At 73.0% G+C, this 115,343-nt stretch carries 87 protein-coding genes and 3 pseudogenes (2 of these 90 only partly in view); 45 read left to right on the forward strand and 45 right to left on the reverse strand.

Going from position 1 to position 115,343, the window contains the following annotated elements; all coding sequences use genetic code 11:
* A protein-coding gene (locus ACIHAR_RS08815) for a GlsB/YeaQ/YmgE family stress response membrane protein (RefSeq protein WP_365457452.1) crosses the window boundary here: on the forward strand, positions 1-179 show its 3' portion. 100 nt of this gene lie to the left of the window's left edge; only the last 179 of its 279 coding nucleotides appear in the window; its start codon lies beyond the left edge, outside the window; the stop codon is at positions 177-179.
* Between the two features lie 21 nt (positions 180-200).
* Here the strand turns inward: ACIHAR_RS08815 and ACIHAR_RS08820 are convergent, their stop codons facing one another.
* The 4 genes from ACIHAR_RS08820 to ACIHAR_RS08835 form a co-directional block, all read right to left on the reverse strand.
* Positions 201-1,085 (reverse strand): Gfo/Idh/MocA family protein, encoded by an 885-nt coding sequence (locus ACIHAR_RS08820; RefSeq protein ID WP_400018076.1) that lies wholly within the window; start codon positions 1,083-1,085, stop codon positions 201-203.
* Between the two features lie 108 nt (positions 1,086-1,193).
* Positions 1,194-1,421 carry a hypothetical protein gene (locus tag ACIHAR_RS08825; RefSeq protein ID WP_365457458.1) on the reverse strand — a complete coding sequence of 76 codons (228 nt, stop codon included), beginning with the start codon at positions 1,419-1,421 and terminating at the stop codon, positions 1,194-1,196.
* Positions 1,422-1,465: 44 nt separating this feature from the next.
* Complete coding sequence (locus ACIHAR_RS08830) at positions 1,466-2,794, reverse strand: diaminopimelate decarboxylase (RefSeq protein WP_400018226.1); 1,329 nt, start codon at positions 2,792-2,794, stop codon at positions 1,466-1,468.
* Positions 2,795-3,004: 210 nt separating this feature from the next.
* Positions 3,005-3,394, reverse strand: coding sequence for a hypothetical protein (locus ACIHAR_RS08835; protein ID WP_365457461.1), 390 nt, complete (start codon positions 3,392-3,394; stop codon positions 3,005-3,007).
* A gap of 347 nt (positions 3,395-3,741) precedes the next feature.
* Between ACIHAR_RS08835 and ACIHAR_RS08840 the strand changes: the two genes are divergently transcribed.
* Entirely contained in the window at positions 3,742-6,276 is a 2,535-nt protein-coding gene (locus ACIHAR_RS08840; protein WP_400018228.1) for a DUF6185 family protein, read from the forward strand.
* Between the two features lie 56 nt (positions 6,277-6,332).
* Here ACIHAR_RS08840 and ACIHAR_RS08845 read toward each other — a convergent pair whose 3' ends face one another.
* A complete protein-coding gene (locus ACIHAR_RS08845; protein WP_400018079.1) occupies positions 6,333-7,577 on the reverse strand; it encodes a PucR family transcriptional regulator in 1,245 nt (414 codons plus the stop codon).
* A gap of 971 nt (positions 7,578-8,548) precedes the next feature.
* Here ACIHAR_RS08845 and ACIHAR_RS08850 point away from each other — a divergent pair.
* The 10 genes from ACIHAR_RS08850 to ACIHAR_RS08895 all read left to right on the forward strand — a co-directional run bounded on the left by ACIHAR_RS08850 (position 8,549) and on the right by ACIHAR_RS08895 (position 22,220).
* Positions 8,549-9,445, forward strand: a complete 897-nt coding sequence (locus ACIHAR_RS08850; protein WP_400018230.1) for an alpha/beta hydrolase — start codon at positions 8,549-8,551, stop codon at positions 9,443-9,445.
* A 271-nt stretch (positions 9,446-9,716) separates the two neighbouring features.
* Complete coding sequence (locus tag ACIHAR_RS08855; RefSeq protein WP_400018081.1) at positions 9,717-13,076, forward strand: LuxR C-terminal-related transcriptional regulator; 3,360 nt, start codon at positions 9,717-9,719, stop codon at positions 13,074-13,076.
* Between the two features lie 139 nt (positions 13,077-13,215).
* Positions 13,216-14,628 (forward strand): PucR family transcriptional regulator, encoded by a 1,413-nt coding sequence (locus tag ACIHAR_RS08860; protein WP_400018083.1) that lies wholly within the window; start codon positions 13,216-13,218, stop codon positions 14,626-14,628.
* Positions 14,629-14,796: 168 nt separating this feature from the next.
* A complete protein-coding gene (locus ACIHAR_RS08865; RefSeq protein WP_400018085.1) occupies positions 14,797-15,579 on the forward strand; it encodes an ABC transporter ATP-binding protein in 783 nt (260 codons plus the stop codon).
* 101 nt (positions 15,580-15,680) lie between these two features.
* Complete coding sequence (locus ACIHAR_RS08870) at positions 15,681-16,568, forward strand: ABC transporter ATP-binding protein (protein WP_400018233.1); 888 nt, start codon at positions 15,681-15,683, stop codon at positions 16,566-16,568.
* On the forward strand, positions 16,565-17,461 hold the full coding sequence (locus ACIHAR_RS08875) for a branched-chain amino acid ABC transporter permease (protein ID WP_365457479.1): 897 nt from the start codon (positions 16,565-16,567) through the stop codon (positions 17,459-17,461). The genes ACIHAR_RS08870 and ACIHAR_RS08875 overlap by 4 nt, the downstream gene beginning before the upstream one ends.
* Positions 17,454-18,581 (forward strand): branched-chain amino acid ABC transporter permease, encoded by a 1,128-nt coding sequence (locus ACIHAR_RS08880; RefSeq protein ID WP_400018088.1) that lies wholly within the window; start codon positions 17,454-17,456, stop codon positions 18,579-18,581. Before ACIHAR_RS08875 ends, ACIHAR_RS08880 begins: the two co-directional genes overlap by 8 nt.
* Complete coding sequence (locus tag ACIHAR_RS08885) at positions 18,578-19,855, forward strand: ABC transporter substrate-binding protein (protein ID WP_365457485.1); 1,278 nt, start codon at positions 18,578-18,580, stop codon at positions 19,853-19,855. The genes ACIHAR_RS08880 and ACIHAR_RS08885 overlap by 4 nt, the downstream gene beginning before the upstream one ends.
* 192 nt (positions 19,856-20,047) lie before the next feature.
* Positions 20,048-21,817 carry an ABC transporter ATP-binding protein gene (locus ACIHAR_RS08890; protein WP_400018090.1) on the forward strand — a complete coding sequence of 590 codons (1,770 nt, stop codon included), beginning with the start codon at positions 20,048-20,050 and terminating at the stop codon, positions 21,815-21,817.
* A 121-nt stretch (positions 21,818-21,938) separates the two neighbouring features.
* Complete coding sequence (locus ACIHAR_RS08895; RefSeq protein ID WP_365457491.1) at positions 21,939-22,220, forward strand: DUF5133 domain-containing protein; 282 nt, start codon at positions 21,939-21,941, stop codon at positions 22,218-22,220.
* Between the two features lie 19 nt (positions 22,221-22,239).
* Here ACIHAR_RS08895 and tgmB read toward each other — a convergent pair whose 3' ends face one another.
* From tgmB to ACIHAR_RS08920, 5 genes and pseudogenes are all read right to left on the reverse strand, one after another.
* Positions 22,240-23,226 carry an ATP-grasp ribosomal peptide maturase gene (gene tgmB / locus ACIHAR_RS08900; RefSeq protein ID WP_365457494.1) on the reverse strand — a complete coding sequence of 329 codons (987 nt, stop codon included), beginning with the start codon at positions 23,224-23,226 and terminating at the stop codon, positions 22,240-22,242.
* 15 nt (positions 23,227-23,241) lie between these two features.
* Positions 23,242-23,433 (reverse strand): putative ATP-grasp-modified RiPP, encoded by a 192-nt coding sequence (gene tgmA / locus ACIHAR_RS08905; protein ID WP_055632657.1) that lies wholly within the window; start codon positions 23,431-23,433, stop codon positions 23,242-23,244.
* A gap of 234 nt (positions 23,434-23,667) precedes the next feature.
* On the reverse strand, positions 23,668-23,949 hold the full coding sequence (locus ACIHAR_RS08910) for a DUF1232 domain-containing protein (protein ID WP_388752667.1): 282 nt from the start codon (positions 23,947-23,949) through the stop codon (positions 23,668-23,670).
* Positions 23,950-24,062: 113 nt separating this feature from the next.
* A pseudogene (locus ACIHAR_RS08915) lies at positions 24,063-24,512 on the reverse strand (molybdopterin cofactor-binding domain-containing protein); the annotation flags it as partial.
* A gap of 2 nt (positions 24,513-24,514) precedes the next feature.
* Positions 24,515-24,760: pseudogene (locus ACIHAR_RS08920) on the reverse strand ((2Fe-2S)-binding protein); the annotation flags it as partial.
* A 398-nt stretch (positions 24,761-25,158) separates the two neighbouring features.
* Here ACIHAR_RS08920 and ACIHAR_RS08925 point away from each other — a divergent pair.
* Positions 25,159-25,869 carry a maleylpyruvate isomerase N-terminal domain-containing protein gene (locus ACIHAR_RS08925; RefSeq protein ID WP_400018094.1) on the forward strand — a complete coding sequence of 237 codons (711 nt, stop codon included), beginning with the start codon at positions 25,159-25,161 and terminating at the stop codon, positions 25,867-25,869.
* Between the two features lie 39 nt (positions 25,870-25,908).
* Here the strand turns inward: ACIHAR_RS08925 and ACIHAR_RS08930 are convergent, their stop codons facing one another.
* Positions 25,909-27,168: a hypothetical protein gene (locus ACIHAR_RS08930; protein ID WP_400018096.1), complete on the reverse strand. Its 1,260-nt coding sequence runs from the start codon at positions 27,166-27,168 to the stop codon at positions 25,909-25,911.
* Between the two features lie 203 nt (positions 27,169-27,371).
* On the opposite strand from ACIHAR_RS08930, the gene ACIHAR_RS08935 reads away from it, so the two are divergent.
* Positions 27,372-28,166 carry an SDR family oxidoreductase gene (locus ACIHAR_RS08935; RefSeq protein WP_365457515.1) on the forward strand — a complete coding sequence of 265 codons (795 nt, stop codon included), beginning with the start codon at positions 27,372-27,374 and terminating at the stop codon, positions 28,164-28,166.
* 309 nt (positions 28,167-28,475) lie between these two features.
* The gene (locus ACIHAR_RS08940) at positions 28,476-29,831 is read left to right on the forward strand and encodes an NAD(P)/FAD-dependent oxidoreductase (RefSeq protein ID WP_400018099.1); all 1,356 of its coding nucleotides are present in this window, start codon (positions 28,476-28,478) and stop codon (positions 29,829-29,831) included.
* Between the two features lie 371 nt (positions 29,832-30,202).
* Here ACIHAR_RS08940 and ACIHAR_RS08945 read toward each other — a convergent pair whose 3' ends face one another.
* The gene (locus tag ACIHAR_RS08945; RefSeq protein WP_400018101.1) at positions 30,203-30,793 is read right to left on the reverse strand and encodes a hypothetical protein; all 591 of its coding nucleotides are present in this window, start codon (positions 30,791-30,793) and stop codon (positions 30,203-30,205) included.
* A gap of 393 nt (positions 30,794-31,186) precedes the next feature.
* Complete coding sequence (locus ACIHAR_RS08950; RefSeq protein WP_365457524.1) at positions 31,187-31,474, reverse strand: hypothetical protein; 288 nt, start codon at positions 31,472-31,474, stop codon at positions 31,187-31,189.
* 894 nt (positions 31,475-32,368) lie between these two features.
* On the opposite strand from ACIHAR_RS08950, the gene ACIHAR_RS08955 reads away from it, so the two are divergent.
* Positions 32,369-33,301, forward strand: coding sequence for a sigma-70 family RNA polymerase sigma factor (locus tag ACIHAR_RS08955; protein WP_400018103.1), 933 nt, complete (start codon positions 32,369-32,371; stop codon positions 33,299-33,301).
* Between the two features lie 182 nt (positions 33,302-33,483).
* A complete protein-coding gene (locus ACIHAR_RS08960; protein ID WP_365457530.1) occupies positions 33,484-33,774 on the forward strand; it encodes a WhiB family transcriptional regulator in 291 nt (96 codons plus the stop codon).
* A gap of 199 nt (positions 33,775-33,973) precedes the next feature.
* Here the strand turns inward: ACIHAR_RS08960 and ACIHAR_RS08965 are convergent, their stop codons facing one another.
* The 7 genes from ACIHAR_RS08965 to aceE all read right to left on the reverse strand — a co-directional run bounded on the left by ACIHAR_RS08965 (position 33,974) and on the right by aceE (position 43,706).
* On the reverse strand, positions 33,974-34,816 hold the full coding sequence (locus ACIHAR_RS08965; protein ID WP_365457533.1) for an alpha/beta hydrolase: 843 nt from the start codon (positions 34,814-34,816) through the stop codon (positions 33,974-33,976).
* 384 nt (positions 34,817-35,200) lie between these two features.
* On the reverse strand, positions 35,201-36,148 hold the full coding sequence (locus tag ACIHAR_RS08970; RefSeq protein ID WP_400018106.1) for an alpha/beta hydrolase: 948 nt from the start codon (positions 36,146-36,148) through the stop codon (positions 35,201-35,203).
* Positions 36,149-36,284: 136 nt separating this feature from the next.
* Positions 36,285-36,875, reverse strand: a complete 591-nt coding sequence (locus ACIHAR_RS08975; protein WP_365457539.1) for a YceI family protein — start codon at positions 36,873-36,875, stop codon at positions 36,285-36,287.
* A 143-nt stretch (positions 36,876-37,018) separates the two neighbouring features.
* Positions 37,019-37,765, reverse strand: a complete 747-nt coding sequence (locus tag ACIHAR_RS08980; protein ID WP_365457542.1) for an SDR family oxidoreductase — start codon at positions 37,763-37,765, stop codon at positions 37,019-37,021.
* A 195-nt stretch (positions 37,766-37,960) separates the two neighbouring features.
* Positions 37,961-39,661, reverse strand: coding sequence for an FAD-dependent oxidoreductase (locus tag ACIHAR_RS08985; RefSeq protein ID WP_400018235.1), 1,701 nt, complete (start codon positions 39,659-39,661; stop codon positions 37,961-37,963).
* A gap of 247 nt (positions 39,662-39,908) precedes the next feature.
* Positions 39,909-40,805 (reverse strand): RNA polymerase sigma-70 factor, encoded by an 897-nt coding sequence (locus ACIHAR_RS08990; protein WP_400018109.1) that lies wholly within the window; start codon positions 40,803-40,805, stop codon positions 39,909-39,911.
* Between the two features lie 219 nt (positions 40,806-41,024).
* The gene (aceE, locus tag ACIHAR_RS08995; protein WP_365457548.1) at positions 41,025-43,706 is read right to left on the reverse strand and encodes a pyruvate dehydrogenase (acetyl-transferring), homodimeric type; all 2,682 of its coding nucleotides are present in this window, start codon (positions 43,704-43,706) and stop codon (positions 41,025-41,027) included.
* Between the two features lie 360 nt (positions 43,707-44,066).
* Between aceE and ACIHAR_RS09000 the strand changes: the two genes are divergently transcribed.
* Entirely contained in the window at positions 44,067-44,510 is a 444-nt protein-coding gene (locus ACIHAR_RS09000; RefSeq protein ID WP_365457551.1) for a cupin domain-containing protein, read from the forward strand.
* A 175-nt stretch (positions 44,511-44,685) separates the two neighbouring features.
* The gene (locus ACIHAR_RS09005) at positions 44,686-45,615 is read left to right on the forward strand and encodes a UTP--glucose-1-phosphate uridylyltransferase (RefSeq protein ID WP_400018112.1); all 930 of its coding nucleotides are present in this window, start codon (positions 44,686-44,688) and stop codon (positions 45,613-45,615) included.
* A gap of 97 nt (positions 45,616-45,712) precedes the next feature.
* Here ACIHAR_RS09005 and ACIHAR_RS09010 read toward each other — a convergent pair whose 3' ends face one another.
* The 5 genes from ACIHAR_RS09010 to ACIHAR_RS09030 all read right to left on the reverse strand — a co-directional run bounded on the left by ACIHAR_RS09010 (position 45,713) and on the right by ACIHAR_RS09030 (position 50,093).
* Positions 45,713-46,651, reverse strand: a complete 939-nt coding sequence (locus tag ACIHAR_RS09010; protein ID WP_365457557.1) for a hypothetical protein — start codon at positions 46,649-46,651, stop codon at positions 45,713-45,715.
* Positions 46,648-47,136 carry a hypothetical protein gene (locus ACIHAR_RS09015; RefSeq protein WP_400018115.1) on the reverse strand — a complete coding sequence of 163 codons (489 nt, stop codon included), beginning with the start codon at positions 47,134-47,136 and terminating at the stop codon, positions 46,648-46,650. Before ACIHAR_RS09015 ends, ACIHAR_RS09010 begins: the two co-directional genes overlap by 4 nt.
* A complete protein-coding gene (locus ACIHAR_RS09020) occupies positions 47,136-48,362 on the reverse strand; it encodes a macrolide family glycosyltransferase (protein WP_400018117.1) in 1,227 nt (408 codons plus the stop codon). Before ACIHAR_RS09020 ends, ACIHAR_RS09015 begins: the two co-directional genes overlap by 1 nt.
* The gene (locus tag ACIHAR_RS09025; RefSeq protein ID WP_400018119.1) at positions 48,359-49,309 is read right to left on the reverse strand and encodes a patatin-like phospholipase family protein; all 951 of its coding nucleotides are present in this window, start codon (positions 49,307-49,309) and stop codon (positions 48,359-48,361) included. Before ACIHAR_RS09025 ends, ACIHAR_RS09020 begins: the two co-directional genes overlap by 4 nt.
* A gap of 313 nt (positions 49,310-49,622) precedes the next feature.
* On the reverse strand, positions 49,623-50,093 hold the full coding sequence (locus ACIHAR_RS09030; RefSeq protein WP_365457569.1) for a carboxymuconolactone decarboxylase family protein: 471 nt from the start codon (positions 50,091-50,093) through the stop codon (positions 49,623-49,625).
* 478 nt (positions 50,094-50,571) lie between these two features.
* Here ACIHAR_RS09030 and ACIHAR_RS09035 point away from each other — a divergent pair, with 478 nt between their 5' ends.
* Positions 50,572-51,777 carry an NAD(P)/FAD-dependent oxidoreductase gene (locus ACIHAR_RS09035; RefSeq protein WP_400018121.1) on the forward strand — a complete coding sequence of 402 codons (1,206 nt, stop codon included), beginning with the start codon at positions 50,572-50,574 and terminating at the stop codon, positions 51,775-51,777.
* A gap of 322 nt (positions 51,778-52,099) precedes the next feature.
* Positions 52,100-52,615, forward strand: coding sequence for a roadblock/LC7 domain-containing protein (locus tag ACIHAR_RS09040; RefSeq protein WP_365457575.1), 516 nt, complete (start codon positions 52,100-52,102; stop codon positions 52,613-52,615).
* A gap of 83 nt (positions 52,616-52,698) precedes the next feature.
* Here ACIHAR_RS09040 and ACIHAR_RS09045 read toward each other — a convergent pair whose 3' ends face one another.
* From ACIHAR_RS09045 to ACIHAR_RS09065, 5 genes are all read right to left on the reverse strand, one after another.
* A complete protein-coding gene (locus ACIHAR_RS09045; RefSeq protein WP_400018238.1) occupies positions 52,699-53,313 on the reverse strand; it encodes a hypothetical protein in 615 nt (204 codons plus the stop codon).
* 543 nt (positions 53,314-53,856) lie between these two features.
* Positions 53,857-55,221 carry an FAD-dependent oxidoreductase gene (locus ACIHAR_RS09050; protein WP_365457578.1) on the reverse strand — a complete coding sequence of 455 codons (1,365 nt, stop codon included), beginning with the start codon at positions 55,219-55,221 and terminating at the stop codon, positions 53,857-53,859.
* A 166-nt stretch (positions 55,222-55,387) separates the two neighbouring features.
* On the reverse strand, positions 55,388-58,081 hold the full coding sequence (locus ACIHAR_RS09055) for a SpoIIE family protein phosphatase (RefSeq protein WP_365457581.1): 2,694 nt from the start codon (positions 58,079-58,081) through the stop codon (positions 55,388-55,390).
* A 75-nt stretch (positions 58,082-58,156) separates the two neighbouring features.
* Entirely contained in the window at positions 58,157-60,688 is a 2,532-nt protein-coding gene (locus ACIHAR_RS09060) for a SpoIIE family protein phosphatase (RefSeq protein WP_400018125.1), read from the reverse strand.
* A 624-nt stretch (positions 60,689-61,312) separates the two neighbouring features.
* A complete protein-coding gene (locus ACIHAR_RS09065) occupies positions 61,313-61,942 on the reverse strand; it encodes a TetR/AcrR family transcriptional regulator C-terminal domain-containing protein (protein ID WP_365457587.1) in 630 nt (209 codons plus the stop codon).
* A gap of 232 nt (positions 61,943-62,174) precedes the next feature.
* Here ACIHAR_RS09065 and ACIHAR_RS09070 point away from each other — a divergent pair, with 232 nt between their 5' ends.
* From ACIHAR_RS09070 to ACIHAR_RS09080, 3 genes are all read left to right on the forward strand, one after another.
* Entirely contained in the window at positions 62,175-63,635 is a 1,461-nt protein-coding gene (locus tag ACIHAR_RS09070; protein ID WP_400018128.1) for an APC family permease, read from the forward strand.
* A gap of 212 nt (positions 63,636-63,847) precedes the next feature.
* Positions 63,848-65,419: an amidohydrolase gene (locus ACIHAR_RS09075; protein ID WP_365457593.1), complete on the forward strand. Its 1,572-nt coding sequence runs from the start codon at positions 63,848-63,850 to the stop codon at positions 65,417-65,419.
* 49 nt (positions 65,420-65,468) lie between these two features.
* Positions 65,469-66,323, forward strand: a complete 855-nt coding sequence (locus ACIHAR_RS09080; RefSeq protein WP_400018131.1) for a DUF72 domain-containing protein — start codon at positions 65,469-65,471, stop codon at positions 66,321-66,323.
* 16 nt (positions 66,324-66,339) lie between these two features.
* On the opposite strand, the gene ACIHAR_RS09085 is transcribed toward ACIHAR_RS09080, so the two are convergent.
* Positions 66,340-67,056, reverse strand: coding sequence for a lipoprotein (locus ACIHAR_RS09085; RefSeq protein WP_400018133.1), 717 nt, complete (start codon positions 67,054-67,056; stop codon positions 66,340-66,342).
* A gap of 264 nt (positions 67,057-67,320) precedes the next feature.
* Here ACIHAR_RS09085 and rpmG point away from each other — a divergent pair, with 264 nt between their 5' ends.
* Positions 67,321-67,485 carry a 50S ribosomal protein L33 gene (gene rpmG / locus ACIHAR_RS09090; RefSeq protein ID WP_365457602.1) on the forward strand — a complete coding sequence of 55 codons (165 nt, stop codon included), beginning with the start codon at positions 67,321-67,323 and terminating at the stop codon, positions 67,483-67,485.
* Between the two features lie 28 nt (positions 67,486-67,513).
* Positions 67,514-67,636, forward strand: a complete 123-nt coding sequence (gene ykgO / locus ACIHAR_RS09095; RefSeq protein WP_102638883.1) for a type B 50S ribosomal protein L36 — start codon at positions 67,514-67,516, stop codon at positions 67,634-67,636.
* Positions 67,637-68,064: 428 nt separating this feature from the next.
* Here ykgO and ACIHAR_RS09100 read toward each other — a convergent pair whose 3' ends face one another.
* Entirely contained in the window at positions 68,065-68,472 is a 408-nt protein-coding gene (locus ACIHAR_RS09100) for a cupin domain-containing protein (protein WP_365457606.1), read from the reverse strand.
* A 545-nt stretch (positions 68,473-69,017) separates the two neighbouring features.
* Here ACIHAR_RS09100 and ACIHAR_RS09105 point away from each other — a divergent pair.
* The 4 genes from ACIHAR_RS09105 (at position 69,018) to ACIHAR_RS09120 (ending at position 75,038) form a co-directional block, all read left to right on the forward strand.
* Positions 69,018-71,090, forward strand: coding sequence for a DUF1996 domain-containing protein (locus tag ACIHAR_RS09105; RefSeq protein ID WP_400018240.1), 2,073 nt, complete (start codon positions 69,018-69,020; stop codon positions 71,088-71,090).
* Between the two features lie 177 nt (positions 71,091-71,267).
* Complete coding sequence (locus ACIHAR_RS09110) at positions 71,268-72,956, forward strand: hypothetical protein (protein ID WP_400018242.1); 1,689 nt, start codon at positions 71,268-71,270, stop codon at positions 72,954-72,956.
* 137 nt (positions 72,957-73,093) lie between these two features.
* Positions 73,094-74,473, forward strand: coding sequence for a diacylglycerol/lipid kinase family protein (locus ACIHAR_RS09115; protein ID WP_400018137.1), 1,380 nt, complete (start codon positions 73,094-73,096; stop codon positions 74,471-74,473).
* Complete coding sequence (locus ACIHAR_RS09120) at positions 74,466-75,038, forward strand: phosphatase PAP2 family protein (RefSeq protein ID WP_365457612.1); 573 nt, start codon at positions 74,466-74,468, stop codon at positions 75,036-75,038. The genes ACIHAR_RS09115 and ACIHAR_RS09120 overlap by 8 nt, the downstream gene beginning before the upstream one ends.
* 6 nt (positions 75,039-75,044) lie before the next feature.
* Here ACIHAR_RS09120 and ACIHAR_RS09125 read toward each other — a convergent pair whose 3' ends face one another.
* Positions 75,045-75,725, reverse strand: coding sequence for a class I SAM-dependent methyltransferase (locus ACIHAR_RS09125; protein WP_400018139.1), 681 nt, complete (start codon positions 75,723-75,725; stop codon positions 75,045-75,047).
* A gap of 269 nt (positions 75,726-75,994) precedes the next feature.
* On the opposite strand from ACIHAR_RS09125, the gene ACIHAR_RS09130 reads away from it, so the two are divergent.
* Complete coding sequence (locus ACIHAR_RS09130) at positions 75,995-76,195, forward strand: hypothetical protein (RefSeq protein ID WP_365457618.1); 201 nt, start codon at positions 75,995-75,997, stop codon at positions 76,193-76,195.
* A 10-nt stretch (positions 76,196-76,205) separates the two neighbouring features.
* Here the strand turns inward: ACIHAR_RS09130 and ACIHAR_RS09135 are convergent, their stop codons facing one another.
* From ACIHAR_RS09135 to ACIHAR_RS09145, 3 genes are all read right to left on the reverse strand, one after another.
* Entirely contained in the window at positions 76,206-77,402 is a 1,197-nt protein-coding gene (locus ACIHAR_RS09135; RefSeq protein WP_400018141.1) for a cytochrome P450, read from the reverse strand.
* A gap of 141 nt (positions 77,403-77,543) precedes the next feature.
* Positions 77,544-79,307, reverse strand: a complete 1,764-nt coding sequence (locus ACIHAR_RS09140; RefSeq protein ID WP_400018143.1) for an NlpC/P60 family protein — start codon at positions 79,305-79,307, stop codon at positions 77,544-77,546.
* 485 nt (positions 79,308-79,792) lie between these two features.
* The gene (locus ACIHAR_RS09145; protein ID WP_365457632.1) at positions 79,793-80,110 is read right to left on the reverse strand and encodes a helix-turn-helix domain-containing protein; all 318 of its coding nucleotides are present in this window, start codon (positions 80,108-80,110) and stop codon (positions 79,793-79,795) included.
* 126 nt (positions 80,111-80,236) lie between these two features.
* Between ACIHAR_RS09145 and ACIHAR_RS09150 the strand changes: the two genes are divergently transcribed.
* From ACIHAR_RS09150 to ACIHAR_RS09195, 10 genes and pseudogenes are all read left to right on the forward strand, one after another.
* On the forward strand, positions 80,237-81,037 hold the full coding sequence (locus ACIHAR_RS09150; RefSeq protein WP_400018146.1) for an ANTAR domain-containing protein: 801 nt from the start codon (positions 80,237-80,239) through the stop codon (positions 81,035-81,037).
* Positions 81,038-81,299: 262 nt separating this feature from the next.
* Entirely contained in the window at positions 81,300-82,649 is a 1,350-nt protein-coding gene (locus tag ACIHAR_RS09155; RefSeq protein WP_400018148.1) for a transaminase, read from the forward strand.
* Between the two features lie 73 nt (positions 82,650-82,722).
* A complete protein-coding gene (locus tag ACIHAR_RS09160) occupies positions 82,723-83,163 on the forward strand; it encodes an Lrp/AsnC family transcriptional regulator (protein ID WP_365457641.1) in 441 nt (146 codons plus the stop codon).
* Positions 83,164-83,213: 50 nt separating this feature from the next.
* Complete coding sequence (locus ACIHAR_RS09165; RefSeq protein WP_365457644.1) at positions 83,214-83,822, forward strand: flavin reductase family protein; 609 nt, start codon at positions 83,214-83,216, stop codon at positions 83,820-83,822.
* A gap of 132 nt (positions 83,823-83,954) precedes the next feature.
* Entirely contained in the window at positions 83,955-85,685 is a 1,731-nt protein-coding gene (locus ACIHAR_RS09170; RefSeq protein WP_400018151.1) for an immunity 49 family protein, read from the forward strand.
* Positions 85,686-86,987: 1,302 nt separating this feature from the next.
* A pseudogene (locus ACIHAR_RS09175) lies at positions 86,988-87,479 on the forward strand (hypothetical protein); the annotation flags it as partial.
* Positions 87,480-87,498: 19 nt separating this feature from the next.
* Entirely contained in the window at positions 87,499-88,920 is a 1,422-nt protein-coding gene (locus ACIHAR_RS09180; protein WP_400018153.1) for a hypothetical protein, read from the forward strand.
* A complete protein-coding gene (locus ACIHAR_RS09185) occupies positions 88,917-90,482 on the forward strand; it encodes a VWA domain-containing protein (RefSeq protein ID WP_400018244.1) in 1,566 nt (521 codons plus the stop codon). The genes ACIHAR_RS09180 and ACIHAR_RS09185 overlap by 4 nt, the downstream gene beginning before the upstream one ends.
* Before the next feature lie 55 nt (positions 90,483-90,537).
* Positions 90,538-91,650: an AAA family ATPase gene (locus ACIHAR_RS09190; RefSeq protein WP_400018155.1), complete on the forward strand. Its 1,113-nt coding sequence runs from the start codon at positions 90,538-90,540 to the stop codon at positions 91,648-91,650.
* Positions 91,647-94,448 (forward strand): hypothetical protein, encoded by a 2,802-nt coding sequence (locus ACIHAR_RS09195; RefSeq protein WP_400018157.1) that lies wholly within the window; start codon positions 91,647-91,649, stop codon positions 94,446-94,448. Before ACIHAR_RS09190 ends, ACIHAR_RS09195 begins: the two co-directional genes overlap by 4 nt.
* A 67-nt stretch (positions 94,449-94,515) precedes the next feature.
* Here the strand turns inward: ACIHAR_RS09195 and ACIHAR_RS09200 are convergent, their stop codons facing one another.
* Entirely contained in the window at positions 94,516-99,705 is a 5,190-nt protein-coding gene (locus tag ACIHAR_RS09200; protein ID WP_400018160.1) for a family 43 glycosylhydrolase, read from the reverse strand.
* A gap of 329 nt (positions 99,706-100,034) precedes the next feature.
* On the opposite strand from ACIHAR_RS09200, the gene ACIHAR_RS09205 reads away from it, so the two are divergent.
* A complete protein-coding gene (locus tag ACIHAR_RS09205; RefSeq protein WP_365457665.1) occupies positions 100,035-100,688 on the forward strand; it encodes a beta-glucanase in 654 nt (217 codons plus the stop codon).
* A 156-nt stretch (positions 100,689-100,844) separates the two neighbouring features.
* Positions 100,845-101,039, forward strand: a complete 195-nt coding sequence (locus ACIHAR_RS09210) for a hypothetical protein (RefSeq protein WP_365457668.1) — start codon at positions 100,845-100,847, stop codon at positions 101,037-101,039.
* A 152-nt stretch (positions 101,040-101,191) separates the two neighbouring features.
* On the opposite strand, the gene ACIHAR_RS09215 is transcribed toward ACIHAR_RS09210, so the two are convergent.
* On the reverse strand, positions 101,192-103,048 hold the full coding sequence (locus ACIHAR_RS09215; RefSeq protein WP_400018162.1) for a serine/threonine-protein kinase: 1,857 nt from the start codon (positions 103,046-103,048) through the stop codon (positions 101,192-101,194).
* Between the two features lie 215 nt (positions 103,049-103,263).
* Here ACIHAR_RS09215 and ACIHAR_RS09220 point away from each other — a divergent pair, with 215 nt between their 5' ends.
* Complete coding sequence (locus tag ACIHAR_RS09220; protein WP_400018165.1) at positions 103,264-106,638, forward strand: pyruvate carboxylase; 3,375 nt, start codon at positions 103,264-103,266, stop codon at positions 106,636-106,638.
* 232 nt (positions 106,639-106,870) lie between these two features.
* Here ACIHAR_RS09220 and ACIHAR_RS09225 read toward each other — a convergent pair whose 3' ends face one another.
* Positions 106,871-107,527 (reverse strand): response regulator, encoded by a 657-nt coding sequence (locus ACIHAR_RS09225; RefSeq protein WP_400018167.1) that lies wholly within the window; start codon positions 107,525-107,527, stop codon positions 106,871-106,873.
* Positions 107,527-109,881 (reverse strand): histidine kinase, encoded by a 2,355-nt coding sequence (locus ACIHAR_RS09230; RefSeq protein WP_400018169.1) that lies wholly within the window; start codon positions 109,879-109,881, stop codon positions 107,527-107,529. The genes ACIHAR_RS09225 and ACIHAR_RS09230 overlap by 1 nt, the downstream gene beginning before the upstream one ends.
* Before the next feature lie 410 nt (positions 109,882-110,291).
* Between ACIHAR_RS09230 and ACIHAR_RS09235 the strand changes: the two genes are divergently transcribed.
* On the forward strand, positions 110,292-111,389 hold the full coding sequence (locus tag ACIHAR_RS09235; protein WP_400018172.1) for a lysostaphin resistance A-like protein: 1,098 nt from the start codon (positions 110,292-110,294) through the stop codon (positions 111,387-111,389).
* 58 nt (positions 111,390-111,447) lie between these two features.
* On the opposite strand, the gene ACIHAR_RS09240 is transcribed toward ACIHAR_RS09235, so the two are convergent.
* From ACIHAR_RS09240 to ACIHAR_RS09260, 5 genes are all read right to left on the reverse strand, one after another.
* Positions 111,448-112,374, reverse strand: a complete 927-nt coding sequence (locus tag ACIHAR_RS09240; RefSeq protein ID WP_400018174.1) for a GNAT family N-acetyltransferase — start codon at positions 112,372-112,374, stop codon at positions 111,448-111,450.
* A gap of 120 nt (positions 112,375-112,494) precedes the next feature.
* On the reverse strand, positions 112,495-113,706 hold the full coding sequence (locus ACIHAR_RS09245; RefSeq protein ID WP_400018176.1) for a protein kinase: 1,212 nt from the start codon (positions 113,704-113,706) through the stop codon (positions 112,495-112,497).
* Positions 113,706-114,488: a PP2C family serine/threonine-protein phosphatase gene (locus tag ACIHAR_RS09250; protein ID WP_400018179.1), complete on the reverse strand. Its 783-nt coding sequence runs from the start codon at positions 114,486-114,488 to the stop codon at positions 113,706-113,708. The genes ACIHAR_RS09245 and ACIHAR_RS09250 overlap by 1 nt, the downstream gene beginning before the upstream one ends.
* 5 nt (positions 114,489-114,493) lie before the next feature.
* Positions 114,494-115,255: a VWA domain-containing protein gene (locus ACIHAR_RS09255; protein WP_365457695.1), complete on the reverse strand. Its 762-nt coding sequence runs from the start codon at positions 115,253-115,255 to the stop codon at positions 114,494-114,496.
* Between the two features lie 45 nt (positions 115,256-115,300).
* Positions 115,301-115,343 carry the 3' end of a hypothetical protein gene (locus ACIHAR_RS09260; protein ID WP_400018181.1) on the reverse strand. 1,313 nt of this gene lie beyond the right edge of the window, so the window shows 43 of its 1,356 coding nt (coding positions 1,314-1,356); the start codon falls outside the window, past its right edge; its stop codon occupies positions 115,301-115,303.

A 115,343-nucleotide genomic window follows, 5' to 3' on the forward strand; every position in this document is an offset into this window, starting at 1 on the left:
TCATCGGCATCGTCGGCGGTCTGCTGGGCGGCTGGCTGGGCAAGGTGATCTTCGGCGTGGACTCGATCGACGGATTCTTCGATCTGTCCACCTGGATCGCCGCGATCGTCGGCTCGCTCATCCTGCTGGTCCTGTACCGGGCCGTCACCGGCAACCGGCGCACACACCGGCACGCCTGACCGGCCTCGACCACCGCGTACTCAGCCGGCGCCGCCGTCCAACCGGGCCTCGGCCTCGGCGAGTACCTCGGTGACACGCAGGCCGAACGCCGCGTCACACGCGTGCGGACGGCCGTCCCGGGCCGCGGCGCCCAGTGCGTCCGCGGCCCGGCCGAACGCGGTCACGGCGTCCGAGGAGCTCTCGGGCAGCCGTACCACCCCCGCCTTGCCGCGGATCTCGACGCCGGAACCCGACGCCGACGGCGGGGCCGTCAGACTGAGCGTCAGCGTGCTGGAGGCGCCACCGGCGTGGTCCAGCACCACGTGCACGGTGTCCCCGGGGCCCCGCCCGGCGGCCGACACCCGACGCACGTCGCCCAGGACCGGGAGCAGCACGGACAGCGCGTGCGGCCCCACGTCCCACAGGGCGCCCTTCTCCCTCCGCCAGGGCGTGGCGAACGGGCTGTCCCCTGTGAACACCGCCCCGAGCCAGTGGGCGTTGCCCGTGAACCACCCGCCCGCGGAGGCCTGTTGAGCTATCCAGGCCTCGGGCTCCGGCAGGAAGCGGGTGGTGAAGAAGACCACCGAGGCGACTCCCGCCTCCTGGACCGCCGACGCCACCGCCCGGGCCCCCGCCGCCGTCGCGGCGACGGGCTTGTCGAGCAGGAGATGACAGCCGGCCCCGGCGGCACGCACCGCGAGGTCCGCCTGGACGTCCGGGGGCAGCGCGACCGCGACCGCGTCCACCTCCGCGAGCAGCGCGTCGACGTCGTCGTAGGCGCGGGTGCCGTGACGGTCGGCCAGTTCCTTCGCGGCGGCGGGGCGGCGGCCCCACACACCCACGAAGTCGAGGTCCTCGTGGGTGCTCAGAACGGGGGCGTGGACCATCTGCGCCCAGGGGCCGGTGCCGAGCAGACCGATACGCATGTCGCTGACTCTCCCTGCTGCCGGAGGAGGTGGCGGCCGACACCGTGGGCGGCGCCGTCCGTGAGCGAGCCTCGCACACGGGCGGCGCCGCAGGGAGCCCGGGGCCGGTCAGGCCGCCCGGGGCTCCGACCGGCCGTCGTTCGTGGCCGGCTCCCCGCTCTCGGCGGCACCTCGGACCAGCCGCAGATGCCGCTTGCGCGCGGCATGCCGCGGCTTGGCCGGGGCGGGGGTGAACAGGCGGTCCTCGACGCGATCCATGACCACGAGCAGGACGGACAGCAGCGGCAGCAGCAGTACGGCGACCCACAGCACGGTGTTCTCCTCGTCAGGCGACACGATGCGGGTGCTCCGAATCGAGCACCTGATGCGCGGGAACGCCGTCAGGACGGTGAGGGAGCCGTGAAGCCGGTCAGCAGCGCGTCCGCCTGGGCCAGTCCGCTCTCCGCGGAGATCTCCCGCACCGTCTGCGCCTGACGGACCGTGGCGAGCGTGACCCGGTCGTCGCGCAGCAGGTACCCGTACACGCCGGGCCGGGGCATGCTGTTGTACGCCCAGGGCGCGGAGAAGTAGTAGGCGCCCGTGTCGTGCAGCACGACCAGGTCGCCCTCGGCGAGTTCGGGCAGGGCGCGCTCGTGCGCCACCACGTCCCCGGCGAAGCAGAGCGGGCCGGCGACGTCCTGCCGCAGCGGCGCGGTCCGCTTCGGCGTGCCGTCCGGGCCGTGGGCGGACACCCGCAGCGGCCAGGCACCCGGCATGAGGACGGTGCGGGTGGCGACCTGCGCGCCGGCGTGGGTGACGGCGATGCGGCGGCCGCCCGCGTCCTTGACGTACTCCACACGGGCGGCGAGGAAGCCGTTCTTGGCGAGGAGGGAGCGGCCGAACTCGGTGACCAGTTCGTAGCGGCCGTCCAGCAGGGCCGGTTCGGCGTCGGTGAGCGCGGCGACGTAGTCGGCGTAGGTGGGGGTGACGGCGTCGTCGATGAAGTTCACCGGGAGGCCGCCGCCGAGGTCGAGGCTCGTGATCTGCCGGTGGCCGACGCGGGCGTTGATCTCCTCGGCGAGGTGGTGGAGGGCAGCGAGGCCCTCGGCGATCAGCGGCAGGGGGCACCCCTGGGAGCCGACATGCGCGTGCAGCCGGGTCAGCCACGGCCGGCGCGCGCAGGCCTCGACGACCCGGGTGCGGGCGCCGGGATCGCGCAGCGCCACGCCGAACTTCGAGTGCTCCGTCGCGGTGCTCATCGCCCCGATGGTTCCGCTGCCGACCTGCGGGTTCACCCGCAGCCCGACGACCGACGCGCAGTCCGCCGGGCGCAGCGCGTCGACGCGTTCCAACTCGGCGAGGTTGTCGGCGTTGACGGCGATGCCGAGGGCGAGCGCCTCGCGGATCTCGGAGCGGGTCTTCGCGGGGGAGTCCAGCACGATGCGGGCCGGCTCGAAACCGGCGTCCAGTGCCAGCCGCAGTTCTCCCGGGCTCGCCACCTCGCAGCCCATCCCGGTGTCGGCGAGCAGCCGCAGCACAGGCACGAGCGCACAGGCCTTGGCCGCGAAGGTGTGCAGCACGTCCGGTACCGCTGCGAAGGCCTCGTGCAGACCGGCGACGCTGTCGCGCACGCCCTGGACGTCGACGAACCCGGCCAGCGGCCGGTCCTCGCCCAGCAGCCCGTTGGCGACGGCCCGGCGGACGACGGGGGCGACGCGCGCCGCGCCGATCTCGACGCTGTACTCGTCGGCGGGCTCGAGGGCGTTCTCGGTGGGCTTCGCGGTGGCGTTCGTGGTGGCGTTCTCGGTGGGGAGCGACACGTCCTGATCTCCTTCGGCGCGCCGGGCACGGGCGGTCGCTTCCAGGTTCGTCGCTTCGGGACCGTCCGTCTTCGTCGGCTCGCACAAGGACGGACGGGACTTTCGTCGGGGCGCACAACCTCAGGGCCGGTCCTGTCCGGGGCACAGGTCGAGGGGGTCGCACAGCTGGACCACCTGATAGGCGTCCTCGTCGACGTCCGCGCCGCGCAAGCGGTGGGTCTTCGGCACGAACCGCCACTGCGAGGCCTTCACGTGCCCGGTGTCACCGATCTTCTCCACGTGGGCGTGGAGTGTGCGCGTGGCCGGATCGTTGGTCTCCACGACGACCTCGTCGGCCTCGACAGGGAAGTGATCGTGCAGCAGGCACAGGCCGAAGCGGTCCAGATTGCCGTGCCTCTCCAGCACCTCGACGAGGTCCCGCACGAACTCCGTGTCCCGCGGACCGAGCCCTTCCACTTCTTCGAAGCGGGGGAGGGGCCGGCGTGTGGCGGTCGACTTCTCGTTCGTCATGATCTTTTCCTCCCGTCAAGTAAGTCACCTGATTTCACTTACATGCTGAATCCCGAATTGCATTCCTGCAATGGGAGAAGAAAGGTTTCCCTTTCCGTTTCAACTGTAGAACCATTCCACTAATGCGTGTCAACGGTTATTCGGATGCGCCACCGGGGTCGAACCCCGGAATCTCGGTGCGTGTCTTCGGAGGAAGGCGGACTCTCGCGATTAAGGTCCTGCACACTTCGACGACCGATTTTCTTTGGGCTGGATGAACGGGGTGTGCCGTGGGAAAGGTCCGGTGGAGACGCTGGATTTCACTGCTCGTCTTCACTGTGGGGTGGTGGGGTCTGTGGCCGGCCGAGGTGCTGGGAGCCGCTCGGGACGCCTGCCGCACGGACCAGGTCAAAGCTCGCGTCGAGAATGCCGTCATTCGATTCCATCACCATGGGCGAATGCTTGTGGAAGCGCAGGTGAATACGACTGTCAAGGTCCCTGTGCACGGCTGGGATCTCGCGCCTGGTCTGATGCTCGGTGAGGAAACTCCGGGGTATCGAGAAGCCATGCGTTGCCTGTTCCGTGGACCGGAGGAAGTCAGGTACGGCCGCAGGCACGAGTGGCGCTTCCGCGATCCGGAGGTGACGGCGCAACGCGGCTGGATCACGGTGGAGTACGAGGCGGTCACCTGGGTGGAACGTGAAGGGCCGTCGCGGGTGGGACCGTGGGTGATCAGCAAGGGGGAAGAGGAGTGGCGGATCGAACTCCGGCCGCCGAAGGCGTTGGTGAACGTCCGCTGGGATCGCGTCGAGGTGAAGCTGGGTGACCTGGATGCCCACCGCGTTGTTCCGCCTGCGGCTTCCGCCGGCGACGGCAGCCTGGTATGGACCGGGCAGTGGCCGCTGGGGATGCGGGTCTCCTTCGAGCCGCCTTGGCAGGACTCCTTCGCCGCGAGAGCGTCCCGACAGGCCTCGTCGAGTCAGGTACGCATCGCCACCTGGTGGGTGGCCGCATCACTGCTGATCGTGGTGGCGGCCGTCAGGTACCGGTGGCCGCCGGAGCGAGCGTCGTCCGGCCGGTGGCTGTGGTGGCGGGTTCACAGGGGCGGCGAGGGCGGACCCAGCAGGAGCCTGACGTGGGCGGCTCTGGTGTGGGCCGGGCTCAGTGCGGCGGTCGCCCTGATCCTGCTCGAGGTGATTCCGGGACCACCCACAGCCGACGTGCAGCCTCGCTACACGATCATCAGTATCGCGGCCGGGCTGGTCATGATCGTCCTTGCCTTCCCGTGGTCACCCGTCCCGACTCCGGACGCGCACGGATCCGAGGCCGCGGGCCCGGCCGACCTGAGAACCTCCCGGCGCCGCCATGCCCGCGCCGTGCTGACGGCGGCTTCGGTGGTCGCCTCGGTCGGCTTGCTGGTGGCCTTGGCGCCTCGGCTCTTCGGGCTGCCGAACCTGGTGCCGCAGACGTCGCAGTCCTCCCTGGCCCTGGCTGGGCTCGCCTTGATGGGAACGGCGGTGATGTGGCTGTGGCTCGCGGCGATGGTGGCGTGGGCATGGCGCTTCGCGCAGGAAGGAGGACTGGTCAGGAGATTGGCGCCGGCCTGGGCGAAATCGCCCGTCCTCTGCGTGGTGGTCGTGACGGTCGTCCTGTTGCTGATGGCAGGAGCGATGCTCACCTGCTTCTGGTGGGCTCGCGTGCGCCAATGGGAGCGGCAGACCTGGCTCAGCGGTGCCACCCCGAACCTCCGCACCATCGACCAGGGCGAGTTCCTCGCGGCTTTCTGGGCGACCGGCATCAGGTGGGTCTACTCCTATGCGTGGGTGCTGGCGGGCGTCGCGTTCCTGGCGTTCCTGCGCACCCGGGTCAGGGCCGAGCGGCCGGCGGGCAAGCTACCGCCGGAACTGGAGCCGCTGAAGCAGGATTTCCTGTTGGTGACCCTGCTCTTCGCTTTTGTCGTGGGCTTGCGACAGGTGCCCCTGGCAGGCTCCGCCGCCCTGTACGGGGTCTGGCTCCCGCTGACCATCCTCTCCCTGTACGCCCTACGGGTGGTGACCGGGCCATGGTCGGTGCTGGCTCGCATGCCCGAAGGGTTCAGTCCCACGAGGCCGGGTTCCGAGCAGTGTCGCGAACAACTGCTGGAAAAGGCCCATCTGTATCGCAGGGTGCACCATCAACTGATGTTGATGGACCGGGGACACGAGGGGAGCGCGGAGCGCGAGAAGCTGGAAGACCAACTGCGTGACGTGCACGAGTGGCTGCGTTGTGAACCAGCCGACGGCCGGCTACCGGACCGTGTGTCCGTGCTGGACGTCGCCCTGAGCTGGGGACCGAGGGACCACTGGTGGGACAACGCACGGCACGCCGCGCGTCTGGCCTTCTGGTTCGGGGTCCCGGCCACCCTTGCCCTCACCTGGCTGGACTACCTCAGGGATTCCAGAACCCGGCTGGTCACGCAACACCACCCCATCGGACTCGTCGAGATCGCGGCGAACCTCGCCGTATGGCAGCTTGCCTGGGCGGCGGCGGGCTTCTTCCTTGGAGCGTTGTGGCGTGTGCTGCCCGGTTCCCGCGGTCCCGTGCGCGCCGTGGCCGTCACCGTCGGCTATGCCGCACCGATCGGCGTGGCCGCCCTCTTCGTCAACGTCGCCGACACCAACGCCGGGTACGCACTGCTCCACGTCCTCCTCATGCTCAGCGTCCTCACTCTGACCAGTATCTGGATGGACATGGCGACCTTCAGCGGCGAGAGGAAGTTCTGGCCCACCCGCCTGGGCCTGCTGCTGTCGATCTACCAACTGCGCGGCATCTCCACACAGATCGCCTACCTCCTCACCCAGGCGGGCGTGGCGGCTTCCATCTGGATCCAGTTGGCCGCAAGCGACTCCGACCCGCCGTTCTAGCCGACGCGGGCCGGTGCCTGGCGCGACCCGGCCGACAGTCCCCCCGGCGGAAGGGATCAGGAAGACCCGCCGAGCCGCGCCGCGAGGATCAGCAAGAGCCGGGTGTCGGGGTCGTCCAGGTCGACGCCGTGGCGCTCCCGCAGTCGGCCGAGGCGGTAGCGCAGCGTGTTGGGGTGCACGACGAGACGGCGGGCCGCCGCCGGGACGTCGCCGCCGGCGTCGAGGTAGGCGGCCAGGGTCCGCACCAGGTCGCCGCCGGTGGCGAGGTCCGTGCGGATCAGATCGTGCACCGGGCCGCTCCCGGACTCCCACACCGGACGCACCGCGTCCAGGACGCGCAGCACCTCCAGCGCCGGCCCCGCGCCGCCCGCGTCCGCGTACCGCGGCGGCCGGGGCTGTCCGCCCGCCAGAGCCCGCCTCTCCCGTTCCCGCAGCGCCCTGACCACCAGCGTCGCCCGCTCGTGCGACTCCGCCGCCCGCTCCGGCGGCACGACGGGACCCGCACCCAGCCACACCGCGGCGCCACCCGGCAGCGACGCCACCACCGCGTCGAGTTCCCGTACGACGGCCAGGACGGCGGCCTCGTGGTCCGCGGCGGAGCCGTCGCCCGTGAGCAGCAGGGTCAGCCGGTCCCCGTCCCGCAGCACCCCGGTCCCGGGCCGGTGCGCCGCCAGCTCCAGCACGAGGACGTCCAGGGACCGGTCGTCCACCGGCCCGCTCGCCTCCCGCTCGGCCACCACCACCGCACAGGGCGCGTCCGGGGACAGGCCCAGGGACCACGCGTGCGTACGGCGGTCCCCGAGGCCGTGCAGCAGACCGCGCAGCGCGGCCTCCCGCCGGTGCGCCGTACCGCTCTCGCGCAGCCGCTCGCGTACGAGGAGCGGGGCGGCCAGTCCGGCGGCCGTCCGCAGATGGCGCGCGGCGTCCGGGGCGAGGGCCTTGCCGTCCGCGGCGGCCCAGATCGAACCGAGGACCTCCCGCCCGCTGCGGACCGCGACGACCAGCCGCTCGGGCGTGTCGCCGTCGGCGGGCCGGTGCAGGACGTCCCCCGAGGTCCACAGCGCGCGCAGCAGGCCACTGCGGCGCAGCTCCTGCGACCCGCCACTCGGGCACCCGGCCGCCGAGGATGACGGCGCGGCGCAGCGGGTCGGCGTCAGGACCCGTCGCGGAGTGGGCCAGGACGCGCAAGCTCGTGTCCTCGATCGTGATCGACCCCCGCACGTACCCCGCGACGCGGGCCGCCAGGGCCGCGAGGGACCCGATCGTCTCCGGGCCGCGCGACACGTCGGAGGCTTCGGCATCCCCCGCGGAGACATAGCTCAGGGCCGACCTGAGCAGCGCGGCCGCCTCCGCCCAGTCGGCGCCCTCGGCGCGGACCAGCAGGGCCACTCCCGTCTCCCGGGCCGCCGCCACCAGCTTCTCACCGGTCGCGCCCGCGTCCCCCAGGACCACGGCGCACGCGCCGCGCCGGGCGGCCTCCCGCACGGTCGCGGCGTCCGCGGGGGCTCCGACGGCCAGCAGGAGCGTGCCCGGCTGAGAGGACGTCAGGTCGTCCATGCCGAGAGCGACTCGGCGTACGACCGCGTCCGGCACGGCGGGCGCGCACAGCAGGCGCAGCGCGTTGCCGTCCTCGAAGGCGAGCAGGGACCGCAGGGTCGGGGGCGGGGCGTCCGGGGGGTGGGTGCCGTAGGACGGGCCGTTCGGGGCTGGGGTGTTTCGGGTGGCGCAGTCCGGCGTCGAGGTGTTGTGGGTGGCGTCCCGCGGGGCCGAGGTGTTGCGGGTGGCGTCCTCGGGGGCCGGGGTCTTGCGGGTGGCGCTGTCCCGGGCCCGGGTCTCGCGGTTGGCGGCGTCCGGCGTCGAGGTGTTGTGGGTGGCGTCCTCGGGGGCCGGGGTCTTGCGGGTGGCGCTGTCCCGGGCGGAGGTCTCGCCGTTGGCGGCGTCCGGGGGCGAGGTGTTGCGGTCGGCGCCGTCCGGGACTGGGGGTTCCTCGTTCACCGGCCTGCTCTCCCGCTGTCGGCGGTGCGACGGGTGTCGCGCCGTCGCCGACGAGGATAAGTCCCCGGCCTTTCGTCGCCCGTCGCCCGGGCCATCTCCGGCCCTCGACACCTCCGTCGTCCGGAAGACCGGTGACATTGCCGATCCCCCCACCACCACGTCCCTCCGACAGTGGCACCGCCAGCCCGTCAACGGGCCCGCCCGTCCGGGCGGGCCGTCGCGACAGAGAGGACGACTCGTCGTGCAGCAGCAAGCGCGCACCGGTGCCACCCCTCACGTGTCCACCCGCACCAACCACCGCAGGCCCGGCCGGATCGCCGGCCTGGCGGCGGCGATCGCCGCGGTCGTCGGCCTCACCACCCTCAGCGGCCCCGGGGCGCAGGCCGCGGACAACCCCTACGAACGCGGCCCGGCGCCGACCAACGCGAGCATCGAGGCACTGCGGGGCCCCTACGCCGTCTCGCAGACCTCCGTCTCCTCACTGGCCGTCACCGGCTTCGGCGGGGGCACCATCTACTACCCGACCAGCACCGCCGACGGCACCTTCGGGGCGGTCGCCGTCTCACCCGGCTTCACCGCCACCCAGTCCTCCATCGCCTGGCTGGGACCGCGCCTGGCCTCCCAGGGCTTCGTCGTCTTCACCATCGACACGAACACCACGGTGGACCAACCCGACTCCCGTGGCCGCCAGTTGCTCGCGGCCCTGGACTACCTCACACGAAGCAGCTCCGTCCGCGGCCGGATCGACGCCACCCGGCTCGGCGTCATGGGTCACTCCATGGGCGGCGGCGGCAGCCTCGAGGCGGCCAAGACACGGCCCTCTCTCCAGGCCGCGATCCCGCTCACGCCGTGGAACCTCGACAAGACCTGGCCGGAGATCAGCACGCCCACCCTCATCATCGGTGCGGACGGCGACACGATCGCCCCCGTGGCCAGCCACTCCGAGCCGTTCTACGCCTCCCTGCCTTCCGGGCTGGACCGTGCCTACCTGGAGTTGAACGGCGCCACCCACTTCACCCCGAACACGTCGGACACGACGATCGCGAAGTACAGCATTTCGTGGCTGAAGCGGTTCATCGACAACGACACCCGCTACGAGCAGTTCCTGTGCCCGCTGCCGCGGCCGAGCCTGACGATCGAGGAGTACCGGGGCAACTGCCCGCACGGCTCCTGACGTCAACGGCCCACGGCCGAAGGCCCGAGGACCAAGGGCCCACGATCCACGGCCCGCTCCCGCGCCGGGCGAGCGGCGGCCGCGCACTCCGCGCGACCGCCGCTGTCGGCGTTGTGCCCGTGCACGCCACGAGCCGCCGGACGTTGGGCAGCAGCACAATCCACATCCCGTCCGTCGTCCGTGAACGCGCAGGCCACAGCTCGAAAGCGCTTCCCCGCCGGTGTGGACGCACGCCTTCCGTCTCTCGTTACGCGTGCGTAACGTCGCGGGAATGACCGGACCCCAGACGAGCGTGCAGGGCGGGTGCGTACGGGTCGTGACAGGCGAACCCGGTTGCGGCCGCACGTGGTTCCTCGACTCGGCGGCCCGCGCCTTCCGTCGTGGAGCCTACAAGGCGACCGGGGCCTCGGGGGCTTCGGGGGCCTCCAGGGCCTCCGGGGCCTCCAGGCCACGGACGGTCACCGGGACGCCCGTACCCGCCCTGGCGCCCGTGGCCGCCGGGGCACCCGTGGCCTCCGGTGCCGACGGAACCACCGGCGCCGTGGTGCACGTCCGGGCCGACCCGGCGCGGGCGGCCGTCCCCGGCAGCGGTCTGCGCACGTTGCTGGGCGCCCTCGGCGAGGCCACCGGGCGCGTGCCCGCGGGGTCGTCGGGAGGGGCGCTGCTGGACACACTGCGCGCCGCCACCATCCCCTTGCTGGTGTGCGTCGACGACGCGCACCTGTGGGACGCGCCGTCCCGCGCCGCCCTGGGCCACGCCGCCGCACGCCTGGGCGGCACGGAGAACGTGCGCCTGCTCCTGAGCGTCCCCGGACACCGCCCGCCCGGCCCGGAGTTCGCCGGACTGCCGCTGCTGTGGATCGACCCGCTCTCCTCGGAGGAGGCGGCCGCCCTGCTGGACGAGGCGACGGACGGGGCCGTCGCCTCGGGCGTACGGGACGACGTGGTGGACGCGGCCCAGGGCAACCCGGCGCTGCTGCTGGCCGTCGTCCGGCGGCTCTCTCCCGCCCAGTTGCGGGGCGAGCGGCCCCTGCCCCTCCCGCTCGCGGACGGCGAGGTGCTGACGGGCCTGGTCGGCGGGCTGCTGTCCGGACAGACGCCCGAGCAGCACGACGTCCTGCTGACGGTGGCGGCCGCGGTACGGGACGCCGGGAACCCGATGGACGCCGGGAACCCGATGGACGCCGGGAACCCGGTGAACGCCGGGTACACCGGGACCGTGGGGACGGCCGAGGCCACGGAGCACCCGGCCGTCGGCATCGGCCTCCTCCTCCGCGCCATGGAGCGGCTCCACGACGGCGGCCGCCGGGCATCCGCCGATCCGCTGCCCGACCTGCTCGCCGTCGCCGACGGAGAGGTGCGCTTCCACAGCGAGCTGCTGCGCAGGGCGGTGTACGCGGGGGCGCCGACCGCGCGGCGCCGGGCCGTACACCGTGCGCTGGCCCACGCCTTGGAGAGCGAGGGCCCGGTGCTCCGTACGCTGCTGCACCGTGCGTGGGCCGAAACGGGGGCCGGGGCGGGTGCCGCTCCACGGCTCGCGGCCGAACTGGCGGCCGCGGCGGCCGACCCGACCGCTTCCGTTCCGCACGGCCTGCGGTGCGCCGCGTACACGCGGGCCGCCGAGCTGGCCGACGACACCCCGCGGCGCGCCGAGTGGTACACGGCCGCCGCGGAACAGGCCCTGTTCGCCGGGCGCTCCCACCGCGCGACACGGCTGCTCGACGCGGCCCGGACCGTCGGGGCGCCCGCCGTCGTGCGGGGTCGTGCCGAGTTGCTGCGCGGGACGACCATGCTGCACGACGGGCCGGTCGACGAGGCCCGGGCCTCCCTCCTGCTCGCCACCTCCCTGCTCGCCGAGCGAGCCCCCGGGCAGGCGGAGGCCGCAGCGCTCGCCGCATCGGACGCGGCGTGGGCCGCGGGCGACCCGGCCGGCTGCCTGCGAGCTCTGGCGGCATCGGGTGAGCGCGTCACGGCAGGGCCGGGCCTGGTCGGCGTCGTGGATGTAGGCGCGGGCGGGGCAGTCGGCGTGGGTGCCGGTGCGGGCGATGGTGCCGACGGGGGTGGGGGCGTGGCTTCGGGTGAGCGCGTCGTGGGAGGGCCGGGCCTGGTCGGGGGCGTGGATGTCGGTGCGGGTGGGGCAGTCGGCGTGGGTTCCGGTGCCCCGGTGGGTGCCGGTGCGGGCGATGGTGCCGACGGGGGCGGGGGCGTGGCTTCGGGTGAGCGCGTCGTGGGAGGGCCGGGCCTGGTCGGCTGCGTGGATGTCGGCGCGGGCGGGGCAGTCGGCGTGAGTTCCGGTGCCCCGGTGGGCGCCGACGTGGGCGATGGTGTCGACGGCGACGGCGACGGCGACGGCGACGGGGCCGGGGGCGCTGCGTCGCGTGAGTGCGTCGTGGGGGGTCCGGGCCCCGTCGGGGGTGTGGCGGTTGTCCGTGACTACCGGCGTGGGATGCGTGCCCTGCTCGAGGGGGACTTCCTGGCGGCGGCCGAGCCGCTGCGGCGCGTGGTGGAGCGCGCGGAGGGAAGCGGCGATCCGGGGGAGGCGCTGCGCGCGGCGGCCGCGGCGCTGATGCTGGGCGACCTCGACGCCGGGCGCCGCGCCGGGGCGCGGGCGCTGGCCGCCGCCCGCACGCTCGGCACCGCCCCGGCGGTCCCCAGGGCGCGGGAGTACCTCGCGTACGTCGAACTGCGCGCCGGACGGCACGCCCTGGCCCGTACCCACGCGGAGGAAGGACTGCGCGCGGCCCAGGGGGCCCGGCAGCGCAACACCGCCGCCCACCACCACGCCGTCCTGGCGCTGGCCGCGTCCATCGAGGGCGAGACCGACCTGGTCGCCGGGCACGTGGCGGCCGCGCTGGCCGTCGCCCGGCGCCACGGACTCGCCCAGGCCGCGACCCTCGCGGAGTGGGCGACGGCCCGGGCGGACCTGGGCCGCGGCCGGCCCCGCGAGGCGGCGGACCGGCTCGGACCGCTGGTGCGGCCGGGCCGCCGACGCGGTCACTTCGCGGTCTGGATGCTCGCTGCACCCTGTTTCGTGGAGGCGGCCGTGTCCGCCGGACGCCCCGACGGAGCCTCGGCCATCGTCGAGGACCTCGCCCGGTGGGCCGGTTTCGGAGCCGACCCGCAGGCCCCCGCCCAACTGCTGCGCTGCCGTGCCCTGCTGGCCCCGCCGGACCGGGCGGACGCGCTCTACCTGCGCGCCCTCGACCTGCACGAAGCGGCGGGCGGTGACTTCGAACGGGCCCGGACCGAACTCCTCCACGGCAAGTGGCTGCGCCGCCGTCGCCGGCTCGGCGAGGCACGCGACCGCCTCGGCGCCGCCCTGGTCGGCTTCGAACGCTGCGGGGCCCGCGCCTGGGCGGAGCAGACCCGCGCCGAGTTGCGCGCCAACGGCGTCTCCCCGAGCGGGACCCGGGCCCCGACCGGTCTGTCCCTGCTGACCCCACAGCAACTGCGCATCGCGCGGTGCGTCGCCGAGGGTGCCACCAACCGGGAGGTGGCCCTGACCCTGTCCGTCAGCACCCGTACCGTCGACTACCACCTGCGCAAGGTCTTCGCCGCGCTCGGCGTGCGCTCCCGCGTCGAACTGGCCCGGCTGGTCGAACAGGCCGAAAAGAGCGGTGCACACCCCTAGGGACCGACCGGACGGTATGTCATCCTGCGGGGCAGGACGACCCGACGGCGGGACCGCGCGGACTCCACGGCCGACCCGGAGCCGGGAGGAGCCCCGCCGCGCGGGGCCGCCGGCACACCGAACCTGGGGGAGGACCGCGATGCACCACGCCCTGCGGCCAAGAACCGCGTTGCGTCCGGCAGGACCGGGCGGAGCGGCAGGACCGGCCCTGCGACCGCGCCCGCCGCGCGTCCGCTCACTGATCGACGCCGACGCCCTGGACGTCCTGCACCGCGCCGCCCGGGTGCTGCTGGACGATCTGCCCGACCTCACCGACAGGCTGGTCGCCGTGATCCAGGAACAGGAACCGGCCTACCGCGCGGCCGTGGAGATCGACCCGGGCGCCACCTGGCAGGAGGTCCACCGCTCGCTGCGGCACAGCGTGGCCTCGCTGCTGGATCCGCGCGGCAGCCGGGACGCGGCGCGCCGCTGCTCGTGGAAGATCGGGGCGACCCGCGCCGAACAGGGCCTGCCGCTCGACGCCCTGCTGCACGCGTTCCGGCTCGGCGGCTCCCTGGTCTGGCAGCGCCTCGTCGAGGAGACCTCCCGGACCGCTCCCGAGGACGTACGCCTCCTCGTGCACGTCGCGGCCGACGTGTGGAACTTCGTCGACGAGCACTGCACGCTCGTCGCGGACGCCTACCGGCAGGTCGAACGGCAGCTGGCCTGGCGGCGCGAGAACCGGCTGCGGCTGCTGGCCGCCGCCCTCCTCGACGGCGCAAGCCGCATCGCCGACCTCCCGGAGACCGCTCAGGCACTGGACCTGCCCGAACAGGGCCGCTACGCGGTCGTGGCGGTGGCCGGCGGCTCCCCGTCCGAAGCCGCGGCGGCCCGCGCCGCCGCCGCGCGGGGGATGCGCGTGCACTGGCACACGGGCGTGGAGGTCGACTACGGCATAGTCCTGCTGGGCGACGGTGACGGCGGCGGCGTTGGCGTCGTCGGCGCCGGCAACGGCGTCGGCCATGGCGGCGGCGACGGCCACAGGGGCGGCGGCAGGGGCACGGAAAGGCACACGGACAGACACGCGAACGGGCATGAGCACGGGCGGGCGGCGGCCCCGCGTCCGGGGGCGGCCGGCGCCGTCCCCTCCTGCGGCGCGCGCGTGGGCGTCAGCACGGCCGTGTCGGGGCTGGCCGCCGTCGGGGACGCCCGCCGGCTCGCCGACACCGCGCTGCGCATGTGCCCGCAGACCGGCGGCACTGTCCGCCTGACCGAACACCTCCCCGCGGCCCTGGTGATCTCCTCGCCCGATCTCGCCGCCGCCCTCGCGGAGCGCGTCCTCGGCCCGCTGCGCGCCCTCGAACCCTCCGACGCGGCCGTCCTGCTGGACACGCTCGCCACCTGGCTGGCGTGCGACGGCTCCGCACAGCGGGCCGGGGAGCGGCTGTACTGCCACCGCAACACCGTCCTCAACCGCCTGCGCCGCTACGAACAGCTGACGGGCCGCTGCCTGTCCCGTCCGGCCGACGTGGTGGAGATCAGCCTGGCGCTGGCGACGCGGTCCTCCCCCTGAGAACACCCACCCGGCGTCTGGGCGCGCGCACAACCCCGCCCACCTCCCACTGGGCCCGCGCAGCGAGCCCGCCCGCACGCCTGTACCGGCGCGTAGCCCCCGTGCTGTCGTGAGCTCCCCTTCCCACGAAGCGCCGTGTCCCCCGAGGCACGGACCCGAGGAGCCGCGATGCCGGAAACACCCCAGCAGGACCCGCCCGCGCTGCACGTCGAAGGCCTGGACGTGACGTACGGGCGGGCCCTGTCAGCCCTGCGCTCCGTGTCCCTGACCGTCCCGCACGGCGCGGTGGTGGCGTTGCTCGGCGCGAACGGCGCCGGCAAGTCCACGCTGCTGCGGGCCCTCTCGGGCACCCTGCGCCTGCACCGCGGCACCGTCACCGCCGGCCGCGCCCGCTACGGCGACACGACCCTCGACGGACGCGATCCGGTCGCCGCGGTCCGGGCGGGCGTCGTCCAGGTCCCCGAAGGACGACGGGTCTTCGCCGGTCTCACCGTCGAGGAGAACCTGCGCAGCGGCGGCCTCGGCCTCGGCCGCCGCCGGCCCGCCCAGGTGCAGGAGGCCCGTGACCGGGTCTACGGCCTCTTCCCGGTGCTCGCGGAGCGCAGCCGCCAGGCGGCCGGTCTCCTGTCCGGGGGCGAACAGCAGATGCTCGCCATCGGCCGCGCCCTGATGGCCGCCCCGCGCCTGCTCCTGCTCGACGAGCCCTCCCTGGGCCTGGCCCCGCGCATGGTCTTCCGGATCGCCGAGGTGATCCGCGAGATCAACCAGCAGGGCACGGCCGTCCTGCTCGTCGAACAGAACGCCGGGATGGCGCTCTCCCTCGCCGACCACGCCTACGTCCTCGACGTGGGCGAGATGCGGCTGTCCGGCCCCGCCGACGACCTCGCGCGCACCGACGCCGTACGCCGCCTCTACCTCGGCGACACCGCCGGCGACCAGGGGGCCGCGTGAACATCCGCCCCACCGGCCGCACGACACTCCGCCCCACCGGCCGGACGCCGGGCCGCTCCGGCGGCTCGCTCACCGACCGCCGCCCGGCACCGCCCCCCGCGCTGCGGGTCCGTGACGTCACCGTGCGCTTCGCGGGCCTCACCGCCCTCGACGGTGTCTCGTTCACCGTCGCGCCGGGTTCCGTGCACGCCCTCATCGGGCCCAACGGCGCCGGCAAGTCCACCTGCTTCAACGTCCTGTCCGGCCTGTACCGCCCAGCCGCGGGGCAGGTCCTGCTCGGCGACACCGAACTCACGGGGCTCGCCCCGCACCGGATCGCCGCACAGGGGGTCGCCCGCACCTTCCAGAACATCGTCACCACCGAGGGCACGGTCGCCGACAACCTGATGCTCGGCCGGCACGCCCTCTCCCGCGCCGGCTTCGCCGCGAGCGCCCTGCGCCTGCCGAGCGCCGTACGCGAACAGCGCGAGCACCTCGAGAAGGTCCGCGAGATCGCCGAACTCACCGGCCTCGCCGACCACTTCGACACCCCCGTGGCCCTGCTGTCGTACGGCGACCGCAAGCGGGTCGAGCTGGCCCGCGCCCTCTGCCTGGAACCGCGCGTCCTCCTGCTCGACGAGCCCGTGGCCGGCATGAACGGCGCCGAACGCGCCCGCACGGCGGAGGTCGTGCGGACCGTCCGCGAGCGGCTGGGCCTCTCCGTCCTGCTCGTGGAGCACGACATGGGACTGGTCATGCGTCTCGCCGACGAGGTCACCGTCCTCGACTTCGGCCGCCTCCTCGCCCACGGCACCCCCGAGGAGATCCGCCGCCACCCGGAGGTCCTGCGCGCCTACCTCGGCAGCGGAGCACCCGAGGAGGACACCGAAGGCGCCGCGAGCACGGCCGCCGCCGAAGAGAGCACCGAGGGCGCCACGAGCACGGCCGCCGCCGAAGAGAACACCGAGGGCGCCACGAGCACCGCGGCCGCCGAGGAGGACGCCCGATGACGACCTTCCTCGACACCCTCCTCAACGGCCTCGCCCTGGGCGCCGTCTACGCCCTCGTCGCCCTCGGCTTCGTCGTCATCTTCAAGGCGTCGGGCGTCCTGAGCTTCGCCCACGGCTCGCTGCTCCTGTTCGGCGGCTACCTCGTCGCCGTCCTCCACGACGACCTTGGGTTCGCCGGCGCCCTCGCGGTGGCCGTCCTGGCGACCGCGGCCGTCGCCGGAGCCCTGGACCGGCTGCTTCTCCAACGCGGCGACCCCGACCCGAAGGCCGCCCACGTGCAGACGATCGTCACCATCGGCGTGGACATCGTGCTGCTGACCGACCTGGCCCGGCGCATCGGCGGCGACCTGCTCACCCTGGGCGACCCCTGGGGCGACTCGGTGACCGCCCTCGGTCCGGTGACCGTCGCCGACAGCCGGCTCGCCGCCATCGTGGTCTCCGCCGTCGTCATCGGCGCGGTCTTCGCCGCGTTCCGGTTCACGCCGTGGGGGCTGTCCCTGCGGGCCGCGGCCGAGGACGTGGAGGCGGCCGCCCTCATGGGCGTACGGCTCAGCCGCGTGCGCATGCTGGCCTGGTGCCTGGCCGGCGCCCTGGCCGCCCTCGCCGCCGTGTTCCTCGCCGCGTTCCCGGCGCCCGGCCTGGAACGCACCACCGGCCAGATCGCCCTCAAGGCGTTCCCGGCGGCGATCCTCGGCGGCATGGCGTCCCCGCCCGGCGCCCTCGCGGGCAGCCTGATCATCGGCCTGACCGAGGCGCTCGCCGCGGGCTACCAGTCCGAACTCCACGTCCTCGGCGAGGGATTCGGCGACGTCGCGCCGTACGCCGTGATGGTCGTCGTCCTGCTGGTGCGGCCCACCGGACTGTTCGGCGGGAAGGGAGCGGTCCGTGTCTGAACCGATCCGGAGGACGGTCCGCCTCCTGCTGCCCGCGCTCGTCCTGTGCGCCCTGCCCTTCTACCTGGACGCCTTCTGGCTGCGCATCGGCCTGTTCTCGATGGCCGCCGCGATCGGCGCCGTCGGCCTCGGCCTGCTCTCCGGCACCGCGGGCCAACTCTCCCTCGGCCACGCCTTCTTCCTCGCCGTGGGCGCCTACGGCTACACGTGGCTGGCCGGCGAGCCCGGACCGGCGCTGCCCCCGGCCCTCGCCGCCGTCCTGGCCGTGCTGCTGGCCGGCGCCGCGGGCGGCCTGTTCAGCCCCGTCGCCGGACGGGTGCGCGGCATCTACCTGGGCGTCGCCACCCTCGCGCTGGTCTTCCTCGGCCACCATGTGCTGCTGACGGCCGACTCGGTCACCGGCGGCTTCAACGGCCGCTCCGTCCCGCCGCTCACCCTGGGCGGGTTCGGGTTCACCGCCGACGACCCCGAACTCGTCGTCCTCGGCGTGCCGTTCGGCGCGGAGGAACGGCTGTGGTACCTCGGCCTCGCGCTGTTCGCGTTCACCTGGTTCACCGCGCGCGGCCTGCTGCGCGGTCGCCCCGGACGCGCCCTGGCCGCCGTGCGCGACAGCGAGACCGCGGCGGCCGTGCTGGGCGTGAACGTCGCCCGCCACCGCTCGGCGGCCTTCGTGGTCTCCTCGATGTACGCCGGACTGGCCGGCGTTCTGCTCGCCCTCTCCTTCCGCAGGGTCGTGCCGGACTACTTCGGCCTGGCCCTCTCCGTGGACTACCTCGCCATGATCGTCATCGGCGGGCTCGGCTCCGTCGCCGGCGCCACCGCGGGCGCCGTCTTCGTCACCGCGCTGCCCCTGCTGATGACCCGCTACGCCGACCAACTGCCCCTGGTCACCGCCCCCGGAGCGGGGGGCGAGGGCGCGGTCGGCCCGACCGAGGCGGCCCGCTACCTCTACGGCGCGGCCATCGTCCTCGTCTTGCTGTACGCGCCCGACGGACTGCACGGCCTGACCCGCCGCGTCCGCGCCCGACTGCGCCCCGCCCCGCCCCCGGACGGCGCACCCGCGCCCCGGCCGCCCGCCTCACCCGCCTCACCCGCACGAGCCAAGGAGCCCACCCCGTGAACATCGAGCACCGCAGGCACCGCACCTCCGGCACCGCCCTCGCCGCGGCCCTCTCCGCGCTGCTGATCGCCGCCACCGGCTGCAGCTCCAAGGCCGACGGCGGCAGCACCTCCGACGCCGCCGACGGCGTCAAGTCCGGGCCGGGCGTGAGCGCTAAGACCATCCGGCTCGGTGCCCTCACCGATCTCACCGGCCCCTACGCCACGCTCGGCAAGAGCATCGTGCAGGCGCAGCAGATGTGGGCGGACGAGACCAACGCGGACGGCGGCATCTGCGGCCGCAAGGTCGAGATCGTCGTCAAGGACCACGGCTACGACGTGCAGAAGGCCGTCACCGCCTACGCCGACATCGCCCCGGACGTCGTCGCCCTGCCCCAGGTCATCGGATCGCCCGTCGTCGCGGCCCTCCTCGACGACATCGAACGCGACGAACTGCTCACCTTCCCGCAGGCCTGGGCGGCCTCCCTGCTGGGCAAGGACCCCATCCAGGTGCTCGGCACCACCTACGACGTCGACATGATCGCCGCGGTGGACTTCCTGACCCGCACCAAGGGCCTCACCGGGGGCGACACCATCGGTCACGTCTACTTCGAGGGCGACTACGGCGCCAACGCGCTCGAAGGCTCCACCTGGGCCGCCGAGAAGGCCGGACTGAAGGTCGTCGCCCAGAAGATCAAGGCGACCGACACGGACCTGTCCGCGCAGGTCACGGCCTTGCGCAAGGCGGGCGTCAAGGCGGTCCTGATCAGCGCCGGACCCGCGCAGACGGCCTCCCTGGTCGGCGTCGCCGCCTCCCGCGGCCTGCGCGTCCCCGTCGTCAGCAGCGCCCCCGGATTCGCCCCGCAGCTCATGAAGACCCCCGCCGCGCCGGCCCTGACGGCCATGCTGCACGTGGTCAGCGCCGCGCCGGCCGTCAGCTCCGACATCCCCGGCGTGCAGCACATGGTCACCGCCTACGAGAAGAAGTACCCCGGCTCGCAGGTCGACTCCGGCGTCCTGTCGGGCTACAACGCGGCCCATCTGCTGGGCGCCGACCTGGAGAAGGCCTGCCAGGCCGGCAGCCTCGCCCGCGAGGACCTGGTCAAGACGCACCGCTCGCAGAAGAACGCCGACACCGGCCTCGGCACCCCCCAGGACTTCTCGGACGTCTCCCGGCCCGCCGCCCTGTCGACGTACGTGCTCAAGCCCGACGCGAAGGCGACCGGCGGGCTGGTCGGCGTCGAGGACGCGCACCGCGCGCCGGGAGTGGAGGAGTACCTGAAGTCCCGCTCCTGACACCCGCCCCGATTCAGCGCCCCCACTGCTGAATGCGTTCGCTTTCTTGCGTTGGACCTCCGACGACGGTCCGGGCCAGGCTTGAGCGAGTGAGTCCGGTGCGCCGCAACCACCTTCCGGCGCACCGGACTTCCTGTGTGCCCGCGACAGCCCGGAAGACCTTCATCCGGCACCTGGGGAGGAACACCGCCGATGGCGTCGTCGCTCGACAGACCGCTCGACCATCGCTACCGGGACGAACACCCGATCCGCACACTCGCCTACCTGTTCCGCGCCGACCGGTACCGACTGGCCGGCGCGGTCGTCGTCTTCACCGTCAAGCACAGCCCCGTCTGGCTGCTGCCGCTGATCACCGCGTCCCTCATCGACACCGTCGTCCAGCACCAGCCCATCGGCCGGCTGTGGACGAGCACCGGCGTCATCCTGTTCATCCTGGTCGTCAACTACCCGCTGCACCTGCTCTACGTCCGCCTCCTGTACGGCAGCGTCCGCCGCATGGGCACCACCCTGCGCTCGGCGCTGTGCACCCGCATGCAGCAACTGTCCATCGGCTACCACTCCCGGGTCAGCGCCGGAGTCCTGCAGGCCAAGGTGGTGCGGGACGTCGAGGCCGTGGAGCAGATGGTGCAGCAGACCGCGGAGAACGGGCTCGGCGCGCTGACCGTCCTCACCGGCGGCCTGATCATCATCGCCCTGCGCACACCGGAGTTCGTGCCCGTCTTCCTGGTCGTCGTGCCCGCCGCCGCGTTCGTCGTGGCCCGCCTCAGGTCCCGGCTGCGCACCCACAACGAGCACTTCCGCCACGAGGTCGAGACCCTCTCCTCACGCGTGACGGAGATGACCCGGCTGATTCCGGTCACCCGTGCGCACGGCCTGGAGCGCAAGGCGCTGCGCCGCATGGACGGCACCCTGCACCGGCTGCTGACCTCCGGGATGCGCCTGGACCTCGTCAACGGCCGCTTCGGTTCGATCGCCTGGGTCGTCCTCAACGTCGTCGGGGTGCTCGTCCTGACCGGCGCCGCGCTGATCTCCTACTACGAGGTGTGGGGCGTCACCCCGGGTGACGTCGTCATGCTCAGCGCCTTCCTGACCACCCTCACCAACTCCACCACCACGCTCGCCGGCCTCGCCCCGGTCATCACCAAGGGCCTGGAGTCGGTCCGCTCGGTCGGCGAGGTGCTCCAGGCGCCCGAGCTGGAGGACAACGAGGGCAAGGCCGAACTCACCGCGCTGCGCGGCGCTGTCACCTTCGAAGGGGTCGGGCACGCGTACGACAGCGGCCGGCCGGCGGTGCGCGACTTCACGCTGTCCGTCGCACCGGGCGAGACCGTCGCCCTGGTGGGCGCTTCCGGCGCGGGCAAGTCCACCGTCCTCAACCTCGTCATCGGCTTCATCCGGCCGACCTCGGGACGGCTGCTGCTCGACGGCACCGACATGAACTCGCTGGATCTGCGCACCTACCGGCGGTTCGTGTCCGTGGTGCCCCAGGAGTCGATCCTCTTCGACGGCACGATCCGCGAGAACGTCGCCTACGGCATGGAGGACGAGGCCGACGAGGAGACGGTCCGCGCGGCCCTGCGGGACGCCAACGCCCTGGAGTTCGTGGAGCGGTTGCCCGAGGGCCTGGACACGCTGGTCGGCGAGCGCGGGGCACGGCTGTCGGGCGGCCAGAAGCAGCGGCTGGCGATCGCCCGCGCCCTGATCAGGGACCCCAGGGTGCTGATCCTGGACGAGGCCACGTCCGCCCTCGACACCCGCTCCGAGGCGCTCGTCCAGCAGGCCCTCGCCCGGTTGCTGCGCGGCCGTACCACCTTCGTGGTGGCGCACCGCCTGTCCACCGTGCGCGGCGCCGACCGCATCGTCGTGATGGGGGACGGCCGGATCCTGGAGACCGGCTCGCACGAGGAACTCCTGCGCCGCGGCGGGGCGTACACGGCCCTGCACAGCGGGCAGGTCGCCTGACGCCGGCTGACGGCCAAGTGGCGAAAATCGTGCCCCTGGAGAGTGACACGGGCCTCACGTGGGCATGAATCGCCCGGTTCCGGGCACACGCTGCGCACCACATCTGGAGAGAGGGGCGCTCGTGATCGTTCCGGACCCGAAGGCCGTCAGAACGCTGCTGACCCGCTACGCGTCGCTGAAGATCGCTCAGGCGGAGAGGGAGAGTCCGCAGACCGCCCGCGAGTTGGAGGACGTCACCTACACACTGTGTGTCCTCATGGGCACCTCCGACGTCCGTGAGGCGGTCGCGGCCGCGGACGCCCTGCTCGACTCCGCGGTACGGCGACCCCCGGCGGCCCGGGTGCCGAAGCAGGACAAGGACGGTGAGAGGGACGGGGAGAGCGGACTGTACCTGGCGGTCTGAACGCGCTCCCCGGCCCGGCTCAGGTGACCGCCGAACCGCAGTGGTCCGCCTGCCGGGGATGCCGCTGAGGGCCGGGACCGGTCAGCCACTCCGCGATGGCGCGGGCGATCGGCTGGCCGGTTTCCACCTCGACGAAGCCGAACTGTCCCGACTGGTTGCACTCCAGGAACCACCACGTCCCGTCGGCGTCCTCGGCGAAGTCGAAAGCGCCGTAGGCCAGTTCGGCGTCCCGTAGATACGTCCGCACGGCGTCGGCGAGGCGTGGCGGGACCTCGGCCGGGCACCACGGTGCGTCGGAGGGCGCGAAACGCACGTCCACCACGTCGGGGTCGCCGTCGGGGGCCGTCGCCTTGCGGGCGGCCAGCAGCCGGTCGCCCACCGCGGTCAGCCGTATGTCCGCGCGCTTGGCGACCCGCCGTTGCAGCAGGGTCGGACCGTAGGCGACGGCGGCGAAGTCGACGCCGGGCGGGACCCGGGTGGTGGGCACGGCCCGGGGCGGATCCTGCGGATGCGCCCCGGACACCGGCTTGACCACCAGGTCGGGGTAGCGCTCGGCGAAGTCCCGCGCCGCCTGCGGGAACGTCGTGATCAGCGTGGCCGGCACGGGCAGTCCGCTGCGCTGGGCGAGCCGCAGCTGCCAGGGCTTGTGCCGGGCCCGCCGGGCCGCGTCCGGATGGTTCATCCAGCGCGCCCCGCTGCCGCGGAGCATCCCGTACAGCGCCTGCGAGGCCTCCTCCGTGAGCCACGCGGACGGTTCCGGCGCCCGGGCCGCGGCCGTACCGGGCCGGCGGACCCAGACGGACCGCAGTGAGTCCAGGCTCACCAGTCGCCCGGCGGACGACAGGTGACCCCGGAAGGCACCGTGCACGTACTCCGCGGAGAGCGCGACGGTGTGGGTCAGGTCGGCGGGGTCGAGCCGCACGACGGGGACGCCCGAGGCGTTCAGGTGGACCACCACCATGTCCGCCGTGACGTCCTCCTGAGTGGTCAGGATCAGCACGGTCATCGCGTCGGCCCGTGCTCAGTCGTCGAAGTGAGTCTTGGAACCCGCCGTCGAGGTCGTCGTCCCGAGTTCTCTCAGCAGCGCGTGGTCACGAGCGGCTACCCGGCCGTCGAGGAGTACGTTCAACTGCAGTCCTGGGTCGTAGGCGTACGGAGTGGCGAACTCCAACTCCGCCGCCGGGCGTGCGTAGTTGAGCGCGAACGGTTGCATCGTCTCTCCCTCGTCGGTACTGCCTCGATCAAGCGGTGCCGCTGTGCGACGTCACTCGGGCCCGCTGCTTGGTGCGAACTTCCGGTCCGTCAGGCGGACCGTCAGTCACTTATACGAATCGAACGGGTGGTTGGTTTCCTCACTCTCCGTGATCAACCCGGGTTTCGGACGCGGCGCAGGGAGCTGAGCAGGGATGATGTGCCTCGAGAAGGACGAAAACTCTTTATCGGGCGGCTAGTTGGCCACCCCGGCGCGATCGGGGGCGCGTCGCAGGGAGCGCAGGGCGAGCAGCAGGACACCGATGTCATCGAGGTAGACGGGATCGGGCAGCACGTCGGCAGGGAGGACGAAGTACGCGACCGCCCCCCAGAAGACCCAGCGCGGGCCGGTCGGCAGACCTGCCCGCCTGAGGCCCCGCCGGGCCCGGACCAGCCGTACCAGCACGGCGGCGGCCACGGCGAACAGCGCAGCCGCCAGCACCACCGCGACGGTGATGAGCGTGGTGGTCGCATCCACGGGCCCTCCCTGTGCGCGGGTCGTCGCGCGGCGTCCGGTGGTTCCCCCGGTCATCGAATTCCCCGTTTCCGATTCCCGGATTCCCCCTCCGCGGCATGAATATCGCACCGGTCTCACACGGATGGCCGACCGCGCTCCAGCAGTCCCGACAGCACCCGGTCGGGCGTCAGGGGCAGTTCGCGCAGGCGCACGCCGGTGGCGTGGTGGACGGCGTTGCCGATGGCTGCGGCCGTGCCGACGATGCCGATCTCGCCGATCCCCTTGCCGCCCAACGGGTTGAGGTGCGGGTCGTCCTCCTCGACCCAGTGCGCCTCGACGTCCGGCACGTCCGCGTGCGCGGGCACGTGGTAGGACGCCAGGTCGGACTCGGAGAAGTCGCCGAAGGCGGCGTCCATGGTGCTGCCCTCGGTCAGGGCCATGCCCAGGCCCATGGTCATGCCGCCGACGAACTGCGAGCGGGCGGTGCGGGCGTTGAGGATGCGCCCCGCCGCGTACACGCCCAGCAGGCGCCGCACCCGCACCTCACCGGTCACCGTGTTTACGGCGACCTCCGCGAAGTGCGCCCGACCGCGAACAGCAGGCAGCTGTTCACGCGCCGGCCGTCGACGAGGACCGTGCACGCACCGCACTGCCCGTGGTCGCAGCCCTTCTTGGCGCCGGTGAGGTCGAGGTCCTCCCGCAGGACGTCCAGCAGGACCCGCCGGTGGTCCACGGTGAGGGTGTGCGGCTCGCCGTTGACGCGCAGTGTCGTGTCGGAGCGGTGGGGAGGCGGTACGGCGGTACCGCCCGCGGGACCGTGCTCGCTACCCATGTCGTGGATCCCTTCCGGAAGATCCGTGGTGCCGTCCGGACCGCGTATCCAGTCCGCGTCGCACCACACGTACCGGCACGGAACCCGACGACGGGACGGCGCTGGGCGACCGGACCGGAGGAACCCGGGACGGCGGCCCGGGGAACCCCTGATGGTGCGGAGGAACCCGGGACGGCGGCCCGGGGAACCCCTGATGGTGCGGAGGAACCCGGGACGGCGGCCCGGGGAACCCCTGATGGTGCGGAGGAACCTGCGACGGCGGCCCGGGGAACCTGCGGAGGGTGCGGAGGAACCTGCGACGGCGGCCCGGACGACTCCCGGATGGCCTGGAGGAACCCGGGACGGCGGCCACGGGAAACCCGCGACGGCCCGTCCGGGACCTTCCCTAAGCTGCCGGCATGACCGATCCCCACACGTCCGGCACCACCCCCCCCCGAGTGGCCGAGGCACACCAGGTGTTCGTGCTGCGCGAGACCTACGGCACCCTCGCCGCGGTCGCCGCGTCCCTGGACGAGGAGGAGTCCTGGCTGCCCACCGGCTGCACCGGATGGGCGGTGCGCGACCTGCTGTTCCACTGCCTGGCGGACGCCCAGCGCGCACTGGTGGCCCTGCACACGCCCGCCTCGGCCCCGCCCGACCGCGACGCCGTCACCTACTGGCGGGACTGGGCGCCCGACCCGGTCGGCGCGGCGAACGGGCGGCGCTGGACCCGGGTGAGCGCGAGCATGTTCCTCGACTTCCGCCAGTTGCGCGGCCTGTACCTGGAGACCGCGGCGGCGACCGTCACGGCGGCGGCAGCGGCGGACCCGGCACGGCCGGTCTCCACCCAGGGCCACGTCCTCACGGCGGGCGACCTGATCACCACCCTCGCCGTCGAGGCCGCCGTCCACCACCTCGACCTCGTCCGCGAGCTGCCCGGCGCGCCCGGCCCCGCGGCCGTCGGCCTGGCCGCCGTACGGGAGACGCTGGACGGCCTGCTCGGCCGTCCGGTGCCGGTGGACTGGAGCGACGAGCACTACGCGCGGGCGGCCACCGGGCGAGCGCCGCTCACCCGGGAGGAACGGCGTGCGCTGGGCGCGGACGCCGGGCGGCTGCCGTTGTTCTGCTGACGCACGCGGGTCGGCCGGCACACGGACGGCGGCCCCGGGTCAGTGGCCGGTCGCCGTCCCCGGGCCCTGGTCCGTGCCGTCCTGCTGCCGACCGTCCTGCTCGGGGCTGTCCTGCTCGCGGCTGTCCGGAACCCGGCTGTCCGGAACCCGGGTGGCCTGCTGATCCCGGCTGCCCCGCTCGCGGGAGCCGTCGCCCGTCGGCAGCGCCGGCCGCAGGACCTTGGCGGTCTCCCTGAGCCGTCCCAGGGTCCGGCCCAGCTGCTGGAAGGGAGAGCCGGCCGGCTTGGGCTGCGGCTGCGGGCGTTCGCCGGCCTCGGCCGCCTCCCGGAAGGCGGCCAGCGCCTCGTGGGCCTGCTCGGCGGCCTGCCGGTACAGGTCCCGGGACTGCGTCATCGCCTCCAGCGCCTCCGCGTACATCGCCACCAGTTGGCGCTCGCGGGCCAGCTCCTCCTCCAGGGTCAGCAGCTGCCACTGCTCCCGCAGCGCGGTGAGCGCGGCCTCACCGCCCTCCGGCAGCGGCTTGGGCAGGACGGCGAACCGGGTCACCGCGTCCAGCAGCTCGGTCGGGTGGGTGCCGTCCAGGAACACGCTGCGCACCGAGAATCCGCCCGCCTCGTACGCCTCTGGGACGGGCGTGCCGGGCAGCACCACGGCGCCACCGCGCGGCAGCTCCACGTCGAGGTCCCGCAGCGCCCAGTTGACCGTGCGCAGCTGGTGGGGCGCCGCACGGTGCTCCACCACCCTGTGGTGCAGACCGGTGGGCAGCAGGGGAACCAGTGACCGGCGGCCCCGCTCGTCCGGAGTCATCGCCTCGTGCACCACGACGTGGATCGTCCAGGTGTCCCGCAAGGCGTTGCGCAGGGTGCGCCGCAGGTCCTTGTCGTCCGCCGGGAGCGGGTTGATGTCCAGGTACCGCTGCCCGGTGACCGTCTCGTGGCCCCACGGCGTGTCCGCCTCCCAGGGCCAGAACATCGCGGCGGGCGACGGGCCCCGCAGGTCCCACGGCCGCTCCGCCTCCGCGACCAGCGTCCAGTCCTGCCCGCGGCCCGACCACTCCGCGAGGGTCAGCCGGGCGCGCACCGTCACGTCGTCGGGCAGCAGCCACCGGGCTTCGAAGGTCAGTTCCCCGTCGCCGGCGCCGTCGTCGGGGACCTCCAGGAAGTCCAGGATCGTCCCGTCGTCCTTGAGTGACCGGAGGTTCTTGCGCAGTACGTCCGGCGCGGCGGGCCCGGTGTGACGGCCACGGGCCAGCCACACCGTGGAGGGAGTCGTGGGCGGGACGGGCGGGGAGGTGAGCATGAGTCCATTCGGGAGGGCGGGGGACGACGTGGGACTGCCAGTATCGTCGTCGCGGCGGGTGGGTGATCAAGCGGGGTCGGTGCACATCGGACGCTGGGGAGCGCCTTCCCACCCGCGGCATGCGTCACGCGCGCGGATACGGGCACTTGGGTGCACGACCAGCGCGACCGCACGCACCGCACGCACCGCCGGGGAGCGAACCGATGAAGCTGGACCTCGAAGGACGTACCGCACTCGTGACCGCCTCCTCCCAGGGCATCGGCGCCGCCATCGCCGCCGGCCTGGCCCGCGCGGGAGCGACGGTGGGCGTCAACGGGCGCGACGCCGGGCGCCTCGACAAGAGCGTCGAGGAGCTGCGGGACCGGGTGCCGGGCGGCCGGTTCGTGGCGGTCGCCGCCGATGTCGCCACCGAGGAGGGCGCGGCCCGCGCGGTGGACGCCCTGCCCGACGCCGACATCCTGGTGAACAACCTCGGGATCTTCGGACCCCGGCCCGCGCTGGAGATCACCGACGACGAGTGGCGGCGCTACTTCGAGATCAACGTCCTGGCGGGGGTACGGCTCACGCGCGCGTACCTGCCCCGGATGGTGGAACGGGGCTGGGGACGCGTCCTGTACATCGCGAGCGACTCCGCCGTCGTCATCCCGGCCGAGATGATCCACTACGGCATGACGAAGACCGCGCTGCTCGCGGTCAGCCGCGGCTTCGCCAAGGAGGCCGCCGGCAGCGGAGTCACCGTCAACTCCGTCATCGCCGGACCCACGCACACCGAAGGCGTGGAGGAGTTCGTGCGGCAGCTCGTCGGCGACGGTCTGCCCTGGGACGAGGCCCAGCGCGCGTTCATGCGGGAGCACCGCCCCCAGTCCCTGCTGCGCCGGCTCATCGAACCGGACGAGATCGCCCACCTGGTGGCCTATCTCAGCTCCCCACTGGCCTCCGCCACGACCGGCGGCGCCCTGCGGGTCGACGGCGGATACGTCGACTCGGTGCTGCCGTAGCGCCCCGTGTGATCCACGCGCACGGGGTGTGCGCGCTTCACCGAGTCCGCCTCCGCACACTCGTGGCCCCGTCCGCCCGCGGCACCGACAATCGACCCGGCGGACAGGGCCCGCCCACCATCCGCGTCGGGGCGGGCCCTGTCCCCGCGCCGGACCGACCGAGCGGGACGCGCCGTCACACCGGCGCGGCAACGCCCGATGCCTGAGGGCCCCGTGGACGACGCGGACCAACCGTCGCCGTCGACGGCCCTGTCACATCGTCGCGCCCCCTCCTGTCTATGTGGTGCAGGACGAGAGACAGAGGGAACCATGCGTGAGATTCTGATCGTCGGCGGCGGCTACGCGGGCTTCTACACCGCGTGGGGCCTCGAGAAGACGCTGTGTGAGGACGAGGCGCGCATCACGGTCGTCGACCCGCGTCCCTACATGACCTACCAGCCCTTCCTGCCGGAGGTGACGGCCGGATCGGTCGAGGCACGACACGCGGCGGTGTCGTTGCGCCGGCACCTGCGCAGGACCCGGTTGATCGCGGGGAGCGCGGTCGAGATCCGCCACGCGGACCGTTCGGTCACCGTCCGCCCGGCGAGCGGTGCCGACTACGAACTCTCCTACGACACCCTCGTGGTCACCGCCGGCGCGGTGACGCGCACCTTCCCGATACCGGGGCTGGCGCAGGAGGCGATCGGCCTGAAGCACGTGGAGGAGGCGGTCGCCATCCGCGACCGGCTGATGACCGCGTTCGACCAGGCGGCGTCCCTGCCGCCCGGCGCCGAACGGCGAAGGCTGCTCACCGTCACGTTCGTGGGCGGCGGGTTCTCCGGCGTGGAGGGATTCGGTGAACTGCTGTCGCTGGCGACGGCGTTGCTCAAGTCCTATCGGGAGCTGAGCATGGACGACCTGTCCTTCCACCTGGTCGAGGCCCGCGGACGCATCCTGCCGGAGGTGGGGGACGAGCCCGGTGCGTGGGTGGTGCGTTCGCTGGAACGCCGTGGCGCGCGCGTCCACCTGAACACACAGCTCGTCTCCGCCGAGGACGGCCACGTCGTGTTGTCGGACGGAGAGGAGTTCGACTCGGCACTGATCGTCTGGACCGCGGGCAACGCCTCGAACCCGGTCGTGCACAATCACACCGACCTGCCGGTCGACGAGCGGGGCCTGCTCGTGGTCCGCCCCGATCTCCGCGTGGGCACCGCGGACGAGCCCGTGCCGGACGTGTGGGCGGCCGGCGACGACGCGGCCGTACCGGACCTGGCTTCCCCGGTGCCCGGGGCGCGCACGGTGCCGAACGCCCAGCACGCCGTGCGGCAGGGCAAGCGCCTCGCGAAGAACATCGCGGCCGACCTGCACGGGGGGAGGGTGCGCGACTACCGGCACAGCAGTCTCGGGGTGGTGGCGACGCTGGGACTGGGGCGGGGCATCTTCCAGTACAAGCGCCTCGTCATCAAGGGACTGCCCGCCTGGCTGATGCACCGGGGCTACCACGTCCTCGCCGTACCGACCTGGGAACGCAAGATCCGCGTGCTGGCCGTCTGGCTGACCGCCGCCCTGTTCGGCCGGGACCTGGTCTCCCTCGCCTCCGTTCAGCATCCGCGCGACGCGTTCGTCGCGGGCGGTGCGCAGCAGGAGTCCGGTGGACGGGAGGCCAGTGACCGCACGGCGGCATGAGCACGGAGGTGCGTGAGGAGGCGTGGGCACGGATGCGGGTGAGGAAGTCGCGCGCCGGTCTCGCTCACCTCACGTCCGGCCCATGCCTGCGACCCACCGGCCGTGCGGCTCGATCAAACAGTGTGATGCTCACCATGACAGTGTTACGGAAGCCGGTACGTCTTGATAGAGTGATCACAGTGTTTCGGGCACCGTGTGCACACCCCCGTGGCGGGTGTCCCGGAACGCGGCACCTGCGACTAGAGCCCGCAGGTGCGGCTCCCGGGTGCCACCCGTTCCCCCGACGGGTGGCACCCGGGACCACAACCCGGCCGGCCGGACGACGAGCGGCACGTGGCGGCGCTGCCACGATCCTTCCGTACGGGGTACGGCTAGGAACGCGCCGCGCGGTAGAGGCCCCGGCCGGTCCGCTGGATACGGGAGGTACCGACAAGGCGGTCGAGGGTGCTGCGCACGCCGTTGATGCTGCCGCTGTCGGTGTCACGGCCGAGAGCCGCGGCGACGTCACGGGCCCGCACGTCGACGTCACCGACGCCGGCGAAGTACTCCATGATCTGCTCGGTGAGCTTGCCGTACCGCTTCTGCCCGTCCGTGTCGGCGTCGGCGGCAGCGGCGGGTGCCGCCTCCTTTTCGCCGTGCGGCTTGCGGGGCCGCGGCGCCACGTGCGCCGTGGTGCCGGCCGGCGCGGCGAAGTCGCCACCGGCCCGGGGTTCGGCGGGCGCCGCGGCCTGTCCGCTCTGCGCGGTCGCCGCACCGGCCGTGGCCGTCGAGGCCGCGGCATCCGGGTCGATCATCACGGTCTGGAGGGCACTGAGGGCCCGCTGGACGGAGCCGAGATGGGCCACGACCGCGGCCAGTTCCCTCTCCAGCGCCTGCTTCTGCAGCTGCAGGCGGGCCAGGTCTGCTTGAAGACTCTCAGCGGTGATCTCGATGCTGTGCGCTGTGCGGGCTCCGGAGACCATGTGTTCCTCTCATCCTCAACCCCTCGTGCCGCGCCCCGGCTCATGTGCGAGGCCACTCGGCCTGAACGCCGGAACGGGATTTCCCCGACATCATATGCAGTGAGCCCTTGTGAATGCAGGCACACCGGATGGGCCCTCACACTTTCCCGGTAGCCGCGCCCGACGGAAGACGGCGCGCGAAACAGCGCAGGTCACCGAGGCGCCGGCGGGTCGTCCCGGAGGCGGCGGTACGGTCGGCCCGTCGGGGGGCATCGCGGACCGTTCGGTGTGTGCTGGGCCGTATCGCATCGATCACTGCCACTGTTCGCGGCGGAGGCCACGGTCGGGAGAACAGACGGTCAGCCGTCCCGTGACGTCCCGGGACGGCGGCACGGTCCTGGAAACCGTGGGGCGTCAGGGCATGGAGCGCCGCGCTGCCTTTTCGCCGGTGTCGTCCCTGGAGCCGTCGGCATCCTCGCGGCCGGGCGGGCAGCACGCTTCCTCACCGAACGGGGCCGGGGAGGAGACGGCGGATGCGTGGCGGAGCAGGCGCAGGGCGTCGGAGACCGCCTCGATGCGTGCGTCGACCGTGTCGATCGCCTCCTGGAGCAGACGCAGGCGGGACTCCAGCACGGCCGCCTCGGCTGCCAGGGACACACTGGCGGCGGCAGGGTCGGGGTGCTTGTCGGGTTCTGATGGCATCGGGCGTCTTTCTGCGCGTCAGGCCGGTGGTCATGGCGACGGGAGAGGGCGCGGACGGGCAGTGGAGCACCGGCCCTTCCTCGCTGCGCGGGCCCGTGCGACGGCGCGCGGGCCAACACCCGCACTGACCGACCAGCCACGGAAGCTGTGACAGCCCGCTCCGCCCGCTGCAACCGGCCCTGGAAGGAGCCGCGTTGAGGCTCATCGGGCCGAGCCCCGGCCCCGCCTCACCCGCGCCCGCGATCCTGCGAGGGCTCGTTCGCACGCCGGGCCGGAAACGCCACAGGGTGAGACAGTGTCATTTCTGTCAGCCGACGACGGCACGGCCCGTCTCGGCCCGTCCGCCCGCGCGGCAGGACGCACTTCCCGCCGCCCGGCGCATGCCGGCACGACCGCGCGAGCATCACGACGCGGGGAACGGACGCCGGCCTGCCCGTCGCTTCCCGTCCCTCTTCCCGACGCCGTGATTGCCTGTCAGCTGCGCGAACGCGCTGTTGGGAGGCGTACCCGGGCCGTGCGGGGTGATAGGGGCCATGCACTGACTCACAACATGGCAATGCTTTAATGACGTCGTTGGAGACGGTACCGAGCACTCATCGGTCAACTATGGGCTGTTTGATCCCTTTGTGAGCCTTTTGCTCCACGGGGTGAATTGCTAAAATCGTCGGGTCGTGTGTCCGCGAAAAAACGGTGCGTCTGCCTGAGGCCGGCTCCTCCGACAGTGGCCGACAGCACCCCCTGACCCGAGCGCCTGCCCCGGTCCTGTCACAGGAACGGGCCGATTCCGGTCCATGAAACAGATGCGATGGGAGCAGCCGTGACGTTCAGTGACCACAGTTCCTGTGCGTGGCGCTGCCAGGCAGCCGCCACGGCAGGAACGGAGACCGCAGGATCATGCATCTAGAGGCGTCCCCCACGACGAACGATCTGGACGAGGCCGTCTCCGTCTTCGTGCGGCACCGCAGACGGCTCTTCGGCATCGCCTACCGCGTGCTCGGCAGCGCCGTCGAGGCCGAGGACGTGGTCCAGGAAGTGTGGCTGCGCTGGCAGAAGACCGACCGCTCCGTGGTGGTCAGCCCGGTCGCCTTCCTCTCGAGCACGACGACCCGCCTGGCCATCAACGTCGCCCAGTCGGCACGCGTGCGCCGGGAAACCTACATCGGACCCTGGCTGCCCGAGCCCATCGACACGAGTGCGGACCCGGAGGTGGGAGCACAGCGTGCGGAAGCCCTGGAAATGGCACTGCTGCTGGTGCTGGAGAAGCTGCCCCCCACCGAGCGCGCCGCCTTCGTACTGCGCGAGGCCTTCGACTACGGCTATCCCGAGATCGCGGAGATCCTCCAGCTCAGCCTCGTCAACGTGCGGAAGATCGTGAGCCGTGCGCGCAAGCACCTGCTGGACGAGCAGCGGGAGAGCGTGGACACGGCGGAACACCGGCGTCTGCTGAGCGCCTTCGTCTCGGCGGCGCAGTCGGGGGACGTGGCGTCGCTGGAAGCCCTTCTCGCTCCCGACGTCGTCAGTCTGTCCGACGGCAACGGCATCCGGGCCTGCGCTCGCAAACCCGTACTGGGCCGTGGACGCGTGGCCAGACTGGCGACCTATCGACGGCTCTGGCGGGAGGCGGAGCCCAAGGTGGTCGACGCCAACGGCTGTACGGGCGTGATGGTCTACCGAGAAGGCCGGCCGACCGCCTTCCTGACGATGGCCGCCTCCAAAGAAGGCATCTACAAGGTGATGTGGGTGTTCAGCCCGAGCAAGATCGCCGCGTTCCTCGGATCGTGTTCCCGCTTCTCCGCGGCCTCCGGCCACGCGACGGCTGGTGCGTGACTGCCGCGGCGGCTTGCCGACAGTGACAGTCGCCACACGGCGGCCGTTCTTCCAGGGGTGTGTGTCACATATGCGCCCGTTTTCCGGTCTCAGACAACAGCCCCGACACCTCGTCGCGGAGACGTGAGCCGAACGATTCCCGGGGCTTCCGCACCATCCACGATCCCTGGAGGTTCACTCCCATGGCTGCTGAACGAGGAGACCACGCGTCATTCTGGCGCGAGCGGGCAGCCTGCCTGCACGAAGACCCCGACCTGTTCTTCCCCATAGGCAACACCGGGCCCACGCTGCATCAGATCGACGAGGCGAAGGCCGTGTGCGGCCGTTGCCCCGTCGTGGAACAGTGCCTCGAGTGGGCCGTGCGGGTGGGGCAGGCGGACGGCATCTGGGGCGGCATGACGGAGAGCGAACGCCGTGCGCTGACCCGGCGCGAGACTCCCCGGGACAAGGACACCGTCACCAAGGCGGCGTGACCGCTCCCGGCGCCGCGATGTCACGTGCACGGCCCGTGGCGGGCCTTGTGCGTGAACACAGTCCGGGCGAGCGCGTCTCCCCGCCCCGGCGCACAGCCGATCCTGAAGGCCGGTGCCGGTGCCGGTGCCGGCGCCGGCAGGCGACAGACGGCAACGGGCGGGGCGGTGTCCTCACCGCCCCGCCCGGTCAGTGTGCCGGTCAGCGGACCGTCCGCGCCGCCTTCTCGATGATGTCGGCGACCTCATCGGGGCGGGACACACTCACGGCGTGTGAAGCCCGGACCTCCACCGTCCGCGCCTTGGCGCGTTCCGCCATGAAGTTCTGCGTCTTCCGTGGGATGTTGAGGTCCTCGGTGGCCACCAGCGCCCAGGACGGAACGCTCTTCCACGCCGGCTCGGAGGAACCCTCCTCCAGAGCCGCACCGGTCACCGGACGCTGGGTGACCGCCATGAGGTCCGCGGTGTTCCGGGGGACGTCCGCCGCGAACTGCTGGTGGAACTTGCCCTGTTCGATGTAGAGGTCCACCCCCTGGGAGCCGTCCGGCAGAGCGAGCGGCACAGGATGCAGGGCCTGCTCGAGGGAGCTGCCCGGGAACTTGGCCGCCAGTTCCACCGCGCTCTCGCCCTTCTCCGGGATGAAGGCGGCGATGTACACGAGCGCCTTGACGTTGTCCGCGCCGTGGGCGGCGTTGGTGATGACCGCTCCGCCGTAGGAGTGCCCGGCGAGCACCACCGGGCCGTCGATGCCGGCCAGGAGGTTCTTGACGTAGGCGGCGTCGCTGCTCAGCCCGCGCAGCGGGTTGGCGGCAGCCACCACCGGATAACCGGCCCGCTTCAGCTTCTTGACGACGCCGTTCCAGCTGGTGGAGTCGGCGAACGCGCCGTGGACGAGCACGACGGTCGGCTTGCGGTGCTGTGGGGGAGTGGCCTTGCCGGCGCTGGCCGGACCGGTCGACGCCGCGAAGAGGGCGGCGCCGACCGTCAGGGCGGCCATGAGGGAGAGAGAGGTGCGGGTACGTCGGTGAAGCGAACGACGGTTCATTGAGGTTCTTTCGATGTAGGGGTTGCAACTGCGTCCGGGCACAGGGACATGGCGATCGCGGCATGACGCTGCCGCCCGTGACGGGAAGGCAGCGGAGACCGCGGTCAGGGCATGTCCGGGACGTGCCAGGAACGTGGGAGGGCCGAGGATCGGGCTCGGCCGGGTGAACGGTCGGGCTCCCCCTGCTCGGTCTGGCGGGGGAACGACCGTGTGGATCCGCTCGCCGCGGCTCTCATCGCGGCTGTGAGGCCTGTGAACGGTCAGGGAACGGAACGGGGACTGTCCTGCGCCGATGAGAGCCGCGCGCACGAGCGCCGTGGGTCGGGAACGACCTCGTCTGCTGATGGCCCTTCAGTCGCCGCACGGGAGTCGCGGAGACTCCGGTCAGCGGTGAAGGGCGGTGCGCAGGGTGACGACGGCGTGCTCGACCGCGGCGGTTGTGGCCTGCGTGGACCGAAGGGGGTTGAGCATCATGAAGTCATGGACGGTGCCGTTGACGCGGATGCTCGTGGTGGGAACGCCGGCCTGGGTCAGCTTGCGGGCGTACGCCTCGCCCTCGTCCCGCAGCACGTCGTTCTCGTCGACGATGACGAGCGCGGGCGGGAGGCCTTCCAGCTCCTCCAGGCTCGCCCGCAGCGGCGAGGCGGTGATCTCCGCCCGCTGGGCGGCATCGGTGGTGTAGCAGTCCCAGAACCAGGCCATGGCCTTCGCCGTGAGGAAGGGCCCGTCGGCGAACTTCCGGTAGCTCTCGGTGTCCTGGCCCGCGTCCGTGACGGGGTAGTACAGCGACTGGTGCACGAAGGTCACGTCACCGCGCTGCTTGGCCATGAGGGCCAGCGCCGCGGTCATGTTGCCCCCGACGGAGTCGCCGGCCACCGCCAGCCGGGAGGCGTCCAGACCTTCCTCGGAACCGTTCGCCGTGATCCATCGGGCGGTCGCGTAGGCCTGCTCGATGGCGACCGGGTACCTGGCCTCCGGTGAACGGTCGTACTCCACGAACACGAGGGCGGCATTCGCCCCGACGGCCAGCTCGCGCACCAGACGGTCATGCGTGCCGGCGTTGCCGAGGACCCAGCCGCCGCCGTGCACGTAGAGGACGGTCGGCAGGGCGCCCTGGCTGCCGACGGGCTTGACGATGCGCACCCGTACATCGCCCACCTCGGCGGGCACCGTGATCCACTTCTCGTCCACGTCCGGCTTCTCCACCGGTGCGGCCTGCAGGTCGTCCAGGACCTTCCGGGCGCCTTCGGGACCGAGCTCGTACAGGAACGGCGGATGGGCCGTCGCGTCCGCGAACTGCTGAGCCGCAGTCTCGAGAACGGGTTTGGTCATCACTGACTCCTTGGGTCGGCGGGCTCTTGCTCTCTGCCTGCTTTCATCCCTTATGACCGGATACCTGGTGAAGATGTGACACGCACGCAAAGAGAGAGCACGCGGAGGGGAAAGGAGAGGAACGAGTCCGCGTCCTTCAGTCGGCGACTGCCCGGTTCCACCGCACGGCGCAGATGTCGAGGATCAGCTCCAGTTCGTCGCTGACCAGGGCCCCACCGGCGGCCAGGGCCGCGCTCCGGCCGAGTCCCCGGCCGGAGGGACGCAGGGTGGCCGCGCCCGCGAAACCGACGCGGTCGCGCCCGAGGGCGTCCCGGCTCGCCCCACCGAAGGCGAGGTCGATGCGGAGGGGCAGCTCGGCGTCCTTGACGCGCAGGTGTCCTGCCAGGCGGAACCGGTGGTCAGCGGCATCGAGGATGCCGGAGGAGCGGAAGCTCATCAGGGGGAACGTCGCGGAGTCGAGGAAGCCCGGGCCCGTCACCTGCGCGTCGCGTTCCGGGAGACCCGTGTCGGCACTGCCGGTCTGGACGCTGAAATGGGCCTCGGACCGGCTGAGGCGGGACCCGTCGAGTTTGAGAATTCCCTCGAAGGCGGTGAATTTCCCGCGCACATGGGTGGCCAGGGCGTGCCGGGCGGAGAAACCGATGGTGCTGTGGGCCGGGTCGATGACGTAGACACCGGTCGGCCCTTCACAGGAGGGCGCAGGAAAAAGGGTGCGGCGGTTGTACATGGCGTGCCGGATCTTTCGTGCCGGAGTCCCGGACGGGAGGGAATTCCGGCACATCGAGGTCATGCGGTCGAATGCAGGTCGGCCCGTGTCCCGGACCGGAGCACAGCGGGGCCCCTGCCGACGGCAGGGGCCCCGGTGAGGTCCTACGGCTGCTGTGCCAGCCAGTCGGCGAACCTGGTCTTGGCGATGTCCGCGTCCGGACCCGGCAGGAGCGTCGTCTCCTGCAGCTGGGCACCGGAGTACGGGGCGTGCGGGTCCGTGACGACCGTGCGGGGGTCGTTCTTGTCCGCGAGCCCCTTGCGGATGATCTCGTCGAGCTGGAACACGTCGGGGCCCGCGATCTCCACCACGCCGTTGACCGGGGCGCCGACCGCGGTGCGGCCGACGGCCGCGGCCACGTCGTCGGAGTGGATGGGCTGGATCTTGACGGGGGCCAGACGCACGGTGTCGCCCTCGGTCGCGATGTCGGCGATCCCCTTCATGAACTCGAAGAACTGCGTGGCGTGGACGATGGAGTAGGGCATGCCGGACGCCTTGATCAGTTCTTCCTGGGCCTGCTTGGCGCGGAAGTACCCGCTCTCCTGGAGGCGGTCGGTGCCGACCACCGACAGCGCGACGTGGTGCGTCACGCCCGCCTCGGCCTCCGCCTCGAGGAGGTTGGCCGTGGAGGTGCGGAAGAAGTTCATGACGGCCTCGTCCTCCCACGACGGGGAGTTGGACACGTCGACCACCACCGACGCGCCCTCCAGGACCTCGGCGAGCCCCTCGCCCGTCAGGGTGTTGACGCCGGTGTTGGGCGCGGCGGCGACCGCCTCGTGCCCGTGCTCGCCGAGCTTGCCGACCAGCTTGGAGCCGATGAGCCCGGTTCCGCCGATCACTACGACCTTCATGACAGATTCCTTCCGGAGGTTTTCACGGTGCGGCGCGCATCCTGGTGATGAACTGTTCGGCGGCGCCGCTCACATTCGGTCCGCATCAAGAGAGACAGAGCAAAGGCTGCGCTTGTGACACGCTTTTCGCGCATCGAGGAAATGCTCTCCGCGCGCGTATTCAGGTGCGCGCACACGAGACGCATCGCCGGTATGTCATTCGGCGAGCTTTCCTTCGGTCGAGACCTCTTCCATCAGAGAGGCGATCTCGTCCGGGACGGCCGGAATGCTTTCGCGGGTGACACCCGTCGTCGGCGACCACACGAGGTTGACCTGCAGCGCGGGATCCATGTCGGGGAAGTCGCTGCGGTTGTGACAGCCACGCGTCTCGCGACGCTCCAGTGCCGCTTCGAGGGTGGCCCGGGCCGCCAGGGCGGCGGACCTGAGGTCGAAGGCGTGCGCGAGGTCCTGGTAGCCGGCGATGTCCGGGTGGACGCCGACGTCCTCCATCCTCTTCTCGATCACCGCGAGTTCCGCCAGCCCGGCACGCAGGCCCTCCTCGTCGCGTACGACGCCCGCGTGCTCGGTCATGGTGTTGCGGATGGCGCGCTGCAGGGCGCGGACGTTCTCCGGGCCGTCGGCCGCGAGAAGGCCGTCGACCTCCGCGCGGGCCTCCGCGATCGCCGCCGCCGACCGGGGATGCGCGGTCAGCGACTCCGAGTAGGCGGCGGCCGCCCGGCCGGTGATCCGGCCGAACACCAGCAGCTCGATCAGACTGTTCCCCCCGAGGCGGTTGGCGCCGTGCAGACCGCTCGAGGCCTCCCCGATGGCGTACAGGCCGCGCACGTCGGTGCTGTGGTCCTCCGGGCTCACCCACACCCCGCCCATCGAGTAGTGCGCGGTGGGCGCGATCTCGATCGGTTCGCGGGTGATGTCCAGCATCTGCAGGTCCAGGAGCGTCTGGTATACGCGGGGCAGCCGCGTCATGATCGTCTGCCGCGGTAGGTGCGAGACGTCGAGCCACACGCCGCCCTTGGGCGTCCCACGCCCTTCCTTGATCTCCGTGTAGGAGGCCAGCGCCACGCGGTCGCGGGTCGACAGCTCCATGCGGTCGGGGTCGTAGCGGGCCATGAACCGTTCCCCGAGCGCGTTGCGCAGGATTCCGCCCTCACCCCGGGCGGCCTCGCTGACCAGGGTGCCGGCCGCGTTCTCCGGCTCGATGATCCCGGAGGGATGGAACTGCACCAGCTCGGGGTCGCGCAGACGCGCCCCGGCCTCCACGGCCAGACGGAAGGAGTCACCGGTGTTCTCGTCGCGCCGGGAGGACGTGCGCCGCCAGATACGGGTGTGGCCGCCCGCGGCGAGAATGACGGCGTCCGCGTGGATCAGGTAGCGCGTTCCGTCGGTCAGGTCGAAGCCGTACGCGCCGAAGACGGCGCCGTCGTGCACCAGGAGCCGGGTGATGTAGACGCCGTCGAGCACCGGGATGTCCAGCTGTTCCGCGCGCCTGACCAGCGTGCGCTGGATCTCCAGCCCCGTGTAGTCGCCGGCGAAGGCGGTGCGCCGGAACTTGTGCGCGCCGAAGAACCGCTGCGAGATGCGGCCGTCCTCCTCCCGGGCGAAGGCCATGCCGTAGCGCTCCAGGTCGTCGATGCCCCGGGCGGCGCCCTGGGTGACGATCTCGACCGTGCGCGGGTCCGCGAGCAGGTAACTCTCCTTGAGAGTGTCGGCCGCGTGCTGCTGCCAGCTGTCCTCGGGATCCATGGTGGCCAGCGCCGCGTTGATTCCTCCCGCGGCGAGTGCCGTATGGGCGTCCTCCTTGGGGCGCTTGCCGACCGCGAGGACGTCGATACCGGCCTCCGCCAGTTCGATCGCCGCTCGCAGCCCGGCGCCGCCGGTGCCGATCACCAGCACCATGGTGGAAAGACGTTGTTCGGTGATAGCCACGGTCTTCTCCGATCGCGGGGGTCTGTCATCCACTACGACCGGGCAGTCCCGGAATCTGTGACACCCTCGTCAGGGGCTGGACCGGGCCGGACAGGAGCACGTCGTCGACGTCCGTCTGAGAGGCCGGCGGGCGGTCGCCGGCGTCCTTTGTGCCGAGCGCTCGCCCCGGGGCCCGCCCGTGACCGGCCGGGTCAGGCGCGCGGGGGACGAGCTCGCCTCATCGGCCGAGGGAGGACACGTAAGGAGCCAGCTTGGCCGGATTCATGACCCACATGATGCGTTCGATGCCCCGTACCGACACATCGACGGACAGCAGAGCCACCGCCTGCCCGTCGGCCGAGACCAGGACGGCCGGCCTGCCGTTCGCCTCCACCCAGCGCACGTCCGCCTGGGGCCAGAAGCGAGGGGCGAAGGCGACGAGGTACTTGGACACGTGGGTACGCCCCACGACCGGGATCCTCGACGCGCCGCGCATCCCTCCGCCGTCCGCGTAGCTGACCACGTCCGCCGTGAGGACCTCCTCGAGCGCCGAGAGGCTGCCGGTCTGCGCCGCGGCGAGGAACACCTCCAGCAGCCGCCGGTGGGACTCGCGGCTGACCGGCTCCCTGCGGTCCGCCGAGAGGTGCTTGCGGGCGCGGCTCACCAGCTGGCGCACGTTGGCCTCGCTCGTCTCCAGCATGTCGGCGATCTGCCGGTACGGGTAGTCGAAGGCTTCCCTCAGCACGTAGGCGGCCCGCTCCACCGGGTTCAGCTTCTCCAGGAGGAAGAGGACCGCCAGATCGAGCGCCTCCGCCCGCTCCGCACCCATCTGCGGGTCCGCGCTCGTGTCGACCGGCTCGGGAAGCCAGGGCCCCACGTACGACTCGCGCCGCACGCGCGCGGACTGGGCGAAGTTGATCGCCAGACGGGCGGTGATCGTGGCGAGGAAGGCCGCCGGCTCACGGATGCCGGCACGGTCGGTGTTCTGCCACCGCAGCCACGCGTCCTGGACGATGTCCTCGGCTTCCACCGCACTGCCGAGCACGCGGTACGCGATGCCGAAGAGCCGCGGGCGCGCCGCCATGAACTGCTGCGCCGCCTGATCGAGGGAGTCTGCGTCATCCCCGGCGCGCATAAACATCCTCCAGTCTCGGATGACCATGCTACAAGCGGGCACGGCGGGTCGCGCGCCGCGCGGGGGCGGCGCAGGCCACGCCCGGCGCCCGCGTCCGCACCCGTCAACGCCGTACGGGCCGCCGGCCGGCACGGGGGGAGGCGGTCCGCTCGGGCCGACGAACGGACCGCCGCGCGGTTCCGCCGCCCGCGCGCCGTGCCGCAGGCGAGACGCCCGCTCCTACCGGCCGTAGCGGGCGCGCGCCCGGACCACGGTGTCCGGATCGACCGCGCCGGTCCGCGCCAACTGGTCCAGGGCGGCCACCACGATCGACTCGGCGTCGACTCCGAAGTAACGGCGCACCGCGTCGCGGGTGTCCGACAGTCCGAAACCGTCCGTCCCCAGTGACGAGTAGTCCCGCTCGACCCACTGGCTGATCTGGTCCGGCACCTGCCGCATCCAGTCGCTGACCGCCAGGACGGGTCCCCGTGTCTGCGACAGCGCCTCCGTCACGTACGGGACGCGCGTCTCACCCCGCAGCCGCGCGCTGTCGGCGTTCAGCGCGTCGCGGCGCAGCTCCGTCCAGGACGTCACCGACCAGACGTCGGCGTGGACTCCCCACTGGGACAGCAGGAGCTCCTGGGCCCGCAGCGCCCAGTGGATGGCCGTTCCGGAGGCCAGCAGTTGCATCCGCGGTCCCGCGTCATGGGGTTCGGCCCGCCGGAACAGGTACATGCCCCGCAGGATGCCCTCCTCGACCGACGCCCCGGTGGGCATGGCGGGCTGCCGCTTGGGCTCGTTGTAGACCGTCAGGTAGTAGAAGACGTCCTCGGGCTGGTCGCCGTACATCCGCCGCAGCCCTTCCCTGACGATCACCGCGATCTCGTACGCGAAGGCCGGGTCGTAGCTCACGGCGGCCGGATTGGTGGAGGCCAGCAGGTGGGAGTGACCGTCGGCGTGCTGCAGTCCCTCGCCCGTCATCGTCGTCCGGCCGGCCGTCGCCCCGACGACGAAGCCGCGGCCCAACTGGTCGGCCAGGGCCCAGAACTGGTCGCCGGTGCGCTGGAACCCGAACATGGCGTAGAAGATGTAGAAGGGGATCATGGGTTCGCCGTGCGTGGCGTACGACGTCGCCGCGGCGGTGAACTCGGCCAGCGACCCGGCCTCGGTGATGCCTTCGTCGATGAGCTGGCCGTCCCGGGACTCCTTGTAGTGCAGCAGCTGATCGGCGTCGACCGGCTCGTAGTTCTGACCCAGCGGCGAGTAGATCCCGGCCGTCGGGAACAGCGACTCCATGCCGAACGTACGTGCCTCGTCGGGGACGATGGGCACCCAGCGCCGCCCCGTCTCCTCGTCGCGCATCAGGTCCCTCACCAGGCGGACCAGAGCCATGGTGGTGGCCACCTCCTGCTTGCCGAAGCCCTTGCGGAGGGCCTCGAAGGGGCCGGACGGCGGCTGCTTCAGCGGCTTGGCCACCACCCTGCGCACCGGCACGACGCCGGACAGGGCGGCACGCCGGTCACGCAGGTACCGGACCTCCTCCGAGTCCTCCCCGGGGTGCCAGAACGGCACCTGGTCCCCACTCAGCGCGCTGTCCGGGATGGGCAGCTCCAACGCGTCGCGCAGCGCACGGAACTGGGACATCGTCAGCTTCTTCATCTGGTGGTTGGCGTTGCGGGACTCGAACTCCGCACCCAGCGTGTGTCCCTTCACCGTCTGCGCGAGGACGACGGTGGGCCCGCCCCGGTGCTCGACGGCGGCCCGGTAGGCGGCGTGGACCTTGAGGGGCTCGTGCCCGCCCCGGGAGTTCTCGAACAGGTCGGTGAGCTGCGCGTCGCTCAGGTCCGCGGCCATGCGGGACAGCGCGTCCCCGGTGAAGAAGTGCCGGCGGATGTAGCCGGCGTCCCGCGCGGCGTACGTCTGGAGCTGGGCGTCGGGTATCTCGCCCAGGCGGCGGACGAGGGAGCCGTCGGCGTCCCGCAGCAGCAGGGGGTCCCAGGCCTCGCCCCACAGCGTCTTGACGACGTGCCAGCCCGCACCGCGGAACCGGGCCTCGAGCTCCTGCACGATCTTGGAGTTCGACCGTACCGGGCCGTCCAGCCGCTGCAGGTTGCAGTTGACGACGAAGGTGAGGTTGTCGAGACCCTCACGGGCGGCGAGTTCCAGCGCGGCCGTCGACTCGGGCTCGTCCACCTCCCCGTCTCCCAGGAAGGCCCACACGCGCGACCCGGAAGTGTCCTTGATCCCCCTGTTGTGCAGATAGCGGTTGAATCGCGCCTGGTAGACGGCGGAGAGCGGGCCGAGCCCCATGGAGACGGTGGGGAACTCCCACAGCCACGGCAGGCGCCTCGGGTGCGGATACGACGGCAGGCCGTGCCCGTCGGCCTCCCGCCGGAAACCGTCCAGCTGCTCCTCGCGCAGCCGGCCCTCCAGGAACGCCCGCGCGTAGATGCCGGGTGAGGCATGCCCCTGGAGGTACAGCTGGTCTCCGGATCCGTCGCCGTCCTTGCCCCGGAAGAAGTGGTGGAACCCGGTCTCGTAGAGCCAGGCGGCGGACGCGTAGGTGGAGATGTGGCCGCCGAGCCCCAGCCGGGAACCGCGGGTGACCATCGCCGCCGCGTTCCACCGGTTCAGCGCGGTGATGCGGGACTCCAAGGCGAGGTCGCCCGGGTAGGCCGGCTGGGACGAGGCCGGGATCGTGTTGATGTAGTCCGAGGACAGCAGCCCCGGGAGGGCCACTCCGGACCTGGTCGCGTACTCGTGCACCCGCCGCAGCAGGTACGCGGCGCGTTCGGGCCCGGCGTGCCGGATGACGGCGTCGAGGGAGGCCTGCCACTCCCTCGTCTCCTCGGTGTCACGGTCGGGTATCTGGTCGAGCTCACTCGTCGAGGTGGGCTCTGTGGGCCGGGTGGGGTCGCTCATCGCGGCTTGCTTTCCTGTCGAGGCGTGGGGGAGGGGAGGACGGACGGCGTCCGCGGCCACGAGCGCGCCGCCGGCCGTCCGCAGGAGGTGTGGTCGGACCGCCGTGTCCGCGCGCGTCAGGGCCGCGCCCCCGGTTCGGGCTGAAGGGTGTGTTTCCAGCACACCATGTGCCCTGACGTACGACCGGACGCGCACCACTGTTGTGACACCGAACGGGGCAGTCGACGGCGCGACCTGTGTCACACATCCCGCCGCTGCCCGGTCTCCACTGAGGGACGGCCGAGCCGCACCGGCGTCACCACCCGGCGGCGGCGCACCGTCCGCTCCGATGCAGGGCGACGACCACGGAAGGTGCACATCATGTCGACCAAGGAATCAGCGGGCGCGAGCGACGAGAAGCCGCGCTCCGACACCTGGATGACCGCGGCGACGATGCTGCAGGACGTCACGCCGCCCCACATCCCCGAGGGGGCCTCGGGGATGACCGTCCTCATCGAGTGGCCGCCCGGCGATCCCGGCACGCCTCCGCACCGTCACACGGGACCGGCTTTCGGATACGTGATCGAGGGCGAGGTGCGGTTCGAGCTGGAGGGGGAGCCGGAACGCGTCGTCAAGGCCGGCGAGACCTTCTGGGAGCCGGGCGGAGACGTGATCCACTACCAGGACGGCAACGCCCGGGACGACGCGCCCTGCCGGTTCGTCGTCACGATGCTGTGCGCGCCGGGTCAGCCGATGCTCACACTGGTCGACGAGGAGGAACTGGCGCAGCGGGCCCCTCTGCGTGCCCCGCGCCCCGTGAGCTGACCCCCGGCTTCCCGGACCGACGGACCGGTGCCGCGGGCGCGGACCCGGCGGCGCCGGGGGGCTCGGGCCTGCGGCGGGCGCATCGGACGACCGCCATGGGCCGGGGCGGGCGTTGGTAGCGTCGAAACGTGCCGTGCCGGCCGGCCCGGTGTGCCGCTCGACCGAGAGAGTTGTGATGTCCCCGACTATTCGCAGGGCCGTGATCCCCGCTGCCGGACTCGGCTCCCGACTGCTGCCCCTGACGAAGGCGATTCCGAAGGAGATGCTCCCGGTCGGGGACAAGCCGGTCATCGAGCACACCGTGCGTGAGCTGGTGGACTCCGGCATCACCGACATCACCATCGTGGTGTCCGGCGGGAAGAGCCTCATCCAGGACCACTTCCGCCCCAACCCCGCCCTCGTCGAACAACTCCGCAAGGACGGCAAGACGGCCCACGCGGAGGAGGTCGAGGAGGTCGCGGAGCTCGCCCGCCAGGGCCACATCACCTACCTCGACCAGTACGGCCCGTACGGCAACGGCACCCCGGTGCTCAACGCCGCCCGCGCCTTCGGCGACGAGCCGGTGCTGGTGCTGTGGCCCGACGACGTCTTCGTGGCCGAGGTCCCCCGCGCGCAGCAGCTGATCCGCGCGTACGAGCAGACCGGCTGCCCGGTGCTGGCCCTCCTGCCGATGGACCCCACCGAGTCCCAGCGCTACGGCGTGCCCATCGTCAAGGAGGACCTCGGCGGCGGCCAACTGCGCATCACCGGTCTGCTCGAGAAGCCCGAGCCCGCCGCCGCCCCGTCGTCGTACGCGGCCATCGGCGGCTACGTCGTCACCCCCGGCATCATCGACGAACTGCGCGAGCAGACCCGCCGCTGGTACGAGCACAGGACCGGCGAGGTGTACCTGACCGACGCCATCAACGCCTATGCCTCCACCCGCGCGGTCTACGGACAGGTCATCGAGGGCCGCTGGTACGACACCGGCAACCCGGCCGACTACCTGGTCGCCCAGATGGCGTTCGCCCTCGCCCACCCGGAGTACGGCCCTCGCCTGCGGGGTCTGGTCGCCGGGCTCGACGTCGACCGCGCTGCCGCCCCGCAGGCGCAGACCAGCACCTGAGCCGCCCGCTCGCGGCGGAGACGCCCGGACAGGGCCCGGCTGCGCGCCGTGCGTGCGCGTGCCGGGCCCGTGCGCCGCACGCTCCGCCCGCGGCCCCTCAGGGCAGCGGGTTGTCCGTCGTCGCGGTCGCGCCGTGGCGGGCGCGGATGATCGAGACCACGGTGTCGGTCGTGCGGTCGAGGTGGCTGCGGCCGTCGGGCAGCCGCGCCCCCGGGCTGATGTAACTGCGCGGCCCGAGGTGGGTGGCCGGATCGAGCCGGTGCACGGTGAGCCTTCCGGCGCGGCGGGCGCGGTTCCATCCGCTGCGGCGCAGCAGGCGCCACCGCTGGGGGAACATCCAGGTGCCGACCCGCTCGATCCGGTCGCCCGCACTGGTGAGCTGATGCACCTGCTCGGCATGGGTGAGGTCGTTCGCGCCGTTGTGGAACCCACCGAGCGTGATCACCGTGAGCGGGGAGCGCAGCTGGGTGTGCAGTTCCTCGACGGCGCCCGTGGCGACCTGGGCGCCGCCGCTGTAGCTGAGCAGCACCACGGGGACACCGCTGCCGGGCCGGTAGCCGGCGAGCCGGAGCTGCGTGGCGATCTGGGAGCCGACGGCCCGGTTGTACAGGGGCCGGTACCGGTGGTCGGCGGCGACGAAGATCTGCATGACGTTGTGCAGGAACAGCAGCAGCCCGACGTGGCGGCGCAGCCACGCCCACACCGGCCGGTCGGCGAGCGGGTCGGCCAGCGGCGAGTAGGGCTGCACCTGGCCCAGCACACGCAGCTCCGGCGCCGCGGCGATCACGGCCTTGACCAGCTGGCCGCCGTCCCGGGTGTCGCGGAAGCGGCGCTTGCCGATGCCGTCCAGGTACACCAGGTAGGCGTCCGGGGGGCTGTCGGCGGCCGCACCCCGGGCGTAGGGCACGCCGTCCGGGAGCGCGGTGACGGGGGTGCGCCAGCCGGCGCTGTACGCGAGTACCTCGTAGCGGGCCAGCAGGGCTTCGGCGAGCAGGGCCGGTCCGAGCGCGCAGACCCACAGCAGGTAGTCGTTCATATGACCGGCTCCTGTGCGGGGGACGCGCTGATCCTCACGACCAGACGCCGAACGGCCTCCACGGCGACGCCGAGACCGGCCCCGGCGGCGGCCACGCAGCCGGCGGCACCCCACCAGCCGAGCCCGGTCGCCGCCGCGAGCGGGCCGGCCAGACCGGCCCCGACCCCCACGAAGAGCAGCAGGTGGAGCAGGGGCCCCAGCAACGGGAACGCGAGGACGGCGGAGAGCATCAGCGGGGCCACCATGCGCGGCGTCCACGTCAAGCCGTCCCCCGGCGGTGGGGAGGAGAGCACCAGTTCGGCCAGGGTCCAGGCGGTCAGCGGCCACAGCGCGAACACCACACCCTCGACGAGTCCGGCGGGCAGCAGCAGACCGGCCACCAACGTCCGCGACATGCCGGGCCGGCGCGCCACCAGGGGCAGGATGCGCCCGGCGGCCTCCGACAGCCCGGCGAACAGCAGCAGGACGATGACGCCCGGGGCCATCACTCGGCCCGCCGTGACGGATCGGTGGGGGCGGGCCGTCCGGCCGAGCCGGCCGCCGACAGGTACCGCTCGAGTTCGTCGGCGGCGCGCCGATATCCGCCCCCCTCGTGCTGGGCGGCCCGCAGGGTGCTCGCGGCTGCCCGGAACCGGGAGTCGTGGAGCAGGCGCCGGGCGAGAACACGCACGGAGCCGTTCGCGGCGTCCTCGGTGCGGGTCGACAGGCCGGCGCCGAGCTCGACGACGCGACGGGCCACCATCGGCTGGTCGGCGCCCTGCGGGACGACCAGCATCGGGACACCGGCGTACATGGCCTCGTTGACGCTGTTCACCCCGCCGTGGGTGACGAACAGCGCGGCGCGGGCCAGCACCTCCGGTTGCGGTACGGAGCGGCGGACGAGCACGTTGGCCGGCAGGGGCCCCAGCGCGTCGGGATCGGTCTGACCGGTGGAGACGATCACGGTGCCGCCCAGCGGGGCGAGCGCGGTGGCGAAACCGCGCAGCAGCCGGGGGCCGCCGTCGAACACCGTGCCCAGGGAGGCGTACAGCACCGGATCACGGAGCCGGTCCGCCGGGAACGACGGGTCGGCCGGGCGGGCGCCGATGCTCGGACCGACGAACCGGTAGGACTGGTCGAAGTCCTCGACGGCCGGCTGGAACGCCCGTGAGGTGTAGACCAGATTGAGCGGCTGCCGCACGTTTCCCAGGTCGAACAGCGGCAGACCGCGTGCGTCGAAGCGGCGGTGCAGCTCCCAGCGGGCCCTCACCAAGCCCCGAAGGCTGCGGGGCCGTTTGATCGCCTCGACCAGCAGGTCCCACGAGGCGCGGGTGGGGCTCGGGACATGCCGGTTGAAGGCGAACGTGGTGAACGACGACGCCGCCGGAACCCCGAGTTCGCGGGCGGCGACCGCGCCCCACAGACAGGCGCTGTCGTGGACGACCAGGTCGGGCCGGACCCCGCGCAGATCGTCGAGGACGGCCGGCACCAGGCGTACGGCGGCGCGCGCCAGGCCCTCCATCAGCGTGATCGGCGTGGGCGGATCGGGGAGCGGCTGGTCTCCGCCGGGATAGAGGTACACGGTCGCGCCGGTGGCCTCGATCTCCTCACGGAACGCGGGCGAGGTGTGGTAGGTGACGGTGTGGCCGCGCCGCACCAGCTCGGCCACGACCGGCAGCGTCGGGTTGACGTGCCCGTGCATGCCGATGTTCAGGAACGCGATGGTGCTCACAGGGCGTCCTCCCAGAAGGAGGCGGCGGATGCCCGGCCCGGGCCCGCGGATGTCGCCGAGGCGCCGTCGACCCGGTACAGACCCGGCCCGCCGATCCGCAGCCCGTCGAGGAAGCGGCCCGCGGCGAGGGCCGCGGTGCTGATGAGCCGCTGGGAATGGCCGAAGTCCCACGGGGCGGGCCAGGCGTCGATGCCGGTCGGCAGCACGACGGTCGGGAGGTGCCGGGACACCTCGTGCAGGTCACGCTCGATCTGATGGCGCAACAGCAGCAGACCGGCCCTGGCGGCGATCGCACTGGCACGTCGGCGCGGATCGACGGGCCGCAACGGCGAGCTCTCCGGCCCGGTCGCCACCACCACCACGCTGGCCGCCCCGGCCTGCTGGGCCGCCAGTACCGGGACGTAGGCGACCACTCCGCCGTCGACGAGCGTGCGTCCCTCGCGATCCACCGGTGGCAGCATCCCGGGAATGGCCGCGCTGGCCAGCAGCGCGGACTCGAGGTCCCCGTGGTCGAGCAGCGCCGGGGCACCGGTGTCCAGGTCCATGGCCACGGCGGTGAACGGGACCGCCAGTTGCTCGATCCGCGAGGGCAGCCCGGAGCGGGCGATCAGCCGGCGCAGGCCGCGATCGGTGAAGACACTGGCCCGTGAGGACAGGTAGCCGAGCGGATACACCTCACGGCGGCGCAACTGGGTCCACACGTGGTCCAGCCACGGCGCGGCCCTGTCGGGGTGGGCGGCCGCGATGGACCCGTTGAGGGCACCCACCGAGGTTCCGATGATCATGTCCGGTACGAAGCCGCGCTGCTCCAGCGCGTACCCGACACCGACATGCGCCGCTCCGAGCACACCGCCGGCGCCCACCACCACGGCCACCGGACGGGGGAGCGCGCTCAGGCCCGCCGACGGGTCCCCGGTCGACCGTGTCGGCGGAAGCGTAACCCTCATGATCCACCTCTCTCCTCACGCATCGGGCCGGCTTCCGAAAAGGGCCCCGACGCACTGACGGGGGCATGCGTGACCACAGGGCCGCGCGGCGTCGGCTCACTCGGTGTGCCGACGGCCACACCCCACACAGGAGAGACCGGACTCCCCCCGCGCCTGTGACACACCCGCTCGCGGTTCGCACCGGGCCGGCGCTCCTTCGCCGTGATGAGCGGCCCTGCGCGCCGGCAGTCCGTCTCCCGCCGTGGGCCGGGGCGGCGCGGAGACGGACCGTATGTGGGGGTGCACCCGTGCTCGGCAGCCGGTCGGGTAGCCGTCAGCCGAACTGGCCCGGCTGGTAGTCCCCGGCCGGCTGCTGGTTGATGACGTTGATGCGGTTGTAGGCGTTGATGATGGCGATGAGGGAGATCAGGGCCACCAGCTGGTCCTCGTCGTAGTGCTTGGCCGCGTTCGCCCAGGCCTCGTCGGTCACACCGCCGGCCGCGTCGGCGATGCGCGTGCCCTGTTCCGTCAGTTCGAGGGCGGCGCGCTCGGCGTCTGTGAAGACCGTGGCCTCCCGCCAGGCGGCGACCAGGTGGAGGCGCTGCGCGGTCTCACCGGCGTGCGCGGCGTCCTTGGTGTGCATGTCGGTGCAGAAACCGCAGCCGTTGATCTGGCTGGCGCGGATCTTCACCAGTTCCTGGGTCGCGGTCGGCAACGCCTCCGAGAGCACCTTGCCGGCCGAGTTGATGTGCCTCAGCACCTTCCCGGCGAGCGGGTTGCCGAAGTAGTTGAGACGAGGTTCCACGGTGATCTCCTTGCCGTGTTGTGGATACACACTGCTGACCGCGGCGGCGGCGCGCGTGTGACAGAAGGCCGGGTGTGACGTGCGTCTCCTTCCTCCGGCATCGGCGGATCGCGGGCGTCAGTTGGCCTTCCGGCACGGCGTAGGTGCTGCATCGCACGGCACGGCCACCGCGAATGAACCGTGTGACAACGTGTTGCCCGCACGGTATGTTCATTGCGCACCCGACCTGCTGCCGGGTCACCGGCCGGAGGAAACGCCCGCGCGGTCCGGGCGCCGAGACCATGAGACCGGCCCGGCGAGAAGCCGCAACCGCCGGTTCGGGCAGGACGCCGTGAGGTCGTGGGCTTTGTGTGAGCCGGCCGCTGCCCGCGGGCGCCGCCGATCACGTCCCGGTCCAGCAGCGTGCGCAGAGCCCCCGGTGGACGCCGCCAGGCAGGCGCATCAGCAGTCGCAGAGTACGAACGGAACGGAGATGTATATGAAGAATGTTCTGATCATCGGTGGTGGTTTCGCCGGCGTGTGGTGCGCGGCAGGAGCCGTACGCGCCGCCCGTGAGACGGGCGTCGCCGGTGAGGACCTGCGGGTGACACTGGTCAGCGGTGGCGACGACCTGGTCATCCGTCCCCGTCTGTACGAGGACGCTCCCGAAGGCATGCGGGTCGCCCTCGACCGCGTCCTCGGCCCGATCGGCGTCCGTCGCGTCACGGCGACCGTCACCGGGATCGACACCGAGGCGCGCACCGTACGTGCCGTCGGACGCGACGGTGAGGAACTGGACCTGGCCTACGACAAGCTGGTGCTGGCCACCGGCAGCCGGCTCGTACGGCCGGACTTCCCCGGCTCGCAGGACGTCTTCGACGTCGACACCCTTCCCGCGGCGGCCGCCCTCGACAACCACCTCCGCAGGCTGCCCGACCAGGCGCCGTCCCCCGGCCTGTACACCGCGGTCGTGGTCGGCGCCGGCTTCACCGGCGTCGAGGTCGCCACCGCGCTGGGCGAACGGCTTCGGGCGATCGCCGCCGGTCAGGGCGCGGCAGGGGACGTCCGGGTCGTCCTCGTCGACCGCGCCGACGTCGTGGGCCCGGAACTCGGCCCGGGGCCACGCCCGACCATCGACGGCGCGATCGACGAACTGAAGATCGAGCGACGCCTGGGACGCACCGTGGCGTCGGCGACCCGACAGGACGTCACCCTTTCGGACGGCGAAGTGATCCCCGCGGCGACCGTCGTCTGGACGGCCGGTATGGCGGCGAGCCCCCTCACCGCCCAGATCCCCGGCGAGCGCGACCGTCTGGGGCGGCTCAGCGTGGACGAGCACCTGCGCGTGATCGGAGTACCCGACGTCTACGCGGCCGGCGACACCGCGCTCGCCGCCGTGGAGGAGGGGCACACCGCGACGCAGTCCTGTCAGCACGCCCTGCCCATGGGCAAGTTCGCCGGTCACAACGTGGCCGCCGACCTCCTGGGCAACGACCTGCTGCCGTTCACCCCCGACCCCTACGTCACCTGTCTCGACCTCGGCCCCGCCGGTGCCGTCTTCACCGAAGGCTGGGACCGCAACGTCGCGCTGACCGGGCAGGAGGCCAAGACCCTCAAGCGGAACATCAACGCGGTCTGGATCTATCCGCCGACCGACGACGCGGAGCAGATCCTCGCCCAGGCGGGCCGCTTCTCCAACGGCTGACATTCGGCCGCATGCCCCGGAGGGACGGGATTCGGTTGCCCGTCGCCGCTCCCGCCGATGTGGTTCCCGACGCCCGGTGTGCAAGGACTCTTCGCTCCTTGTGCACCGGGCGTCTCATCGGCGTCAGGCCTTCGGTGGTGGAGCTGAGCGCGGGGGAGGGGGTGCGTGGATGTTCCAGAGGAAAATGCCAAAGCCGTCACCTCGGCCCGGCACTTTCCGTAATCTCGGGGTCACGCTCTCGGCGCGGCCGTTCGGGGCGGGGCGGTCGAGCGTGCGCCGAAGTTCCCTGGTCCAGCCTCGTGATGGCGAAAGGAGACCGGTCATGGCCGTCGAGGCCGAGGTCCTGAACGAACTGCACCGGCTGCGTACGCGTATGCCCCAGCTGACGGGGGCGCTGGCGGCCAGCGTCGACGGCCTCGTCCTCGCCCAGGACATGCCCGAGGTCCAGCCGGAAGGACTCGCGGCCCTCACCGCGGCAGCCCTCGGCGTCGGCTACCGCATGGTGGACCTCACGGCCCGCGGCGAGTTCCGCGAACTGCTCGTGCGCGGGGCGGGCGGCTACGTGGCCACCTACGCGGCCGGCCCGTCCGCCGTCCTCACCCTGCTGGCCGACGACCGGGCCAACGTCGGCCGACTGCACCTGGAGGGCAGGCGAAGCGGCGCCCGCATCGCCGAGGTGATGGCGACCCGCCGGACCTCCCGCGAGGACGCCCCCGCCCTGCTCGCCGACGGCACCCCGACCCCGCCCGCACCGCCCCCGGGCCGCGCCCTGGGCGCCCTGCCGGTCCGCATCCCCCGCCAGTTGCGGCCGCAACGGGGCCCTGAGTACGGGGCCTGAGCCGACCCGCCACGGGATCGCGGTCCCTCCCACTCGACCCGGCGCCGCTCGCCCGTCCCCGCCCGCCGCCTGCAGCCCCCCGCTCAGGTCCCACCGCCCTCTGCCTGCGTGCGTCCGCGCCGCGGGCCCGGACGTCCCCGTCGGCGGCCGCCGGCCCTCTCCGGTCCCGTACCCCCGCCCGCGCCCGGAGCGCTGAACCCGCCGGGGACGAGACGGGGTGGTGCCACGCTCGGCGTGGCGGAAGGAGCGGGGTGGGGCGGACCGCCGTCCACCGTCCGTCCCGCCTCCGGCGCGTCCGAGTCCGCGGGGCGTGGCGCCGCACGGCCCAGTACGCGGGTGTGCGGCATCAACGGGGCGCAGGCGGAGCACACTTCGCTGAGCGTCCACACCTGGCCGACCGACGGGTCGTGGCGCAGCACGAGGACGACCGTGCCCGCGCAGGCGACCCGGATCCCCTCGTGCAGCGCGCACCGCTGCCGTCGGCAGGAGCAGGCCGCGTCGGGCCGCACCGCGGCCGCTTTGGCGTGGGCGGCGGCATGGGCCTCGGCGAAGCGGCGCAGGGCCGCGAGGTCGCGCGATCGCGGCGGCATCGCGCACGCCGAGGAGCAGGTGACCGAAGCGGTGCGGTCCCGGTGCCCGACCACACGGATCGTCCAGCAGCGTCCGGGACGGCGGGCTGACGGGGCGTCAGGGTACATGAGAGCCAAGACCACATGTCCTTCGTGGGAGGCGAGACGGGCGGAAGGGGCACTCCGGGCTGGTTCCGGCACCGCACACCGGAAGTGACCCCGTTCACAGCATGCCCGTGGCCCCGCGGACCATTCGCGCCGTGCTCCCACTGGCCGACATACCGCAGTCGTGAGGGCCAACGGCGCGTGAACGAACCCCTTCCGCGCCCGCTCGCGCCCCCTCCGCGCGGAAACGCGCGGGGCCGCCCCGTCGCGGAACCCCCGCCGCGGGAGCTGATCCGGCGCCTTGGGACCACGTCGAATGCGCCGCCCGCGCCGGTGGCATGGAGCTGTCGCGCGCCGTTGCGCGGGCGCGCAGCCGGGGGGACAGGGAGGCTCGTGGAGGGGGAACACGGCCGCGTGCGAGGCCGCGGGACTGCCGGCCAAGACGCCGGCGGGCGGCGATCACACGGTCCGCCGGCCCGCTCCCGCCCCGGGCCCGGCGATCGGCGGCCCCCGGCATGCGGAAGGGGGCCTGGAGACACGCGCCTCCAGGCCCCCTACGGTCCGTGCTTACGCGCCGCTCTCGCGGAGCATGTCCTCACGCTCGACGATCTTCACGCGATCACGGCCCTGCGGCTCGCCCAGCGCCTTCTCCGCGGCGTCCAGCTTGTACCAGCCCTCCCAGGTGGTGAAGCGCACCTCGCGGTCGGCGAGGAACGCGTCCACGGCCTCCGGGTCGGGCGAGGACGGCGTGTGCAGACGGCCGTTCGCGAAGTCGTCCAGCAGGTTCGACACCGTCTCGTTGGCGTCGCCCTTGGTGTGGCCGATCAGACCGACCGGGCCGCGCCGGATCCAGCCCGTGACGTACGTCGACTGCAGGTGCGCGCCGCTCTCCTCGATGACCCGGCCGCCCTCGTCCGGGACCGTGCCCGAGTCGAGGTCCCAGGGCAGCTTGGGCAGCTTCTCGGACAGGTAGCCGACGGCGCGGTAGATCGCGGTGACGTCCCAGTCCTTGAACTCGCCGGTGCCCTTGACGTTGCCGGTGCCGTCCAGGGCGGTGCGCTCGGTGCGCAGGCCCACGACCTTGCCGTCCTCGCCGAGGATCTCCGCGGGCGACTCGAAGAAGTGCAGGAACAGCTTGTGCGGACGGTCGCCGATGTCGCGGATCGCCCAGTTCTCCAGCGTCTTGGCGACCATGTCCGCCTGCTTGTTGCCGCGCCGGGTCTGGATCGAGCCCTCGTCGTAGTCGATGTCCTCGGGGTCGACGATGACCTCGATGTTGGGGGAGTGGTCCAGCTCCCGCAGCTCCATCGGGGAGAACTTCGCCTGCGCCGGGCCACGGCGGCCGAAGACGTGGATCTCCAGCGCCTTGTTGGCCTTCAGGCCCTCGTAGACGTTCGGCGGGATCTCCGTCGGCAGCAGCTCGTCGGCCGTCTTGGCGAGGATGCGGGCCACGTCGAGGGCGACGTTGCCGACGCCGAGGACGGCGACCTTCTCGGCCTCCAGCGGCCAGGTGCGCGGCACGTCCGGGTGGCCGTCGTACCAGGAGACGAAGTCGGCGGCGCCGTACGAACCGTCCAGCTCGATGCCGGGGATCGACAGCTCGCGGTCGGCCATCGCGCCGGTCGAGAAGATGACGGCGTCGTAGAAGGCGCGCAGGTCGTCCAGGTTGATGTCGGTCGGGTAGTCGACGTTGCCGAAGAGGCGGATCTGCGGCTTGTCGAGGACCTGGTGCAGGGCGGTGATGATGCCCTTGATCCGGGGGTGGTCCGGAGCTACGCCGTAACGGATCAGTCCGAACGGGGCCGGCATCCGCTCGAAGAGGTCGATGGACACACCGGGGTCGGTGGCCACATCGGACTTGAGCAGCGCGTCGGCGGCGTAGATCCCGGCGGGGCCGGCTCCGACAATGGCTACCCGCAGGGGGCGGGGCATGATCAGTTCCCTTCGAGTGGCGACAGATCGACTCGACGGGAAGCCTAAACTAAGGCAAACCTAACCCGGTACGGGGGTCCACTCTATGAGCTCATAAGCTTCATTTATGACCATCGGTGGGGGCCGTCGGGCCGGCGGGGGAGTGCCGCGACCACCCCGACGACGTTCACGGCAAGGGCTGTTCCGCCCAGATCACCTTGCCGGTGGGCGTGTAACGGGTGCCCCAGCGGTCGGTGAGCTGGGCGACCAGGAACAGCCCGCGGCCGCCCTCGTCCGTCATCGCCGCGTACCGCAGGTGCGGCGAGGTGTTGCTGCTGTCGGAGACCTCGCAGATCAGCGTACGGTCCCGCAGCAGACGGACCCGGACCGGCGGAGCGCCGTAGCGGATCGCGTTGGTGACCAGCTCGCTGAGGATCAGTTCCGTCGTGAAGGACAGCTCCTCCAGGTCCCAGAGCGCCAGTTGCCGGACGACCGCGGACCGCACCTCTCCCACCGCCGCCGGATCCACCGGCACGTCCCACTCGGCGACCCGGTCCGGGCCCAGTGCCCGCGTGCGCGCCACGATCAGGGCGATGTCGTCGCTCGGCCGCTCCGGCAGCAGCGACTCCAGGACGGCCTGGCAGGTCTCCTCCGGCGAGCTGTCGGTCCGCTCCAGTGCGCCGCGCAGCCGTTCGAGCCCGGTGTCGATGTCCTGCTTGCGGTCCTCCACCAGCCCGTCGGTGTACAGCACCAGCCGGCTGCCCTCCGGCAGTTCCAGCTCGACCGCCTCGAACGGCAGCCCGCCCAGCCCGAGCGGCAGCCCGGTCGGCACCTCCGGGAACTCGACCCGGCCGTCGGGGTGGACCAGGGCGGGCGGCGGATGGCCCGCGCGGGCCATGACGCAGCGCCGGGAGACCGGATCGTAGACGGCGTACAGGCAGGTCGCCCCGGAGACCGGCGCGGCCGTGGCGTCGGCCGTCTCGTCCTGGTCGATACGGCCCACCAGCTCGTCGAGCAGCCCGAGAAGCTCCTCCGGGGCGAGATCCAGGGCCGAGAAGTTGTGCACGGCGGTGCGCAGCCGCCCCATGGTGGCCGCCGCGTGCAGACCGTGGCCGACGACGTCGCCGACCACGAGCGCCACGCGGGCGCCGGACAGCGGCAGTACGTCGAACCAGTCGCCGCCGACGCCCGCCTGCGCGGGCAGGTAGCGGTAGGCGATGTCCAGGGCGCCCTGCTCGGGCAGGCTGCGCGGCAGCAGGCTGCGCTGGAGCGTGACCGCCATGCCGTGCTCACGGGTGAAGCGGCGCGCGTTGTCGATGGAGACCGCGGCCCGTGCCACCAGCTCCTCCGCGAGGGCGACCTCCTCCGGGTCGAAGGGCGCGGGGCGCTCCGAGCGGTAGAAGCTGACCACCCCGAGGATCAGGGACCCCGCCCGGACGGGCACGGTGATCAGGGAGTGGATGCCGAACGCCACCACCTGCTCGGTCCGCTCCAGGTCCTGCGCGCGCCAGCCCGGCGACTCGGCGAGCCGGGCCTCCAGGACGGGCCGCCCGCCGGCGAGACTGCGGGCCTGCGGGGCGCTCTCGACGAAGCGGAGACGCTCGCCCAGCGCGTACAGCGGCGCCCCCTTGCGGATACCGCTCAGCGCCGTGCGCCGCAGCACGGCCCGGGAGTCCGGCTCCTCCCCCTCCAGGACGGCGTCGAAGAGGTCCACCGTCACGAAGTCCGCGAACCGGGGCACGGCCAGCTCCGCCAGCTCCTCCGCCGTCCGGGTCACGTCCAGGCTCGTCCCGATGCCCACCCCGGCCGCGTACAGCATGTCGAGGCGCTCGCGTGCCGCCTCCGCCCGGCCCGACAGGGCGCGCAGCTCCGTGGAGTCGCGCAGCGTGGCGACGCTGCCGGCGGGCCCGCCCGCGAGGTCGGTGGGCCGCTGGTTGATCGCCAGCAGCCGCTCCCCGACCAGATGCACCTCGTCCGTCGCCACCCGCCGGGAGGCGAGCAGCTCGGCGGTGTCGGCGTCCAGTCCGAGATCGCGGACGTCGCGGCGCTCGGCGTCCGGCGGGAGGTTCAGCAGACGGTGCGCCTCGTCGTTGGCGAGCAGCAGGGCCCCGTCGTCCCCGACGATGATCACCCCTTCGCGCACGGCGTGCAGCACCGCGTCGTGGTGCTCGTACATGCGGGTCATCTCACGCGGGCCCAGCCCGTGGGTCTGGCGCAGCAGGCGCCGGCTGACCAGGGCCGTGCCTCCCGTGGCCAGGGCGAGGGCCGCCGCGGCGGTGGCCAGCACCAGCGGCAGCTGACGTTCCGCGTTCCCGCCGACGCGGTCGGTGGTGATGCCGGCCGACACCAGCCCCACGACGTCGCCGCCGGCGTCCTTGACGGGCACCACCGCCTGCACCAGCCGGCCGATGGTCCCGTCGACCTCCTCGACGACCGTGCCCCCCCGCTGCGCCGGCGCCAGCGTCCCGACGAACGTCTTGCCGATGCGGTCCGGCTTGGGATGGGTGTAGCGGACGCCGTCGGTGTTCATGACGACGATGAAGTCGACCTCCGACGCCTCGCGGGCGGCCTCGGCCCTCGGCTGCAGCACGGCCGTCGGGTCGGGGCTGCGCAACGCCGCCACGATGCCCGGGGAGTTGGCGAAGGTCTCGGCGACGGCGAGGGAACGGTTGCGGGCTTCCTGGGTGCTGTCGTGCCGTACCTGGAGCACCAGGGCGACCACCGCGGCGACGACCAGCAGAAGCACGATGACGACCTGCAGGACGAACACCTGCGCGGCGAGACTGCGCCCGCCCAGCGTGTGGTCGGGCGTGCGCCGCGCCCGCAGGCCCCGGGGACGACGGGCCGGCCGGGCATCCGATCGCCCCAGGAGTCGGACCATGTGCCATGTCTACACTGCCGGGCTCCGCGAGGCGAGGGGCGGTACGCAGGGTGATGGAGCGTAATCACCCGGCCGTCACCAGGGGAGCGGGGTGGCCAGCAACACGGCGATGTCGTCAGGCCGGTCGGTCGCCTGCCGGGCCGTCGCGGTGAGCCGGTCGGCGACGTCCGCCAGAGGCCGGCCGGGGGGAGCGCCGGCGGCGGCCAGGGCGGTGCGCAGGGCGGTGATGCCGTCGTCGATGTCGTGGCCCGGCCGCTCCACCAGCCCGTCCGTGTACAGCGCGAGGATCGCGCCGGGCTCCAGGCACAGCTCCGCCACCGGGTAGTGGGCGCGCGCGTCCACCCCGAGCACGACCCCTTCCGGCAGGTCCACCACCTGCGTACGTCCGTCGGGGTGGCGCAGCAGCGGCGGGGGGTGCCCGGCGTTGGCCACCCGGGCCAGGCCGCTCGCCGGGTCCAGCCGGACGTAGCAGCAACTGGCGAACTGGCCCGGGTCGAGGTCGATGAGGAGGTGGTTCGTGCCGCCCAGGACCTCCTCGGGCGGCCGGTCCCCGAGGGCGAACGCCCGGACCGCGCTGCGCAGCTGCCCCATGGTCGCCGCGGCCTGGACACCGTGCCCCTGGACGTCTCCGATGACCAGGGCCAGCCCGTCCCCGGCCTCCACGACGTCGTACCAGTCACCGCCCACCATCATGCCCTCGGTGCCCGGCAGATAGCGTCCGGCGGTCTCCACGCGCGCGTGACGCGACAGCCGGCGGGGGAGGAGGGCCTGCTGGAGGCCGCGGGCGAGGGCGGCCTCGGTGTCGTAACGCTGGGCCTTCTCCATCGCGTGGGCGATCAGGCCGGCCAGCGCGGTCAGGACCGTGCGCTCCTCCGAGCTGAAGCTGCGCGGTCGGTCGAAGCCGAGGATGCACGAGCCGACCGGGCGTCCGGAGGCGATCAGCGGCAGGAACGCGCGGGCCCCCTCCGTCGCGTCCAGCGGGATGCCCGGGTAGGAGTCCGCCAGCTGCTGCATCGAGTCGAAGAAGAGGGGACGGCCGGTGGTGAGCGTCTCCACGCCCGGCAGCCGCGCGTCCAGCGCCACGCCCTCGAAGGGAGCGAGGAAGCCCTCCGGGAAGCCGGTCTCCCACGCCAGGTACAGGTGCCGCTCCTGGAGCAGGTAGATGGCCAGCCGCCGGCCGCCGAAGGCGGGCAGCAGCTCGTGCATGACCACCGCCGACACCTGCCGGGCGGTCACCGCCTCCGTCAGTGCGATGGCCAGGACGATCGGGCGGTACAGCGGCGCGGTGGACGCGGCCGCGTCCGGGGCGAGGGCCTCGGTGTCCGTGTCGGCCGCCGCGGCGGCCGCGGACCGCCCGTCCGCCTCGTCCACCACGCGGTTGGCGGGAACGGCCGTGCAGGTCAGCAGGTCCGGACCCGGGTAGGCGGCCATGCTCAGCCAGTCGCCCTCGTACGGCCGCGGGCCGGAACTCCGGTCGTCGGCCTCGGGCCCGGGCCTGCGGACGTGGAAGTGCACCGGCTCCGGGGACAGCAGGGCGCCGCGCAGATGCTCCTCGCACGAGGCCTGGTTCAGCCAGGGCACGGCCTCCCACAGGGACCGGCCGAGCAGCCGGGAACGCTCCACGCCCAGCAGGTGTGCCGCCCGGGAGTTGCAGTAGACGACCAACCCCAGCCGGTCCAGGCAGAACACGCCCTCGGGCAGCAGGTCGGCAGCTCCGTCGGCCAGGGCACCGGGGCCGGGGTCCAGGAGGACGCCGGTGACGAGGGAGGACGTGTGCGTGCCCGGCGCCCACAGCTCCAGCAGCCGCAGGCCCCCGTCCGCGGTGCGGACCTGGACCGGACGCGGTGGCGGTCTGCCCTGCGCGGCCTCCCGCAGCAGGTCCGGGAGCCGTCGGGCGTCCGTCGGCTCGACGGCCCGTGCCAGCGAGACAACGTCGTCCGGTCGCTCGTCCGGCGGCAGCCCGAGCAGCGCCCGGGCGGACTCGTCCGCGGTGACGGCACCGGTCGTCGGGTCCCAGGCCAGATGCCCGACCCGCTCCGCAGGCGCACCCGCGAACGGCGGACGGACGCACAGCGGCTCGTCGTCCCAGGTGACGGCGCCGCCCTGCGCCTCCCGCCGCAGCAACGCGTCCGCGAGACCGTCCGCCACGAGCGTCAGCCGCTCGCGCGCCGCCAGCACCTCCCCGGCGTCCGCCGCCGGGGCGCGGATCACCGTCAGCACCCCGAAGGCCCGCCCCTCCGCCATGACGGGCACGGCGAGGGTGCCGAACTGGAAGGGCAGTCCCGCCGCGAACTGCGGGTAGCGGCGCATGGTCTCCGTGGCGTTCGCGAGGACCACCGGCACGTGGAGCCGTTGCGCGTCGGCCACGGGGAACGGCCGGTCCACGCTCATCCGCCACCAGGGCCGGAACAACGACCCGGGCAGGCCCGCGAGCACCGCGAGCCGCAGCAACTCCGGCGTACGGGAGCACAGGTACACACCCGCGGCACGGCCGGCAGTGACACGCAACGCGTCCGCCGCCGCCCCGGTCAGCATGTCGACCGGGTCCGCCGCGGTCCCGGTCAGCATGCCGACCGGTTCCCGCTCGTCCCCGACGCTCCCAGTCATCGGCCCCACCTCGCCAGTGCGCCGCGCCCGAAGGGCGACACAGCAAGAATGCGTCACATGGGCGGAGGTCTGCATCCGCTCGGCGCTGCCCGGCCGCCCTGCCGCCCGGCACGGTCCCGGTGGGGGCGGCCAAGTGGGGTGGTGATGGCGGGGCGAGGTGGTGATGGCGGGGCGGAGTCGGCCTGCCCGCCGGATGGTGCGTCCGCTGAGTCGTGGCGGCTCGGCAAGCTACACGGCAGGGCGGGGCGGCCGCGGTTGGGTGGTGCGCTGCCGCTGGGTCGTGGCGGTCCCGGCGCAGGTGCGGCGCCGGGCAGTGCGGCCCGCCCGCCGGGCGTTGCGCCCGCTGGGCGTGCCCGCTAAGTGCCTGCCCGCCGGGCGTGCCCCTGAGTGTCTGCCCACCGGATGTGGGCTCCCGGAGTGTTGCGCCGCGGCTGTGTGTGCACCCCGGAGCGCTGCGCCACGGCTGAGTGCCGTTAACCGGCAGGCACCGGGGTGGTCGGCGTGTCGGGGTGGCCCGGTGTATCCGGGCCGGTCGGCGTGTCGGGGTGGCCCGGCGTATCCGGGCCGGTCAGGGCCGCCGGACGTCCTGGCCCTCCGGCCGAACCGGGGAGGGGCAGGCACGTCCTACCCGGATGCGCGGCCCTCCCCGTCCGCGTTCCGCATCGCCCGCGCATGCGCGAGGAATCCGGTCAGTCCCACCTCGAAGGCGCGGTCGGCGCGGGGCTCGGCCACAGCGGCGAGGGCCTGCGCCAGCCGTGGCGTCGGAGTCCGTTCGGACAGTTCCCACATCGTCTCGGGGGCCGCGAGGTCGAGGGCGGAGCCCAGCACCAGGTTCTCCAGGGCGATGATCAGCGGCATCACCTCGGCGACGGGGAAACCGGCGTCCAGCAGCAGCGTCACCGCCCGCTCGTACTGCTCCAGCACGCGCGGCGCTCGCACCGGTGACGTCATCAGCAACGGGATCGTGCGCGGATGGGCGGCGAACGCGGCGCGGTAGGAGCGTGCCCACGCCTCCAGCGCGGCGTCCCAGGGCGCCAGGTCCAGGGTCCCGGGATCGATCGCGGACGCGACCCGCTCGCGCAGCAGTTCCACGATGCCGTCCCGGCCGTCCACGTGGTGGTACACCGAGCCGGTCTGGACGCCGAGCCGCCGCGCGATCTGCGGGACGCTGAAGTCGCCCTTCTCGTCGATCAGTTGGAGCGCGGTGGTGCCGATGCGCTCACGGTCGAGGAGCGGTGTGCGCGGCCGTCCCATGGTCAGTGGTCTCCCTGAGGTCGTCCCGAGGTCTTCCCGGATGCCCACCGGAAGGTTACATTGCGGAAACCGAAAGGCTTTAGGTTTATGGCTCCCGGCGCACGTCATCCCCGGTGCGCCGGGCCCTGGCGCGATCCCGCACGCCTCGGTCCGGGCTGTCGCCGTGGACCGTGTACCCCCGCCGCCCGCACCTCCGGGAATCCTCCAGTCCGCCGCTCGAAGGGCTTCCTCCATGTCCGTGACCACGCCCGACCCCGCCCAGGAGAGAGCGCGGTCCGCCGCGCCGGGCCTGCGCTCCGGCACCCTCGGTACCGCCGACATCGCCTTCTTCGTCGTCTCCGCCGCCGCTCCGCTGACCGTCATGGCCGGCGTCGCCCCGCTCGCGATCCTCCTCGGCGGCATCGGCGCGCCCGTCGGCTACCTGATCGCCGGTCTCACCCTCGCCGTCTTCGCCGTCGGCTTCACCACGATGAGCCGGCACGTCACCCACGGCGGCGCCTTCTACGCCTACATCACCCGCGGCCTCGGCCGCCCGGTCGGCGTCGGCGCGGCCCTCCTCGCGCTGATCGGCTACAACGGCATGGAGATCGGCGTCTACGGCCTCCTCGCCACCGCCACCCAGGACACCGTGCACTCCCTCGCCGGCACGGACGTGCCCTGGCTGCCGATCTCCCTCGCGGGCCTGGTGCTCATCGGTTACGGCGGCTTCCGCTCCATCGACTTCGGCGCCAAGGTCCTCGGCGTCCTGCTCGTCGCCGAGACCGGCATCCTCGTCCTCCTGGCGGCAGGCGTCCTGCTCAAGGGCGGAGCCCAGGGGCTCTCGATCGCCTCGCTCTCCCCCGGCAACGTCCTCGTCCCCGGCACCGCCGCCGTCCTCGCCTTCGCGTTCGCCGCGTTCACCGGCTTCGAGTCGACCGTCATTTACCGCCGAGAGGCCCGTGACCCCCAGCGCACGGTCCCGCGCGCCACCTACCTCGCGATCGGCTTCCTCGGCCTCTTCTACGCGTTCGTCGTCTGGATCGCCATCCAGTCCTTCGGCGACGACGCCGTCGTCGCGGCCGCCGCCGAGGACCCGGCGGGACTGTTCTTCACCGCCATCAGCACCTACGTCGGCGACTGGGCGGCCGACCTGATGCACGTCTTCATCGTCACCAGCGTCCTCGCCTCCCTCCTCGCCTTCCACAACGCCATCAACCGCTACGCCCTCTCCCTCGCAGAGGAGGGCGTGCTGCCCCGGCGGCTGGGACGCGTCCACCCCCGGCACCGTTCCCCGTACGTCGCCGGTCTCGCCCAGACCGTCCTCGGCGCCGTGGTCGTCGTCGCCTTCTGGGCGGCGGGCGCGGACCCCTACGGGCAGCTGCTCCTCTGGGTCAACACCCCGGGCATGATCGGCCTGCTGCTGCTCCAGTTGCTGGCCGCGATCGCCGTGCCCTGCTACTTCCGTCGCGTGCGCCACCAGGAAGGCGCGCTGCGCACCCTCGTCGCGCCGGTCGCCGCGATCGCCCTGCTGGCCACCGCGATCGTGCTCGTCGTCGGCCACATCGACCTGTTCACCGGGGCGTCCCCGACGGTGAACACCGTCCTGGTCGCCGTCGCGCCCACCGTCTTCGCCGCCGGATTCCCCCTCGCGTGGTGGCTGCGCCGCAGACGACCACGGGTGTACGCCGAGTTCGCCACCGAACGCTCGCACTGAAACAGAGCCCACACCGAGCAAGCCCGCACGACGGCACCGGCAAGGCCCAGCGACCTCGCCGAGCCGCCCCGGACCAGTCCGCCCGACATCCCCGGCAAGGCCGCACGGCCTCGCCGGGCCGCACGCCGTCCATCCGCACGACGGCGCCGGCAGAGCCGCACGGCCTCGCCGGGCCGCCCCGAACGACCGCACCGAGCAGAGGAGCCACCCTCATGCCCACCGCCGACCTGATCGTGACCGCAGCCCGGGTCCGCACCCTCGACCCCGCCCGCCCACGGGCGACCGCCGTCGCCGTGCGCGACGGGATCGTCGCCGCGGTAGGGGAGGAGGCCGACGTACGCGACTGGCGCGGACCCGGCACGGAGGTGGTACGGCTGGACGGGGCACACCTCGTGCCCGGGCTGGTGGACGCGCACAGCCACCCCGTCTGGGGCCTGGAGATGGCGACGGGCACCGACCTGTCGGCCGTGACCGACCTGGCCGGGCTGCGGGCCGTGCTGGCGTCCGCCGAGCGCGTCGACGGCTGGGTCATCGGTCACGGCCTGGACCACAACGCCTTCGAGGGCCGGCCCGTCGACCGCGCCCTCGTGGAGGACGTCCTGGCCGGGTCGCCGGCCTTCCTGCGCCTCTACGACGGCCACTCCGCCCTGGCCGACGGCAAGGCCCTGGCCGCCGCCGGGGTGACCGGACCGCGGGACTTCGCGCAGCGCTCGGAGGTGGTGTGCGACGAGGCCGGACGGCCCACCGGGCACCTCGTCGAGCACGCCGCGATGGACCTGGTCGCAGCCGTCGCCCCCCGCCTGTCGCAGGACGCGCGCCGGACCCGCCTGCTGGACCTGCTGTCCGCGATGGCGGCGACCGGCCTGACCGGGGCCCACGTCATGGACGGCGGCGACCTCGACCTGGTGGCGGCCATGGCCGAGGAGACGGTGCTGCCGGTGCGGCTGCGCTTCGCGCCCTGGTGCATGCCGGGTGCGGACGCCGACGACCTCGCAGAACTCGTCGAGGCCCAGGGCCTGATGGGCCGTCACTGGCAGGTCGGGGGCGTCAAGTTCTTCATGGACGGCACCGTCGAGGGCGGCACCGCCTGGCTGGAGCACGCCGACTGCCACGGCCAGGGCACGGACGCCTTCTGGCCCGACCCGCAGGCCTACGCCGCCGCCGTACGCACGCTGCACGCGGCCGGCGTGCGGACCGCGACGCACGCCATCGGGGACGCGGCCGTGCGCCACGTCCTGGACACCGTGGCCGCGCTGGGGCCGGGCGCGGAAGGGCGGCACCGGATCGAGCACATCGAGACGGCGCCGGACGACCTGCTGCCCCGGTTCGCGCAGGTCGGGGTGGCCGCCTCGATGCAGCCCCCGCACACCGCCTACACCCGCCCGGACGGCACGGACGAGTGGTCCCGCCGGCTCGGCGCCGCCCGGGCCGCGCACGCCTGGCGCCTGCGCGACCTGCGCGACGCGGGCGCCACGCTCGCGCTCGGCTCGGACTGGCCCATCGCCCACCACGACGTCCGAGCGGTCCTGGCGACGGCCCGCCGCCCCCGGGGCGCGGCCTCCCGGCGCCCGGGCCTGACCGGCCTCGAAGCACTGGAGGGCTGCACCATCCACGCGGCCCGCGCGGCGGGCGAGGCTGACGTCGCCGGCCGCATCGCACCCGGTTTCCGGGCCGACCTCACGGCCTTCTCCCTGGACCCGGTCGAGGCCCCCGCCGACGAACTGGCGGAGGCACCCGTGCGTCTGACGGTGACGGGCGGTCAGGTGGTCCACCGCGGGAACTGACGTCCTGACGTCCGGGCAGGTCTTCCCGGCTCCGGGGTAACCGTCCGCCATGGGCGAGATACTGGTCGGCACCTGTTCGTGGACGGATCGGGCACTCGTCGGCAGTGGCTGGTACCCGACCGGACGGCGGGACGCGGAGGGGCGGTTACGGCACTACGCCGAACGCTTCCCCGTCGTCGAGGCGGACTCCACGTACTACGGCCTGCCGAGCGAGCGCACCAGCGAACTGTGGGCGCGGCGCACACCCGACGGTTTCGTGTTCGACGTCAAGGCCTTCTCCCTGCTGACCGGCCACCCGACCCGGCCCGCCGCGCTCCCGCCGGGGCTGCCCGCGGACGTCCGCTCCCCGAAGGCGCTGGACGAGGTCTGGCGGCGGTTCGCGGACGGCGTCCGGCCGCTGCGGGAGGCGGGGCGGCTGGGTGCCGTCCTGTTCCAGTTCCCGCCGTGGCTGCGGCCCGGAGCGCGGGCCCGGGACGTCCTCGCCGGGTGCGCGGAGCGCACCGCCGGATGGCCGGTGTGCGTCGAGTTCCGGCACCCCGACTGGTGGCGTGACGAAGAGCGGCGGGCGACGACCGCCGAGCTGCTGCGGTCCCACGGATTCGCGGCCGTCGCCGTCGACATGCACCCCTCGCTGCCGTCGACGGTTCCGCCCGTCACGCCCGTCACCTCGCCCCGGCTGGCGGTCGTGCGCCTCCACGGCCGCAGCCCGGCCTGGGGAACGGGCAGCAAGGAGGACCGCTTCCGGCACGAGTACGCCGACGAGGAACTGCGGGAGTGGCTGCCCCGCGTGCGTGCGCTGGCCGGACGGACCGAGCGGGTGCACGTGCTGTTCAACAACTGCTGTGCCGACGCGGCCGTCCGGGCCGCCACGAGGATGCGGGAACTCCTGCGGGACGGCGCCTGACGCACGTCGACGACCGTCAGGCTGTCGCCTTCAGGGTGCTCTTCGCGAGGTCGTACGCCGGCAGCATCGCCTGGTGCTCCTCGGTGTCCATGCCGCCGAGGTGGAGCACGACCGGACCCTCGCGAGTGGTCACGGCGAGGGCGCGCTCCTCCTTGGTCTCCTCCAGCAGTTTGCTGGTGGTGACGTACCGCACCTCCGCCCCGGTGAGGCCGCCCGCCTCGAACCTGCTGTAGCGCGGCCGGCTCGCGGTGCTGTCGGCGCCGACGAAGTCCTCCAGCACGGCACGTGCGTCGGCGTCGCCGGGCTTGCCGGTCCAGACCCTCAGGAAGCCGATGTTCCCGGCGGGCTTGGCGTCGACCTCGCAGGCCATGGTGACGGGGCCCTGGTGCAGCAGCGCGTCGGCCAGCTCGGCGGCCAGTTCCTCCCCGGCGCCGTCCCCCGCCGCGGCGGCGTCGACGGCCTCGGCCTTCCAGGACTCGGCGATGTCGAAGGTGACGGGCAGCTCACAGGCCGACCCGTCGGCCCCGATGCTTCCGCCACGTGCCGCGACCTCGGCGGTCGCTCCGGCCCCTGCCGTCGCGGCCCCTGCCGTCTTCCCGGCCTCCGCCGTCTTCCCGGCCGTCGCCCCGGACCCGTCCGAGCTCTGCCCGGCGTCCCCGCACCCCGTCGCCACACCCGTCAGCAAGGCGGCCACTGCCAGGCCACGCCCCACGTTCCCCACCCCGAAGCGCACCGCTGTCTCTCCTCGTCTCGCGTACCGGCGGAGCACTGTATCCGAGGCCACCGACACCGCGGACGGGCAGGTCGCGGCGGGTTGCCCGACCGCGCCCTCCTCGACGTCCGCGGTGCGCGTCGACCCGCCCGCCGTGCGCGCGCGGAGCACCTGCGGATTCCGCACACCTCGAGGGCGGGAATGTCCCGGCCGAGTCCTCTGTTGAACGGCGTGACTGACATGGACCACTCAATCGGGTGGGGATGTCGGTGAAAGGAGGTCCCCATGACACGCAGCACGGCGCGCCCCGTCGTCACCCTGAGGTCCACGGCCGGCACCGGGGTCACCTACGTGACCCGCAAGAACCGTCACAACGACGCCGACCGACTGGTCCTGCGCAAGTACGACCCCGTCGCCGGACGGCACGTCGCCTTCCGAGAGGAGCGCTGACCCGGCCGGCCGACCAGAGGAGGAAGCCATGAAGGTGCGCAAGTCACTGCGCTCGCTGAAGTCCCGGCCCGGCGCCCAGGTGGTGCGCCGCAGGGGCGTGACCTTCGTCATCAACAAGAAGGAGCCCCGCTTCAAGGCCCGCCAGGGCTGAGCGGCTCCCCCCGGCCCGGTGGGCCCGGCCCCGATACACGGGCCGGGCCCACCGGCCTGCCCGCGACCCCACGCGCAGCGCGGTGTGCCCGTCACCGCCCGCGCACAGTCGGCCTGTTTTTCACCGCCCGCGCACACCGGCCTGCCTGTCACCGCCGGGCACGGCGGTATGCCCGTCACCCTCGCGCGCACCACGGTGTCGTTATTCCTCCCGCGCCGCGCACTGCGGCGTCGTCACCTCTCCCTCGCGCCCACCGGGTGTCGTCACCCGTCCCGCCCACTCGCCGGGCGGAGGCGACGCGAGCGTCCTAGGGTGAAGGAGCGGCGGGAGTCCGGAAGCCCCGACCGTTCCCGGCCGGCGCCGACTTCCCCCATCGTCAGATCCGGCCGGGACTCCGCACCTGTCGCGGGCGGAACACGTCCCACGCCTCAGCGGCCCACGGCCAGGTCCGGCGCCGCCGCCCGAGTGGACAAGGGGCTGTCGGCCGGCAGGAAGAACAGCGCGCAGATCGTCAGGGGCTGGTCCCCCCGGTTCTCCGCCTTGTGCACGCCCTGCGGCCCCACGGGCTCGACGATGCACTCCCCGGCGACGGTGACGCACTCGGATCCGTCGGCCAGAGTGCGGGTGAGCGTCCCGGCGGTCACCACGGCGACGACTCTGCCCTCGTGGTAGTGCCAGGGCAGTTCCCCGCCCGGCGGAATCTCGTACCGCGCCACGGCGACCCGCGTGCGCTCCGGCACGGCGAGGGCGAGCCGTTCGGTGAGGAGCCCGTCGGCCAGCAGGGCCGGTAGGGGCTCGGCGGCGGGCCGGGCGGCCACGGGCGACGGCCGGCTCACGCGGCACGCCCGGATAACGGGGCCGGTGTCATGTTCCGCTGGTCAGTGCGCTTCACGGGGTGAGATTATCCGACCGGTGTTTCGGTATTGTGACTGGCTGTCAGACGCCGGGTGCCTGTGATGAGGACAGTGGGGTTGCCGTCCCGGCCCGCACGTGACAGGGAACCGGCGCGCAACCGACCCCACACCGGGGGACCCGACCCCCGGGGATCCAACCCAGGGGATCCGACCCCCGGGAGTCCGACCTACCCGCAACGGGGTCCCGCGGAGTCGCGGCAGCGCGACCCCGGCGCCCGGGGCCGGAGCACACCCCTGGGGCGTGTGCGAAGGCGCAGGACAGGCGTCACTCCAAGAAATTCCTGTGAATTCTCGTGGCGGCTGAACACTGTCGTGTCCGGCCGCGTATAGGGCCGGGGGGATTGCATGTCCTTGCCGCCGACTTGGTTTTGGAGCATTCCGTGGGACACAACAGGCGCAGGCGCCCGACGGGCGGACGGCGCGCAACCTTCGCCGCGGTCGCGTTGATGCTGGGCGGCGGAGGCATGATGGCAGCGAACGTCTACGCCTCCGCCACCGAGGACGACGCCGGAAAGCCCTGGACGTCGGGCTCCGTCACCATCGACTGCCCCGACGTCGGCACCCGGCTGACCAGCGTGCCGGACCAGGCCGCACAGGAAGTGGACCGCGAACTCGCCCTGCTGGACGAGCAGATCGCCGCCGCCTACCGCCAACTGCAAGGCTCGGCACAGGCCGTACGCGAGGACGTCGGCTTCGCCGACAACGCGGTGATGAACCCGCTGAAGGAGAAGCGCGGCGCGACGATCGACCGCATCGCCGACGCCATCGACCGTGTCGGCGACCGCCCGGAGGGCCTGCAGGACCTCGCCGCCTGCAGCCTGCGCACCGCCGACGACCAGGCGGGCCAGGGCGGTCAGGGCGGCGGCGGCCAGGACCAGGACGGCGGTCAGGACGACGGCCAGGCGGGCCAGGACGACCAGCAGGGCGACGGCCAGCAGGGCGACGGCGAGCAGGACAACGGCCGGCAGGGCGACGGCGGTCAGCAGGGCAACGGCGGTCAGGCCGGGAACGGCCCCGTGGCCGCCGACTACACGGACATCACCACGGTCCAGCCCAGCCGGCAGACCCCGCCGCCGACCGCCGAAGCCTCCCGCGGCACCTTCGCCACCAGTTGCGGCGTCAACGCCAACGGCCTGTTCAACTCCGACAACGTGATCGTCGCCCCCGGCGTCACCAACGGCGCCCACCACTTCCACGACTACGTCGGCAACCAGTCCAACGACGCCTTCGCCTCGGACGACGACCTCGCGAACGCCGAGACAAGCTGCGTCGACCAGGGTGACAAGTCCTCGTACTTCTGGCCGGTCCTGCGCCTGCAGAACGGCACCCAGGAGCAGGACGCCAACTCTCCCGGCGGCGGCATCGAGGGCAACGCCGGTGAGATCGTCACGCCGAAGGAGGTCACGATGACCTTCGTCGGCAGCGCGCGCGGCGAGGTCACCGCCATGCCCCGGCTGCTGCGCATCATCACCGGCGACGCCAAGGCTTTCGTCAACGGCACCGCCAACGCCAACGCGTCCTGGAGCTGCACCGGCTTCGAGGACCGGCAGCTCAAGGACAAGTACCCGCTCTGCCCGGACGGCAGCGACGTGGTGCGCACCTTCCGCTTCCAGAGCTGCTGGGACGGCACCAACATCGACAGCGCCAACCACCGCACCCACGTGGCCTTCGCCGCCGCCGACGGCAGCTGCCCGGCCGGCTTCCGGGCCATCCCTCAGCTCGTGCAGCGGATCGTCTACGACGTCGACGCGCCCAGCCTGCAGGACGGCGGCCGCACGACCCCGCTGTTCGCGGTGGACTCCTTCCCCGAGCAGCTGCACAAGCCGGTCACGGACCACGGCGACTTCATCAACGTCTTCGACGAGGACCTGATGGGCCAGATGGTCGACTGCATCAACGAGGGCCGCACCTGCGGCGCGGGCACCGGCGGTGGCAACGGCGGCGGTGCCGACAACGGCGGCGGTGGCAACGGCGGTGGTGCCGACAACGGCGGTGGTGCCGACAACGGCGCCGGCGGCGGTGGCGGTGCCGATCAGGACCAGGGTCAGGACCAGGGCGGCCAGGACCAGGGGAACCAGGACCAGAACCAGGGCGACCAGGGTCAGGACCAGGGCGGCCAGGACCAGGGGAACCAGGACCAGAACCAGGGCGACCAGGGTCAGGACCAGGGCCAGCAGCAGCCCGCCCCCGACCCCGCCGAGTCCCAGGGTGCGCCCGCCACGGGCGACGCCGGATCCGCCGACGCCCCGCGCAGCGCGGAACCCCGCGCCGCCACGAAGCCGACCGCCAGGTCCACCCAGGCACCCGCTCCGGAGACCGGCTCCGGCGCCGGCTCGGAGGGCGACGTCGGCGCCGCCGCGACGGCCCCGGCACAGACCGCGCCCCCGGCCGACGCGGGCGACACCCCCGTCGTGCCGGCGCCGCAGGCCCAGGGCGGCCTCGCCGACACCGGCGCGAACCTGTGGCCCGCGGCCGCCGGAGGCCTGCTGGTGATCGGCGGTTTCGTCCTCCTGCGCCGTAACGCCAGGCGTTCGTACTGAGTCACCGCCGGACCCCTGGCGCGGAGGCGGGCACGTTCGGGTGCTCCCGGACGAAGGAGGCTCCCGGGCCACCCGGCCGCACGGTATATGTCACTCGGAGCGACCAGTGGGGTCGCTCCGAGTGACGCCCCGGACCAGGGGCGGCCGCCGCGCCACCAGGGGAGCACCATGGAGTCCATGGAGTACGACTACGACCTCGGCACCCACGGGCGTACCGTCACCACCTCCTCGCCCGAAGCCCAGCGCTGGTTCGACCGCGGCCTCGTCTGGTCGTACGCCTTCAACCACGACGAGGCCGTCGCCTGCTTCGAGGCAGCCGCCCGCGCGGACCCCGACTGCGCGATGGCGTACTGGGGCATCGCCTACGCGCTCGGCCCCAACTACAACAAGCCGTGGGAGTTCTTCGACGACCAGGACCTGGTACGGACCGTCGCGCGCGCCCACGAGGCGGTCGAACGCGCCCACGACACGGCCGTACGCGCCACGCCCGTCGAACGGGCCCTGATCGGCGCGCTGCGCGCCCGCTACCCGCAGGAGCGGCCCGCGGAGGACTGCTCGGTGTGGAACGCCCCCTACGCCGACGCCATGCGCGCCGTCCACGAGCTCGCCCCCGACGACCTCGACGTCGCCACCCTGTACGCCGACGCCCTGATGAACCTGACGCCCTGGCAGCTGTGGGACGTGAGCACCGGCGAACCCGCCGAGGGCGCCCGCACCCTGGACGCCAAGGCGGTGCTCGACAGGGCACTCGCCGACGGGGCCATCGACCACCCCGGCATCCTGCACATGTACATCCACCTGATGGAGATGTCACCGTCCCCGGAGGCGGCCCTGCCGGTCGCCGACCGGCTGCGCGACATGGTGCCCGACGCCGGACACCTCCAGCACATGCCCTCCCACCTGGAGGTGCTCTGCGGCGACTACCGCACGGTGGTGTCGGACAACTCGAGGGCGATCGCCGCGGACGAGAAGTACCGCGAGCGGGCCGGGGCGATGAACTTTTACACGCTCTACCGGGCCCACAACCACCACTTCAAGATCTACGGCGCGATGTTCCTCGGCCAGGCGCGGGTGGCCCTGGAGGCCGCCGAACGGCTGGAGGAGTCGCTCCCGGAGGAGCTGCTGCGGGTGGAGAGTCCGCCCATGGCGGACTGGCTCGAGGCCTTCCTCGCCATGCGGGTGCACGTGCTGATCCGCTTCGGCCTCTGGGCCGACATCCTCGACCTGCCGGAACCCGGCGACCCCGAGCTGTACAGCATGACGACCGCCCTGCGGCACTACGCCCGCGGTGTCGCCCTCTCCGCGACCGGCCGCATCGAGGAGGCCGAGGCCGAGCGCGCACTCTTCGACGAGGCCGTCTTCCGGGTGCCCGCGACCCGGATGCTCTTCAACAACACCTGCGCCGACATCCTCGCGATCGCCTCCGCGATGCTCGACGGCGAACTCGAGTACCGCAAGGGCAACCTCGACGCCGCCTTCGCCGCCCTCGAGCGGTCGATCGTTCTGGACGACAACCTCCCCTACGACGAGCCGTGGGGCTGGATGCAGCCCACCCGGCACGCCTACGGCGCCCTCCTCCTGGAGCAGGGACGCGTCGAGGAGGCCGAGGCCGTCTACCGCGCCGACCTCGGCCTCGACGACACCCTGCCGCGCCCCTCCCAGCACCCAGGCAACGTCTGGTCCCTGCACGGCCTCCACGAGTGCCTGCTCCGGCTCGGCAAGGAGGGCGAGGCGCGGATCGTCGCCCAGCAGCTGAAGCTCGCGGCCGCGCTGACGGACGTATCCGTCGAGGCGTCCTGCTTCTGCCGGCTCGACACCGCCTCCCGGCCCTCCGGCACCAGCGGCTGCTGCGGCATGGACAATTGATCGACCGGCCGCCCGGGATGCCGAGCGGTCCCGCCGTCGTGACGATGGACGCAGCGGGCCGCAGGTCTCCGGAGCGGTCGGGAGACCGATGGCGCTGTCCGCGCGGAACAGGGGGCCTCCACCATGGCGGGCGCAGGGTGAACGAGACGCGTACGACGAGGACCGACGGCCAGGTCCACCCGTACAACGGGGCCGGCCGCGCGCGGGGATGGGCGCGGCTCGCCCTGCTGCTGGTCGCCGGGTGTGCCGCGGTCGTGGCGGGCGGGGCCGGATCCGGCGGCTGGCTGGTCCTGCTCGCCGGACTCGCCGGGCTCGCGCTGGCCGGGGCGGGCGTGTGGTGGATGCTCGCGCACCGGGGCGGCGCCCGGATCCTGGGCGGCCTGCTGGCGGTGTCCGCGCCCACCGGCGTCCTGGTGCTGTACGCCGCGTCGGGGCTGTGGGTGGTGGCCGTGGGCGCGCTCGCGCTGTGGGCGGCCGCCCTCGCCTCGGCACGGTCCGCGCTGCGGGGCGTGCGCCGGCCCAAGGGCCACGGCCGCCGCATCCCGCCGCCGCGCCGGCCCGTCCTGATCATGAACGTGCGCTCGGGCGGCGGAAAGGTCGAGAAGCACGGCCTCGTCGCCCGCGCCGAGGCGCTGGGCGCCCGGGTGGTCCTGCTCGGCACGGGCGACGACTGGACCGACCCGGTCGTGGAGGCCCGGAAGGCCGTGGCCGAAGGCGCCGACCTGCTCGGTGTCGCGGGCGGCGACGGCACCCAGGCGCTCGTCGCGGCCGTGGCGGCCGAACACGACCTGCCGTTCCTGGTCGTCGCCGCTGGCACCCGCAACCACTTCGCCATGGACCTCGGCCTGGACCGCACCGACCCCCTGCGCAGCCTCGACGCCCTCACCAACGGCGTCGAGCTCCGCGTGGACCTCGGCGACGTCGACGGGCGGGCCTTCGTCAACACGGTCTCCTTCGGCGCGTACGCGGAGATAGTGCAGAGCCCCGCGTACCGCGACGCCAAGGCCGTCACGGTCCTGGAACACCTGCCCGACCTGCTGCAGGGCGACGCCGGCCCGGCCCTCGACGTCCGTGCGGACGACGCCCGCATCCAGGCGCCGCAGGCAGTCCTGGTCAGCAACAACGCCTACGCCCGCGCCGACCCGCTGGGCGGCGGCCGCCGCCCCCGTCTGGACACCGGCCTCCTCGGCGTGATCGGCGTCCGCGTGGAGGGCGCCGCCCAGGCCGCCGAACTGGCCCTGCTCGGTGAACGGGCCAGCGGGATCACCTCCCTCACCGCCCGGCGCGTGGTCGTCGAGGCCGACTCCGCGCGCATTCCGGTGGCCGTCGACGGCGAGGCGCTCGAACTGCCCACCCCGGTCGTGTGCACCGTCCGGCCCAGCGTCCTCCGGGTGCGAGTGCCACGGCACCGCCCCGGTGCCGCCTACGCCCCACCGACGGTCGACTGGCGGCGCATCGTCCGCCTTGCACTCGGCCGACCCGACCCCCGCACGATCAAGGATGCCTACGATGTCTGACCGCCGACCGAAGATCTCTCCCGTGCGGCTCGTCCGCGACCTCGCCACCCTGGACCAGGCGTTGTACGAGGCGGTCACCGTGACCAGAACCCCCACCCTGGACACCGCGTTGCGCCGGCTGTCGGCGGCCGCCGACCACTCCAAGCTGTCGTTCACGGTCGCGGGCCTGCTCGCGCTGGGCGACAGCCGGTCGCGCCGTGCCGCCGCCCTGGGCGTCGCCGCCGTCGGTGTCGCGTCGGCGAGCGCCAACCTCCTCGGCAAGAAGCTCGTACGCCGTCCGCGCCCGCACCGCGCGGTGGACTCGCCGTTCCCCGGGCGGCACGTGCCGATGCCCGACTCCGCGTCCTTCCCGTCCGGGCACACCGCGTCGGCCGTCGCCTTCGCCGCGGCGGTCGGCCCGGCCCTGCCGGCCGCCGCGGTCCCGCTGGGCCTGCTCGCCTGCGCGGTGGGCTACTCCCGGGTGCACACCGGTGTGCACTACCCGGGCGACGTCATCGCGGGCGCGCTCCTCGGCACGGGATCGGCGGCCCTGGTCCTGTCCCTGGCGGCCCGCGCCGACGTCTGAGCGCCCCTACTCCCGCCCGCAGTAGAGGAAGAGGTGGGGCTCGGGCACCGCCTCGGGATGGTCGGGGGTGAACAGCACGTTCTCCTCCGCCAGCACCGTCAGGCCCGCCCCGGCCACCACCTCGACCAGATCCTCACCGGCGAAGCTGGTGACCCGTACCGGCTGACCCATGAAGACGGCGTCGACGCCCTCGACGTCCAGCGGCACCGTGGCGAGCACGAGACTGCCGCCCGGCAGCAGCGCCCGCGCCAGCCGGCCGAGCAGGGCGGCCTGTTCCCCGCGGTCCATCTGCAGCAGCGAGAAGTACACGCAGACCGCGTGGAAGGAATCTTCGTCCAGGGGCAGTTCCCGCACGTCGGCGCACCGGAACGTCGCCTCCGGAACCTGCCGCGAGGCGAGCTCGACCATCACGGGCGAGACGTCGACCCCCAGCACCTCGTGCCCCGCCCCCGTCAGGGCGGCGGCCGTCGGCCGGCCGGTACCGCTGCCGACGTCGAGCACTCTGCTGCCCGGCGTGAGCCGGCCGAGCAGCCACTCCAGGGACCGGTGGTGCGCCTCGGAGTGCGCGAACGCCTTCTCGTAGCCGGATCCCAGCGCGTCGAACACCGCGGCCGCACGCTTCCCGTCGTCCCTGCCGTTCAAGCCGGCCCTCCCCGCCGTCGTGACCAGATCCCGCGATCCTCGCATCCCTGACAGCCAGTCACAACGATGCGGTCTCTCTCCCGTGCGGACCAGGCCGTGCGCCGTCCGTCCCTCCATCGCATCACGCCTCGCCGGTACGTGAGTTGTCCCACACGGATCGGCTCAGGCCCTGCGTGCGGGGGCCGTGATGAAAAGCGGCCGGAATCCGAGTTTCCGATACCGTCAGTAACATGATCAACTTTCACCTTCAGAAGGGGTTACTGGCGAGTAGCGCCGACCCCGGTCACTGTCGATCCGTCTGGAGGAAACCCCCCATGACCTCTCCGGCCTCTCCCGAGGACGCCCTGCACCAGGCCCGCAGTACCTACGAGGAGCACATGCGCACCTGCCGCCAGTGCCATGCCGACACCGTGCCGTGCGCCGTCTCCAAGCACCTCCTGCGCATCTACAACAACGCCAGGCGCCAGATGCGACCGCACCCGCACCAGCCGCGCCCGAACTCGATGACCCGCTGAACGCCCGGACTCACCGTCCCCCCGACAACGTCACCGTCAGGTCCCTGATCTCGTAGCCGCCGATGTCGTCCTTGAACGACACGTGCGGCTCGCCGGTCATCACCAGATCGTCGAGCGCGAAGAGCCGGCTGAGCAGGACGTCCGCCTCCAGTACGGCGACGGAGGCACCCGGGCAGCGGTGCGGCCCGTCCCCGAAGGCGAGCCCGGCCGCCCCCGGCCCGAGCGCCAGTGCCCGGCCCGGCCGCAGCACGAGCGGGTCGGGCCCCACGACCTCCTGGTCGGCGTTGGCCTCGTCGACGAAGACGGTGACCAGGTCACCGGCGCGGACCGTGATCTCGCCGTCCGCCGAGGGCAACCGCAACGGGGCGGTGGCCCGGCGCACCAGCTGCCCGACGACGGGTTCGAGCCGCAGGATCTCCTGAAGCAGCGTGAGACGTTCCGGCTCGTCGGCCGTCCGGTACCGGCCGAGCAGTTCCTCGTCGCCGAACAGGTGCCATGCGGCGACGCAGATGAACTCGCGTGTGGTCACCATGCCGGCCGCCGCGTACGTCAGGCACTCGCCGAGGATCTCCGCGTCGGAGCACCCCTCGGACAGCAGGTGGGAGATCAGGTCGTCGCGCCCCTGGCGCCGGTGGGCACGGATCGCGGGCCGCACGTCGGCGAGGTGGATGCGCAGCCAGTTGGCGTTCTGCCGCACCAGCCAGTACAGGCCCCGCACACTCGTCAGCCCGGGCCGGCCGAACTCCTCGGGGAAGAAGCGCTCCAGCCTGCCCTTCAGGCCCGGACGGCTGTGGCGCAGGCCGATGATCTCGCTCACCACCTCGATCGCCATGGTGAAGCTCAGGTCGGACAACTGGGCCGTCCCCGCCGCCCGCAGCGCGGCCACCTGCTCCTCCGCGACCCGCACCATCAGCTCGCGGTAGCGCTCGTCCACGCGACGGGGCGTGAAGAACCGGGCGGTCTGCCGTCGCTGCTCGCGGTGCTCGGGGCCGTCCTGGTACAGCACGGGGCGACGGACCCGGGGCGGCAGCTTCTCCACCGTCTCGATGCCGAGCCCGGCCTGCACCGTCTCCGTGCTGCGCAGCACCTCACGGGCGACCGCGTACCCGTGGACCTGCCAGGACCCGTCCAGGCCACGGCTCACCGGACAGCCGGACCGTTCCCGTCCCCGGTCGACCTTGCGCGCCGTCTTCTGCTCGTCCCCCATCGGGCCACTCCTCCTTCGCCGGGCCGGAGGCCAGTGTGACCGCGGTGCCGCGCACCGCGATGCGCGATTACCGGCCACGGCGAGGGAGGGGGGACGGGAGAGGCCGGGAGGGGGCCGGGTGGGAGGGGACGGGCGGGGGCCTCAGGCGGGCCGTACCGCGCCGCGCAACGTGCCCTCCCCGAGGCTGTGCACCGAGTCCTCGCGGATGCGCGCGCCCGGGCCGGGGGCGTGGATCATCATGCCGTTGCCCGTGCACAGCCCGGTGTGGCTCAGGTCGTCGTGGAAGAAGACGAGGTCACCGGGTTGAAGGTCGTCGAGGTCGACCCGGGTGAAGGCGCGGGCCTGGTCGACGGAGGCCCGCGGCAGCGTCACCCCGGCGGCCTTCCAGGCGGCCTGGGTGAGGCTGGAGCAGTCGTAGGACTCCGGTCCCGTCGCCCCCCACACGCACGGCCGTCCGATCTGTGCCCGGGCGAAGGCGAGGGCCTTGTCCGCTTTGCCGAGGTAGGCGGGACCGGAGGCGTAGGCGGTGGCGTCGACCGGGGCCGGAGCGGGGGCGAGGACCGGAGCGGCAGCGGGGGCGGGGACCGGAGCGGCGGCGGGGGCGGGGGCGTCGGGAACGGGCAGGGGGAGTTCGGCAGCAGGAAGGGGGAGTTCGGGAGCGGGTGGGATGAATGCGGGTGCGGGTGCGGGTGCCGGTGGGGTGAATGCGGGTGCGGGCGGGCTGAACTCGGGTGCCGCGAGCGAGGCTTGCGACGCCGGGAGGCCGGCCGTGGGCGCGAGGAGGCCGTAACTGGCCGCGAGCAGGCCGGTTTCGGGCCCCGGGAAGCCGGACACGGGCGCTCGCAGGACGGGCTCGGGTGCCAGGGGGACCGACAGGCCGGTTCCGGCAGGCGCGGTGAGCCCGAGGCCGCCGCCACCCGTCGGACCGGACATGTCCGTACCGGGGCTGCTGGCCTGCTGTTCCGCCCACGGGTTGGGGCCGGGACTGTTGGCCGGCTGTTCGAGCCATGCGTCGGCGCCGGGGCTGCCGGTCTGCCGGCCGGACCATGCGTCGGTACCGAGGCCGCCCGTCTGCCGGCCCGGCCATGCCCCGGCGTCGGGGCCGCTGCTCCACTGTCCCGACCACAGGTCGGTGTCGGGGCCGCCGGTCGGCTGTCCCGGCCAGGCCTCCGCCGTCGGCCGGTAGGCCGGCAACTCGCCGGTGTCCCAGGTCTGTTCGGCCGGCCCCGAAGCGAGCGCCGGGAGCGCCTGCGCGGGCTGCGCGACACCGCGGGCGAGCACCTCACGGGCCGAGGCGAGCTTGCGCCGGATCTGCTCCTTGCCGCTCCGCAGCCCGGACTGCGGCGCCGCGGGAGCGACGGCGGGCGTGGGCGCGGACACGGGAAGGGCGGCTGGGGCGGCCGGCAGCGCCTGGAGCTCCTCCGGCCGGGGCGCGGGCGCCGCCGGCAGTGCGGCCACGGCCCGCGCGGTCAGCTCCGGCACCCGCCGCTCACCCGCCTCGAGTTCGAGTCGGCCACCGCCGCCGGCCCCCAGCCCCCGTACGGCGTCGGAGCCGGACGGCCGCTGCGGACGCGGAGGGCCGGCCGGGCGCTCCGGCAGGCGGTCGGCCGGCAGGGAGGCGGGGGTGGTGGGGCCGAGCCGGCCACGAGCGAGGTCGAACCACTGCCGGGCGACGGCCTCCAGCGACGGATCGGCCGCCCGGCGCCCGCTGTTGGCGACGGAGGTGACGGTCCTGCGGTTGCCGTTCTTCCTGGCGCGGGTGGCGTTGAACGTCCCGGTGTCGCTCTCCGCCCGGTCGTACAGCGCGCTGACCCGCTGCTGGATCTCCGCGCTGCTCGGCCGGTCCGCGTCCTCCAAGCGTGCGGAACCCGTGCCCGGGGGGAGTGTGGTGCGATCCGGCGCCATGGAAGACGTACTCCTTCCGTGCTCCGCCGGCCGAGTGGGCGGTGGACGCGGGCGGTCCTGTGTCAGGACGCCGGACGCCTCAGGCTCGCTGCGGTGTCGGGCGGTTGCGCGTCCACTCCGAGGCTGGAGGGCCCCCGGCTCCGGGCCGCACCACTGGTGACGGACTCGGCGGTGGCCGCACGGCCGGCGGGGTTCGCCGGAGTCGGTCGTGCGGCCTGGGCGTCAACCTAACGAACCTGTGACGCTGGTGTGAAGATCGCTGTGTCAAATGTCCGATACGTTTTCGTGACCTTCGTCTCGCTCGGGCGCAACGAGGTTTGGCTCGCCCCGACTTGACCGATACGCCGTGCCGCGGTCAGGGCGCGCCGCGGGTCACGGTCGTCCCGCTCGGCCCGACCTGACGCCCGCGTCGCCCTGGGGTAGGCGGAAGGCGTCCCGGCAGGGGGAATCGCACTCCGTACCGCTCACGCCTCGTGGGCGCCGGGTCAGGGCCGGGAGCGGTCGGCCTCGTCCTGCGCCAACAAGGAGAGCAGGGACGCCACGGTCAGGCCGGCCTCCGCCGGGTGGCGCAGCACCTTGCCCGGTTCGATCCGATAGGTGTTGCTGCGTCCCTCTCGCGTATGGGACAGATAGCCGTCCTGCTCGAGGTCCGAGATGATCTTCTGGACGGCGCGTTCCGTGAGCCGGCAGTGCGCGGCGATGTCGCGGATCCGGGCGCTGTGGTTGTCGGCGATCGCCGCCAGCACGCGGGCGTGATTGGTCAGGAACGTCCATCCGGTATGCGGCTCAGGCACTCCCTCCATGGGGTGATCCTACGGCCTGTCATTCACGTAAACAAACACCTGAACTTGATTTCATGTATCAGTTGACGTGTGATGCCTTGACGGGCGAACCTGGAAGCACCTGACGAGTGACCGGGGGAGGCGGTCGTGCCAGAGCCTGCGTATGACGCGAGCGCCGGTGCCGGTGGCGACCCGAGGGTCGCGGCGGGCGGGGAACCGCCGGTGCGGATGACGTCCGGGCCGGAGTTCGCCCTGCGTCCCGACGGTGACCGTGTCGTCGTCGCGGTGCGTGGTGAACTCGACCTCGAGTCCACCGAGCAACTCGAGCACGCCTTGCGGGCCGCGCTGGCCGCCACGGTCGGCCGGGTCGACCTGGATCTCGGCGAGGTGACGTTCTGCGACTGCGCCGCCCTCAACGTGCTGCTCAGTCTGCGCGAGCGAGGTCTGAAGTGCGGCAAGACGGTCGCCGTCCGCTCGGCCGGTCCCGTGGTCGAGCGACTGCTCACCCTCACGGGGACCGCCGACCTGTTCGACGAGCCGCTTGCGGCACCCGACCCCGACCCCGCCTCCGGCTCCCACCGTGCCGATCGCGCCGATCGCGCCGTGCGCCACTCCGGGCCCGGTGGCGAGGACACGGTGAGCTCCGCCCAGGACGCGCGCGTCGAGGTCGTACAGCTGCGACGGGCCATGCAGACCCGCCCGGTGATCGACCTGGCCCGCGGGATCCTCATGGCCTCCTTCGCCCTCAGCGCGGAGGACGCCTGGCGCGTCCTGGTCGAGACCTCCCAGCACACCAACACCAAGCTGCACCATCTCGCCCGCGACCTGGTCACCGCCGTGCAGGGCGAGCCGCCCACGGAGGCCGTGCAGGAGCAGGTGGCGGCGGCGGTGGCCCGGGTTCGGTCGGAGCCCTCGACAGGCGACGGAATGCCGGGCGAGGGCCAGTGAGCCGACTGCGCCGATCGGTGCATCGATCGGTGGACGTTGGGGCGATCGGCGAACCACTGGGTTGATCGGTGAACTCCGGGCTGATCGGTGAACCGCTCGGGGATCAGCGGACCGCTGAAGTGGTCGGTGACCCCCTAGACGCGACCGGCGAATCGCTGAATCAATCGTCGCGACGATTGATTCGATCGTCCAGGCTTGTGCGGACCGCCGTTCCGCTCGTAGATTCCGGGTATCCGATCGTGTCTCCCACCAAGGGTGTGCCATGGACCGTGCCCGACTGCGTCACCTGCTGGACCGCGAGAGCGCGGAGGCCGAGCGGCGCAACCCCCGCTCCCGGGACGCCTACTCCCGGGCCGACCACCTGTTCGGCCGCGTCCCGATGACATGGATGAACAAGACGGCCGGCGCCTTCCCCCGCTACCTGGACTCGGCGCGCGGCGCCCGGGTGCGCGACGTCGACGGGCACGAGTACATCGACTTCTGCCTGGGCGACACCGGTGCCATGGCGGGCCACTCCCCGGCCGCCGTCGCCGACGCCGTCCAGCACCGCTTCACCGCGCTCGGCGGAGCGACCGCGATGCTGCCCACCGAGGACGCCGAGTGGGTCGGCGCGGAGCTGACCCGCCGTTTCGGCCCGACCCGCTGGAGCTTCTCGCTCACCGCCACGGACGCCAACCGCTGGGCGATCCGCCTCGCCCGCGCCGTCACCGGCCGCCCGAAGATCCTGGTGAACAGCTACTGCTACCACGGCAGCGTCGACGAGTCCCTGATCGTGACCGGCCCCGACGGCCGCGGCGCCGCCCGCCCCGGCAACGTCGGCGCCCCCTGCGACGTCACCCTCACCAGCCGCGTCGCCGAGTTCAACGACCTGGAGCAGCTCGAGCGCGAACTCGCCCACGGCGACGTGGCCGCCGTCCTCATGGAACCCGCGCTCACCAACATCGGCATCGTCCTGCCCGAACCGGGCTACCTCGAGGGCGTCCGCGAGCTGACCCGCCGGCACGGCACGCTCCTGATCAACGACGAGACGCACACCTTCTCCGCGGGACCCGGCGGCTGCACCGCCGCCTGGAACCTGGAGCCCGACGTCCTGACCATCGGCAAGGCCATCGGCGGAGGCATACCGGCCGGCGCGTACGGCCTGTCCGCCGACCTCGCCGACCGGCTGCTCGGCCGCGACGACCTGGACCTGGTCGACATGGGAGGCGTCGGCGGCACCCTCGCCGGCAACGCCCTCTCGGTCGCCGCGATGCGGGCCACGCTCGAACACGTCCTGACCGACAAGGCGTTCGCCCACATGCACGCCCTGTCCGAGCGCTTCGAGACCGGTGTGCGCGCGGGCATCGACGCCCACGCCCTGCCCTGGTCCGTCAGCCGCCTCGGCGCCCGCACCGAATACCGGTTCACCGCCCCCGCACCCCGCACCGGAACCGAGGCCGCGGCCGCAGGCGACACCGAGCTGGAGGACTTCCTCCACCTCTACCTCGCCAACCGGGGCATTCTGCTCACGCCCTTCCACAACATGGCCCTGATGTGCCCCGACACCACGGAACAGGACGTGGACACGCACACCGAACTCTTCGCCACCGCCCTCGCCGAACTGGCCGGCTGACGCCCTCGGCAGACCGGCCGGCCGGGAGCCCACCGCCGATGCGGGCCGGCCGCACGAAGGAAAGGACGCACCCATGGACGAGACCGACCGGGCCATCCTGCGCGAACTGCAGACCGACGGACGCATCGCGTACGCCGACCTCGGCCCCAAGGTCGGCCTGTCCGCGTCCGCCGCCCGTCAGCGCCTGCAACGGCTGCTGGACTCCCGCGCCGTCCAGGTCGTCGGCGTCACCGACCCGATGGCCATGGGCGGCCAGGCCATGGCCCTCCTCGGCATCAGCGTCGACGGCGACCCCCGCCCCGTCGCCGACGCGCTCGCCACCCACCCCGAGGTGGTGTACGCGGTCCTCACCTCCGGGGGCTTCGACCTCTTCGCCGAGGTCGTCAGCCCCACCGCCAAGGACCTGCTGGACTTCGTCAACGACACCGTCCGCCAGATCGACGGCGTCGGCGCCGTCCAGTCCTTCCCCTACTTCGCCATCCACACCCACCGCTTCCTGTGGGACGTCGGCTGAGCCCGGGCCCGCCGCCTGCCGGGCGCACCCGTCCGGTAGAACTGGCTGCCATGCGCATCGACTACGCACCCGAGGCCCTGGGCGCGGGTGCCTTCTACCGGCTCCTCACCGCCGTCGTCGTCCCCCGGCCGATCGCCTGGGTGTCGACCCTGGCGGCCGACGGCACGACCGCGAACCTCGCCCCGCACTCGTTCTTCACCGTGGCCTGCACCGACCCGCCGATCGTCCAGTTCACCTCCGTCGGCCGCAAGGACTCGCTGCGCAACATCGAGGCCACCGGCGAGTTCGTCGTCAACCTCGCCCCGGAACCGCTCTTCGAGCAGATCAACGCCAGCGCCGTCGACTTCCCCGCCGACGAGGACGAGTTCGACGCCGTGGGCATCGAGCGGGAGCCCTCGCTGCACGTCAAGCCGCCCCGCGTGGCCGCCTCGCCGGTGGCCCTGGAATGCCGGCTCCACTCCACCCTGGGCATCGGCAACTCCACCCTCGTCCTCGGGCAGGTCGTGCACGCCGCCGTCCACGAGGACGCCGTCGTCGAGGGGCACCCCGACATCCGCAGGCTGCGGCCGCTGGCCCGGCTCGGCGGCGACGAATGGAGCACGATCGGCGAGGTCCGCGAACTCGCCCGTATCGCCTACCGCGACTGGCCGAAGTCCTGAGGCCCCGGCGGGGCGTTCGAAGGCCGGAGCGGCAGGTGCGCAGCCGGCGGGCGGGGATCGTCGAGGTCCGCCTCCCGGACGAAGGGCGGCGCACGTCCGGGAACGCCGCCGCCGCGTCCGTAGAGTGATCATGTGACGCAACACGACGCTCCTGACGCCCACTTGCCCGTTCTCACCGTCGCACAGGCCGACCGGCTGCGCGCCCTGGCGGCCGACCACCTCGCCGCCCGCCACGGCATACGCCCGACGGTCGCGGCGGACTCCGTCGAGGCCGGCGGCCACCGGCACCCGCTCACCAACCTCGCACGGTGGTGCCGGGACGCGCCGGGGGAGACCTGGCCGGAGCTCGTCCGACAGCACTTCACGCGCCTGGAGTCCGCCTCCCGGGGCGACGAGGACGCGCAGGAGCTGCTGCGCCACACCAGGCTGCGGCTGCTGCCCTCCGACGCCCTCCCGTCCGACGCCGTGGGCCACTTCCGGTACGTGCGCCCGGTGGCCGAGGACCTCCTCGCCGCCCTCGCGCTGGACACGCCCGAGTCCGTACGAATCCTCGCGGACGCCGACGTGGCCCGGGCCGGCCTGGACGCGCTTTGGGCCGCGGGGCGCGCGAACCTGCTGGCCGCGCCGGTGGAGTACACGCCGGTCCCCGGCCCGTCGGGCGCCCTGCTGCACTCCGTCCACGGCGACTCCCACTTCGTCGCCAGCAAGGCGCTGGTCCTGCCGGTGCTGGTCCGGGAGGTCACCGGACGGGACCTGCCGGAGGCCGGCGCCCTCGTCGCCGTACCGACCCGGCACCTGCTGGCCTTCCACCCGATCGTCGACGGCACCGTCGTCGACGCGGTCAACGACCTGGGGGCGTACGCCTTCGGCGCCTACCAGGACGGTCCCGGCGCGCTCACCCCGCGGCTGTACTGGTGGCACCGGGGGCGGCTGGTCTGCCTCACGTCCTTCGACCACGACAGCCGCACCCTGTCCGTGGTGCCCCCGCCGGAACTGCTGGACCTGATGAAGCGCCTGCGCGGCTCCTCGTCCCCGGCGTCCGACGAGCCCGGCGTACCGGACGTGGACCGGCTCGCACACACCGTGACCGAGGCGACCGAGCGGCTCGCCCGGGACCCGGCCGGCTTCACGCCCGCCCTGGGGGCCGCTCTGGAACACGCCCACGCCCGCTGCGCCGACGACCCCGACGCGGCGAAGCTGGAGACCTGGGAGGCCTGGGTCAGGGCGATGCAGATCGGCAGCGCCCTGTTCGCCACCACCCTGGCCCGTGAGGGCACGGTGGACTGCCGCATCGGCGACCGGGTCCGCCGCCTGCCCGCCACCGGCCCGGCTCCCCACGCGACCGCCCGCGCCTGGCTCGACGCCTTCTGGCTCGCCCTCGTCTGCGGCGAGGGCGACCGGCTGAGCGCCCTCGCCCGCGTCCCGCTGGAGGACCTGCGCCGGACCAGTCAGCAGGACGACGACTACGTCTTCCACTGGATCGACACCCTGCAGAGCTACATCGGGAACGTCCCCGTCGACGACATCGTGCCCAAGCTCGTCGCCACCATGGAGTCCTCCCACCCCCACGTGGCCACCCGCACCCCGGCCGACTTCCTGAACCTCGTCGACTACCAGCCCGTCGCCCTCTTCCACCGTGTCCTCACCGGCCAACAGGACCATTTCGCCGAGGCGCTCACCGAAGCACTCGCCCACCACGCGCGCTACTACGACGGTTCCGCCGACCTCCGCCGCCACGTCGCCCTGGGCCCCCTCGCCCTGGCCTGCCTCGCCCACGCCAGGGGCTTCCCCGTCGACACCGCGTCGCCGTACCTGCCCAAACACCTCGTCGAGGGATCCTGGCACGGGGAGTTCGACACCTGACGGGTGCGACGGCGCCCTTCTGGGAGGATCGGCACATGACCTTCCGTCCCCGTGCCGACCGCTCCCGGGGTGCGCGTCGGTCGAGGCGGTCGGCCCGGTCCGTCGGCTCGGTCGGCTCGTTCCTGTCCATCGGCTCCGTGGGCGGTTTCCTCTCGGTCGGCTCCGTGGGCAGCGTGCTGTCCGTCGGGTCCGTCGCCAGTGTGCTGTCGTCCGTGGGCAGCGTGCTGTCCATGGGGTCCGTGGGCAGGTGCTGTCAGTGGGGTCCGTGCTGTCCCTGGGGTCCATGGGCGAATTTCTGTCCTGGGGTCCCTGGGGTCCCTGGGGTCTGTGGGCAGTGTGCTGTCCGTGGGGTCGGTCGGCTCCGCCGCGTCCGTCGCCTCCGTCGGGTCCTGGCTGAGCGCGGGATCGGTGCGGTCCGCACGTTCCGTACCGGCGTGCCGGTCCGGTGACCGCGCCCTCGCGGCGGGCGTCGCCCTCGCCGGCCTAGCCCTGCTGTACGGGCGCTCCCGCATCGCGTGGTGAGCGGGCGGCGGCCGCAGCCGGGCGCTCGGCCGGCCCCCACCGCCCGGCCGGGCACGGGTTCGACCCCCGTGGACAACGCTGCCGGGTAGTCCAGCGCGCACGGGCGTGTCGGAGACGATGAGGTCGCCCGGGTGACAGCGGTGCGGCGGCGGCCGGGGCCGCGGTGGCCCGGACGTGACTGCCGGGCCGGCAGTGGCCCCGGGCCGCAGCGGCCGGGCACCTGGCCCCGGGCCTGACCGGGCCCGCCCCGGACGCCTCCGCCGGTCCTCGACGAGGCGCCGGCCGCGGGCCGGACGCCTTCGCTTGGGCCCCGCCTTCGCTTGGGCCCCGCCTTCGCTTGGGCCCCGCCTTCGCTCGGGGCCCGGCCTTCGCTCGGGGCCCGCCTTCGCTCGGGGCCCGGCCTTCGCTCGGGGCCCGCCTTCGCTTGGGCCCGGCCTTCGCTCGGGGCCCGCCTTCGCTTGGGCCCCGCCTTCGCTCGGGGCCCGCCTTCGCTTGGGCCCCGCCTTCGCTTGGGCCCCGCCTTCGCTCGGGGCCCGCCTCCGCTTGGCCCCGACGCCTCGGCCGGCCCCCGACGATCCGCGACGCGGACAGTCGCAACTCCCGCGGCAGCGCCCGGGAAGTGACCCGCTCCCCGCTCGACTCCGCGCCTCCTGCCCCGCCGAGAGCCGTTGTCAGTGGGCGCCAGTAGTTTCGTTCTTGTCGCGCCGCTCTGGCGTGACAGTCCCCCTGTGCCGCGCCGACACGGCGTGACACGCCTTGTGCTGCGAAGGAGATGGTGCGTTGTCGGACTGGGAGAAGTCGAGCACGGCCCGGGTGGTGCCGCCCGCCTGGCCGCGCAAGCTCGCCAAGGTCCCCTTCGTCGAACTGGCCGACGGACGCCTCCAGGGCGTGGTCTCCAGCGGCTCGGACATCGAGCGCGTCTACGTCTCGTCCGTCGCCTCCGGCACGTACGCGTTCGCGTGCAGCACCAACAACAACCGCCCCTGCGGCGGGGCCCGGGGCTCGTTCTGCAACCACATCCGCGCCCTGATCACCGAGGCGGTCCTCCAGTACGGCGCCGAGCGCGTCGCCCGCTACCTGCGCGTCGAGCCGGAGGGCGGGGAGGCGAACGCCCCCGCCCTCACCGCCGCCATGATCGCGGCCCGCCCCGCGCAGGCGGACGGCAAGACCGCGGCGGCCCCCGTCTTCAGCCGGTTCCTGCGCCATCTCGCCTACCTCCAACCAACCCCCACCACGGCCCCGTTGCCCGAGATGCAGTGGTTCCCTTCGACCCGGGGCGGCGACCGCGCAGGTGCCCCCTCCCGCGCTCGCTCCGGCCGCGGGGGAACCCACCGGTCCGCTCACCGCTCCCCTCGACGGGCTCGACGACGCCCTGGCGGCGGTCGACGCCTTCGACCGGGCCCTCGTCGCGGGCCTGCTGCGACCCCAGCCCGCCCGCGTCGCCGACCTCACCGCACTCGCGCACGCCGTCGCCGGATCACCACTGGCCGCCCGGGTCGCCGAAGCGGCCGAGAAGGCGGCGGCCGGAGCCGCGAGCGAGGACCACTTCACCGCCCTCGCCGCCGCCCGCACCGCCCTCCTCGGCGCCGCCCACGACGCGCTGCTCGCCCGCGCCGACGAGACGGCCGGCCGCGCCCGCGACGAGAAGGCACCGACGGCCCCCGCCGAACGACCGGCGGTCAACCTGCTCCTGGCCGCCCGCACCTGGCTCGCCGACCTCGCGCGCGCCGGCTGGCAGGGCATCGACCACGAACTCGTCGGCGCGGCCGCGCCCATCGTCTCCGCGATGCTCCCCGACCCCGCGCTGCGCCGCCTGGCCACCCTGCTCGACGGCTTCGCCGCCGAACTCGCCGCCTCCTGCCCCGGTTCCGCCCTGGAGCGGTTCCCGGCACGCCGCTGGGGCGACCTGTGGGCGCGCGCCCTGCTCCTGACCCGCCCCGGCGCCCTCGGGCCGGCGGCGACCGGGACCGCCACCGGCCGTCTGCTGCCCCTCGGCATCGACCTCCACGAACACGCCACCGCGGCACAGGCGCAGGTCCACGCGGTGTTCGAACCCGCCGACGGCGGTGCGTCCCGTCTGGTGCGGGCGAGCGTCTCCGTGCCCAAGCCGGACACCGTCGTCGCGGCCGGCGTCTGGCAACTCCTGCGGCCCCACCTGTCACTGCTGGCCGCGCTCGGCGAAGGCCGCGCCGTCCACCTCACCGGCATGCCCCTCTCCGAGGAGGGCGACCTGATCTGGGACGACGAGCGGGCCCGCCCGGGCGACCCCGCCGACGCCTTCGCCACCGCCCGCGTCGCCCTGCCGACCGCCACCGCCGCGCTCACGGCGCCCCTGGACCGGCACCCCGCACGCCTCGCCGAACCGGTGTTCCTGGAGGGCTACGACACCCGGCGGGACGGCGACGCCCTCACCTTCGGGCTCCCGGGGTACTCCCTCGCCGTCGACACCGACCGGGTCCCCGCCGCGGGACCGCTCACACCCGACGCCGTCGCGTCCTCCAGTGCCTGTATCGGCCTGCTCCGCTGGGACGACGGGGACTTCCGCGTGCAGCCGCTCGCCGTAGAGACGACCGTGCGCAAGAAGACCGTCGCCCTCCAGGCGGGCGCCTGGGCCGGCGGCACCACCGACAAGGCGGGCGTCAAGGCGGAGAAGGCGGCCACGGACGCCGTGACCGTGCTGCGGGAGCGGGCAGGAAGGCTGCTGCGCACATGAGCGAGCACACCACTGGACAGGCCGCCGTGCCGGCCCGCGACGACAACCGCCGCCAGGTCCTCTACTGGCGACTGCTCGCGCGGCTGTTCGACCCGGAGGAGCAGGCCGCGCTGGAGTCCGCGAGCCTGGCCGTCGTGGAGGACATCGGTCTGCCGCCCGCGCTGCTGGACCCGCAGACCTCCGTCGACTCGATCGTGCAGCGCCACCCCGAACTGGCCGCCGAGTTCGACGGCCTGATGGCCCACGAGACCGACGGGGACGACCCGGACACCGGGACGACCGCCGGCGGGACCGCCGAACCGAACGCCTACGGGAACGGCGAGAGCGCCGACGGCACGGGCGACGGGAGCCCTGACTGCAGCGGCGACGGGAGCCCCGACGGCACCAGTGACGAGAGCGCCGACGGCAGCGGCGACGGGAGTCCTGACGACACCGGTGACGGCAGCCCTGACGGCGACACCCCCGACGTACGCGACCGTGCCGCCGAGGTGCGGCGTGCGGCGCTGGTCTCCAAGGTCTTGCTGAACGTCTTCGCCACCGGCAGCGGACCCGTCAGCGCCGGTCAGCTCGCGCGCTGGCAGTCCGACGCCGGCTGGCTGGAGCGCGCCCTCGGCTGCTCGCCCGGTGACCTCCGGGGCGGACGGGGTGCGACGCCCGGTCACGCGGTGCCCGCGATCGGCCCGGAGCTCGGCGCTCTCGAGGCCGACCTCGTCCGGCGGATGCGCCTGCGCGAGGTGCTGGCCGACCCCAAGCTCGCCGCGCGGCTCACCCCGAGCATGTCGCTGATCGAGCAGTTGCTGCGCGACAAGAGCAACCTGTCGGGCGTCGCGCTGGCCAACGCCAAGGCGCTGATCCGCCGCTTCGTCGACGAGGTCGCCGAGGTGCTGCGCACCCAGGTCGAGAAGGCCACGGTCGGCGCGCCGGACCGCTCGATCCCGCCCAAGCGGGTCTTCCGCAACCTCGACCTCGACCGCACCATCTGGAAGAACCTCACCAACTACAGCCCCGAAGAGGAACGGCTCTACGTCGACCGCCTGTACTACCGGCACACCGCCCGCAGGACGACACCGCAGAAGCTCATCGTCGTCGTCGACCAGTCGGGCTCGATGGTCGACTCCATGGTCAACTGCACCATCCTCGCGTCGATCTTCGCCGGCCTGCCGAAGGTGGACGTCCACCTGATCGCGTACGACACCCGCGCCATCGACCTCACCCCATGGGTGAACGACCCGTTCGAGGTGCTGCTGCGCACCAACCTCGGCGGCGGCAACGACGGCCCGGTCGCGATGGCCATGGCACGCCCGAAGATCACCGAGCCGCGCAACACCGTGATGGTGTGGATCTCCGACTTCTACGAGTTCGACCGCTCGCAGCCGCTGTTCGAGGGCATCGAGGCGGTTCACCGCTCGGGCGTGAAGTTCATCCCCGTCGGCTCGGTGACCAGCTCGGGACGCCAGGAGGTCAACCCCTGGTTCCGGGAACGCTTCAAGGCCCTCGGCACGCCGGTGGTCTCGGGCCACATCCGCAAGCTCGTCCACGAGCTCAAGACGTCACTCGCGTAGGCGACCGCCTCCCTCACCGGGCCATCGCCCCCCTCATTCTTCGAAAGGCCCTGATATGACCGACCTGTTGCGCGCCCCCGCCGAGATCAAGTACGCCGAGGAGCTCGACTGGCTGGAGTCCCTCGACGACGACCCCAAGCCGTTCTCCTGGCGACTGTCGCCCAAGATGGTCCGCCTGTTCATCCTCGGTTCCGAGCGCGCCGACGGCCTGGACCGGGAGATCCCGCAGAAGTGGTTCGGCGACCGCAGCTTCGTCGAACGCTCCATCGTCACCCTGGCCTCCGACCGCGGGCTGCTGCTCATCGGCGACCCCGGCACCGGCAAGAGCTGGCTGGCCGAGCTGCTGTCCGCGGCGATCTGCCGCAACTCCACCCAGGTGGTCCAGGGCACCGCAGGCACCACCGAGGACCACATAAAGTACTCCTGGAACGTCTCCATGGTGATCGCCAAGGGACAGTCGAGGGAGTCGATGATCCCCTCACCGATCATGACCGCGATGGAGTCCGGCTCGATCGGCCGCTTCGAGGAGCTCACCCGCTCCACCAGCGACGTCCAGGACGCGCTGATCTCCATCCTGTCGGAGAAGTACATCTCCGTGCCCGAACTCGACAGCGACAACATCGTCTTCGCCAAGCCGGGCTTCTCCGTCATCGCCACCGCCAACAGCCGCGACCGGGGCGTCAACGACCTCTCCTCCGCGCTCAAGCGCCGGTTCAACTTCGTCCGCATCCCGGTGGTCACCAACAAGAAGAGCGAGGCGGAGATCGTCCGCTTCCGCACCGAGGAACTGCTGCGCCGCCACCAGATCGACCTGGACGTGCCGCCGACCCTGCTGGACGTGCTGCTGCAGAGCTTCGCCGACCTGCGGGCCTCCGCCGCCGCGGCCGCCGGCGACGACGAGAAGCTGGAGTCCGCCCTGTCCACCGCCGAGCAGATCGGCGTCCTGGAGGACGCGATCCTGCACAGCAACTTCTTCGGCGAACGCGCCCTCACCGCGCACACCCTCGCCTCCTCCCTCGTCGGCTCCCTGGCCCGGCGCGAGCCCGAGGACCTCGCCATCCTCAACAAGTACCTGCACGGCGTCGTCGAGCCGCGCAGCAAGGAAGAGGGCGGCTCCTGGCCGGAGTTCCTCCAGGGCGGCCGCGACGCGATCGCGACCCTGTCGTGAGCGCCCCGCCCGAGGGCACGTTCACCGCCCTGCGCACCCAGCTCCAGGACGCCGCCACCGCGTTCGCCGACGGGCCCGGAGCGCTGGAGGGCATCCTGCGCGGCATCGTCGACGACGTCGAACGCGCGGTGCGCGAGCCGCTGGAGATCTTCCCGGTCTGCCACCACTCACCGGCCTCGGCCCTCGCCATGGCCCGCCGGCTGCGCGAGAAGCAGCCCAAGGTGATCTATCTCGAGCTGTGCGAGGACATGGCGCCCCTCCTCACCGAACTGCGCAACTGCCGACTTCCGGTTGCCGTCCAGGCGTTCGCGACCGAGGTCGACGGCTTCCCCGCCGACTGGTCCCCGCTCTCCGTCGTCGCACCGGTCACCGAGGCCTCGGCCGAGTACCAGGCGATCGCCTACGCCCTGGACACCCCCGGCGTCGAACTCGTCCTCGTCGACCGCTCGTCCGACCACGTCTTCCAGTGGCAGACACCGCCCACGGAGGAGACCGACGCCGACGCGCCGGCCGCCGACGAGGAGGCCGCCCTGCACGGCGACGCCGTCGGCGTCGAGATCGGCGACCTGCGGCCCCGCTTCGCCGAACTGGAGGAGCATCTGCTGCGCCACGGCCGCGTGCGGCACTGGTCGGAGTGGTGGCACCAGTACGTCGAGGTGCCGCTCGGGGACAGCGACCACGACACCTACCGTCAGGTCATGCTGCTCATCGGCAGTCTCTTCCGGCGCCTCGCCCCCGGCGACCCGCACCGCGTCAGGGTCGACGAGGACCGCGAACGTCACATGTGGACGCGGATGCGCGAGCACCTCACCGCCACCGGCACCGACCCCGCCGACTGCCTGTACGTGTGCGGTGCGTTCCACGCGGCCAGCCGCGTCGAGGAGTTCGGCGTCCACGGAAGCGACACCTTCACCATCACGCCGCGCACCGCGACCAAGTGGCGGCACGGCCTGATCCCGTCCAGCCACACGGCCATCGAGGCACAGTTCGGCCTCGCCGCCGGCTCGGTGTCCATCGCCGCCACGGAATGGGCGAAGAACCTCCGGCGCACCGGCGTCCGGCCGTTCCGCCTGGCGGGCCAGGCGGGCACGAAGAGCACCAAGCCGAGGAAGGCGCTGCCCGCGCCGGCGACCGGGTCCGCGCCCGAGGGCCCGGCCGCGGACCGGCTCACCGGGTTCCTCCAGCGCCCGCCCGTCCTCGACCCCCTCGACGAGGCCGAACTGCTCGGCTGGTCGGTGGACATCGTGCGGGCCGCCCGGCGCAACGGCTACCTCGCCTCCACCGCCGACGCCATCGCGGTGTTCGAGACGTCGATCCTGCTGGCCGGGATGCGTGACCGCGTCAAGCCGACGCCGTACGACTTCCAGGACGCGGCGGTCACCTGCATCGAGAAGGACGCGGTACCGGGGCGGCGGGACGTGCGCCGGCTCGTCGAGATCATGATGGGCGGCGACCGCGTCGGCCAGGTCGGCTACGACGCGCTGCCACCGCTGGCCCGGGACGTGCACGACCGCCTCGCCCCGCTGAACCTGCGGCTCCAGCAGCGCGGGGTGCAGCGGGCCCTGCTGGACATCGCCTCCCGTCCCGAGCTGGAGCGCTGCTCCGACGTGCTGTGGATGCTGCGCCGACTGCTGCCGCAGGGCGCCGCACGGCCGATCATGGGCGACCGGGGCCTCGGTGAGCGTCCCATCCAGGAGTCCTGGGACCTCGCCCTGGGCACCCACCAGCGCGCCCTCATCGAGCTCGGCTACGAGGGCGTCAGCATCGAGCAGGTCCTGGAGCAGCGGCTGCGTCGCGCCGCGTACGCCCCGCAGGCCACGGCCGCCCAGGTCCTGGAGGCCGTCGAGGACGCCATCCGCTATCTGCGCAGCCGCCGCCTCGCCGACGAGCTGGGCACCCGCGCGCTGGAGGTCCTGGCGGGCGAACGCACCGTCGACGGCGCACCGGAGGTCCTGCGCCGGATCCGCCGCCTGCTGGCCTACTACCGCACCGCCGAACCGGTGCTGCCGGCCTGGATCGAGTCGTTCGTCAGGACCGGATACGCGCACTACTGCACCCTGCTGCCGACGGCGTTCACCGACGAGGACGCCACGGTCCGCCAGGTCGCGGCCATGCTGGGTTTCCTCTTCGGGATGGAGAGCCTGGCGCTCTCCCTGGGCTGCGACCGGACCCAGCTCGAACTGGCCGTCGCCCAGTGCCGTCCCGGCGAGCCCTCGCGGACGGCCCTGCTGTGGGCGGCGCAGACCCACCTGGGCACGCTCTCCCGTGCCGCCCTTCGGACACGCTGCGACGACCTGCTCGCCAACCCCTTGGTGGTGCCCGCCTACCCGCGCTACCTCAGCGGCTTCGTGCACGCCCTGGAACCGGTGCCGCATCTCGCCGACTTCGTCGTCGAGGCGGTGTCGAACGCCTTCGCCCGCCTCCCGGACCCGGTCCTGCTCCCCTGGCTGCCGACCCTGATCACCACCCTGCGCTCGGGCGGCGCCGAACTGGCCCCGCTGCTCATCCGGGAGGCCGGCCGCGTCTTCCCGGCCCGCCTCCCGGACCTGGACGCCTGGACACCGCCCTGGCACCCGGCCCGGGAGCCGGCGGCCCCGCACCCCGAGGGAACCCCCGCACCGGCCCACGGGGTCGCGCTCCTCGCCGCCCACCCGGCGACGTGCGACGCCCTCGCGGACCTGCTGGGCTGCGACGGCGCCTGGGCGGGTCCGGAGCCCGCCATCCCGAGGGGCTCCGCCCTCCTCACCCGCCACCCCGACACCGCGACGGCCCTGGAGGCGCTGCTGGCGGCGAACTGAGACGGACGGGCCGCGCCACCGTCGTGCGGTGGCGCGGCCCCGGTGGGACACGGTCCGGTCCTGCGGTCTACCCGCGACGGGCGCCCACGGTGACCACCCCGACGACCATGGTCCCGGTGCCGTTGTCGTACACGACGTCCCCCGTGGACTTCTTCCGGACGGTGATCCGGAAGGTGTCCGGGGTGTCCGTGGCGGTCACGCGGAAGGCGTAGCCGCTGACGCCGTCGACCGTGCCGGAGCCCTGGAGGACGGCCCGTGAGCCCGTGACGACCAGCCAGTCGAGAGCGGTCGAGCGGAACTTCAGGCGGGCCGGGCCGAAGGCGAAGCTGACCCGGCCGGTCGGGGCGGTGGCCCCCGCCCGGTACTGGGCGGAGACCGAGAAGACGGCCTTGCCCGTGACGGCCGGCTCGGCCGGGTAGGCGCCGGCGGGGGAGCCGAGCAGGCCCGCCCCGGCGACCGGGCCCGCGGCGCGGTCGTACACGACCAGCTCGGGGAGCGTCGTGCTGTCCGAGGCGCCGTCGTCGTCCGTGACGGTCACCACCGGGCGGTGGAGGCCGGCCTTGGTGTAGGTGTGCTCGGCCCGGCATCCGGAGGCGGTGACGGTGCCGGACACCGGCTCGGTGCCGTCCCTCCAGTCGACCGCGCAGGTGTGCGTGTCGGTGGCGCCCGGGTCACCGAACGCGGCGGTCACGACCGTCCGCTGGCGGACGCTCGCCGGGGACTTCGGGCCGGCGGCGGAGGTGATCGCCGGGGCAGCGTTGGAGACCGTCACGGTGGCGGTGTCACTGCTGCGGCCACCGGTCAGGGTGACGGCGTAGCTGCCGTCGTCCGTGCAGGTGAGCGTGGTCCGGGCGGCACCGGCGTCGGCGAAGGCGCAGGGCGCGCCCTCCTCGACCGTCCACTTCGGGCCGCCGGCGCCCGAGACCGTGCCGGTCAGCGGGATGGCGTCGCCCTCCTTCCCGGTCGCGTCCGGACCGGCGTGGGCGATGGCGACCGGGTCGACGCTCGTGAGGGTGGGGACCACCTTCTCGATCAGGCCGTCGCCGCCGAACTCCAGCTTGTCCACGGTGGTCTCGCGGTGGGTGCCGTCACCGCCCGGTATCGCGAAGCGGTGGTAGGCGATGTACCAGTCGTCGCTGCCCGGGACCCGCACGACCGAGTGGTGGCCGGTGCCCTTGATGCCCAGGGAGAGGTCCTTCTCCAGGATCACGCCCCGCTTCGTCCACGGGCCGGTGGGGGAGGGCCCGGTCGCGTAGGCGACGCGGTAGTTCTCGTCGCGGGTGTCGTTCTCCGACCACATGAAGTAGTAGGTGCCCTCGTGCTTGATGACGAAGGAGCCCTCGTTGTAGCCGCCGGGGGTGATGTCCTTGATCTTCGCGGGGTCGAAGGAGGTCATGTCCGCGTTGAGGGGGACGACGTACCCGCGGCCGTTGCCGAAGTACAGGTACGACTGGCCGTCGTCGTCGGTGAAGACCGCCGGGTCGATCATCTGCCCGGTCAGCTGGCCCGCCTTCAGCAGCGGCCGGCCGAGCGCGTCCTCGAAGGGACCGGTGGGCGAGTCGGAGACGGCGACGCCGATGTTGGCGTCGGCGGAGAAGTAGAAGTAGTACTTCCCGTCCTTCTCCGCGATCGTCGGCGCCCACGCCCTGCTGTCGGCCCAGGACACGTCCGGACCCAGGTCGAGGATGACGCCGTGGTCCTTCCAGTGGACCAGGTCGGTGGAGGAGTACGCCTTGAACTGCGTGCCGCTCCAGCCCTCGAAGCCGTCGGTGGTCGGGTACAGGTAGAAGGTGTCGCCGAAGCGCGCGATGTTCGGGTCGGCGGTCAGTCCCGGCAGCACCGGGCTCCTCATGACCAGCGCCGACACGGTCCAGGTGCGCTTCCTGCCGTCGGAGCCGGTCACCTCGTACGTCACCGGCCGGCTGAAGTCCTGGACACTGCCGGACGCGGGGCTGATCGCCGCACCGTGGGCGAGGGTGAACTCCGGTGCCAACGCGGTGAGGTCGGTGCCCTCGGTGACCGGGAGGGTGATCCGGCCGTGCGCGTCGTCGACGAGCGCGTCGACCTTGAGCGCGGGGTGGGCGGCCCGGGCGATGCCCGTGGTGTTGCCGCTCAGCTCCAGGACCTCGGCGGCCGACAGCGCCCGGTCGTAGACGCGGAAGTCGTCGACCTCACCGCCGAAGTACGGGTCGGCCGCGTACAGGGACCTGCCGATGTAGCCGCTGTAGTCCTTGTCGGCGTCGTACAGCTCGGACGGCTTGATGGTGGTCGTCGTGCGGGCTGCCTCGATGCCGTCGACGTACAGGAGCATCGTGCCGGTCGTGCCGTCGAGGGTGACCGTCACGTGCCGCCACTCGCCGGGGGTGAGCTGGGAGCCTGCCGTCAGCTTGGACTCCGCCGACCAACTGGCCTTGGTGATCGCGGAGTAGAGCTTGGAGGAGCCGTTGGAGGGGCTGGCGAAGAGGTACTTGTTGCTGTCGGGGCCGAGCCCGAACAGCCACTGGAAGCTGGTGCCGCCCTTCCACTTGGCGTACGTCGAGACGGTCGCGCTGCCGGCGCCCTTCAGCACGCCGTTCGGGATCTTCACGTACGGGGAGGTGGCGGAGTCGCCCGACATGCTGAACGAGCCGCCGTGCACGCCGGTGCCGAAGCCGGGCGTGCGGACGTACGTGCCGTGGTGGCCGTGGCCGCTGGAGTCACGGGCGATGCTGTCGCCGGACTCGTCGAAGGCGTAGTGCAGGAGCAGGTCGGCGGGCACGTCCGGGCCCTCCGCCGAGACGGTGACCTCGGCACGGACCTCGGTGGCCGAGCCGTCCGGCAGGACACCCCGCACCGTGAAGGTGCCGGCCTGCGCGTAGGCCGACGCCGGGACGGCGTCCCACGTGACGGCGACCGGGCGCCGTACCCCGTCGGCGTACTCGGCGATCACGGTCGCGGGCAGGACCGGAGCCTCGCCGATACGCGTCTTCACCGTCACGTCCTCGACGCCGCGCACGATCTGGTCGGGCTGGTAGGTGCGCAGCAGCCGGTCGTACTCGGCCTGGGTGACCGGCAGCACGGTGCCGTGACGCGGCCGGGACGGGAGGTCGTAGCCGGTGGACGGGGTCCAGACGCCGGAGTCGAGATCCGTCGTTTCGAACGGGATGTAGCCGCGGCCGCCGAACTCGTCGAGGAACGCGTACCACTTCTCCTCGGTGTTCGACTTGAACACCAGCGGCCCCTCGGCCGCGTTCATCGCACCCTTTCCGATGCCCTCGGCGACCGCCGTCCAGGAGGTGTCCAGGAGGGAGTCGCTCTTCTCCTCGAAGATGAACTTGCTGTTGGGCGTGGAGGAGGTGTTGTTGCGCTCGTCCTTGGAGAGGCGGTAGTAGGTGCCGTCGTGCTGGATCACCGTGGAGTCGATGACCGAGTAGCCGCGGTCGATCCAGACCTTGGGCTCGCTGAAGGTGTGGAAGTCGCGGGTCGTCGCGTACATCATCCGGTTGTACGTGTCGCCGGTGTGCCCGGCGTTGTCGTACAGCTTGGACGCCCAGAAGACGACGTACTCGCCGCGCCGTGCGTCGTAGAAGGCCTCGGGAGCCCAGGTGTTGCCGGCGCTGTCGGGGGAGACCTTCACCAGGCGCTGGTCCGTCCAGTGGACCAGGTCGGTGGACTCCCACACCATGATGGACTTGCTGCCGGTGCGCTGGGCGGCGTCCCAGTCGCCGTTGCCGTAGATCCTGAGGTCGGTGGCTATCTGGTAGAACTTGTCGCCCTCGGGGGAGCGGATGATGAACGGGTCGCGCAGGCCCTGCTCCCCGAGGGAAGAGGTCAGGACGGGCTTGCCGTCGTTCAGCTCACGCCACTTCAGCGGGTCGTCGCCCTTGCTGAGCGCGAAGTGGAGCTGCTCGCCGTCCGCGGTGCCCTCACCGGTGAAGTAGCTGAACAGGTAGCCCTTCAGCGCGGCGGGCGCGGGGAGTTCGGGAACCTTCGCGGTGAACACACGGGTCGCCTTCGCCTCGCCCTTGGTGACGGTCGCGGTCAGCTCGACCGTGGTCGTGCCGCTGCCGTGCGCGGGCCGGTGGACGACGCCGTCGGCGGCCACCACGTCCGGCCGTGCGGAGGACCAGGCCACGTCGGTGCCGTAGGCGCCGGTCAGCGGGAGGGTGAGGTTGCCGCGCACGTCGTCCAGGTTGTGCACGGTCAGTGCCTCGGCCGCCTGCCGGGCGGAGGTCGTGTCGTCGAACGCGGCGAGGACCGTGACGTCGAAGGTCTTCGTGGCGGTGACCGTGCCCTTCTTCAGGGTCGCCGTCAGCGTGGCGTGCCCGTCGGGCTCACCGGCGGCCGGGCGGGTCACCTTGCCGGTGTCCGACACCACGGACGGGCTGTCGCTGGCCCAGGTGATCGCGGAGCCGCCCGCCGTGCCGGTCCTCGGCAGGTCCAGGTCGGCGGTCACGGCACTGGTGTCGCCCAGGCCGAGCGCGGCCTCGTCGTCGGCGACGCCCTGCGTGGCGACGGGGAGCGCGAGCTGCTCCACCTCGGAGGCGGCCAGGGCCCGGTCGTAGACGCGGAAGTCGCGCATCCGGCCCTTGAACAGCCTGTCGCCGGAGTAGACGGACTTGCCGATGTGGTTGGCGGTGGTGGTGCCGGAGCCGATGGCGCCGGGGGTGACGGTGACCGAGGTGTTGCGGGCGACCTCCACGCCGTCCTCGTACAGCACACCGGTGGTGCCGGTCTGCGTGTAGGCGATGTGCTTCCACACCGACCGGGTCAGGTTGTGCGAATCGGCCGGCTTGGTGGTCTGCTCCGTCGACCAGTTGCCGGTGGCTATGGAGGTGCGGAAGGAGTTGCCGGTGGTGAACAGGTAGCCGTTGCCGTTGCCGCCGCTGGAGTTGCCGAAGCCGTAGAGGAAGTACGGCGTGCTCTGCGTGGCGTCGATCAGCACGTCCGTGGAGACGGTGATCGAGGCCATGCCCTTCATGACGTCGTTCGGCACCTTGACGTAGGTGTCGGTGCCGTTGAAGGCGAGGCCCTGGCCCGACCAGTCGGCGGTGCCCTGGACGGTGCCGTCGCGGCCCCGGCCGGAGGCGTCGGTGAGCCCGGAGGGGCCGTCGAGCTTGTACCAGAGGGCCAGACCGTCCGTGATGTCGTCAGTTCCGGCGGCCTGTACGGGTGTCGCGGTGCCGAGGAGACCCAGGAACAGTGACGCGGCCGTCACCCCTGCCAGTCGGCCCGCCCAGCGTCTCGCGCGGCTGCGAAGTCGGGGGATGTACGTCATGTCGGCCCGCCGTTTCAGCTGTGTGACGTGGTGTTGCGAGAGTGTCAGACGGTGCGCGGTGCGGCGTCAAGAGATATCGAACAATGTCCGACTGGTCGAACGTGCGGGGGTGGTCCTCGACCGCTCCGTTCGCCGCCCCCGCAACCGCTCCCGTACGGAGCCCTGTTGACGGCGAGGCGTGTGCGGATGCAACGGCGACGTACAAGCGTGCGCCCCCGTCCCCCGGTGAGGTGGTCCTTGCCGCGTGTCCTTTCCGTCGTCGCATCGACGGGGGTGGGGACGGGGATGCCTCGCACGACGCACCGCGTGCGCGGACGAGGAGGACGTCAGTGACCGACCTCTGCTTCACAGCCGACTTCGCTTCGCCCCGGCAGTGGGTCGCCGGCCGTTCGTGGGCCTATCCCGACGGCGGGCCGGTGAATCCCGGCGACAACAAACTGGACCATCTGGTGCCCGATCCCGCGTACTCCCGCGACGGCACCTTCCGGGCCACGCGCCGAGCCGACGGCCTGTGGGACACCGGGCTGCTGACCACCGAGGGCAGTGAGGAGGGCTTCATGGTCCGGGCGGGCGACCGTCTCGACGCCCGGGTCCGGCTGCCCGTCGAGACGGGGGCCTGGCCGGCCATCTGGACCTGGCGCGACGGCGACCAGGAGATCGACGTGTTCGAGTACCACCCCGACAACCCCGACCTGCTGGAACTCTCCAACCATGTACGGCGGGCCCACCGGTACCACCGCGACGAGGCCGTCCGCCCCGGCGGCTGGATCGACCTGAGCGTGCGGTTCGGCGCCGGCAACGTCGTGTGGTCCCTGAACGGCGGTCCCGTCTTCGCCGATCGCCGGGGCGTGGGGCGGGACTGGCACGCCTACCTCATCGTCAACCTGTCCGTGTGCGCCGGCCGCTACCACCCGGCGCCCGATCCCGACGTGACGGAGATGTCCTTCGAGGTGTCCGCGCTCAGCGTGTACCGGGAGACGTAGGACGGCCGGCGGGCGGGCGACCCTGCCACGACCCGCGCGTCCCGGCCACCCGGGCTGCGCCGTTGGGGAACCGAATCCTCCGAACGGCCCAGCCCGACGGGACGCCGGGCGGCGTACGCGGTCTGCTGGAGGCATGCCCGGCAGAAGGGAAGAGCCGTGTACGAGATGAAGGTGGGAAAGGCGTCGGGCGGCGGTGAGCTGGTGTGGCACGTGGTGTCACGGCACCACCACGGCAGCGGCCTGTGCGGATCCGCTCTCCTGACCGCGGGATCGGCCGCGCACGACACCGACCGCCATTGCGCCCCATGCATGGTCCGGCTCCAGGAACTGATGGACGCCGCCCAGGACTGACGACGGACGTCCCGGACAAGCCGTCGACGGTGCGGAGACCGCCCGTCGACGGTGGCTGCCCCCAGGGCCTGTCGTTCGGATCAGGTCGAGGCGAAGCGACGGTGCTGCCAGCGCCGGGCCCCGCGTCTGCGGCGTGATCCGAACGGCAGGCCCTATCCGTCGGCCGGCATCACCCGGGTCACCCGGCCCTTGGTGTCGGCCTCCACATAGCCGGACTGGTTGTACTCGTCGCTGAGGTAGACGGCCATCCCCGCAGGGGTGTCGAACGTCGTGCTCGGCTGCCGCACCAGCAGGTAGCGGCTGTCCGGGTCGTCCACGTTCAGCTTCCGGTCCGCCTCGGCGAGCAGCGCGGGGACCCGGTCCCAGACGAAGCCGTCCAGCGTCACCGGCTGCCAGGCGCTCGGCAGCGAGCCCTTGATGATGCCCTTCTTCACGCCCTCGCCGGGGCGGTAGGTGTACGAGTCGTACGCGGTGTCGCTGCCCTTGACCATGATGTAGGCGGACACGAACTCGGGATAGACCGTGAAGGAGCCGTAGCGGTCCCTGCCGGTCTCCTTCTCGAACGCCTTGATCGCGGTGCGGATGCCGTCCGGGGTCAGCAGGTCGGTCGTGCCCGTCCCGGTCGGGGAGCCGGTGGCCGGATCCGCGGCCGCCGTCGCCCCCGTGGTCGCCGGGGCCGAGGTCGCCGTCCGGTCGCTGTCGGAGCCGGAGGACGAGGAGTCGGCCTCCAGCCCCAGTCCCGGCAGCAGCGTCCACACGAGGACACCGGCGAGCACCGCCCCCGCCGCCGGCAGGACCACCGTCACCCACCGCGGGCGCCGGCCCGGCCGCCGTACGGGGAGCCCCACGGGCGGGGTGGGGCCGGTCCAGGGGGCCGGGGGACCAGGCGGGGTGGGACCGTTCCACGGCGTGGCGGCGGCCGCGGGCCCGAACGCGCCGGGCGTGGCCGCCGCTGTGCCGGGCGTGGCCGCCGCTGTGCCGGGCGTGGCCGCCCTGGTGCCGGGCGCCCCCACCGGCGCGCCCGGAGCCACCGTGGTACCGGCCAGCGGTGTACCGGGAGCCACCGGAGTGTCGGAAGCGGTCACCGGCTCAGGACGCGGCGCCGCCCGCGGAGGCGCCAGATGGTAGGAGGTGCCGGCCGGCTGTGCCGGTGCCGGCCCCTGTGCGTGCCCCCGCACCACGTCCGTCAGCATCCGTTCCAGCGCCGGCGCGTCCGGCCGTGCCGCCGGATCCCGAACGAGGACACGCATCAGCACGTCCCCCAGGGCGCCCGCCCGGGTCGGCGGCGGCACCTCCTCGCTGAGGACGGCCGCCAGCGTGGCCAGCGTCGTGGCCCGGCGCAGGGGATGGTGTCCCTCGACGGCCGCGTACAGCATCATCGCCAGCGACCACAGGTCCGAGGAGGGGCCGCCGTCCTGGCCCGACACGCGCTCCGGCGCCATGTAGTCCGGGGTGCCGATGACCGACCCGGTCGCGGTCAGGGCGGTCGACTCGCGGATCGCCGCGATGCCGAAGTCGGTGAGGACGGGACGGCCGTCGGGACGCAGCAGCACGTTGGCGGGTTTGACGTCCCGGTGCTGGATGCCGGCGTCGTGCGCGGCGCGCAGCGCGGCCAGGACCTCGAGGCCGAGACGCGCCGCCTCGACCGGCTCCATCGGCCCGCGGGCGAGACGGTCGGCCAGCGATCCACCGGCGACGAGCTCCATGACGATCCACGGATAGCTTCCCTCGCCGCCGTCGACCACGTGATGGATCGTCACGACGTTGGGATGGTCGATCCTGGCGAGCGCCCGCGCCTCGCGCAGCACCCGCTCCCGCAGCATCCGTGCCGCCTCGGGGTCGTACTCGGCCAGTCCCGGGTCGGGCGGACGTACCTCCTTGACGGCCACGCTCCGGTGCAGCACCAGGTCCGTGGCGCGCCAGACCATACCCATGCCACCGCCGCCGAGCCGCGCCCGCAGCTCGAAACGCCCGTCGACGACCCGTCTGTCGCTGTCCGCCTCACTCATGCGCCGGAGCTTAGTTGCTCCCGCCGACACGCAGTCACCGACGGTGGCGGCGGCCGTCCGCCCCGGGATCCAGCGCGTTTCCCGGATCTCCCCCCGACGCCGTGCGAGGCTCCTTCCGGGCGGAGAACGGCCGACGAGTGGCCCGACTCACATGGCACTCCGTGCCCGGCGCGGACACGATGGTCCCGTCACCGGGCAGGCTGAAGGGATCCAGGATGTTCCGCAAGGTGCTGGTCGCCAACCGTGGTGAGATCGCGATCCGGGCTTTCCGCGCCGGCTACGAGCTGGGCGCGCGCACGGTCGCCGTCTTCCCCTACGAGGACCGCAACTCGCTGCACCGGCTGAAGGCCGACGAAGCCTACGAGATCGGCGAACAGGGCCATCCGGTGCGCGCCTACCTCTCCGTCGAGGAGATCGTGGGGGCGGCACGCCGGGCGGGCGCGGACGCGGTCTACCCGGGGTACGGATTCCTCTCCGAGAACCCCGAACTCGCCCGCGCCTGCGAGGAGGCCGGCATCACCTTCGTCGGGCCGGACGCCCGCACCCTGGAGCTGACCGGCAACAAGGCCAGCGCGGTCGCCGCGGCCCGCGCCGCCGGCGTACCGGTGCTGGGCTCCTCGGCGCCCTCCACCGACGTCGACGAGCTGGTGCGCGCCGCCGACGAGATCGGCTTCCCGGTGTTCGTGAAGGCGGTCGCGGGCGGCGGCGGACGCGGCATGCGGCGCGTGGAGAACCCCGCGCAGTTGCGGGAGGCCATCGAGGCGGCGTCCCGGGAGGCCGCCTCCGCGTTCGGCGACCCCACCGTCTTCCTCGAGAAGGCCGTCGTCGACCCCCGCCACATCGAGGTGCAGATCCTCGCCGACGGCCTGGGCAACGTCATCCACCTGTTCGAACGCGACTGCTCGCTCCAGCGCCGCCACCAGAAGGTCATCGAGCTGGCGCCCGCCCCCAACCTGGACCCGGAGCTGCGCGACCGCATCTGCGCCGACGCCGTCCGCTTCGCCCGCCAGATCGGCTACCGCAACGCCGGCACCGTCGAGTTCCTCCTCGACCGCGACGGCAACCACGTCTTCATCGAGATGAACCCGCGCATCCAGGTCGAGCACACGGTCACCGAGGAGGTCACCGACGTCGACCTGGTCCAGGCCCAGATGCGCATCGCCTCCGGCGAGACCCTCGCCGACCTCGGTCTCTCGCAGGACACGGTCACCCTGCGCGGGGCGGCCCTCCAGTGCCGCATCACCACCGAGGACCCCGCCAACGGCTTCCGCCCCGACACCGGCCGCATCAGCGCCTACCGCTCGCCGGGCGGCTCCGGCATCCGCCTGGACGGCGGCACCACCCACGCGGGTACGGAGATCAGCGCCCACTTCGACTCGATGCTGGTCAAACTCACCTGCCGGGGCCGGGACTTCCAGGCCGCGATCGGCCGGGCCCGGCGGGCCGTGGCCGAGTTCCGCATCCGCGGCGTGGCCACGAACATCCCCTTCCTCCAGGCCGTGCTCGACGACCCCGACTTCCAGGCCGGGCGCGTCACGACCTCGTTCATCGAGCAGCGGCCGCACCTGCTGACCGCCCGCCACTCCGCCGACCGCGGCACGAAACTGCTGACCTACCTCGCCGACGTCACCGTGAACAAGCCGCACGGCGAGCGGCCCGAGCTGATCGACCCCACCACCAAGCTGCCGCCCCTGCCCGAGGGCGAGCCGCCCGCCGGCTCCCGGCAGCGCCTGGTCGCGCAGGGCCCCGAGGGATTCGCCCGCTGGCTGCGCGAGTCCCCGACCATCGGCGTCACCGACACCACCTTCCGCGACGCCCACCAGTCACTGCTCGCCACCCGCGTCCGCACCAAGGACCTGCTCGCCACCGCCCCGGTCGTCGCCCGCACCCTGCCCGGGCTGCTCTCCCTGGAGTGCTGGGGCGGCGCCACCTACGACGTCGCCCTGCGCTTCCTCGCCGAGGACCCCTGGGAGCGCCTGGCCGCCCTGCGCGAGGCCGTCCCCAACATCTGCCTGCAGATGCTGCTGCGCGGCCGCAACACCGTCGGCTACACCCCGTATCCGACGGAGGTGACCGACGCCTTCGTTCAGGAGGCCGCCGCCACCGGCATCGACATCTTCCGCATCTTCGACGCGCTCAACGACGTCGGCCAGATGCGCCCCGCCATCGACGCCGTACGCCAGACGGGCACGGCGGTCGCCGAGGTCGCCCTCTGCTACACCTCGGACCTGTCCGACCCGAACGAGCGCCTCTACACCCTCGACTACTATCTGCGCCTGGCCGAGCAGATCGTCGAGGCCGGGGCCCACGTCCTGGCCGTCAAGGACATGGCCGGACTGCTGCGTGCCCCCGCCGCCGCCAAGCTCGTCTCCGCGCTGCGCCGCGAGTTCGACCTGCCGGTGCACCTGCACACCCACGACACGGCGGGCGGTCAGCTCGCCACCTACCTCGCCGCCATCCAGGCCGGCGCGGACGCCGTGGACGGGGCCGTGGCCTCCATGGCCGGGACGACCTCGCAGCCCTCGCTGTCCGCGCTCGTCGCCGCCACCGACCACTCCGAGCGCCCCACCGGCCTCGACCTGCAGGCGGTCGGCGACCTCGAGCCGTACTGGGAGGGCGTCCGCAGGATCTACGCCCCGTTCGAGGCGGGTCTCGCCTCACCCACCGGCCGCGTCTACCACCACGAGATCCCCGGCGGCCAGCTCTCCAACCTCCGCACGCAGGCCGTCGCGCTGGGCCTCGGCGACCGCTTCGAGGACATCGAGGCGATGTACGCCGCCGCCGACCGCATCCTCGGCCGCCTGGTCAAGGTCACCCCGTCCTCCAAGGTGGTCGGCGACCTCGCCCTGCACCTGGTCGGCGCCGGGGTGAGCCCCGAGGACTTCGAGTCGGCACCGGACAGGTACGACATCCCCGACTCCGTCATCGGCTTCCTGCGCGGCGAACTCGGCACCCCGCCCGGCGGCTGGCCCGAACCCTTCCGCACCAAGGCCCTCCAGGGCCGCGCCGAACCCAAGCCCGTGACCGAGCTGACCGCCGAGGACCGCGAAGGCCTGGAGAAGACCCGCCGCGCCACCCTGAACCGGCTGCTCTTCCCCGGCCCGACCCGTGACTTCGACACCCACCGCCAGGCCTTCGGCGACACCAGCGTGCTCGACAGCAAGGACTTCTTCTACGGCCTGCGCCCGGGCAAGGAGTACGCCGTCGACCTCGAGCCCGGCGTGCGGCTCCTGATCGAGCTCCAGGCGATCGGCGAGGCAGACGAACGCGGTATGCGCACCGTGATGGCCACCCTCAACGGCCAACTGCGGCCCATCCAGGTCCGCGACAAGGCGGCCGCCTCCGACATCCCGGTCACCGAGAAAGCCGACCGGTCCAACCCCGGCCACGTCGCCGCACCCTTCGCGGGCGTGGTGACGCTGGCGGTCACCGAGGGCGACGAGGTGGCGGCCGGCGCCACCGTGGCCACCATCGAGGCGATGAAGATGGAGGCCACCATCACCGCCCCGCGGGCCGGCCGGGTCAGCAGGCTCGCCATCACCCGCATCCAGCAGGTGGAGGGCGGCGACCTGCTGGTGGAGGTCCGCTAGCCGGCCCGGTCCCGCCGACGGCCACGAACCGTCCCCACTGCCGTCCGGTTGCCGTCCGTCGAGGTGGCCCGCACGCCGAAGCGCTCCGGCGCCTCGCGCGCGGGTTACCCTCGGCACCGACACGGAGCGACGGCAGCCGGCGGCCGTGCAGGAGGGGCGTGAGGCCGGCGACGACGGCGTGGCCGCGGTCCTGCACGCCGGGCCACCGGTGCCGGCCGACCCGCCGTCGGCGCTACACGCCGGCCGCGCCGCGCGGCCTGACCAACCCGCTCTCGTACGCCAGGATCGTGGCCTGGACCCGGTCCCGCAGGCCCAGCTTGGACAGCAGCGCGTTCACATGGGTCTTCACGGTGCCCGTGGTCACCCCGAGCGCCGCTCCGATCTCGGCGTTCGTCAGGCCCGACGCGATGTGCAGCAGCACCTCCCTCTCGCGTGGCGTGAGGGAGGACAGGGCGCCCGTCACGGACGGCGGCTGCGGGGCGCCCCCGGCGAACGTGTCGATGAGGCGGCGGGTCACGGTCGGGGCGAGGATGCCCTCCCCGGCGGCGACGACCCGGATCGCGGTCAGGAGGTCCTCCGGCCGGGCGTCCTTGAGCAGGAACCCGGACGCGCCGGCCCGCAACGCCTCGTACACGTACGTGTCGAGGTCGAAGGTGGTCAGGACGAGCACCCGTGGCCGGCTCTCGAGCGCGGTGACCAGGCGCGTCGCGGTGAGGCCGTCCATGCCGGGCATACGGATGTCCATCAGCACGAGGTCGGGCGCCTCGTCGGCGGCGAGCGACACCGCCGACGCCCCGTCACCGGCCTCGCCGACGACGGTCAGGTCGGGTTCGGCGTCCACGATGGCGGCGAATCCGGCGCGGACCACCGCCTGGTCGTCGACGACCATCACGCGTACGGCGACGGGGACACCTCCTGGACGGGCGCCGGACTCGGCCCGGCGGGCAGCGACACCCGTACGATACCGGCCTGTTCGAACGCGATACGGCCGGCACCCGAGCCGGCCTGCACCCGCAGCCGTTCGGCGACCGGACCCGTCACGGCCGGCCGCACGCCCGTCACCGTGACCCGCAGGGTGTCCCGGCGCCGTCTCAGCGTGACCCGGGCGGGCCCGTGACCGCCCGCGCCCAGGGCCGCCTCGACGATCCGGTACGCCGACAGGGCCACCGAGGCCGGCAGGTCCCGCCCGGCCTCCGGCAGGCCCCGCAGCGTCACGTCCCGGCCGGCCGCGCGCAGGTCCCGGCAGAGCGCCTCCAGGTCCGCGACCGTGGGCGCCGGCGTGAGCCGCTGCCCCGGATCCTCCGACTCGCCCAGGCCGTGCAGGAGTTCACGCATCGCGGCCAGGGCCGACCGGGCCTCCACGGCCACTTCCTCCAGCCTCCCCCGGCGGGCCTGCTCGACCAGGGCGGCCGTGCGCTCCAGCACGGCGTCGCGCAACCTCGCCGCCAGACGGAGCCGTTCGGCGTCCGCGGCCCGTTCCGCGTGCCACAGCGAACTCGCGAGCGCGAAGTCCTCCTGGCCCAGCACCCGCAGCCGTCGCCGCCTCACCGCGAGCCCGGTACCCCACACGGCGGCGACCACGGCGGCCCACAGCACGCACAGCAGCACGACCATCACCGCCGCGGTGATCCACACGGCGATGTCGCCCGTCACCTCCTCGTCCGCGGCCGCCGTCGCCGGCAACACGGCGGAGACCGACAGCGCCGCCGCACCCACCGCGGGCCACGTACGGGCCGCGCCACGGCCGTAGACCGCCAGCGCGTACACCGACAGCAACTCCGCGAGCACCCCGGCGGCGAAGAACTGGGACACCCGCGACGGCAGGGACGCCCCGGCGACGGCCACGGGCCACAGCCACGCCGTGCCGAGGACGCCGAGGAACGCCGCCCACGGGGCACGCCGACGCCACAGCAGCGGCAGCGCGTGGACGGACAGCAGCACGGTCAGGACGAGCAGTCCCGGCACCGCCCCGCGCAGACTCGCGCCCGTCCACTCCTCCGCGACGGCCAGGGCCGCCGCCAGGGGCAGGACCGCCGCGGCGAAGGCCAGAGCGGGATCGGCGAGCCGCTGCTCCAGCAGGACGTCACGCCGTTCCGCGCCCTCGGCCGGCTGCCAGGGCCCCGTGCCGTCCGGCAGCGTCGCCCGCACCCGCCAGCCACCGCCGGGCCCGGGACCGGCCGACAGCTCGCCGCCGACCGCGGCCGCCCGTTCCCTCATCCCCGCGACGCCGCGTCCCGACCCCAGGCCGCCCACGGCGTGCGGCACCGGGCCGCGTGGGGCAGCGTTGTCCACGGTCAGCTCCAGGACGCCGTCTCCACGCCGGACGCTCACACGGGCCGCGGATCCCGGCGCGTGCCGCAAGGCGTTGGTGAGGGCCTCACGGACGATCCCGTGGACCGCCTCGGCCGCCGGCCCGGCCAGGTCGTCGGGGAGCTCGGCGGCGATCGGGCGCCCCAATCGGCCGAACCCCGCGATCAGTTCCTCGATCCGCGCGGTCATCGGACGCGGGTCCGGACGGTCGGCGTCCCGCATGACACCGACGAGCCGCCGCAGCGACGTCAGGGTCTCGGCGCCGGTGCGCTCCGCGAACGCCAGCGCCTCGGCGGTCATCTCGGGCCTGCCGTCCCCCAGCCGGCGCGCGGCGTCGGCCGTGATGACGACGGACGTCAGATGGTGGGCGCTCACGTCGTGCAACTCGCGGGCCAGTCGTCGCCGTTCGGTGTCACCGGCACGCCGCCGGGTCTCCTCCGCCCCGGCCAGCCGGCGCGCCGCCCGCGACCGTCCGCGCAGCCACTGGCGCCGGCCCTCGCCGAGCCCCGCGCAGACGACGTACACCAGCGCGCCCAGCGCCCACTCCGCGGCGAGCGCGGGCCGCCACCCCACGTGGGCGAGGGACAGGAGCCACTCGACCCCCACGACCGCGGCGAGGGCCCGCAGCGTCACCGGCACGGGGCGGCGGACCGCCACGGAGTACAGCGCGACCAGTGCGCCCAGCCCGAAAGAGCCGTCCCGCCAGACCACCTGGGCCACGACGAGCGTGGCCAGCGTCCACGCCAGCGCCCGTACCGGCTCCTGTCGCCGCCGGCCCAGCGCGGCCGTCTCGACGGCCAGCGCGCACACCACGACGACCGTGCCCGCCGCCCCGGGTGTCCCCTCGCCGGCCAGCGCCGCCCCGGGCCACAGCCAGGCGGTCTGTCCGGCCGCCAGCAGGGCCGGGAGCAGCCAGTTCCTTATCGTCTCCATGTCGCCACGAGCGTAGGGCGGGGCGCGGGGGCACGGCACCCGCCCCCGGGACGAGCCCGGTCTCTACCCTCCGATGGAGACACCGTTCGTGCCGGGGGCCGATGCCCGGGCCCGGGCCGTCGGGGAGGCTGGCTGCCATGACGCATCCGCTGCCGGCCACGCCGCACCCACCCGCTGTCACGGGAACCCCGGGAGCTCCGGGGAGCCCGGGAGGGCAAGGACGTCCAGGGAGCACGGGAGGGGGAAGACATCCGGGAAGCCCGGCGAGCCCGGGAACTCATGGGAGCCCGAACGTCCCCAGACCCCCCGAACCGCTCGCTTACCACCGCCTGGCCCGTGTCTCGGCCCGGCACCGCTGGTGGCGTCCCGTCGTCGGGACCCTGTTCGTCTCCGCCGCCTACACGATCCTCGTGATCCTGCTCTACGGCCTCGTCTCCGCACTGGGCATCGCGCAGGGCTACCCCGAAGGCCCCGACGGGACGGTGGAGTTCGGCCCTGTCTCCGGCACCGCCGTCGACCTGCTGATGCTCGCCGTGGCGACCCCCGTGGTCCTGCTCGCCGTGCGCTGGATCGGCCGCCGCCCGGCCGGCACGGTCTCGTCCGTGACCGGCCGACTGCGATGGCGCCTTCTCGCCCGCTGCGTGCTGGTGGCGCTCCCGGTTCTCGCCGTGACCACCGGTGCGATGCTCCTGCTTCCCGGGGACGACGGCCCGCCGGCGCGATGGGCGGGCTGGGAGGTGTTCGCGCCCGCCCTCGCCGTGCTCGTCGTCCTGGTGCCCCTGCAGGCGGCGGCCGAGGAGTACGTCTTTCGCGGCTGGCTCACGCAGGCGGTGGGCGGCTTCCTCCGCTCGCCGTGGTGGGCGATCCTGCCGCAGGCGGTCCTGTTCGCCGCGGCCCACGGCTGGGGCACTCCCTGGGGCTTCGCCGACCTGACCGTGTTCGGCGCCGTGGCCGGCTGGCTGACCGTGCGCACCGGCGGACTGGAGGCGGCCATCGGGCTGCACGCCGTGAACAACCTGCTCGCCTTCGGCGTCTCGGCGGCCGCCGTCGACGGCCTCAGGAGCGAGGACACCGCTGCCGACGCCCCCTGGCAGCTCGTGGTCCTCGACGTGGCGGCCATGGCCCTCTACACGGCGGCCGTCCTGTGGCTGACCCGCCGTCGGCCGCCGGCCCGGACCACCCAGGCCCCGGCACCGGCGCCCTTCCCCGGCGTGTACGGCCGCCCTCCGCTTCCTCACGGCCCCGTCCCCGGGTTCCCGGTCCCGTACGGCGCCGCGCACGCGGGTACGTACGGCGCCGGTCACGCGGTCCCGTACGGCTCCACCTACGCGGGTACCGACGGCGCAGGTCACGCCGGTAGGTACGGCGGCACGCACGGTGTCCTCGGCCCCGATCACGCCCCGGGCCCCGGCCCCGATCCCTCCCCGGGCCACGCCGACCACCGCACCGACGGCCCCGCGCCGGGCCCGCTCCCCGGGGACGGCACCCTCCGCGCCTCGGACCGCTGACGCCCCTCGCGCCCGCCACGCGGTCCGGTCGACGCTCCCTCGAAAGCCGGCCTCACCGTCAGCTCAGTACCGCCTCCCACGTGTCGACGGCGTAGTGGACGGTCATGCCGTTGCGCGCGTACAGCTCGGGAGCCCCGGTGGCGTTCGAGGTGTCCACGCCCAGCCCCACCATGTCCCGCCCCCGCGCGGCGAACGCGGCGAAGGCGTGCCGCAGCAGGAGCCCGGCCAGACCGCGCCCCCGGGCGTCGGCCAGCACGCCGATGCTGCGGATCCACCCCATGGCCTCACGGTCGTCCCGGGCCAGCAGGAACCCGGCGTCCCCCAGCTCGTCCGTGCCGACGATCCACACCAGCGACCAGTCGAGGCCCGCGGCGTCGACGTCGTGCAGCCACTGCTCGTAACCGCGGGGCTGGAAGTCGAAGTGCTCGGCGAACGTCGACTGGTACAGCTCGTGCACGCGCAGCCGGTCGGCCTCGGCGGCACAGGACCGCATCCGCACCCCTTCGGGCAGGGCCGGCGCGAGGTCCGTCGCGGGGTCCAGGGGCCGGCGCAGCACGTGGTAGCGCCGTACGACGGACCATCCCCGGGTGCGTATGAGGTCGGTGTCGAGGGTGGGGCGTACGTTCAGGTGGAGGTGCACCACGGCCCGCTCGGCCCCGTTCTCCCGCGCCTTGCGCAGGGCGCGGGCCTCCATGGCGTCCAGGAGGATCCGCCCGGCCTCCTGGTGGTCGGGCAGCACGTAGTGGTCGATGTCGACGCGCTCACCGCCCGACTCGTCCCACAGCAGCCCGTAGGCCACCAGCCGGTCCCCGTCGAAGGCCAGCCAGGAGTCCCGCTCCAGATCGGTTCCCGGGTGTTTCAGATCCGCCTCGACGGTGTGCAGGTCCGTCTCGGGCCGGCCGATCTCGATGAGGTCGACGGCGTTGAGCAGGTCGGTGACGGCGGGCGCGTCGGTGAGCGTGGCGGGACGCAGGACGTAGGACATGGGGTCAGGGTCCGGGGAAGGGGGAGCGGCCGCAACGCAATTTCGCAGCGTGCGGCCGCCGCGGGCGTGCCGGTGCGGGACGCCGACCTGGCCGGGCGGAGCCGGGCCGGCGGGCCCGGGTCAGGCGAAGACCAGGGCGATGACGCCCAGGACGAGGAGCACGAGGAAGACGAACACCAGGACGACGGGAAGGGCGCCCGACGCGGGAACCGGGGGTGTCGGCGGCGGGGGCGTGGGCCGGGGGAGGGGCGGATCGGTCCTGCCCGGACTCGTGTCGGCGAAGGTGCGGGGCTGCGGTACGGGAGCGGACTCGAACAGATCCGGGTACTGCTGCGCGAGCCGCTCGCACCAGGGGCAGGAGCTCAGGTGGGAGGCGTACGTGTGGTGGGTGCGGTTGCCGCACGACGACACCGTGTTCCTGGTCGCCTCGAGTGCCTCGAACCACTCGACCGCGGTGGGGCGTGCCGCCGGATCGGGCGGTGCGGTGGCGAACGTCCGCTGGGCCAGCGCGAACAGGGCCGGCGGGAGAACACCGGGCGCCACCGTGCCCCTGGGCACGACGACCCGCTCGGGCTGGTTGACGTAGGAGATGCCACCGGAGATGCGACTGCGCATCGAGATGCTCACCGAGCGGGCGTCCTTCGGGTGCCCCGCGAAGGGGTGGGTGCCGCCGGTGAGGAGCTGGAAGACGCAGACGGACAGCGCGAAGCTGTCGCTGGCCCGCGACGCCGTCCCCCGGGTGAAGCGTTCGGGGGCACTGTAGGCGGGGGTGTGCATCTCGGACGGGAAGTGGGTGCCGTCGTCGGGGTCGTCGAAGGACATGGAGTCGCAGTCCAGGAACGTCACGAAGCCGTCCCGGTCCACCACGATGTTGCGCGCCGAGAAGTCACCGACCACGATGCCCTCGCTGTGCAGGCGGACCGTGAGGTAGGCGAGGTTCCAGGCGACGCCCAGCAGGAAACGCCAGTCGAGCTCCGGCCGGAACAGGGCCGCCCTGCTGCGCCGGTCGAACAGCGCCGCGAGCGGGACGTGCCCCGGCTGGTCGAAGCGCTGCATGGCGTAGCCCACGATGGCGCCCTCGGCGTCCCGCGCGAGCGCCGCCGGCCAGGCCAGTTCGGCGGCCTGGCGGCCGTCGGTGGCCCGGCCGGTCAGCGGAGACATACGGATCATGCTGGTCAGCCGCCGCTGCTGCTCCGGCCCGGGAGCGTCGTGATAGATCTTCACCACCCGCTGGGGCTGTCCGACGACGGCGTGGACGGCGGCCTGCCCGCCCGAGGCCAGCGGCTCCTCCTCCAGCGAGGTGGGTTCACCGTCGATGTAGACCTTGTGCATCAGCTTCTGACCGCCCTGATGAGCGTCTTGTCGTCGGCGTTGTCCGCGGCCAGGCGCCGCGACCGGAGCAGCCGCGTCAGCTCGGCCTCCTCCTGCTCGGGCGGCACCTCCGGCCGCTCCATCGCCCCGAGCACCTTGGACACGAAGGTGTGCTTGGCGCGCTTGCTGTCGTTGCCGGGGAATTCCATGGCCGCCTGGGTGAGGCCGTCGGTCGACAGCAGGATGCCGGTGATCTCGTCGTCGACGACGCAGGCCGTCTCCAGCCGTTCGGCGGCGTCCTCGGAGGTCACGAAGAAGGCCTCGTTGCTGTACTCGCTCACCGGGGCCGGCTGGGGCAGCAGGTGGAACTGGGGCGCTCCGCCCGACGTCCCGGCCCGCAGCACCGCGAACCCGTCGCCGACGCTGAGGTAGCCGAGCCAGTGCCTGGTGTGCACGACCACGGTCAGGGTGGTCGCGTAGTCCTCGGGCCGCGGCTGGGCGTACCGCAGGAAATCGGCCCGCAGGGAGGTGAACCCCCTGCGCAGGAAGTGCCGCACGGCACGGGGGTCCCGGGGCAGCGAGGAGTGGGACAGGAAGTACAGGTGGGCGAGCTTCACGGCGAGACGGGCGCCCTCGCGGGACATCGGCCGGCTGCCGGCCCCGTCGGCCACGGCGAGCAGAAAGGTGTCGGGGCCGATGCTCTGGCAGACGTAGGCGTCCTGGCAGGGCATGTTGTCGCTGCGGTGCCGGTGGCCGGTCACACTGACCCCGTGCAGTCGCCACAGGGCTGAGGTCTCCGTCATGCCGCTCACCCGTTCCACGCGGACCGCTGGGTGGTGAAGCGGGCGAAGATCTTCTCGTAGATCTCCTCGCCGTCCCCCTTGTCCTGCGCTCCGGCGCTCGCCGACATCATCTGCAGCACCTGACGGAAGGGGAAGCCCTGCAGACGGGCGTAGTACTTGGGCGCGATGGCCCGCAAAACCTCCTCGCCGCGCGGTGTGATCCCGCCGACGCCGATCGCGAACAGCCGGAACTTCTTCTTCTCCTGCTGCTCGGCGAGGAGCGGCACGACGTGGCGCCAGTCGTCGGTGAGGTGGCCTTCCGGGGTGGTCGGCTGGCCGTCGGTGATGAGGCAGATCTGCGGCCGGTAGTAGAGGTGGCCGGCCTCGCGCAGCGCCGTCTTGCGGGCGGCCACGAGCCGGATGGCGGTGCGCAGGGCATCCGTCATCAGCGTGACACCGCCGGCCCGGAGGTGGGGGGCGCTGAACGAGTGCGCGGCCACGAAGGCGCTGGGGTCGGCCGCGTCGGCCAGTTCGGTCGTGCCCCTCCAGGTGCTCACCTTCCGTCCTCCGAAGGTGATGAGGGCGACCTCGACGCTGTGGGCGAGATTGATGTCGGTGCTCAGGTCGCGCACCCATTCCTGCAGCGCCTTGTTCAGCATGGTGATGGGTGCGTCGGCCATGGACATCGAGGTGTCCAGGCACAGCACCAGGGGCTGCCGCTGGGCGTTGCCGTCGGGCACGATGTCGTCGTAGTAGAGCGGAACACTCTGCGAACGCTCGTCGGGCATGGAAGTACCTCTGTAGGTCGCTGTCGCGGTGTCTTGGGAGCGGGGTCAGGCGTGCGGAGCGGCATGGTCGCCGTGCGGGCCGTCGTCG

The organism is Streptomyces sp. NPDC052016 (assembly GCF_044548445.1).
Lineage (GTDB): Bacteria > Actinomycetota > Actinomycetes > Streptomycetales > Streptomycetaceae > Streptomyces.

What these genes read in the sequence shown, in the direction of transcription:
- ACIHAR_RS09245 (WP_400018176.1), bottom strand. Translation starts at nt 113,706, where the DNA reads ATGCACAAGGTCTACATCGACGGTGAACCCACCTCGCTGGAGGAGGAG.
- ACIHAR_RS08925 (WP_400018094.1), top strand. Translation starts at nt 25,159, where the DNA reads ATGACCGATCCCCACACGTCCGGCACCACCCCCCCCCGAGTGGCCGAG.
- ACIHAR_RS08835 (WP_365457461.1), bottom strand. Translation starts at nt 3,394, where the DNA reads ATGACGAACGAGAAGTCGACCGCCACACGCCGGCCCCTCCCCCGCTTC.
- ykgO (WP_102638883.1), top strand. Translation starts at nt 67,514, where the DNA reads ATGAAGGTGCGCAAGTCACTGCGCTCGCTGAAGTCCCGGCCCGGCGCC.
- ACIHAR_RS08820 (WP_400018076.1), bottom strand. Translation starts at nt 1,085, where the DNA reads ATGCGTATCGGTCTGCTCGGCACCGGCCCCTGGGCGCAGATGGTCCAC.
- ACIHAR_RS08990 (WP_400018109.1), bottom strand. Translation starts at nt 40,805, where the DNA reads ATGCGCGCCGGGGATGACGCAGACTCCCTCGATCAGGCGGCGCAGCAG.
- ACIHAR_RS09135 (WP_400018141.1), bottom strand. Translation starts at nt 77,402, where the DNA reads ATGGGGGACGAGCAGAAGACGGCGCGCAAGGTCGACCGGGGACGGGAA.
- ACIHAR_RS09145 (WP_365457632.1), bottom strand. Translation starts at nt 80,110, where the DNA reads ATGGAGGGAGTGCCTGAGCCGCATACCGGATGGACGTTCCTGACCAAT.
- ACIHAR_RS08945 (WP_400018101.1), bottom strand. Translation starts at nt 30,793, where the DNA reads ATGGTCTCCGGAGCCCGCACAGCGCACAGCATCGAGATCACCGCTGAG.
- ACIHAR_RS09060 (WP_400018125.1), bottom strand. Translation starts at nt 60,688, where the DNA reads ATGACTGGGAGCGTCGGGGACGAGCGGGAACCGGTCGGCATGCTGACC.
- tgmA (WP_055632657.1), bottom strand. Translation starts at nt 23,433, where the DNA reads ATGCAACCGTTCGCGCTCAACTACGCACGCCCGGCGGCGGAGTTGGAG.
- ACIHAR_RS08980 (WP_365457542.1), bottom strand. Translation starts at nt 37,765, where the DNA reads ATGAAGGTCGTAGTGATCGGCGGAACCGGGCTCATCGGCTCCAAGCTG.
- ACIHAR_RS08890 (WP_400018090.1), top strand. Translation starts at nt 20,048, where the DNA reads ATGGCGTCGTCGCTCGACAGACCGCTCGACCATCGCTACCGGGACGAA.
- ACIHAR_RS09105 (WP_400018240.1), top strand. Translation starts at nt 69,018, where the DNA reads ATGGCAGCGAACGTCTACGCCTCCGCCACCGAGGACGACGCCGGAAAG.
- ACIHAR_RS09015 (WP_400018115.1), bottom strand. Translation starts at nt 47,136, where the DNA reads ATGGCCCCGGGCGTCATCGTCCTGCTGCTGTTCGCCGGGCTGTCGGAG.
- ACIHAR_RS09240 (WP_400018174.1), bottom strand. Translation starts at nt 112,374, where the DNA reads ATGTCCTACGTCCTGCGTCCCGCCACGCTCACCGACGCGCCCGCCGTC.
- ACIHAR_RS08855 (WP_400018081.1), top strand. Translation starts at nt 9,717, where the DNA reads ATGACCGGACCCCAGACGAGCGTGCAGGGCGGGTGCGTACGGGTCGTG.
- ACIHAR_RS09165 (WP_365457644.1), top strand. Translation starts at nt 83,214, where the DNA reads ATGCGCATCGACTACGCACCCGAGGCCCTGGGCGCGGGTGCCTTCTAC.
- ACIHAR_RS09190 (WP_400018155.1), top strand. Translation starts at nt 90,538, where the DNA reads ATGACCGACCTGTTGCGCGCCCCCGCCGAGATCAAGTACGCCGAGGAG.
- ACIHAR_RS09200 (WP_400018160.1), bottom strand. Translation starts at nt 99,705, where the DNA reads ATGACGTACATCCCCCGACTTCGCAGCCGCGCGAGACGCTGGGCGGGC.
- ACIHAR_RS09010 (WP_365457557.1), bottom strand. Translation starts at nt 46,651, where the DNA reads ATGAACGACTACCTGCTGTGGGTCTGCGCGCTCGGACCGGCCCTGCTC.
- ACIHAR_RS08955 (WP_400018103.1), top strand. Translation starts at nt 32,369, where the DNA reads ATGCATCTAGAGGCGTCCCCCACGACGAACGATCTGGACGAGGCCGTC.
- ACIHAR_RS09000 (WP_365457551.1), top strand. Translation starts at nt 44,067, where the DNA reads ATGTCGACCAAGGAATCAGCGGGCGCGAGCGACGAGAAGCCGCGCTCC.
- ACIHAR_RS09220 (WP_400018165.1), top strand. Translation starts at nt 103,264, where the DNA reads ATGTTCCGCAAGGTGCTGGTCGCCAACCGTGGTGAGATCGCGATCCGG.
- rpmG (WP_365457602.1), top strand. Translation starts at nt 67,321, where the DNA reads ATGACACGCAGCACGGCGCGCCCCGTCGTCACCCTGAGGTCCACGGCC.
- ACIHAR_RS08965 (WP_365457533.1), bottom strand. Translation starts at nt 34,816, where the DNA reads ATGAACCGTCGTTCGCTTCACCGACGTACCCGCACCTCTCTCTCCCTC.
- ACIHAR_RS08940 (WP_400018099.1), top strand. Translation starts at nt 28,476, where the DNA reads ATGCGTGAGATTCTGATCGTCGGCGGCGGCTACGCGGGCTTCTACACC.
- ACIHAR_RS09160 (WP_365457641.1), top strand. Translation starts at nt 82,723, where the DNA reads ATGGACGAGACCGACCGGGCCATCCTGCGCGAACTGCAGACCGACGGA.
- ACIHAR_RS09250 (WP_400018179.1), bottom strand. Translation starts at nt 114,488, where the DNA reads ATGACGGAGACCTCAGCCCTGTGGCGACTGCACGGGGTCAGTGTGACC.
- ACIHAR_RS09035 (WP_400018121.1), top strand. Translation starts at nt 50,572, where the DNA reads ATGAAGAATGTTCTGATCATCGGTGGTGGTTTCGCCGGCGTGTGGTGC.
- ACIHAR_RS09040 (WP_365457575.1), top strand. Translation starts at nt 52,100, where the DNA reads ATGGCCGTCGAGGCCGAGGTCCTGAACGAACTGCACCGGCTGCGTACG.
- ACIHAR_RS08865 (WP_400018085.1), top strand. Translation starts at nt 14,797, where the DNA reads ATGCCGGAAACACCCCAGCAGGACCCGCCCGCGCTGCACGTCGAAGGC.
- ACIHAR_RS09255 (WP_365457695.1), bottom strand. Translation starts at nt 115,255, where the DNA reads ATGCCCGACGAGCGTTCGCAGAGTGTTCCGCTCTACTACGACGACATC.
- ACIHAR_RS09110 (WP_400018242.1), top strand. Translation starts at nt 71,268, where the DNA reads ATGGAGTACGACTACGACCTCGGCACCCACGGGCGTACCGTCACCACC.
- ACIHAR_RS09120 (WP_365457612.1), top strand. Translation starts at nt 74,466, where the DNA reads ATGTCTGACCGCCGACCGAAGATCTCTCCCGTGCGGCTCGTCCGCGAC.
- ACIHAR_RS09080 (WP_400018131.1), top strand. Translation starts at nt 65,469, where the DNA reads ATGGGCGAGATACTGGTCGGCACCTGTTCGTGGACGGATCGGGCACTC.
- ACIHAR_RS08985 (WP_400018235.1), bottom strand. Translation starts at nt 39,661, where the DNA reads ATGGTGCTGGTGATCGGCACCGGCGGCGCCGGGCTGCGAGCGGCGATC.
- ACIHAR_RS09125 (WP_400018139.1), bottom strand. Translation starts at nt 75,725, where the DNA reads ATGCGAGGATCGCGGGATCTGGTCACGACGGCGGGGAGGGCCGGCTTG.
- ACIHAR_RS09225 (WP_400018167.1), bottom strand. Translation starts at nt 107,527, where the DNA reads ATGGTCGTCGACGACCAGGCGGTGGTCCGCGCCGGATTCGCCGCCATC.
- ACIHAR_RS09025 (WP_400018119.1), bottom strand. Translation starts at nt 49,309, where the DNA reads ATGAGGGTTACGCTTCCGCCGACACGGTCGACCGGGGACCCGTCGGCG.
- ACIHAR_RS09230 (WP_400018169.1), bottom strand. Translation starts at nt 109,881, where the DNA reads ATGGAGACGATAAGGAACTGGCTGCTCCCGGCCCTGCTGGCGGCCGGA.
- ACIHAR_RS08860 (WP_400018083.1), top strand. Translation starts at nt 13,216, where the DNA reads ATGCACCACGCCCTGCGGCCAAGAACCGCGTTGCGTCCGGCAGGACCG.
- ACIHAR_RS08845 (WP_400018079.1), bottom strand. Translation starts at nt 7,577, where the DNA reads ATGCCGAAGCCTCCGACGTGTCGCGCGGCCCGGAGACGATCGGGTCCC.
- ACIHAR_RS08970 (WP_400018106.1), bottom strand. Translation starts at nt 36,148, where the DNA reads ATGACCAAACCCGTTCTCGAGACTGCGGCTCAGCAGTTCGCGGACGCG.
- ACIHAR_RS09215 (WP_400018162.1), bottom strand. Translation starts at nt 103,048, where the DNA reads ATGAGTGAGGCGGACAGCGACAGACGGGTCGTCGACGGGCGTTTCGAG.
- ACIHAR_RS09075 (WP_365457593.1), top strand. Translation starts at nt 63,848, where the DNA reads ATGCCCACCGCCGACCTGATCGTGACCGCAGCCCGGGTCCGCACCCTC.
- ACIHAR_RS09005 (WP_400018112.1), top strand. Translation starts at nt 44,686, where the DNA reads ATGTCCCCGACTATTCGCAGGGCCGTGATCCCCGCTGCCGGACTCGGC.
- ACIHAR_RS08960 (WP_365457530.1), top strand. Translation starts at nt 33,484, where the DNA reads ATGGCTGCTGAACGAGGAGACCACGCGTCATTCTGGCGCGAGCGGGCA.
- ACIHAR_RS09140 (WP_400018143.1), bottom strand. Translation starts at nt 79,307, where the DNA reads ATGGCGCCGGATCGCACCACACTCCCCCCGGGCACGGGTTCCGCACGC.
- ACIHAR_RS09050 (WP_365457578.1), bottom strand. Translation starts at nt 55,221, where the DNA reads ATGCCCCGCCCCCTGCGGGTAGCCATTGTCGGAGCCGGCCCCGCCGGG.
- ACIHAR_RS09155 (WP_400018148.1), top strand. Translation starts at nt 81,300, where the DNA reads ATGGACCGTGCCCGACTGCGTCACCTGCTGGACCGCGAGAGCGCGGAG.
- ACIHAR_RS08930 (WP_400018096.1), bottom strand. Translation starts at nt 27,168, where the DNA reads ATGCTCACCTCCCCGCCCGTCCCGCCCACGACTCCCTCCACGGTGTGG.
- tgmB (WP_365457494.1), bottom strand. Translation starts at nt 23,226, where the DNA reads ATGACCGTGCTGATCCTGACCACTCAGGAGGACGTCACGGCGGACATG.
- ACIHAR_RS09130 (WP_365457618.1), top strand. Translation starts at nt 75,995, where the DNA reads ATGACCTCTCCGGCCTCTCCCGAGGACGCCCTGCACCAGGCCCGCAGT.
- ACIHAR_RS09070 (WP_400018128.1), top strand. Translation starts at nt 62,175, where the DNA reads ATGTCCGTGACCACGCCCGACCCCGCCCAGGAGAGAGCGCGGTCCGCC.
- ACIHAR_RS09065 (WP_365457587.1), bottom strand. Translation starts at nt 61,942, where the DNA reads ATGGGACGGCCGCGCACACCGCTCCTCGACCGTGAGCGCATCGGCACC.
- ACIHAR_RS09045 (WP_400018238.1), bottom strand. Translation starts at nt 53,313, where the DNA reads ATGTACCCTGACGCCCCGTCAGCCCGCCGTCCCGGACGCTGCTGGACG.
- aceE (WP_365457548.1), bottom strand. Translation starts at nt 43,706, where the DNA reads ATGAGCGACCCCACCCGGCCCACAGAGCCCACCTCGACGAGTGAGCTC.
- ACIHAR_RS08950 (WP_365457524.1), bottom strand. Translation starts at nt 31,474, where the DNA reads ATGCCATCAGAACCCGACAAGCACCCCGACCCTGCCGCCGCCAGTGTG.
- ACIHAR_RS09185 (WP_400018244.1), top strand. Translation starts at nt 88,917, where the DNA reads ATGAGCGAGCACACCACTGGACAGGCCGCCGTGCCGGCCCGCGACGAC.
- ACIHAR_RS08935 (WP_365457515.1), top strand. Translation starts at nt 27,372, where the DNA reads ATGAAGCTGGACCTCGAAGGACGTACCGCACTCGTGACCGCCTCCTCC.
- ACIHAR_RS08975 (WP_365457539.1), bottom strand. Translation starts at nt 36,875, where the DNA reads ATGTACAACCGCCGCACCCTTTTTCCTGCGCCCTCCTGTGAAGGGCCG.
- ACIHAR_RS08875 (WP_365457479.1), top strand. Translation starts at nt 16,565, where the DNA reads ATGACGACCTTCCTCGACACCCTCCTCAACGGCCTCGCCCTGGGCGCC.
- ACIHAR_RS09055 (WP_365457581.1), bottom strand. Translation starts at nt 58,081, where the DNA reads ATGGTCCGACTCCTGGGGCGATCGGATGCCCGGCCGGCCCGTCGTCCC.